At 70.4% G+C, this 111801-nt stretch carries 109 protein-coding genes, 7 tRNA genes and 1 pseudogene (1 of these 117 only partly in view); 67 read left to right on the top strand and 50 right to left on the bottom strand.

The window, feature by feature from the left end; genetic code table 11:
- The 4 genes from ACFOY2_RS48095 to ACFOY2_RS48080 all read left to right on the top strand — a co-directional run.
- Positions 1-282 carry the final stretch of a response regulator transcription factor gene (locus ACFOY2_RS48095; RefSeq protein WP_379534866.1) on the top strand. It extends 381 nt beyond the left edge of the window, so only the last 282 of its 663 coding nucleotides appear in the window; its start codon lies off the left edge, out of view; its stop codon occupies positions 280-282.
- The gene (locus ACFOY2_RS48090; RefSeq protein ID WP_379534865.1) at positions 279-1394 is read left to right on the top strand and encodes a sensor histidine kinase; all 1116 of its coding nucleotides are present in this window, start codon (positions 279-281) and stop codon (positions 1392-1394) included. The genes ACFOY2_RS48095 and ACFOY2_RS48090 overlap by 4 nt, the downstream gene beginning before the upstream one ends.
- Positions 1395-1631: 237 nt before the next feature.
- Positions 1632-2276: a GntR family transcriptional regulator gene (locus tag ACFOY2_RS48085; protein ID WP_379534864.1), complete on the top strand. Its 645-nt coding sequence runs from the start codon at positions 1632-1634 to the stop codon at positions 2274-2276.
- The gene (locus tag ACFOY2_RS48080) at positions 2273-2740 is read left to right on the top strand and encodes an OsmC family protein (protein ID WP_379534863.1); all 468 of its coding nucleotides are present in this window, start codon (positions 2273-2275) and stop codon (positions 2738-2740) included. The genes ACFOY2_RS48085 and ACFOY2_RS48080 overlap by 4 nt, the downstream gene beginning before the upstream one ends.
- A 323-nt stretch (positions 2741-3063) precedes the next feature.
- Here ACFOY2_RS48080 and ACFOY2_RS48075 read toward each other — a convergent pair whose 3' ends face one another.
- A complete protein-coding gene (locus ACFOY2_RS48075) occupies positions 3064-3348 on the bottom strand; it encodes a DUF3040 domain-containing protein (protein ID WP_379534862.1) in 285 nt (94 codons plus the stop codon).
- A gap of 134 nt (positions 3349-3482) precedes the next feature.
- On the opposite strand from ACFOY2_RS48075, the gene ACFOY2_RS48070 reads away from it, so the two are divergent.
- Positions 3483-4511, top strand: coding sequence for an Rv2578c family radical SAM protein (locus ACFOY2_RS48070; protein WP_379534861.1), 1029 nt, complete (start codon positions 3483-3485; stop codon positions 4509-4511).
- Positions 4512-4694: 183 nt separating this feature from the next.
- Here ACFOY2_RS48070 and ACFOY2_RS48065 read toward each other — a convergent pair whose 3' ends face one another.
- A complete protein-coding gene (locus tag ACFOY2_RS48065; RefSeq protein WP_379534860.1) occupies positions 4695-5726 on the bottom strand; it encodes a hypothetical protein in 1032 nt (343 codons plus the stop codon).
- Positions 5727-5941: 215 nt separating this feature from the next.
- On the opposite strand from ACFOY2_RS48065, the gene ACFOY2_RS48060 reads away from it, so the two are divergent.
- Entirely contained in the window at positions 5942-6955 is a 1014-nt protein-coding gene (locus ACFOY2_RS48060; protein WP_379534859.1) for a methyltransferase, read from the top strand.
- A gap of 83 nt (positions 6956-7038) precedes the next feature.
- Here ACFOY2_RS48060 and ACFOY2_RS48055 read toward each other — a convergent pair whose 3' ends face one another.
- From ACFOY2_RS48055 to ACFOY2_RS48040, 4 genes are all read right to left on the bottom strand, one after another.
- Positions 7039-7269, bottom strand: coding sequence for a hypothetical protein (locus ACFOY2_RS48055; RefSeq protein ID WP_379534858.1), 231 nt, complete (start codon positions 7267-7269; stop codon positions 7039-7041).
- A gap of 76 nt (positions 7270-7345) precedes the next feature.
- Positions 7346-8332 (bottom strand): trypsin-like serine peptidase, encoded by a 987-nt coding sequence (locus tag ACFOY2_RS48050; RefSeq protein ID WP_379534857.1) that lies wholly within the window; start codon positions 8330-8332, stop codon positions 7346-7348.
- A 258-nt stretch (positions 8333-8590) separates the two neighbouring features.
- Positions 8591-9187, bottom strand: coding sequence for an NUDIX hydrolase (locus ACFOY2_RS48045; protein WP_379534856.1), 597 nt, complete (start codon positions 9185-9187; stop codon positions 8591-8593).
- A 167-nt stretch (positions 9188-9354) separates the two neighbouring features.
- Positions 9355-11346: a HelD family protein gene (locus ACFOY2_RS48040; RefSeq protein WP_379534855.1), complete on the bottom strand. Its 1992-nt coding sequence runs from the start codon at positions 11344-11346 to the stop codon at positions 9355-9357.
- Between the two features lie 67 nt (positions 11347-11413).
- Between ACFOY2_RS48040 and ACFOY2_RS48035 the strand changes: the two genes are divergently transcribed.
- The gene (locus ACFOY2_RS48035) at positions 11414-12019 is read left to right on the top strand and encodes a TetR family transcriptional regulator (protein WP_379534854.1); all 606 of its coding nucleotides are present in this window, start codon (positions 11414-11416) and stop codon (positions 12017-12019) included.
- Positions 12020-12226: 207 nt separating this feature from the next.
- Positions 12227-13903, top strand: coding sequence for a SulP family inorganic anion transporter (locus ACFOY2_RS48030; protein ID WP_379534873.1), 1677 nt, complete (start codon positions 12227-12229; stop codon positions 13901-13903).
- Here the strand turns inward: ACFOY2_RS48030 and ACFOY2_RS48025 are convergent.
- A complete protein-coding gene (locus ACFOY2_RS48025) occupies positions 13900-14373 on the bottom strand; it encodes an NUDIX domain-containing protein (protein WP_379534853.1) in 474 nt (157 codons plus the stop codon). The genes ACFOY2_RS48030 and ACFOY2_RS48025 overlap by 4 nt on opposite strands.
- Positions 14374-14605: 232 nt before the next feature.
- Here ACFOY2_RS48025 and ACFOY2_RS48020 point away from each other — a divergent pair, with 232 nt between their 5' ends.
- A complete protein-coding gene (locus ACFOY2_RS48020) occupies positions 14606-16087 on the top strand; it encodes a phosphoesterase (RefSeq protein ID WP_379534852.1) in 1482 nt (493 codons plus the stop codon).
- Positions 16088-16210: 123 nt separating this feature from the next.
- Here ACFOY2_RS48020 and ACFOY2_RS48015 read toward each other — a convergent pair whose 3' ends face one another.
- Complete coding sequence (locus tag ACFOY2_RS48015) at positions 16211-16951, bottom strand: SDR family oxidoreductase (protein ID WP_379534851.1); 741 nt, start codon at positions 16949-16951, stop codon at positions 16211-16213.
- Between the two features lie 95 nt (positions 16952-17046).
- On the opposite strand from ACFOY2_RS48015, the gene ACFOY2_RS48010 reads away from it, so the two are divergent.
- On the top strand, positions 17047-17610 hold the full coding sequence (locus tag ACFOY2_RS48010) for a TetR/AcrR family transcriptional regulator (RefSeq protein WP_379534850.1): 564 nt from the start codon (positions 17047-17049) through the stop codon (positions 17608-17610).
- A 90-nt stretch (positions 17611-17700) separates the two neighbouring features.
- Here ACFOY2_RS48010 and ACFOY2_RS48005 read toward each other — a convergent pair whose 3' ends face one another.
- Positions 17701-20193, bottom strand: coding sequence for a caspase family protein (locus tag ACFOY2_RS48005; protein WP_379534849.1), 2493 nt, complete (start codon positions 20191-20193; stop codon positions 17701-17703).
- A 296-nt stretch (positions 20194-20489) separates the two neighbouring features.
- Between ACFOY2_RS48005 and ACFOY2_RS48000 the strand changes: the two genes are divergently transcribed.
- Complete coding sequence (locus ACFOY2_RS48000) at positions 20490-21857, top strand: phospholipid carrier-dependent glycosyltransferase (RefSeq protein WP_379534848.1); 1368 nt, start codon at positions 20490-20492, stop codon at positions 21855-21857.
- Positions 21858-21865: 8 nt separating this feature from the next.
- Here ACFOY2_RS48000 and ACFOY2_RS47995 read toward each other — a convergent pair whose 3' ends face one another.
- On the bottom strand, positions 21866-25078 hold the full coding sequence (locus tag ACFOY2_RS47995) for an AfsR/SARP family transcriptional regulator (protein ID WP_379534847.1): 3213 nt from the start codon (positions 25076-25078) through the stop codon (positions 21866-21868).
- Positions 25079-25203: 125 nt separating this feature from the next.
- On the opposite strand from ACFOY2_RS47995, the gene ACFOY2_RS47990 reads away from it, so the two are divergent.
- The 4 genes from ACFOY2_RS47990 (at position 25204) to ACFOY2_RS47975 (ending at position 31386) form a co-directional block, all read left to right on the top strand.
- Positions 25204-26301, top strand: coding sequence for a HesA/MoeB/ThiF family protein (locus ACFOY2_RS47990; RefSeq protein WP_379534846.1), 1098 nt, complete (start codon positions 25204-25206; stop codon positions 26299-26301).
- Positions 26302-26450: 149 nt separating this feature from the next.
- Positions 26451-27647 (top strand): hypothetical protein, encoded by a 1197-nt coding sequence (locus ACFOY2_RS47985; protein ID WP_379534845.1) that lies wholly within the window; start codon positions 26451-26453, stop codon positions 27645-27647.
- Between the two features lie 93 nt (positions 27648-27740).
- Positions 27741-30860 (top strand): S8 family serine peptidase, encoded by a 3120-nt coding sequence (locus ACFOY2_RS47980; protein WP_379534844.1) that lies wholly within the window; start codon positions 27741-27743, stop codon positions 30858-30860.
- A gap of 88 nt (positions 30861-30948) precedes the next feature.
- Positions 30949-31386 carry a VOC family protein gene (locus tag ACFOY2_RS47975; protein ID WP_379534843.1) on the top strand — a complete coding sequence of 146 codons (438 nt, stop codon included), beginning with the start codon at positions 30949-30951 and terminating at the stop codon, positions 31384-31386.
- A 16-nt stretch (positions 31387-31402) separates the two neighbouring features.
- Here ACFOY2_RS47975 and ACFOY2_RS47970 read toward each other — a convergent pair whose 3' ends face one another.
- From ACFOY2_RS47970 to ACFOY2_RS47955, 4 genes are all read right to left on the bottom strand, one after another.
- Positions 31403-31801 carry a RidA family protein gene (locus ACFOY2_RS47970; RefSeq protein WP_379534842.1) on the bottom strand — a complete coding sequence of 133 codons (399 nt, stop codon included), beginning with the start codon at positions 31799-31801 and terminating at the stop codon, positions 31403-31405.
- Positions 31802-31905: 104 nt separating this feature from the next.
- Positions 31906-32841, bottom strand: coding sequence for a class A beta-lactamase (bla, locus tag ACFOY2_RS47965; RefSeq protein ID WP_379534841.1), 936 nt, complete (start codon positions 32839-32841; stop codon positions 31906-31908).
- 98 nt (positions 32842-32939) lie between these two features.
- Positions 32940-33935 (bottom strand): hypothetical protein, encoded by a 996-nt coding sequence (locus tag ACFOY2_RS47960; RefSeq protein ID WP_379534840.1) that lies wholly within the window; start codon positions 33933-33935, stop codon positions 32940-32942.
- Positions 33935-34288, bottom strand: a complete 354-nt coding sequence (locus ACFOY2_RS47955; RefSeq protein ID WP_379534839.1) for a GntR family transcriptional regulator — start codon at positions 34286-34288, stop codon at positions 33935-33937. Before ACFOY2_RS47955 ends, ACFOY2_RS47960 begins: the two co-directional genes overlap by 1 nt.
- 153 nt (positions 34289-34441) lie before the next feature.
- Here ACFOY2_RS47955 and ACFOY2_RS47950 point away from each other — a divergent pair, with 153 nt between their 5' ends.
- From ACFOY2_RS47950 to ACFOY2_RS47930, 5 genes are all read left to right on the top strand, one after another.
- On the top strand, positions 34442-35341 hold the full coding sequence (locus tag ACFOY2_RS47950) for a CHRD domain-containing protein (RefSeq protein WP_379534838.1): 900 nt from the start codon (positions 34442-34444) through the stop codon (positions 35339-35341).
- A 134-nt stretch (positions 35342-35475) separates the two neighbouring features.
- Entirely contained in the window at positions 35476-36381 is a 906-nt protein-coding gene (locus tag ACFOY2_RS47945) for a hypothetical protein (RefSeq protein ID WP_379534837.1), read from the top strand.
- A gap of 85 nt (positions 36382-36466) precedes the next feature.
- Positions 36467-37306: a class I SAM-dependent methyltransferase gene (locus ACFOY2_RS47940; protein WP_379534836.1), complete on the top strand. Its 840-nt coding sequence runs from the start codon at positions 36467-36469 to the stop codon at positions 37304-37306.
- On the top strand, positions 37299-37892 hold the full coding sequence (locus ACFOY2_RS47935) for a TIGR03086 family metal-binding protein (protein WP_379534835.1): 594 nt from the start codon (positions 37299-37301) through the stop codon (positions 37890-37892). Before ACFOY2_RS47940 ends, ACFOY2_RS47935 begins: the two co-directional genes overlap by 8 nt.
- 198 nt (positions 37893-38090) lie before the next feature.
- Entirely contained in the window at positions 38091-38729 is a 639-nt protein-coding gene (locus ACFOY2_RS47930; protein WP_379534834.1) for a class I SAM-dependent methyltransferase, read from the top strand.
- Here ACFOY2_RS47930 and ACFOY2_RS47925 read toward each other — a convergent pair.
- Positions 38726-39355: an NADPH-dependent F420 reductase gene (locus tag ACFOY2_RS47925; protein ID WP_379534833.1), complete on the bottom strand. Its 630-nt coding sequence runs from the start codon at positions 39353-39355 to the stop codon at positions 38726-38728. The two genes, ACFOY2_RS47930 and ACFOY2_RS47925, sit on opposite strands and share 4 nt — an antisense overlap.
- Before the next feature lie 68 nt (positions 39356-39423).
- Here ACFOY2_RS47925 and ACFOY2_RS47920 point away from each other — a divergent pair, with 68 nt between their 5' ends.
- The gene (locus ACFOY2_RS47920) at positions 39424-39846 is read left to right on the top strand and encodes a winged helix-turn-helix transcriptional regulator (protein WP_379534832.1); all 423 of its coding nucleotides are present in this window, start codon (positions 39424-39426) and stop codon (positions 39844-39846) included.
- On the opposite strand, the gene ACFOY2_RS47915 is transcribed toward ACFOY2_RS47920, so the two are convergent.
- The gene (locus ACFOY2_RS47915) at positions 39832-40422 is read right to left on the bottom strand and encodes a TetR/AcrR family transcriptional regulator (RefSeq protein WP_379534831.1); all 591 of its coding nucleotides are present in this window, start codon (positions 40420-40422) and stop codon (positions 39832-39834) included. The two genes, ACFOY2_RS47920 and ACFOY2_RS47915, sit on opposite strands and share 15 nt — an antisense overlap.
- A gap of 36 nt (positions 40423-40458) precedes the next feature.
- On the opposite strand from ACFOY2_RS47915, the gene ACFOY2_RS47910 reads away from it, so the two are divergent.
- Positions 40459-40914, top strand: coding sequence for a hypothetical protein (locus tag ACFOY2_RS47910; RefSeq protein WP_379534830.1), 456 nt, complete (start codon positions 40459-40461; stop codon positions 40912-40914).
- Positions 40915-41086: 172 nt separating this feature from the next.
- On the opposite strand, the gene ACFOY2_RS47905 is transcribed toward ACFOY2_RS47910, so the two are convergent.
- Both ACFOY2_RS47905 and ACFOY2_RS47900 read right to left on the bottom strand, forming a co-directional pair.
- Positions 41087-41494 carry a hypothetical protein gene (locus ACFOY2_RS47905; RefSeq protein WP_379534829.1) on the bottom strand — a complete coding sequence of 136 codons (408 nt, stop codon included), beginning with the start codon at positions 41492-41494 and terminating at the stop codon, positions 41087-41089.
- A gap of 180 nt (positions 41495-41674) precedes the next feature.
- The gene (locus ACFOY2_RS47900) at positions 41675-43252 is read right to left on the bottom strand and encodes a DHA2 family efflux MFS transporter permease subunit (RefSeq protein ID WP_379534828.1); all 1578 of its coding nucleotides are present in this window, start codon (positions 43250-43252) and stop codon (positions 41675-41677) included.
- A gap of 259 nt (positions 43253-43511) precedes the next feature.
- Here ACFOY2_RS47900 and ACFOY2_RS47895 point away from each other — a divergent pair, with 259 nt between their 5' ends.
- Positions 43512-44711, top strand: a complete 1200-nt coding sequence (locus ACFOY2_RS47895; RefSeq protein WP_379534827.1) for an MFS transporter — start codon at positions 43512-43514, stop codon at positions 44709-44711.
- A 42-nt stretch (positions 44712-44753) separates the two neighbouring features.
- Positions 44754-46841, top strand: a complete 2088-nt coding sequence (locus ACFOY2_RS47890; RefSeq protein ID WP_379534826.1) for a WD40 repeat domain-containing protein — start codon at positions 44754-44756, stop codon at positions 46839-46841.
- Between the two features lie 7 nt (positions 46842-46848).
- Here ACFOY2_RS47890 and ACFOY2_RS47885 read toward each other — a convergent pair whose 3' ends face one another.
- Together ACFOY2_RS47885 and ACFOY2_RS47880 are read right to left on the bottom strand one after the other, a co-directional pair.
- On the bottom strand, positions 46849-48618 hold the full coding sequence (locus tag ACFOY2_RS47885) for a serine/threonine protein kinase (RefSeq protein WP_379534825.1): 1770 nt from the start codon (positions 48616-48618) through the stop codon (positions 46849-46851).
- Positions 48619-48745: 127 nt separating this feature from the next.
- A complete protein-coding gene (locus ACFOY2_RS47880) occupies positions 48746-49606 on the bottom strand; it encodes an alpha/beta fold hydrolase (RefSeq protein WP_379534824.1) in 861 nt (286 codons plus the stop codon).
- A 373-nt stretch (positions 49607-49979) separates the two neighbouring features.
- On the opposite strand from ACFOY2_RS47880, the gene ACFOY2_RS47875 reads away from it, so the two are divergent.
- Positions 49980-50537 (top strand): histidine phosphatase family protein, encoded by a 558-nt coding sequence (locus ACFOY2_RS47875; RefSeq protein ID WP_379534823.1) that lies wholly within the window; start codon positions 49980-49982, stop codon positions 50535-50537.
- Here the strand turns inward: ACFOY2_RS47875 and ACFOY2_RS47870 are convergent.
- Positions 50509-50826, bottom strand: a complete 318-nt coding sequence (locus ACFOY2_RS47870; RefSeq protein ID WP_379534822.1) for an ArsR/SmtB family transcription factor — start codon at positions 50824-50826, stop codon at positions 50509-50511. The genes ACFOY2_RS47875 and ACFOY2_RS47870 overlap by 29 nt on opposite strands.
- Positions 50827-50936: 110 nt before the next feature.
- On the opposite strand from ACFOY2_RS47870, the gene ACFOY2_RS47865 reads away from it, so the two are divergent.
- Complete coding sequence (locus tag ACFOY2_RS47865) at positions 50937-51563, top strand: transcriptional regulator (RefSeq protein WP_379534821.1); 627 nt, start codon at positions 50937-50939, stop codon at positions 51561-51563.
- Here the strand turns inward: ACFOY2_RS47865 and ACFOY2_RS47860 are convergent.
- A complete protein-coding gene (locus tag ACFOY2_RS47860; protein WP_379534820.1) occupies positions 51557-52654 on the bottom strand; it encodes a TetR/AcrR family transcriptional regulator in 1098 nt (365 codons plus the stop codon). The two genes, ACFOY2_RS47865 and ACFOY2_RS47860, sit on opposite strands and share 7 nt — an antisense overlap.
- A gap of 48 nt (positions 52655-52702) precedes the next feature.
- Here ACFOY2_RS47860 and ACFOY2_RS47855 point away from each other — a divergent pair, with 48 nt between their 5' ends.
- The gene (locus tag ACFOY2_RS47855) at positions 52703-53365 is read left to right on the top strand and encodes a class I SAM-dependent methyltransferase (protein WP_379534819.1); all 663 of its coding nucleotides are present in this window, start codon (positions 52703-52705) and stop codon (positions 53363-53365) included.
- 136 nt (positions 53366-53501) lie between these two features.
- Here ACFOY2_RS47855 and ACFOY2_RS47850 read toward each other — a convergent pair whose 3' ends face one another.
- Positions 53502-54410, bottom strand: a complete 909-nt coding sequence (locus ACFOY2_RS47850; RefSeq protein ID WP_379534818.1) for a hypothetical protein — start codon at positions 54408-54410, stop codon at positions 53502-53504.
- Positions 54411-54632: 222 nt separating this feature from the next.
- Here ACFOY2_RS47850 and ACFOY2_RS47845 point away from each other — a divergent pair, with 222 nt between their 5' ends.
- Positions 54633-55985 carry an SUKH-4 family immunity protein gene (locus ACFOY2_RS47845; RefSeq protein ID WP_379534817.1) on the top strand — a complete coding sequence of 451 codons (1353 nt, stop codon included), beginning with the start codon at positions 54633-54635 and terminating at the stop codon, positions 55983-55985.
- A 49-nt stretch (positions 55986-56034) separates the two neighbouring features.
- Here the strand turns inward: ACFOY2_RS47845 and ACFOY2_RS47840 are convergent, their stop codons facing one another.
- From ACFOY2_RS47840 to ACFOY2_RS47810, 7 genes are all read right to left on the bottom strand, one after another.
- Complete coding sequence (locus ACFOY2_RS47840) at positions 56035-56253, bottom strand: hypothetical protein (protein ID WP_379534816.1); 219 nt, start codon at positions 56251-56253, stop codon at positions 56035-56037.
- Positions 56225-56725 (bottom strand): S26 family signal peptidase, encoded by a 501-nt coding sequence (locus tag ACFOY2_RS47835; RefSeq protein WP_379534815.1) that lies wholly within the window; start codon positions 56723-56725, stop codon positions 56225-56227. Before ACFOY2_RS47835 ends, ACFOY2_RS47840 begins: the two co-directional genes overlap by 29 nt.
- The gene (locus tag ACFOY2_RS47830) at positions 56722-58560 is read right to left on the bottom strand and encodes an ABC transporter ATP-binding protein (RefSeq protein WP_379534814.1); all 1839 of its coding nucleotides are present in this window, start codon (positions 58558-58560) and stop codon (positions 56722-56724) included. Before ACFOY2_RS47830 ends, ACFOY2_RS47835 begins: the two co-directional genes overlap by 4 nt.
- Entirely contained in the window at positions 58557-59066 is a 510-nt protein-coding gene (locus ACFOY2_RS47825) for a TlpA family protein disulfide reductase (RefSeq protein WP_379534813.1), read from the bottom strand. The genes ACFOY2_RS47830 and ACFOY2_RS47825 overlap by 4 nt, the downstream gene beginning before the upstream one ends.
- Positions 59067-59099: 33 nt before the next feature.
- Positions 59100-59636 carry a MauE/DoxX family redox-associated membrane protein gene (locus ACFOY2_RS47820; RefSeq protein ID WP_379534812.1) on the bottom strand — a complete coding sequence of 179 codons (537 nt, stop codon included), beginning with the start codon at positions 59634-59636 and terminating at the stop codon, positions 59100-59102.
- Between the two features lie 26 nt (positions 59637-59662).
- On the bottom strand, positions 59663-60586 hold the full coding sequence (locus tag ACFOY2_RS47815; protein ID WP_379534811.1) for an LLM class F420-dependent oxidoreductase: 924 nt from the start codon (positions 60584-60586) through the stop codon (positions 59663-59665).
- A gap of 86 nt (positions 60587-60672) precedes the next feature.
- Positions 60673-63519: an AfsR/SARP family transcriptional regulator gene (locus ACFOY2_RS47810; protein ID WP_379534810.1), complete on the bottom strand. Its 2847-nt coding sequence runs from the start codon at positions 63517-63519 to the stop codon at positions 60673-60675.
- Positions 63520-63682: 163 nt separating this feature from the next.
- On the opposite strand from ACFOY2_RS47810, the gene ACFOY2_RS47805 reads away from it, so the two are divergent.
- Together ACFOY2_RS47805 and ACFOY2_RS47800 are read left to right on the top strand one after the other, a co-directional pair.
- The gene (locus tag ACFOY2_RS47805) at positions 63683-64687 is read left to right on the top strand and encodes a M23 family metallopeptidase (RefSeq protein ID WP_379534809.1); all 1005 of its coding nucleotides are present in this window, start codon (positions 63683-63685) and stop codon (positions 64685-64687) included.
- Between the two features lie 20 nt (positions 64688-64707).
- Positions 64708-66144 (top strand): N-acetylmuramoyl-L-alanine amidase, encoded by a 1437-nt coding sequence (locus tag ACFOY2_RS47800; RefSeq protein ID WP_379534808.1) that lies wholly within the window; start codon positions 64708-64710, stop codon positions 66142-66144.
- Positions 66145-66235: 91 nt separating this feature from the next.
- On the opposite strand, the gene ACFOY2_RS47795 is transcribed toward ACFOY2_RS47800, so the two are convergent.
- Positions 66236-66568 (bottom strand): DUF4267 domain-containing protein, encoded by a 333-nt coding sequence (locus ACFOY2_RS47795; RefSeq protein ID WP_379534807.1) that lies wholly within the window; start codon positions 66566-66568, stop codon positions 66236-66238.
- A gap of 40 nt (positions 66569-66608) precedes the next feature.
- On the opposite strand from ACFOY2_RS47795, the gene ACFOY2_RS47790 reads away from it, so the two are divergent.
- From ACFOY2_RS47790 to ACFOY2_RS47780, 3 genes are all read left to right on the top strand, one after another.
- The gene (locus tag ACFOY2_RS47790; RefSeq protein ID WP_379534806.1) at positions 66609-66746 is read left to right on the top strand and encodes a hypothetical protein; all 138 of its coding nucleotides are present in this window, start codon (positions 66609-66611) and stop codon (positions 66744-66746) included.
- Positions 66747-67043: 297 nt separating this feature from the next.
- Complete coding sequence (locus tag ACFOY2_RS47785; protein ID WP_379534805.1) at positions 67044-67244, top strand: hypothetical protein; 201 nt, start codon at positions 67044-67046, stop codon at positions 67242-67244.
- Between the two features lie 312 nt (positions 67245-67556).
- Positions 67557-67928, top strand: coding sequence for a hypothetical protein (locus ACFOY2_RS47780; RefSeq protein WP_379534804.1), 372 nt, complete (start codon positions 67557-67559; stop codon positions 67926-67928).
- Between the two features lie 69 nt (positions 67929-67997).
- Here ACFOY2_RS47780 and ACFOY2_RS47775 read toward each other — a convergent pair whose 3' ends face one another.
- A complete protein-coding gene (locus tag ACFOY2_RS47775) occupies positions 67998-68645 on the bottom strand; it encodes an FMN-dependent NADH-azoreductase (RefSeq protein ID WP_379534803.1) in 648 nt (215 codons plus the stop codon).
- Positions 68646-68729: 84 nt separating this feature from the next.
- Here ACFOY2_RS47775 and ACFOY2_RS47770 point away from each other — a divergent pair, with 84 nt between their 5' ends.
- The 7 genes from ACFOY2_RS47770 to ACFOY2_RS47740 all read left to right on the top strand — a co-directional run bounded on the left by ACFOY2_RS47770 (position 68730) and on the right by ACFOY2_RS47740 (position 72596).
- Positions 68730-69191 carry a MarR family winged helix-turn-helix transcriptional regulator gene (locus tag ACFOY2_RS47770; protein ID WP_379534802.1) on the top strand — a complete coding sequence of 154 codons (462 nt, stop codon included), beginning with the start codon at positions 68730-68732 and terminating at the stop codon, positions 69189-69191.
- A 35-nt stretch (positions 69192-69226) separates the two neighbouring features.
- Positions 69227-69940: a class I SAM-dependent methyltransferase gene (locus ACFOY2_RS47765; RefSeq protein WP_379534801.1), complete on the top strand. Its 714-nt coding sequence runs from the start codon at positions 69227-69229 to the stop codon at positions 69938-69940.
- Positions 69937-70329, top strand: coding sequence for a GrpB family protein (locus tag ACFOY2_RS47760; RefSeq protein ID WP_379534872.1), 393 nt, complete (start codon positions 69937-69939; stop codon positions 70327-70329). Before ACFOY2_RS47765 ends, ACFOY2_RS47760 begins: the two co-directional genes overlap by 4 nt.
- A gap of 222 nt (positions 70330-70551) precedes the next feature.
- Positions 70552-70926 (top strand): roadblock/LC7 domain-containing protein, encoded by a 375-nt coding sequence (locus ACFOY2_RS47755; protein WP_379534800.1) that lies wholly within the window; start codon positions 70552-70554, stop codon positions 70924-70926.
- Positions 70927-70929: 3 nt separating this feature from the next.
- Positions 70930-71781 carry a hypothetical protein gene (locus ACFOY2_RS47750; protein ID WP_379534799.1) on the top strand — a complete coding sequence of 284 codons (852 nt, stop codon included), beginning with the start codon at positions 70930-70932 and terminating at the stop codon, positions 71779-71781.
- Positions 71778-72185: a roadblock/LC7 domain-containing protein gene (locus tag ACFOY2_RS47745; RefSeq protein WP_379534798.1), complete on the top strand. Its 408-nt coding sequence runs from the start codon at positions 71778-71780 to the stop codon at positions 72183-72185. The genes ACFOY2_RS47750 and ACFOY2_RS47745 overlap by 4 nt, the downstream gene beginning before the upstream one ends.
- A gap of 39 nt (positions 72186-72224) precedes the next feature.
- Positions 72225-72596, top strand: coding sequence for a hypothetical protein (locus tag ACFOY2_RS47740; RefSeq protein ID WP_379534797.1), 372 nt, complete (start codon positions 72225-72227; stop codon positions 72594-72596).
- A gap of 50 nt (positions 72597-72646) precedes the next feature.
- Here ACFOY2_RS47740 and ACFOY2_RS47735 read toward each other — a convergent pair whose 3' ends face one another.
- Entirely contained in the window at positions 72647-74071 is a 1425-nt protein-coding gene (locus ACFOY2_RS47735; RefSeq protein ID WP_379534796.1) for a serine hydrolase domain-containing protein, read from the bottom strand.
- 270 nt (positions 74072-74341) lie between these two features.
- Here ACFOY2_RS47735 and ACFOY2_RS47730 point away from each other — a divergent pair, with 270 nt between their 5' ends.
- Positions 74342-75724 carry an MFS transporter gene (locus ACFOY2_RS47730; protein ID WP_379534795.1) on the top strand — a complete coding sequence of 461 codons (1383 nt, stop codon included), beginning with the start codon at positions 74342-74344 and terminating at the stop codon, positions 75722-75724.
- Here the strand turns inward: ACFOY2_RS47730 and ACFOY2_RS47725 are convergent, their stop codons facing one another.
- The 3 genes from ACFOY2_RS47725 to ACFOY2_RS47715 all read right to left on the bottom strand — a co-directional run bounded on the left by ACFOY2_RS47725 (position 75725) and on the right by ACFOY2_RS47715 (position 78097).
- A complete protein-coding gene (locus ACFOY2_RS47725; RefSeq protein WP_379534794.1) occupies positions 75725-76600 on the bottom strand; it encodes a hypothetical protein in 876 nt (291 codons plus the stop codon).
- On the bottom strand, positions 76597-77109 hold the full coding sequence (locus ACFOY2_RS47720; protein WP_379534793.1) for an RNA polymerase sigma factor: 513 nt from the start codon (positions 77107-77109) through the stop codon (positions 76597-76599). Before ACFOY2_RS47720 ends, ACFOY2_RS47725 begins: the two co-directional genes overlap by 4 nt.
- 106 nt (positions 77110-77215) lie before the next feature.
- Positions 77216-78097, bottom strand: coding sequence for a LysR family transcriptional regulator (locus ACFOY2_RS47715; protein ID WP_379534792.1), 882 nt, complete (start codon positions 78095-78097; stop codon positions 77216-77218).
- A gap of 71 nt (positions 78098-78168) precedes the next feature.
- On the opposite strand from ACFOY2_RS47715, the gene ACFOY2_RS47710 reads away from it, so the two are divergent.
- Positions 78169-78531, top strand: a complete 363-nt coding sequence (locus tag ACFOY2_RS47710) for a YybH family protein (RefSeq protein WP_379534791.1) — start codon at positions 78169-78171, stop codon at positions 78529-78531.
- Between the two features lie 39 nt (positions 78532-78570).
- On the opposite strand, the gene ACFOY2_RS47705 is transcribed toward ACFOY2_RS47710, so the two are convergent.
- On the bottom strand, positions 78571-79335 hold the full coding sequence (locus ACFOY2_RS47705) for a MerR family transcriptional regulator (RefSeq protein ID WP_379534790.1): 765 nt from the start codon (positions 79333-79335) through the stop codon (positions 78571-78573).
- 332 nt (positions 79336-79667) lie between these two features.
- Here ACFOY2_RS47705 and ACFOY2_RS47700 point away from each other — a divergent pair.
- The 9 genes from ACFOY2_RS47700 (at position 79668) to ACFOY2_RS47660 (ending at position 83898) form a co-directional block, all read left to right on the top strand.
- A tRNA-Ala gene (locus tag ACFOY2_RS47700) sits at positions 79668-79738 on the top strand.
- 1 nt (position 79739) lies between these two features.
- A tRNA-Gly gene (locus tag ACFOY2_RS47695) sits at positions 79740-79811 on the top strand.
- Positions 79812-79815: 4 nt separating this feature from the next.
- Positions 79816-79888: transfer RNA gene (locus tag ACFOY2_RS47690), tRNA-Leu, on the top strand.
- Positions 79889-79899: 11 nt separating this feature from the next.
- Positions 79900-79972: transfer RNA gene (locus ACFOY2_RS47685), tRNA-Glu, on the top strand.
- Between the two features lie 2 nt (positions 79973-79974).
- Positions 79975-80049: transfer RNA gene (locus ACFOY2_RS47680), tRNA-Arg, on the top strand.
- Positions 80050-80064: 15 nt separating this feature from the next.
- Positions 80065-80141: transfer RNA gene (locus tag ACFOY2_RS47675), tRNA-Val, on the top strand.
- A gap of 303 nt (positions 80142-80444) precedes the next feature.
- A complete protein-coding gene (locus ACFOY2_RS47670; RefSeq protein WP_379534789.1) occupies positions 80445-81263 on the top strand; it encodes a nitroreductase/quinone reductase family protein in 819 nt (272 codons plus the stop codon).
- A gap of 38 nt (positions 81264-81301) precedes the next feature.
- The gene (gene ligA, locus ACFOY2_RS47665) at positions 81302-83389 is read left to right on the top strand and encodes an NAD-dependent DNA ligase LigA (RefSeq protein ID WP_379534788.1); all 2088 of its coding nucleotides are present in this window, start codon (positions 81302-81304) and stop codon (positions 83387-83389) included.
- A gap of 110 nt (positions 83390-83499) precedes the next feature.
- Positions 83500-83898, top strand: coding sequence for a sensor histidine kinase (locus ACFOY2_RS47660; protein ID WP_379534787.1), 399 nt, complete (start codon positions 83500-83502; stop codon positions 83896-83898).
- A gap of 86 nt (positions 83899-83984) precedes the next feature.
- Here the strand turns inward: ACFOY2_RS47660 and ACFOY2_RS47655 are convergent, their stop codons facing one another.
- On the bottom strand, positions 83985-85145 hold the full coding sequence (locus ACFOY2_RS47655) for an NAD(P)-dependent alcohol dehydrogenase (RefSeq protein ID WP_379534786.1): 1161 nt from the start codon (positions 85143-85145) through the stop codon (positions 83985-83987).
- An 88-nt stretch (positions 85146-85233) separates the two neighbouring features.
- Here ACFOY2_RS47655 and ACFOY2_RS47650 point away from each other — a divergent pair, with 88 nt between their 5' ends.
- Positions 85234-85884 (top strand): TetR/AcrR family transcriptional regulator, encoded by a 651-nt coding sequence (locus tag ACFOY2_RS47650; RefSeq protein ID WP_379534785.1) that lies wholly within the window; start codon positions 85234-85236, stop codon positions 85882-85884.
- Here ACFOY2_RS47650 and ACFOY2_RS47645 read toward each other — a convergent pair.
- The gene (locus ACFOY2_RS47645) at positions 85876-86640 is read right to left on the bottom strand and encodes an alpha/beta fold hydrolase (protein ID WP_379534784.1); all 765 of its coding nucleotides are present in this window, start codon (positions 86638-86640) and stop codon (positions 85876-85878) included. The two genes, ACFOY2_RS47650 and ACFOY2_RS47645, sit on opposite strands and share 9 nt — an antisense overlap.
- 86 nt (positions 86641-86726) lie before the next feature.
- On the opposite strand from ACFOY2_RS47645, the gene ACFOY2_RS47640 reads away from it, so the two are divergent.
- From ACFOY2_RS47640 to ACFOY2_RS47630, 3 genes are all read left to right on the top strand, one after another.
- Positions 86727-87101 (top strand): winged helix-turn-helix transcriptional regulator, encoded by a 375-nt coding sequence (locus tag ACFOY2_RS47640; protein ID WP_379534783.1) that lies wholly within the window; start codon positions 86727-86729, stop codon positions 87099-87101.
- 149 nt (positions 87102-87250) lie between these two features.
- A complete protein-coding gene (locus ACFOY2_RS47635; protein ID WP_379534782.1) occupies positions 87251-88234 on the top strand; it encodes a DUF1838 family protein in 984 nt (327 codons plus the stop codon).
- A gap of 167 nt (positions 88235-88401) precedes the next feature.
- Complete coding sequence (locus ACFOY2_RS47630; protein WP_379534781.1) at positions 88402-89409, top strand: nitrilase-related carbon-nitrogen hydrolase; 1008 nt, start codon at positions 88402-88404, stop codon at positions 89407-89409.
- Here the strand turns inward: ACFOY2_RS47630 and ACFOY2_RS47625 are convergent.
- Positions 89406-90383, bottom strand: a complete 978-nt coding sequence (locus ACFOY2_RS47625) for an ABC transporter substrate-binding protein (RefSeq protein WP_379534780.1) — start codon at positions 90381-90383, stop codon at positions 89406-89408. The two genes, ACFOY2_RS47630 and ACFOY2_RS47625, sit on opposite strands and share 4 nt — an antisense overlap.
- A gap of 387 nt (positions 90384-90770) precedes the next feature.
- On the opposite strand from ACFOY2_RS47625, the gene ACFOY2_RS47620 reads away from it, so the two are divergent.
- From ACFOY2_RS47620 to ACFOY2_RS47610, 3 genes are read left to right on the top strand one after another with little or no spacing between them, the layout of a single operon-like run.
- Positions 90771-93320: a nitrate- and nitrite sensing domain-containing protein gene (locus tag ACFOY2_RS47620; RefSeq protein ID WP_379534779.1), complete on the top strand. Its 2550-nt coding sequence runs from the start codon at positions 90771-90773 to the stop codon at positions 93318-93320.
- Positions 93317-93718, top strand: a complete 402-nt coding sequence (locus ACFOY2_RS47615; protein WP_357813042.1) for a roadblock/LC7 domain-containing protein — start codon at positions 93317-93319, stop codon at positions 93716-93718. Before ACFOY2_RS47620 ends, ACFOY2_RS47615 begins: the two co-directional genes overlap by 4 nt.
- Positions 93715-94098 carry a DUF742 domain-containing protein gene (locus ACFOY2_RS47610; RefSeq protein WP_379534778.1) on the top strand — a complete coding sequence of 128 codons (384 nt, stop codon included), beginning with the start codon at positions 93715-93717 and terminating at the stop codon, positions 94096-94098. Before ACFOY2_RS47615 ends, ACFOY2_RS47610 begins: the two co-directional genes overlap by 4 nt.
- A gap of 31 nt (positions 94099-94129) precedes the next feature.
- Here the strand turns inward: ACFOY2_RS47610 and ACFOY2_RS47605 are convergent, their stop codons facing one another.
- From ACFOY2_RS47605 to ACFOY2_RS47590, 4 genes are all read right to left on the bottom strand, one after another.
- Complete coding sequence (locus tag ACFOY2_RS47605; protein ID WP_379534777.1) at positions 94130-95101, bottom strand: tyrosine-type recombinase/integrase; 972 nt, start codon at positions 95099-95101, stop codon at positions 94130-94132.
- A 10-nt stretch (positions 95102-95111) separates the two neighbouring features.
- Positions 95112-96767, bottom strand: coding sequence for an acetolactate synthase large subunit (locus ACFOY2_RS47600; RefSeq protein WP_379534776.1), 1656 nt, complete (start codon positions 96765-96767; stop codon positions 95112-95114).
- 75 nt (positions 96768-96842) lie between these two features.
- The gene (locus ACFOY2_RS47595; RefSeq protein ID WP_379534775.1) at positions 96843-98024 is read right to left on the bottom strand and encodes a cysteine desulfurase-like protein; all 1182 of its coding nucleotides are present in this window, start codon (positions 98022-98024) and stop codon (positions 96843-96845) included.
- Between the two features lie 791 nt (positions 98025-98815).
- On the bottom strand, positions 98816-99628 hold the full coding sequence (locus ACFOY2_RS47590) for a TetR/AcrR family transcriptional regulator (protein WP_379534774.1): 813 nt from the start codon (positions 99626-99628) through the stop codon (positions 98816-98818).
- A gap of 149 nt (positions 99629-99777) precedes the next feature.
- Between ACFOY2_RS47590 and ACFOY2_RS47585 the strand changes: the two are divergent.
- Both ACFOY2_RS47585 and ACFOY2_RS47580 read left to right on the top strand, forming a co-directional pair.
- Positions 99778-100728: pseudogene (locus ACFOY2_RS47585) on the top strand (RNA polymerase sigma factor); the annotation flags it as partial.
- 168 nt (positions 100729-100896) lie between these two features.
- Entirely contained in the window at positions 100897-101037 is a 141-nt protein-coding gene (locus tag ACFOY2_RS47580; protein WP_379534773.1) for a hypothetical protein, read from the top strand.
- On the opposite strand, the gene ACFOY2_RS47575 is transcribed toward ACFOY2_RS47580, so the two are convergent.
- Positions 101030-101773 carry an alpha/beta fold hydrolase gene (locus tag ACFOY2_RS47575; RefSeq protein ID WP_379534772.1) on the bottom strand — a complete coding sequence of 248 codons (744 nt, stop codon included), beginning with the start codon at positions 101771-101773 and terminating at the stop codon, positions 101030-101032. The genes ACFOY2_RS47580 and ACFOY2_RS47575 overlap by 8 nt on opposite strands.
- A 92-nt stretch (positions 101774-101865) precedes the next feature.
- Between ACFOY2_RS47575 and add the strand changes: the two genes are divergently transcribed.
- A complete protein-coding gene (gene add / locus ACFOY2_RS47570; protein ID WP_379534771.1) occupies positions 101866-102816 on the top strand; it encodes an adenosine deaminase in 951 nt (316 codons plus the stop codon).
- 76 nt (positions 102817-102892) lie between these two features.
- A tRNA-OTHER gene (locus tag ACFOY2_RS47565) sits at positions 102893-102953 on the top strand.
- 216 nt (positions 102954-103169) lie between these two features.
- On the opposite strand, the gene ACFOY2_RS47560 is transcribed toward ACFOY2_RS47565, so the two are convergent.
- From ACFOY2_RS47560 to ACFOY2_RS47550, 3 genes are all read right to left on the bottom strand, one after another.
- Positions 103170-103463 carry a tyrosine-type recombinase/integrase gene (locus tag ACFOY2_RS47560; protein ID WP_379534871.1) on the bottom strand — a complete coding sequence of 98 codons (294 nt, stop codon included), beginning with the start codon at positions 103461-103463 and terminating at the stop codon, positions 103170-103172.
- A complete protein-coding gene (locus ACFOY2_RS47555; RefSeq protein ID WP_379534875.1) occupies positions 103361-103825 on the bottom strand; it encodes a hypothetical protein in 465 nt (154 codons plus the stop codon). The genes ACFOY2_RS47560 and ACFOY2_RS47555 overlap by 103 nt, the downstream gene beginning before the upstream one ends.
- 371 nt (positions 103826-104196) lie before the next feature.
- Complete coding sequence (locus ACFOY2_RS47550) at positions 104197-105642, bottom strand: serine/threonine-protein kinase (RefSeq protein ID WP_379534770.1); 1446 nt, start codon at positions 105640-105642, stop codon at positions 104197-104199.
- 356 nt (positions 105643-105998) lie between these two features.
- Between ACFOY2_RS47550 and ACFOY2_RS47545 the strand changes: the two genes are divergently transcribed.
- The 3 genes from ACFOY2_RS47545 (at position 105999) to ACFOY2_RS47535 (ending at position 107456) form a co-directional block, all read left to right on the top strand.
- Positions 105999-106160, top strand: a complete 162-nt coding sequence (locus ACFOY2_RS47545; RefSeq protein ID WP_379534769.1) for a hypothetical protein — start codon at positions 105999-106001, stop codon at positions 106158-106160.
- A 34-nt stretch (positions 106161-106194) separates the two neighbouring features.
- A complete protein-coding gene (locus tag ACFOY2_RS47540) occupies positions 106195-106467 on the top strand; it encodes a hypothetical protein (RefSeq protein ID WP_379534768.1) in 273 nt (90 codons plus the stop codon).
- Positions 106468-107036: 569 nt separating this feature from the next.
- The gene (locus ACFOY2_RS47535; RefSeq protein WP_379534767.1) at positions 107037-107456 is read left to right on the top strand and encodes an HIT family protein; all 420 of its coding nucleotides are present in this window, start codon (positions 107037-107039) and stop codon (positions 107454-107456) included.
- A gap of 482 nt (positions 107457-107938) precedes the next feature.
- Here ACFOY2_RS47535 and ACFOY2_RS47530 read toward each other — a convergent pair whose 3' ends face one another.
- Positions 107939-108532, bottom strand: a complete 594-nt coding sequence (locus ACFOY2_RS47530) for a TetR/AcrR family transcriptional regulator (RefSeq protein WP_379534766.1) — start codon at positions 108530-108532, stop codon at positions 107939-107941.
- A gap of 12 nt (positions 108533-108544) precedes the next feature.
- Between ACFOY2_RS47530 and ACFOY2_RS47525 the strand changes: the two genes are divergently transcribed.
- Entirely contained in the window at positions 108545-109387 is an 843-nt protein-coding gene (locus tag ACFOY2_RS47525) for an LLM class flavin-dependent oxidoreductase (protein ID WP_379534765.1), read from the top strand.
- A 793-nt stretch (positions 109388-110180) separates the two neighbouring features.
- Positions 110181-110630, top strand: a complete 450-nt coding sequence (locus ACFOY2_RS47520) for a transposase (RefSeq protein ID WP_379534764.1) — start codon at positions 110181-110183, stop codon at positions 110628-110630.
- Here ACFOY2_RS47520 and ACFOY2_RS47515 read toward each other — a convergent pair.
- Positions 110620-111318 (bottom strand): DUF6461 domain-containing protein, encoded by a 699-nt coding sequence (locus ACFOY2_RS47515; RefSeq protein ID WP_379534763.1) that lies wholly within the window; start codon positions 111316-111318, stop codon positions 110620-110622. The two genes, ACFOY2_RS47520 and ACFOY2_RS47515, sit on opposite strands and share 11 nt — an antisense overlap.
- Positions 111319-111801: the final 483 nt, after the last annotated feature.

Raw genomic sequence — 111801 nt, 5'->3', positions numbered from 1 at the left:
GCATACGGGGACATCACCCTCGATCCGGCCCGCCGTGTCGCGTTGCGGGCCGGCCGGCGCCTCGATCTGAGCCCCAGGGAGTTCGCCCTGCTCGAATGCCTGCTCGCCGTACCCGGCCTGGTCATCTCCGCCGAAGAACTGCTCGAGCGCGTCTGGGACGAGGCCGCCGACCCCTTCAGCAGTGCCGTCAAGCACACCGTGCACCGGTTGCGGGCCAAGCTCGGCGACCCGCCCGTGATCGAGACCATCCGCGAAGGCGGCTACCGCATCGGAACGTCATGACCACCGGGCACCTGGCCAGAAGGTCCTTGCAGAAGCGGCTCGCGCTCGCCTACGCGGCGGGCATCTACGCCGCCGGGGTCCTCGTGCTCGTATTGGTCGACGTGCCGCTCGCCGGCGTCCATGCGGCCAAACCCAAAGGCCAACCCTCATCGAGCATGATCACCGAAACCGGGTCGGGGATCAGCCTGCCCCAACTCCTCATGGGATCCGCCGTCGCCCTGGTCATTCTGATTCCCGTCGCCCTGGCTCTGGGCTGGTTCGTCGCCGGCCGGTTCCTGCACCCGCTGCGCGCCATCACGGCCGCCGCCAAAGACATCTCCGCGGGAAACCTCGACCGGCGCCTCGACCTCGGCGAGCCCACGGACGAGCTGACCGAGCTCGGCCACACCCTGGACGACCTGTTCGCCCGCCTTCAAGCCGCCTTCGACGCCCAACGCCACTTCGTCGCCAACGCCTCCCACGAGCTGCGCACCCCGCTCGCCGGCCTGCGCACCCTCCTTGAAGTCGCCCTCGCCGACCCCGATGCCGACACCGACACCCTGCGCTCGGCCTGCCGGGAGGCCCTGGCTCTTGGCGGACACCAGGAGCGGCTGGTCCAAGCACTGCTCGCGCTGGCCACCAGCGAGCGCGGCGTCACCCGCTGGGACACCCTCGACCTCGCCCACGTCGTCGAAGAAACGCTCGCCTCCCGCCGCGACCAAGCCACGGAGAAAGGCATTCACCTCGTCGAACACCTGACGCCCGCCGTGATGGCTGGGGACCGGAGACTGATCGAAAGCCTCGTCGCCAACCTCATCGACAACGCCATCCGCCACAACCACGCAGACGGGCAGGTGGAGGTCACCACTCAGACCTCTGGGACGCAGGTGGCCCTCACGGTCGCCAACACCGGGCCCGTCATCCCCGGCGACCAGATCCAGCGCCTCTTCCAACCCTTCCAGAAACTGGCGCCCGACCGTTACGGCCAGGGGGACGGCTACGGTCTCGGCCTCGCCATCGTCAATGCCGTCATGCAGGCTCACCACGCCACCCTCACCACCGGCGCACACCCCGAAGGCGGCCTTTCCATCACCGTGCGGTTCACGCACGAACCCCCTCCGACCCGCCCCTGACATCAGCAGGACGGCCACGCAACGGCCCGCGACCGAGGCCGCCACCCTGACCGGCATCGCGACCGAGGCCGCCACCCTGACCGGCCATGCGGTCGGGACCGTCGCGGTGCTCGGGCGCTGCCGGCCGCGTGGCTCATCCTGCCCGGCTACCCCACCCTGTCCCCGGCCGACGGGTCCACCGCCCAGCTCCCAGAGGGCGGATTGCATGCAATGCATGCAATCCTCTAGGGTGGACGTATGCAGAGCGACGTGGCATGGCGCCGGTTGCGGGAGCTGATCCTCGACGGCACGTACCCGCCGGGCGCGCGCCTGACCGAGATGGAGGCCGCCGCCGCCCTCGACATGAGCCGCACCCCGGTGCGCGAGGCGCTGCGGGCGCTGACCGCCGACGGCCTCGTCCGCCCGTCCGGGCGCGGCGTGGTCGTCGTGGCCCTGGAGCCCGGGGACCTCGACGAGGCCTATCAGGTGCGTTCCGCGCTGGAGTCGCTCACCGCCGAGCTGGCCGCCACCCGCCAGCGCGAAGGCCGCATCGCCCCCGCCGACCTCGTCACGCTCCGAGACGTCGCCACCGACACCGCGAACGCCACCGCCGACGGGCGCCTGGCCGAGGCCGTCGTGCTCAACCGGCGCTTCCACCGGCTGATCGCCGAGCTGGCCGCCAACACGATGGCCCTGCACGCGCTGGAGCGGATCTGGGACCAGATCCAGGTGTCCACGCTACGGTCACTCGCGCCGCCGTCGCGGCCCGCGCACGTCTCCGGGCAGCACGAGGAGCTTCTCGCCGCGATCGCCGGGGGGCGTGCCGAGGAGGCCGCCAGGATCGCCCGCGCACACGTACTCGACACCCGTGCCATCACCCACAGTGAGGAAGACCGCGCATGAGCCGCCTGCACTCCTATCCGATCGTCGTCACCTGGACCGGCGACAACGGGACCGGGACCAGCGGATACCGCGACTACCGCCGCGACCACGAACTGACCGCCGACGGGCCCGCCGCCATCGCGGGCTCCTCCGACCCCGCCTTCCGCGGCGATCCGTCGCGATGGAACCCCGAACAGTTGCTGGTCGGCTCGCTGTCGCAGTGCCACATGCTGTCGTATCTGCACAAGTGCGCCGTGGCCGGGGTCGTGGTCACCCAGTACGTCGACAACGCCGTCGGGACCATGGCCGAGACCCCCGACGGGGGGCATTTCACCGAGGTGGTGCTGCGTCCCGTGGTCACCGTGGGGTCCCCCGAGATGGCCGAGGCCGCCGCCAAGCTGCACACGGAGGCGCACGCGGCCTGCTTCATCGCCAGCTCGGTCAACTTCCCGGTCCGCCACGAACCGACCATCCAAACCGCCTGACCACACGACGCGCCAGGTCCTACGAAGCCCTGACCGGCCGGATCAAATCCACTTGGATCTGTTCACCGTGCCCGGCACGCTGGATCCATGAACGCGAACGAACTCCTGGGGCACCCGCCCGACGCGCGCCTGCTGACCACACACGGCCACCCCCAACTCCTCAGTACGCCCGCATCCGAGAAGCACTCGCGAAGTGAGGTGGATCAGGGGAGTGCTCGGCATTCGCGTTGCGAAACGGTCCCGGAGTGGAGGGTGGGACCTTGGCATCAGGAAAAGAGAGCAGCCTCCTGGGGAACACCCAGAAGGGCCTTGCCCGGGAGGGCTCAGAAGGCGAGGGCCAGGGCCATGGCGGTTGCGGCCTCGTGCTGGAGCACCATGATCAGCAGCGTGGCGACCAGCGTGGCGATGAGCAGCCAGCTGATCAGGATGATGACCGTGGAGCGGCGTGGACGGCGACGGCCGCCGTCGTTCTGCCCTTTGGGCCTCGCCTCGCTGCGACGGACCCGCTGGTTGAACGACTCGAGCCGTGCGACGAGTCGCGGATCGTCGTCGACGAGGTGCTGCTCAATCTCTGCCAGCATCCGCTCCTCGTCCTGCGACCAGGCCATAGGTGCACCTCCCGAACGCAAGCTCTGTGGCCTCTTTCTGCCCAACCCTGAAGATCATTAGCCCCCGCCTGACCATGTAATTGCAACCTCTTTTCAGTTTGCGATCAAGCTCGAATCTTTGTTCTAATCATGGGATGCGCTGGGACAACCTGCGCCTGGCCGGGCCTGGCCGGGCCGATCCGGCCGTGCCGCTGTTCGCTCGCGGCGCGGTCACCCGTACGTTCGACACGCCCGAGTTCAAAGGGATGACCTTCTACGAGGTCCGCGCCAAATCCATCATCAACCGGGTTCCCGGGGCCAGCCGGGTGCCGTTCGAGTACACGATCAACCCCTACCGGGGCTGCTCGCATGGCTGTATTTACTGTTTTGCCCGAAAGACGCATGAATATCTAGATTTGGATTCCGGGGCGGACTTCGACTCGAAGATCGTCGTCAAGGTCAACGCAGCCGAGCTGGCCCGCAAGGAGCTGGCAGCGCCGCGCTGGGGCGGTCACCACGTGGCCATGGGTACGAACGTCGACCCCTACCAGCGCGCGGAGGGCCGCTACCAGCTCATGCGCGGCATCCTGGCCGCGCTGCGCGACGCCGCCAACCCGTTCTCGATCCTCACCAAGGGCACCCTGATCCTGCGCGACCTCGACCTGCTGACCGAGGCCGCCGACAGCGCCGAGGTGGGCGCCAACGTGTCGGTCGGGTTCGTCGACCCGGAGCTGTGGCGCGCCGTGGAGCCCGGCACGCCCAACCCGCGCAGGCGCCTGGAGACGTGCGCGACCCTCAACGACAACGGCATCGGCTGCGGCGTCCTGATGGCGCCGATCCTGCCCTACCTCACCGACTCCCCGGCCCAGCTCGACCGCACGGTCAAGGAGATCGCCGAGTCCGGCGCCACCCACATCGTCCCCATCGTGCTGCATCTGCGGCCGGGGGCCAGACAGTGGTGGATGGCCTGGCTCGCCCGCGAGCATCCCCGGCTCGTGCCGCGCTACCTGGAGCTGTACGGACGCGGCTCCTACGCGCCCAAGTCCTACCGGCAACGCATCACCGGCCAGGTGCAGGAGCTGGCTCGCGGTCACGGCGTCGGCCGCGCCACCCCAGCCAGAGCCCGCCGCCTCCCGCCCCGCCCGCCCGTCCCGGAAGGCCCGGAACAACTCACCCTCCTGTGAACCACCTGTCGGTGTTCCGATTCCGCGTGATCGGAGACGTCGGCGGTGGCGTGCGGCGCGGGTCGCGTTCGCGGACGTGACCGGTGGCGCACAGGTTCATCGCCGCCCGTGATCAGCCGTGGGTGATCGACGTTCGCGGCGCTGACCCTGTGCGTCCGCCTGGCTTCTATGGGCGCGCTCGTGTCAGCGGAAGTCGGAGACGCGGAACACGGCCATCATGTCCTTGGACCTGGCCCCGGGATAGAAGGACGCCTCGGCGCCGGCCCAGCCGCGGAAGGCGCCCTTGTCGTCGATGATCTGCAGCAGCGGTTTGATGTGTGAGTTGCCCGAGTAGCAGAACTGCTTGCTCTCCATGGCCAGGCAGGTGCACCAGTGCCACATGGTGTCGCGGCGGTCGGTGTTGGAGATCTTGGTGAGGTAGTACTGGATGGAGCTGACGTTCTTGCGGGTGCCGCCGCCGAAGTTGGGGCAGCCGCCGGACTTCTGGCAGGCGCCGGGGGACGACGGCTGCAGGTAGGTCAGGCACCAGGTCGTGGTGGCGCAGTTGCGGAAGGAGGACTGCTTGAAGACCTGGCCGTCCGACTTCACGATGCGGTTGCCCGCCCAGGAGACCAGGTCCTGCTTGAGCGTTCCGGCGAAGGCGCGCACGGAGCTCATCGCGCGGCGAGTGGTGAGCGGGGCGTTGCTTCCGTAACCGTAGCCGTTGGTGGCCAGGGTGCTGCTCGCGAAGTCCAGCCGGGCGAGCTTGCGGTCAGGCGAAAGCTGCACACGCCACTTTTCCGTCCAGGTCTGGGCGATTTTCCACCTGATGCTCACCACGTTGCCGGCCAGGGTGTAGGTGCCGGTGCGGGATTCGTCCGGGGAGCCCTTGAAACCGGCGGCGGTCAGGACGTCGCAGGCGCGTACGCGCGATTTGGAGTTGCCGGCCTTGGTCGAGCAGCTCGAATCGGGGACGACGCCGGTGGCCTGTCTGCCCTCGGGGTTGCGCTGCCACCAGAGGTAGGTGTTCGCGCTGACGGTGCCGTTTGCTTTGAACTGGTACGTACCCAGACGCACCCAGTTCTGAGTGGACCCGGCGCGCAGGAAGCCCTGCGTGATCACGAAGTTGGCCTTTCCGCCGGGCAGGGACGACTGGGACGATGCGGCGCCGGCCGGAGTGGTACCGGTGGCCAACAGGGTGAGCATCGCGAGCACGGCGGTAAGAACGGCGCGCACAGAGAACCTCCTCGATTACGGACTTCGCCGATTCTTGCCCATACGGCCCTTCGATGACGGCCCGTTTGGCACACGTTCACAGTCATCCCAGGTGGCATGGGGTTTTAGCTGTGACCCCAGCTCAAGCCGGGTGACGACGTCCCTGTCGTCGCGCGCCTGGCGCTCATTCGACTCCGGCACTTCGGCGTTTCGGCATCGCCCGTTAGCATGGGGCGATGCCGTCGAACGAGCCCGAGCCATCGGCCTGGCAGCTGCTGGCTCCGATCACGGACCTGGTGACACCGATGGCGGTCCGGGTGGCCGCCACGCTGCGGCTGGCCGACCTGATCGCGGACGGCGCCGGGAACGTCGACGAACTGGCGGAACGGACCGGCACCGACGCCGACGCGCTCGGGCGGCTGCTGCGCCACCTCACCTGCCACGGAGTGTTCGCCGAGGCTTCGCCGGGGCGGTTCACGAACAACGAACTCGCCGACCTGCTGCGATCGGACCATCCATCGGGAATGTGGACGGCGTTCGACCTGGATGGTTTCGGCGGCCGGATGGACCTGGTGTTCACCGAGCTGATGCATACGATCCGCACCGGCCGGCCCGCGTGGGAAGCGGCCTTCGGCGCACCGTTCTGGGACTACCTCGCCGCCAACCCCGCCATGGCCGCCTCGTTCGACGTGACGATGGCCGGATCGTCGCGGACGGCGGCGGCCACCGCCTGCGACTGGTCCGGGGTGCGACACGTCGTCGATGTCGGCGGCGGAGTCGGGGCGCTGCTGGCCGAAGTGCTGCGGGCCAACGCCGGGGTGCGCGCCACGCTGGTCGACCTGCCCGACACCGTGGCTCGGGGCCGCCGGTTCCTGGCCGAGCGCGGGCTGGAGGGGCGGTGCGAGTTCGCCGGGCAGAGCTTCTTCGACCCGTTGCCCGAGGGCGGCGAGGTGTATCTGCTCAGCGCCGTCCTGCACGACTGGGGTGACGAGCCGGCCACCGCGATCCTGCGCCGGTGCGCCGAGGCCGCCGGAGAGACCGGCAGGGTCGTCATCGTCGAGTCGCACGGCACCTCGGGCGACGACCCGGGCATGTTCGCCGAAATGGACCTGCGCATGCTGGTGCTGAGCGGCGGGCGCGAACGCAGCATCGAGGATTACGGAAGGCTTGTCACGGCGGCCGGGCTGGCAGCGGCCGAGGTCCGAACGACCCCGTCCGGGATCGTGATCATCGACTGCCGGGCCGCCTGACCCGACGAGCACGGGCGCCACAGCGCCGAGGCGAGGCCCGGCCACCGGCGACGCGCAGCCCGGAACCATCGGGTGGGGTGGGGTCACTCCGTGTGGACGGGTGCGGGCGCCGGTGACGCCTGCCTCATCCGCTCGTCCGTCCAGTAGTCCTCGCCTGGTGCGGGAGTTTCGGCGCGGTGGGCGGTCGGCGCGGCGGGTGCGCCGGGGGTGGAGCGAGGGCCGTCCGCGGACTGGGACGTCGCCAGGCGTACGGCGATCACGGCGACGGCGATCAGGACCGCGGTCCCCACTGCCGCCAGGACCGTTCTGGACACGATCTGGACCCTCCCTCCGACGGGAGATCGAGGGGGCGTACCGGCCGCGCGGCCGGTACGCCCGCGTCGTTATTCGCTAGGCTAGCGTGTCGGCGTAGTTATAGAGATCCCAGTCGGGATTGTCGAAATACGGACTCCACCACTGGGTGGGGTTGACAATTCTGTTCAGTGTGCTCGATGTGCCGTTGACATATCCGAGCCCCGTGTTGTCGTCATACGACCACAGCCAGGGACCGCCGCTCTGACCGCGCGTGAGCGGGCAGCCGATCGTGATCTGATTCGCCCCGGAAGCGGATGTGGTGGCCTGGCAGAAATACTGCCAATCTCCCGGGTAAGGTGACTCCGACGGGTAGCCGAGCATGGTCATGAATCGCGATTGCGGCTGTCCGGTCTGGAAGCCGTGACCGCCTACGGTGCTGACGAGGACCTGGCCGCTCTCATTGTTCAGCGTCTTGACGAAGCCGACGTCGTAATCGAAGTTGCCGTTGATGATCCAGCCGTTGAAGCTGACCAGCCAATTCGCGGCGAAGGTGCCGTACGGGCGGTTTCCGAAATTGAAGTAAGGGACGAAGACCCAGTTCTGGTGCCAGTTGCCGCCGCTGCCGCCGTGCACGCAGTGACCGGCCGTGCTCACGATGCGCTGGGACGGGCTGTTGACCGCGGCACCCGAGCAGACGTAGTTGAGCCCGTCCACGGCGTTGCGGTAGAAGACCTTGCCGACGGCGGTTGACGCGTTGACCAGCACGTTCTGGCCCGCTGTCCGTCCGGCCTCACGGCGCTTGTCACCCTTGAGCGAGGGCGGCGCCGCGGGCTGGACGCTTCTGGGGGTCGCCGCCTGGACGTCGGGCGGCGAGTCCGACGTCTTGCGGGGGGATGCCGAGACCGGGATCGCCGCGCGCATGCGCTCCTCGGTCCAGTAGGCCAGCACGGCATCCGTCCTGGCCATGCGTGTCGTGCTCATCGCCTTCGCCACGTCGGGGCTGACGGGTGCGGGGACGGAGACGGCTTCGGCCGGGGCTTTCGCACCCGGTACGGCCGCGCCGCTCGCGGGGGCGGCGACCACCAGGGCCCCGCCGAGAGCGACGGCGGCCGCGCCGGCTATTAACGCACGTCTTGCCGACGGGCGTAACCGAAATCCGCGCATGGAGCCTCCAGAAAAGGCATCGAGGGATTCGAGACGTCCCGAAGTTACACAGAAGTGAGGGCGTTGTAAATCAGCAATTCTCGGCCCGGCTATTTCGGTTCGGGCATTTTTCGGCGACCGGTATTTGCCTTTTCCGGCGTGCGTGGTCCTGCGCGGGCCTGCGGTAGCGTGAGCCGGTCAGGTGCGCGTCCAGTGGGGCTGGACGACGTCGAACACCCGCTGCTCCCGCCCCCGCAGCGCCACCTCGGCGAACTGCCACAGGATGGCCCCCGTGGGCGCGTGGATCACGATCGACGGCCCGAGCGGCATCTGCAGCAGCTCGCCCTGCCAGCGCGGCACCCCGGGCGCCAGAAAACGTTCCAACGGCACCGCGTGCACGGAGGCGACCTCGCGCGGGTCGGCCACCGGGATCTGACGTCCGCCGAACGCCACCACCGGCGTGATCACGAACCCGGAGTCGGCGACGAAGTCGTCGAGCAGCCCGGCCACCTCGACCCCGGTGACGCCCGTCTCTTCGGCCAGCTCCCGCAGCGCCGCCTCCACCGGCTGCTCGCCGTCGTCGAGCCGTCCGCCGGGCAGCGCCCACTGGCCGGGGTTTCGGCCGTGGGCGGCGCGCCTGATCACGATCGTGTACGGGACGCGCTCGGCGTCCTCCAGCACGCACACGGTGACGGCGGCCCGGCGCACCCCGCCCGTGGGCGGCACTTCCCTGCGGTTGAAGGCGGTCAGATGGGTGGTGATCTGCTCGCGCAGCTCGTCGATCGGCGACAGCACGTCCCCAGGATCTCACGGCGACGTTCGCGGGAGCCGCGCACGGCGGCCCGGCGCAGTCACGGCGGCACCAGCGGCCCGGCGTCCTCCACCGCGACCACCGCGCCGCCCGGCTCCGGCGGAACCCGGGGCGGCGCTCGCTCGGGGCCAGGCGGGGGCAGGTGCTCCTGTCACCCACTGGCCCCCGCCGGCACCTGACCTTGCGCTGGGAGGGAGAGCTGGGGCGGAAGCGGCTCGGCGTGCACGACGTCGAGCCGGGAGACCGCGCGGGTGAGGACGACGTACAGGCGGTTGAGCCCGCGCCGCTCGGCCGAGGCGATGGCGGCGGGCTCGGCCGCGATCACGTGGTCGAACTCCAGGCCCTTGGCCAGCGAGGCAGGCAGCACACTGAGCCGCCCCCCGACGTCCAGGCCCGCGTCCCACAGCGCGGACGTGATCGCCTCCACGGCCGTGTCGGCCGCGATCACCCCGATGGACCCCTCGAACCTCAGCGCCTCCCGCGCCGCCGCGACCACGCCCTTCTCCAGCGCGTTCACCGGGGTCACCCGCAGCCGTCCGTCCGACCGGTAGGAGCGGGTCGCGGGCACCTCGACCGCCAGCGCGGCCAGCAGCGTGTTGGCCAGTTCGACCACCGCCGACGGGACCCGGAAGCCCGTCGTCAGGGCGATGACCTGGCCGTCCGGCTTGCCGAGCAGACTCATGCGCTCCGGCCAGGACGTGGCCGCCCACGGCGTGGTGCCCTGGGCCAGGTCGCCCAGCACCGTGAGCGAACCGTGCTCGCTGCGCCTGGCCACGGCCCTGCACTCCATCGGCGACAGGTCCTGGGCCTCGTCCACGATGACGTGCCCGTAACCGCGCGGGCGTTCGATCAGGGCGGCGAGCTCGTCCAGGAGCACCAGATCGGCCGGGGTCCACGCGGCGCTCTTGACGCTGCGCGGGACCTTGCCCCAGGTGATCGCCGCCCACTCGGCGGGGGTGAGCGGGGCACCGCCGGAGCCGCTGAGCACCTCGTACAGGACCTCCTCCGGTTTGACGGCGGGCCACAGGACGTCGAGGAACGGGGTGACGCCGCGGCCGATCCCGCGCAGCCAGGCCGCGTTCGCCGTCCGCCCCCGCGCCTCGGCCTGCCGCCGGATCGACTCCACGATCCTGGCGCGCACACGTTCCCTGCCCACCCCGTACGGCAGCGACTCCCGGCGCGTGTCGTCGACGTAGCGGCGCAGCTCGTTCTCGTGCACCCGCCACCGGGAGGAGCCGTCGGGCACCACGACGGGCTCGGCCGGCTTGGTGATGCGCGCGTACAGGGCCGTGCGCAGGACTTGCGCCATGCGGGCGTCGTGCTTGACGGCCGCGGCGGCCTCGGTGTCGGCCGCGGTGACGGGGACGCCGGCCAGCAGGCGTTCGAGGGTGGTCTGCTCGACGTCCACCTCGCCGAGCGCGGGCAGGACGGCCGAGATGTAGCCGAGGAAGGCCCGGTTCGGGCCGAGCACGAGCACGCCGGAGCGTCGCAGCCTCTGGCGGTGGGCGTAGAGCAGGTAGGCGGCCCGGTGCAGGCCCACCGCCGTCTTGCCGGTGCCGGGCGCGCCCTGGACGCAGAGCGAGGCGTCCAGTTCGGCGCGTACGAGGTCGTCCTGCTCCGGCTGGATGGTGGCCACGATGTCGCGCATGGGCCCGACGCGAGGGCGTTCGATCTCGGCCGCCAGGATCTTGCTCTCGGCCTGTTCGCCCTGTTCGAGCCGTTCGTCCTCGAAGCTCGTCAGCGTGCCGTCCGACCAGCCGAAGCGGCGGCGTACCGCCACGCCCTGGGGGTCGCGGGCGCTGGCCCGGTAGAACGCCCGCGAGAGCGGCGCGCGCCAGTCGATCACCACGGGCGGGCCGCCGCCTTCGCCGGTGATGTGCCGCCTGCCGATGTAGTAGGCCCGCCCCGCGTGCTCGGCCGAGCCGGGCCCGAAGTCGAGGCGGCCGAAGAACGGCGGCCCGTCCGGCTCCTCGCTCAGCTCCTTGGCCAGGCTCTTGAGGTGGCGTCCCAGCCGTTCGGCGCTGTAGCGGTCGCCGGCCACGGTCTCCCCGACGATCACGTTGTTCCGCGCGCCTTCGAGCATCCTGCGCAGCCCTGCCTTGCAGCGTTCGACGTACTGCCGCTCGTCGTCGAGCGTTCCCATGACCCCTCCCAAAACCCTTAACTCGGTTAAGAGATTAACCAGGTTAACACTTTGCTAGGGTGTGCTCATGACGGGACTGCGTAAGCTGCAGCGGCAGCGGGTGCACGAGGCCATCTCCACGGCGGCGATCGCGCTCTTCCTGGAACGCGGCTTCGACGAGGTGCCCGTGACGGAGATCGCCGCGGCGGCCGGGGTGTCGAAGCCGACGCTGTTCAAGTACTTCCCGACCAAGGAAGACCTCGTCCTGCACAGGATCGCCGACCATCAGGGCGAGGCGGCCCGCGTGGTGCGGGGGCGGCCCGCCGGGCAGGCCCCGCTGGAGGCGCTGCGCCGCCACTTCCTCGACGGGCTCGCCGGGCGCGACCCCGTCACGGGCCTCAACGACCACCCCAATGTGGTGGCCTTCCACCGCATGGTGTTCACCACGCCGAGCCTGTTCGCGCGAGTGTTCCAGTACATGGCCTCCGACGAGCGGGCGCTGGCCGAGGCGCTCGCCGAGACGATGGACGAACTGACCGCCGCCCTGCTGGCGGCCCAGGTCCTCGTGGCCCAGCGGGTGCTGGCCCGGCGCAACTGGGAGCTCCTGGCCGAGGGCCGGCCGCTGGAAGAGGTCGAACGGGAGGCCGTGCGCGCGGCCGGGCACGCCTTCGATCTCCTGTGTAAATCGGTATGACGATATCGCGCGCGCCTCTGTTTAAGCAGGTCGAAAGGGGTGTACTTGATATGCTGACAACGTATTGACCAATTGCAAATTTATGCAATTTGGGACATCGCGGGATTGGCTTTACACGGAGGAGCGGAAGATGAGTGGATCTTTCACGCCCATGAGCGATTACGCGCGGGGATCGAAAGGCGACAAAGCGTGACGGCCGTGCTGTCCATGGCCTGGGCGCACCTCCGCTCCGTGCTCCCTGAACGCTCAGCGCTGGCCGACATGCGCCGGCGCCCCCGTCAAGACCTGCTCGCCGGCCTCACCGTGGCCATCGTCGCGCTGCCGCTCGCGCTCGGGTTCGGCATCTCCTCGGGCATGGGGGCCGCCTCGGGCCTGGCCACGGCCGTCGTCGCCGGGTCGATGGCCGCGCTGTTCGGCGGGTCGCCCGTGCAGGTCTCCGGCACCAGCGGCGCGATGACGGTCGTGCTCATACCGATCATGAACGCTCACGGCGCCGCCGGCGTGCTGACGGTCGGCGTACTGGCGGGGGTGCTGCTGCTCGCCCTGGCCCTGGCGCGCGCCGGCCGCTACATGGCCCTCATCCCCGCCCCGGTCGTGGCGGGCTTCACCGTCGGCATCGCCTGCGTGATCGGGCTGCAGCAGGTCCCGCACGCGCTCGGCGTCGAGGCCAGGATGAGCGACAACGTCGCCGTCGTGGCCTGGCACGCCATCACGGACTTCCTCGCCCGGCCCCACTGGTGGGCCATGTCCGTCACCCTGGGCGTGGCCGCGGCGCTGCTGGTGGGCGCCAGCCTGCGGCCCAGGCTGCCGTTCTCGCTGCTCGCCGTGGCGGCCACCACGGTCGTCGCCGAGACGGCCGCGCTGCCGCTGGCCAGAATCGGCGACCTGCCCGCCGGGCTGCCCGCGCCCTCACTGGGGTTCTTCAATCTGGCCATGGTGCCGACCCTGTTCGCCCCGGCCATCGCGGTGGCCGCGCTTGCCGCGCTCGAATCGTTGTTGTCGGCCGCCGTCGCCGACGGCATGACCCGCGGACGGCGGCACGACCCCGACCGCGAGCTGTTCGGGCAAGGACTGGCCAACCTCGTCACGCCGCTGTTCGGCGGCATGCCGGGGACCGGGGCCATCGTGCGCACCGCGGTGAACGTGCGCTCCGGCGCCGGGTCGCGGCTGGCGTCGCTGTCGCACGCCGGCATCCTGGCCGCCATCGTGTACGCCGCCGCCGGCCTGGTCTCCAGGATCCCGCTCGCGGCCCTGGCGGGCGTGCTGCTGGCCACCTCCATCCGCATGATCGAAGCCGACGCGGTCCGCGCCATGTTCCGCTCCACCAGGGGCGACGCGCTGGTCCTCGTGCTGACCGCCGTCGCCACGCTGATCCTCGACACGGTGCTGGCCATCATCCTCGGCCTGGTGGTGGCCGGGGCGCTGGCGGTGCGGGTCATGGCGCGCAACGCCCGGCTCGAACCGGAGCCGCTCCGGCACGACCTGCAACCCCACCACACCGAGGACGAGCACGCCCTGCTCGCCGAGCACATCGTCACCTACCGCCTGGCGGGGCCCCTGTTCTTCGCCGCCGCCAACCGCTTCCTGGTGGAGCTGTCGGAGGTGAGCGACGTGTCGGTGGTGGTGCTGCGCATGTCCCGGGTCACCACCATCGACGCCAGCGGGGCGAAGGCCCTGGGCAACGCCATCGAACGCCTGGAAGGGCGGGGCATCATGGTGTACGTCTCCGGCATCCCCGAACGCCACCACCAGCCGCTGGAAGCGCTCGGCGTGCTCGCCCGGCTGGACGAGGCCGGGCAGGTGTTCGCCACGACCACGGAGGCCATCGCGGCGGCCCGCGACCGGCTCCGCGACACGGGCGTCGTGCCCAGGCCGGCGGGCTAGGCCCCAGAATCGATGGGTGACCGTGCGGCGTGCTCGACCCACGCGCGCACGGTCCCGACCGACTCGGGGGTCAGGTCGGTGGCCTCGGCGTCGGCCGGGTCGACCCAGCGGTACGCGGTGTGCTCCGCGGACAGGGTGACGGCCCGGTCGGGCGCCCGGAGGGCGAAGGTGAGCTGGCGCGCGGCTCGGCCGGAGCCCGTGGTGTAGTCGAAAGCGGCCACGAAACCGGGAGCGGTGGCCGGCGGGTGGCGCCAGCCGATCTCTTCCTCCAGTTCGCGGGCGAGCGCCCGCAGCAGGTCCTCGCCGTCCTCGACGCCCCCGGACGGGAGCTCCTCGATGCCGCCCATGAAGTCGTCGGCGGTGCGCCGGAGGATGAGGATCTGGCCGCCGTGGTGGACGACGGCGCCGACCACGAGCTGGTCGATGGCGTCGCGGGTGGCGTCGTCGACCAGTTGCCGAAGGTTGTTCACCGGGCGAGCCTAGCGCCCTGTCCCGTTCGGCGCCGATCACGCCGGCCGCCCGGTCTCCGGCGGACGGGAATCCGCAGGCAGTGGAGTTCCTCGCGCCCATGACCTCCGCGAATTCCCAGGCCGCGGCAACGCATTGTTCGCGACCGCCCCCCTCGTCATTCATGTTGCGTTCAGCGCCCTCTTCGAAGCTTGCCGGTTGGCACCCCAAATATGCAGCACGAAAGGCTTCACTGTGAGGAACAACAACGCCGAAGAGGCCGTATCCCGGCGGCGGCTGGTCAAGTACGCCGGCGTCGGCGCGACGCTGGCGGCGGCAGCCCCGCTCGTGGGCGGCACCCCGGCGCAGGCCGACGACGAGCGCAGCTTCGGCGGCGGCGGCAACAACGGCCGGATGTGGCGTGCGGGCGACCACCACGTGCACTCCGAGTACAGCGGCGAGTTCGACACCAAGACCAACCCGCCGACCTTCCACAAGGGCGCGGACGCGGTGTACCCCATCGTCACCAACGCGATCATGGCGAAGTACTTCGGCCTGACCTGGGCCATGTGCACCGACCACGGCGGCCCGACGCACTCGAAGGTCAACCTTGAGCAGGCCTATCCCGACCTGCTGCGCTCGCGCGTCCTCGTGCCCGAGGTGCTGCAGTTCTGGGGGATGGAGTTCGACGCCCCGGCGCTCGACCACCACACCCTGATGATCCCGCACCACTCCGAGGAGGCGCAGCAGCTCTTCGAGCTGGAGAGCCGCTTCGCCAAGTACGACGCCTTCCCCACCGACCCGGGCCGGGACACAGAAGGCAAGATGGTGGAGTTCCTCAAGGCCGCCCGCGACATGCGGCAGAAGCCGCTGGTGATCGCGCACCACGCCGCGCGGTCGGCCAAGGGCCTGGGCGTGTGGGGCCAGGACACCCCGCGCGAGTTCCGCAACGGCAACAACGTGGCGCCCGACGTCTACGTCGGTTTCGAGGGCGCCCCCGGCCACCAGGCCGGGCCGCTGGTCGGCGGCGCCCGCGGCGGGTACGGCAGCCACCCCACCTACGGCGGCTTCGACCAGATGACCGCCCGGGTCGGCGGCCTCTGGGACTCGCTGCTGGGCGAGGGCCGGCACTGGTGGATCACCGCCACCTCCGACTCGCACGTGCACTGGACCCGCGGCGGCTCGGACTTCTGGCCCGGCGAGTACAGCAAGACGTACGTGATGGCGCGCCAGGACTACGGCGACATCATGGACGCCCTGCGCAACGGCCGGATCTTCGTCACCACCGGCGACCTCGTCACCGCCCTCGACGTCACCGCGAGCACCCAGGGCAGCCGGGCCACCGTGAGCGAGACCCTCGTCGTCAACCGCCGCAACCGCACCGACGTCGAGGTCGAGATCCGCTTCCGGCCGCTGGACGGCAAGAACGCCAACGGCGACCGTCCGGAGGTGCAGCGCGTCGACCTCATCGTCGGCCAGGTCACCGGCGTGAGCTCCAACCTCGACGCCGACACCAACCCCACCACGAAGGTCGTGGCGCGCTTCGGCAAGAACGACTGGCAAAAGCAGGGCCGCGACTACGTCATCAAGCACACCCTGCGCGAGGTGGAGGCCGACAGCTACCTCCGGGTGCGCGGCACCAGCACCGACGAGATGGAGCCGCAGGCCGACGGCAAGGAGAGCCCGTGGGAGGACCTGTGGTTCTACTCCAACCCGGTCTTCGTCCGCGTCCGCTAGTGAAATAGGCGAGGACCTCCGGGCGCGGCCCGGAGGTCCTCTCGGCCGCCGCGCCCAGGTCGCGCACCGGCACCACCATGGCCTCAGTGACGGTTTCGGGGCGGGCAGCGTCGGAACCCGGCATCAGCCCTGGACGGTGGGACGGATGTTGATCTCACCGATCTCGACGTCGCCGGGTTGCTCGATGGCGAAGGCCACCGTACGAGCGACAGCCGCCGGCGGGATGCCCATCGCGTCCATGTTCTTGCGCGTCAGCTCCTGGATGTGCGGATCCGACATGGAGTCGGCGAGATCGGTGCGGACGTATCCCGGCGAGACGGCTGTCGTGCGCACCACTCCGTCGGTGGACTCCTTGCGCAGCCCTTCGTGCACGGTGCGAACCGCGTTCTTGGTCGCGGCGTAGACGGCCATCGAGGGGGAGATGGTCAGGCCGGCCTCGGAAACGATGGTGACCAGGTGGCCTGTCCCTTGCTCGCGGAAGGCGGGCAGCGCGGCGGCGACACCGTTGAGCACCCCGCGGAGGTTGACATCGATCATGGCCGACCAGCCTTCGGTGTCGAGGTCGGCCAGCGGGCTGATCGGCGCGATGCCGGCGTTGTTGACCAGCACGTCGATACGGCCGTACCGGTCGGCGGTGGTGGAGATCAGGCGCCGCAGGTCCTCGGCCTTGGTGACGTCGACGACGCACGTGGCGGCACGGCCCCCCTCCTGCCGGATGTCCCGCGCGATGGCGTCGATGCGCTCGCCGCGGCGCGCCGCGAGAACGACCGCGGCGCCGTGCTGGGCGAGCAGCCGGGCTATGGCTTCCCCGATGCCGCCGCTCGCTCCGGTGATGGCGACGATCTTGCCGTCCAGAGAGGACATGGCTGCCTCCAAGTTAAAGTGGACACGTGTCCGATACCTGGTGCACCTTACCGGACACGTGTCCGCTTGTCAGGTGCAGAGGAGCAGGAGGGCCCATGAGAACACCGGCGCGCCGTTCGGACGCGATGGCGAACCGGACCCGCATCGTCGAGGCCGCCCGCGCGGTCCTCGCGGAGTCCGACCACGTCCACCTCAACGAGATCGCCAAGCGCGCCGGTGTGGGACAGGGAACGCTCTACCGGCACTTTCCCAACCGCGAAGCGCTACTCGCCGAGGTCTACCGGCACGACGTCGAAGAACTCGTGACCGCGGCCTCCGCCCTGCTGGCGGAGCATGAGCCCGTAGAAGCCCTGCGTCGCTGGCTGGACCGGGTGATCTACTACGCCGAGATCAAGCGCGGCGTCCTGGCGGCGCTCGAGCCGGCAGCCTGGCAGGAGCTTGTCGCCCACAGTGAGAACCCCATCGAAGGCGCGCTCGCTCTGCTGCTGGACGCAGGAAAGGCGGCCCATACCATCCGCGCGGATGTGGACGCCCACGGCGTGATCCTGCTCATCGCCTACCTCGGGCGACTCGACCAGAACGAATGGGAGTCGATGGCACGGCCACTGATGAACGTCATCCTCGACGGCCTGCGCCGACCCGATCGGGATCGCCCGTAAGCGGACGGATTCGCAGGCAGCGCGCTCTTGTCGTGGTGCCGCGCGGAGAGCTCTGTTCTTCGATTCCGAGGAGGTCGGCATCATGCTGAGTCATGTGCGGGGCCTGGCGCGGGAGGCGAGCATGAAACCCGCGACCGCGCAGGCCGCCGCGGCGAACATCAGCACCACGAACGCCGTCTGGGGCACCCGCGTCGGGAAACCGTGCAGGAACCCGGCGATGACCGCGAACTGCGCGGCGGCCAGCAGTTCCGGTCGGTCCCGTACGGCCTGGGCGGTCACCAGGAGCAGCACCAGCAGGGCGGGCATGGAGATGGGGATCTCGTCGTAGTCAGACGACCCGGTGGCGTAGAGGCTGCAGACGGCCACGGCGAGGAGGAGCGCGGCCGCCGCGTTCAGCACGATCTTCGCCCGCCCCCGGCCCGCTCTGACCAGCAGGACCGTCCGGGCGATGAGCGCGACGGCCAGGACCACGGCGAGCGAGAAGACCACGATCCAGGGGACGGTCTCGCCGGGGTCCTCGTCGACGTCCGAGGCGTAACGGATGTTGACGAAGATCACCACGAGCGTGAGCGCGCCCGCGCCGGCCCAGACCGCCCGCCACCAACCGTCCTCCGCCAGGGCCAGTTCCACGAGCACGGTCAGCAGGACCAGCGCGCACACCACCGCGCTGACGATCAGCCCGACCCTCTCGCCCATGTGGTCGATGAGGTACACGAACACGCCCAGGTGGAGTACTGCCAGACCGGCTGCCGCGCCGAGCGTCGCCTGGCGGGCGCGGCCGTCCGGCAGCAGGCCGAGCGCCAGCGTCGCCGCGATGAGCGCCCACGGCCAGAGCACGTAGTCGCCTTGGACTGACGAGAACCTGTCGGCGAAGAAGAGGCCCTGCGGGGTGGTGAACGTCAGGACCAGGGCTGAGATGAGGGCCACGGCGCGCATCGTCCGGGCGGTCCAGGCCGACCATGCTCGGATCGCGGGCGGCCCCGCTGCGGGCAGGGGCGCTTCCTCGGAAGGTGTCTGCGCGGAGTCGGAGGTGGGATGAGGGGCGGCGGCTTCCGTGATGGGGGCCGGTGCTGGGGCGGCGGGCTGAGAGACGGCGAGCGGTGACGGGATGGAGGTTTGAGGGGTGGCGAGCGGTGACGGGATGGAGGTTTGAGGGGTGGCGAGCGGGGCGGGCCTGGGCGTGGGGTCGGCGGGTGGTGGCGGGGAGAGGGGGAGGGCGGGGTCAGGGGCGGGGGCGTCGGTGCCGAGCGCGCGGGTGGCCGCGGCCGAGACCATGCGGCTGTCGTCGTCGGCCAACCCCTCCAGGGCGAGCCGGGCCGCAAGGGCGAGGCCGGCGTGCCTGCTGCGCCGCAGCCTGGCCAGCTCGTCCACCGTTCCCGCCCTGATCGTGGCGATGGGGTGGTCGATCGCCTCCTGCAACTCGGGCGGGAGCGGGGCGGGCCGATCGACCGGACGACCGCGCCGCGCGATGACGAGGTCGCCCTGGACGTCGAACGTCCACTTGCCCGGCGTCTGGTTGGGCGTGACGGTCCTGACCCGGTCGAAGACGTAGTCGTACAGCTCGTGGATGCCCACGTAGCCGTCCTGGTCGCGGTCGGCCTCGCCCGTCTCCAGCCCTTCGACCAGCGCGCTGGTGAACACCGACGGCGAGGTGTCGCGGGTGTCGGCGAGGTCGGGCCCGTCGAAGGCGTACTCCAGGGCGTTGGAGGCGGTGATGACGACCCGCCCGCGCCCGCCGAACTGATCCTCGACGTGCAGGTCAGTGCCCGCGCGTGGCATGGCGCCGCGCGCGAACGCGCCCGCGTAGCAGCAGTCGAGCAGCAGCACGATGCGGCGGCACCGGCTGCGGTTCATGCGGCGGTTGACGAACTCGGCGGCGACGGCGGTGGCGCCGAGCCTGTTGAGCTTGGTGCTGGGGGTGGCGAAGTACAGCTCGCCGCTGTCGTCCTTGACGCCGTGGCCGGAGAAGTGCAGCAGGAGCAGGTCGTCGGGGTGCCGGTCGGCGAAGAACTCCTCCACGGCCTCGTTGATCACGGCGGTGGACTCGTTGAGCATCGTACGGACGTCGAACCCGCCGATCCCCTCATCACCCAGCACCCTTGCCAGCGCCTCGGCGTCGAGCGCGGGCGCGCGCAGCCGCCGCAGGCCGGGGTCGCGGTATTCGTCGTTGGCCACGATCAGCGCCATGCGCCTGCCCGCCTGCGGGGACGGCTCACCCTGGCGGCGGCGCAGCCACACCTCGACGAGTTCGCGCTGCTCGTCGGAGCGGATGCCGGTCAGCTCCAGCACGTCGCCCTCGATGTCGAGCTTGACCGACCGGTGCCGGTTGCGGGTCAGCCAGGCGGTGATCGCGTTCACGATCGCGCCGAGTAACTCGGTGCCGGCCAGCGCGACCACCAGGCCGCCCAGCGTGAACGACAACACCGCCCGCGTGCCCTCGGGTGCCTGGCCGGCCTCGGCCGCGCTCACCACCACGTCCAGATCGAGCAGCTCGGCGCGCAGCCGCGCCGTGGCCTCGTCCAGCTCCTGCGGGTCGGCGGCGGCGTCGATCACCCGCACGCGCAACCGGGTCGTCTCACTCACGGTGCCACCCCCGAAACAGAGAGCGTCGAACGCATTTTAGGGCCGAAGCCCACGCGCGTCAGGGGTGTTCGCCCCTACGAAATTCCTGATCTTGGAAGGATGCGCGTTGAACGACCGCTGACACGGCCGGGGCGGCGCACCGCGCGCTGGAGCGCCGCGAGGTCCACGGGAAGATCATCCTCCGGCCGGCATAACGCCCGGATAACCACAATCGGTGACGTCCAGGTTATGGGTGAGCCGCTGAACTGACGCCCCTGCGGCCGGGATCCGCCCGGCTCTTTCCGGGGGAGAAGGCCATGGCGATCACGCTTGCCGAGCCGCGTCTGGAACGCCCCGGCTCATTGGACGGTCACGGGCTGTTCGCATGCGTGCTGGCGCTCGCCGCGGCGCTGCGCGTGCTGGTCATGCTGGGGTACGACACGGCGCGGCTCTACTGGTACGACTCCTTCACCTACCTGGACACGGCCGTGCACATGAAACCGCAGGGCGCCTTCCACCCTGCGGGCTACTCGTGGTTCCTGTGGGCGCTGCGGCCCTTCCACAGCGTGGAAGTGGTCGTGGGAGTCCAGCACGTGATGGGCCTCGGCGTCGGCGTGCTGATCTACCTGCTGCTGCGCCGCCAGTCGCTGCCCGGCTGGGGTGCGGCACTGGCGGCGGCGCCGGTGCTGTTCGACCCCGCGTTCGTCCGGCTGGAACACGCCGTGCTGTCGGACCTGCAGGTCATCTTCCTCATCGTGGCGGCGCTGCTCGTGCTGATGTGGCGGCGCGAGGTGTCGACGCGGGCGGCCGCGGCGGCCGGCCTCATCCTGGCCCTGGCCGGGCTGACCCGCACCGCGACCGTGCCGCTGATCGGGCTGGCCGTCCTGTTCCTGCTGCTGCGGGCATCGTGGCGGCAGGCCGTCGCCCTGACCGTGGCGGGCGCGCTGCCGCTGCTCGCCTACGCCGGCTGGTACGCCCAGCACCACGGCAGGTTCGCGCTGAGCGGCTCCGACGGCGTCGCTCTGTGGGCCAGGACGATGACGTTCGCCGACTGCTCGATCATCAGGCCGCCCGCGCGGCAGGCCGTGCTCTGCCCGAACGGCGCCGTCCTGGACGCCGCCTCCGAGTACGTCTGGGACCCCCGGACCTCACTCAACCGCCTGCCCGGCGACCGATTCGCCCACAACGACCTGGCCAGGTCGTTCGCGCTCAACGCCATCGCCGCCCAGCCCCTCGACTACCTGCGCGAGGTCGCCGCGGACACCGCGCTCGCCTTCACCTGGGAGCCCGTCGCCCACCCGAAGCGGATGAGCCCGTCCACGGCCTTCACGACCGGCCAGTGGCCGCTTCCCACGGGACACGCCCTCATCGACAAGGTACGCAACGAATACGACCCGGACATCCGTGGCATGCGCTCCGTGGAGCCGTTCGCCTCGATCCTGGCCGCCTACCCGTATCCGTGGTTCCTCCACGGCACCCTTTTCGGCGTCCTGCTGCTGGTGGGCGGGGTGGGCGCGGTGTCGCGCCGCCGTCTCGTGCCGCTGCCGTGGTCGTTCGCCGTGTTCCTGCTCATCGGGCCGGTGGCCGCGCTGGACTTCGACCACCGCTACGTGCTGCCCGCCATCCCGCTCGCCTGCGTGGCCGCCGCGCTCACCCTGCATGGGTTCCGTAAGGATGCCGGGTGAGGTGAGGTTCACGAGGACCGGCCCAGCAACGCCGCGGTCCTCGACCGCTCCGGTGCGCCGATGGCCGTGAACAACTCGTGGGCCCGTTCCCAATGGCCCAGGGCCTCCTCGTTCCCTTCCAGGGCATGGCCAAGCGTCACCAGGACGCGTGCGTACTCCAGCCGCTGCCCGGAACGCCGAGCGAGCTCCAGAGCCTGCTCGCACGCCTGGACGCACTGCTTGCCCTCGCCCACCGCCAGGTGGATGTCGGCGAGCAGAGCGTGCAGCCGCGGCAGGTTCAGGGGATTGGACGTGAGCGCCAGTTTCAGCGACCGGTCCGCCTCGTTACGCGCGTCTTTGTACTGACCCTGGCGGAAGTGGAACTCCGCGCGGCCCAGCAGCACCTGATCCAGGTCCGTGCCGGTGTTCTCGGCCAGTTCCAGCGCGGCGTCGAGGCGGGCGAGCGCGGTGTCCGCTCTGCCGAGTTCCAGCTCCGCTCCCGCCATGCCGGCCAGCGAAGCGATCTGGCACCGCCGGTTCTCGACCTCTTCGGCGATGGCCAGGCCCCGGCCGAAGGCGTCGATCGCCTGCTCGTAACGGCCGGCGTCATGATGCGCCCAGCCGAACGTCTCGTAGGTGACAGCTTCGGCGTAGCGCAAACCGGCGGCCTGGGCCGAGGCCAGCGCCTCGTCGAGGGTTTGCACGGCCTCGGGGAGGTGAGCCTGTTTCTGGTGGACGAGGGCGAGATTGACCAGGGCGAGCGTCCGCAGATGCCTGTCGCCGGACTCCCCGGTCAAGGGCAGGCAGGCCCGCAGGCACTCCTCGGCGCGCTTCAGCCGGGCGAGCATGATGTAGGCCGAGGCCAGGTTGTTCAGCCCGCGCGCTTCGCCGCGCCTGGACCCCAGCGTGTGATGGATCTCCACGGCCCGCCGATATCGGGGGATGGCTTTGCCGGGCTCTCCCAGTTGTTTGAGCACCACGCCGCTGCCTTGGAGCGCCATGGCCTCCCCCTGGAGCCATGAGGCCCGGCGGGACAGCAGCAGCGCGCGTTCATAGTGATGCATGGCGTTCTTGAGGTCGGCCATGCGCCATCGGGCCAGCCCGATCGAGTAGCACATCGCGGCCTGCCCCCTGAGGTCCCGTTCGTTCTCGGCGGCGGCAAGCGCGATCTCCGCCAGACGCAGCCAATCCCCACGTGTGCGCCGGTGGTGCAGGACGTCTTTCATGGCCTCCACCAGGAGCCACGCATACGGCCGCGGCCCGTGCGCGGCCGCGTGTGACACGGCGGCCACGAGGTTGTCCCACTCGGTGTCGAGCCAGTCGAGCGCGTCCGCCGCGGCGGCGAAGGCCGTCGGGGTCACCTCCGGCCGAGCCTGATCGCAGGCGAGCTGCGGGGCTTCGAATCCGGCCCGGTCGATCGCGTTGGTGACCGTGCGCAGGTAGTAGTCGAGAAGCCGCCGGACGGCCGCCTGCCGCTCGGTCGCCGAGTCCTCCCCGAGGCTGCGTTGCGCGGCGTACTCCAGCACCAGGTCATGAGCGGTGAAACGGTGCGGGCCGGTCTCCTCGATCAGGTGGATCCGCGCCACGGCACCGAGAAGGTCCTGCGCGTTCTCACGGCTCGTTCCCGCCAGGGCGGCGGCCGCCGCCGAGGAGATGCCGCCGCCCGTCGCCGCGCCGAGCAGGCGGAACATCCGCTGCGCCGCAGGCCGCAGCGCCCTGTGCGACAGGTCGAGGGCCGCCTGCACGGCGATGCTTTCGTGGCCCTCCACGCGTAGGCTCACCAGCCGTCCCCGCTCGGCGAGCTGGCGGACGTAATGGGCGATCATCCGGTGCTCGTGGTCGCCGATCCAGGACGCCGCGATGGCCAGCGCCAGCGGCAGCCGGCCGCAGAGCGCCATGAGCTCCTCCGTGGCGTCGGGCTCCCGGAGCAGGCGGTCCGCGCCGATGCCCTGGGCGAGCAGTTGGTGCGTCTCCTCGCGGTCCGGCACGTCCAGCGTGAGGCGCTCGACTCCGTTCAGGGCCACCAGGCTCCCCAGCCGGTTGCGGCTCGTCACGATGGCCCGGCATCCGGGGTCCCCGGGCAGCAACGCGCGTACCTGCTCCGGCTCGGCGACGTCGTCCAGAACCACCAGCACGCGCCGTCCAGCCAGGAACGAGCGGTAGAGGGCGATCTGGGCGTCCAACTCGACCGGTATGTCCTTCGCCGCCACGCCGAAGCCCTGTAACAGCAGCTGCAGCGCCTCGGACAACGACATCGGCTCCCGCTGGTCGAAACCCCGCATGTCGAGGAACAACTGCCCGTCAGGGAACCGTTCGCTCGCGCGATGCGCCCAATGAACCGCCAGCGCGGTCTTCCCCACGCCGGCGGGGCCGACCACGAGCGTCACCCGGTCGGCGTCCAGACACCGGAGCTCGACCGCGCGACCCACGAAGCGGTCGCTCGAGGGCGGCAGCTGACGTGGAACCGGTGCCGCGGGCGCGGCGGTTTCGGCCGCCGGTCCCTCCTCGAGCATGCGCTGGTGCAGCCGCTGCAGATCGGCGCTCGGCTCCACGCCGAGATCGTGTACGAGCCGGGCACGGAACTCCCGGTACGCCTCCAGGGCGTCGGCGAGCCGGCCGTCGTCGCGGAGCGCTCGCATGAGCAGGGCGTGCGGCCGCTCTCGCAGCGGCTGCTCGGCGAGCAACCGTGTCAGTTCGGGGATGGCCGCCCGCCCGCGCCCCGTCTCCAGCAGCGCCGCCGCACGGCTCTCGGCCGCCTCGCACCTGAGCTCCTCGAGCCGGATTCGCTCGACCTGGGCGGCGGGGCCGTTCAGATCGGCGAAGGGGTCGCCGCGCCACAGCGCGAGGGCCCGGTCGTACAGGTCCAACGCGTCCGGGTGCCGGCCGTCCTCCGTCGCCCGCCGCGCGCTTTCCGTCAAAGAGGCGAACTCCTCGGCGTCGACCTCGGCCGCTCCCGCGCGGACCAGGTAGCCCGGGCTCTGGGTGAGGATGACCTCCCGCCCATGGGGATCGAGCGCCCGCCGCAGCTCCGTGATAAGCGCGCGCAGCCGTGCCGGGGCGGAGGCCGGCAGGTCATCTCCCCAGAGGCGGTCGGCCAGCCGTTCCACGGACACCACGCGACCGGCGTCCAGGAGCAGGGCTTCGAGCAGGGTGCGCTGCCTTCCGGTCAGATGGACGGCCCGGCCGTCGACGACGACCTCCATAGGGCCGAGGAGGAGGAACCGGACAGAAGCGGAAGACATCGATCAGACGGTAGCCCATTCCCCCCTCCCAAAGGATCACTTTCCATGCAAGATCCATGCGGGATCCATGCGCGCGGCTGCCACGGTGTTGCCAAATCCCATCTCAGAGATTGGCTGATGCGCCGATGAGGCCACGACTCAAAGGCATGGCCTGGGAGCGGGTCGGGGATGAGCTGCGGCTGGTTTACGACCCACGCGACCAGTTGATTCTGGCCGACCCCGACGGGACGGTGGAAAAGCTTATCGGCCTTCTCGGTGAAGGCGGCAGGACCGTCGCCGAACTCGCGGAGGAACTGTCGCTGGACGAGGCCGACGTGCGGGGCGCCGTCGCGGCCTTCGACGCCGAGCGGCTGCTGGAGGACGGCGACCGCCTCGACCGGCTGGAGCCCGCCGACACCGAACGGTACTTCAGCAACCTGGCCTTCTTCGAGTCGTTCGCCACCCTCGAGCGCAGCCGCGAGGACCTGCAGCGCCGCCTGCGTGAATCACACGTCCTGGTGCTCGGCACCGGGGGCCTCAACTCCAACACCATCCCGCACCTGGCGGGGCTCGGGGTCGGCGCGATGACGCTGCTCGACCGCGACACGGTGGAGTCGCGCAACTTCGCCCGCCAGTATCTCTACCGCGCGGACGACCTCGGTGAGCGCAAGGTCGAGCGCGCCGCGGCGTGGGTGCGTGCCTTCGACCCGGCCATCCAGGTCGAGTGGGTCGAGGCCGACATCGCAGGACCGGAACAGCTCGTCGAGCTGATCCGCCGGGTCCGGCCCGACGTGGTGGCCTCGGGCATCGACCGGCCCAAGTCGATCGACCTGTGGGTCAACGAGGCGTGCGTACGCCAAGGTGTGCCGTTCGTCCGTGGCGGCATGTCGGTCACCACCGGCACGGTCTGGTCGGTGAACCCGGGCGTCAGCGCGTGCCGCGCCTGCCAACCGGCCGACCCCTCGAACCCGGCCGACTTCCCCGACCCCGACGATCCGGCCATCGCCGACGCCATCGCCGCCACGCGCCTCCTCCTCACCAGGCCGCAGCCCAACCGGGGGATCGGGCCGGTCGCCGGCCTGCTGGGGGCATTCGGCGCCTTCGAGGTGCTGCGCTATCTGACCGGATTCGAGCCACCGGCGTACGCCGGTCGGCCACTCGACATCGACTTCGCGCACGGCTGTGCGACGAGTCAGGCCGAGTGGCCACGCGACCCCAACTGTGCGGTATGTGGAAGGAGGTGATCACTGTGAAGATCGAGATCAAGCGCGTCGAGAACACTCGTCTCACGCAGAACGCCCAGGATTCCTGAGAAACCTGGCCGAGGGCCGCACTCCTGTCTGAACGATCGGGGTGCGGCCTTCCCCGCTTCATGCCGACCCTGGAGAGAACAATGGCCACGTCCCTGGATGAGGAGCTGCGCGAGCGGGCCGCCCGGCTGACGGTCGCCTTCGACGGCGAGGCATGGATTCTCGGCCGCCCCGAACTGGGCATTTTCGTCACGGTGCCGGAGCCGGGGGCGGTCTTCGTCACCGCGCTCCAGGAGACCGGCTCGCTCGACGAGGCCGCCGCGCGCGCCGGCGAGGTCGCGGGAGAGCCGGTGGACGGCGCGGACTTCGTCGACGGGCTCACCGCCGCGGGGCTGCTCGACCCGCCGGCCGAGGCAGGCGAAGAACGCGGGCGGATCAAATGGATCGAAGGGGTCAGTCCTCGAACGGCGGCCCGGCTGTTCGGGCGTGCCGCCTGGTCGTTTTACGCGGCCGCCGCGCTCTTCGCCGTCGCCCTCCTGCTGTTCCAGCCCGAGCTGCGCCCCTCCTGGGAGGACGCCTGGTTCCTGCCCAGCCCCGGCCTGTCCGCGTTGAGCTGGCTGGTGTTCGGCATCGTGTTCGGCGCCCTGCACGAGGTGTGGCACTGGCTCGCGGGGCGGGCGATCGGCGTGCCGGCGATCTTCCGGGTCAGCTATCGGGGCATATACGTCGTCTACGAGACCGATCTCACCCAGATCGTCACGGTGCCGCGCAACCGCCGCCACGGGGTCTACCTGGCCGGAATGGCCATCGACACCGTGGTCCTGGCCACCGCGCTCGGGCTGCGGCTGCTCGAACCGCCCGGCCCTCTCGACGATTTCCTCGCCGCCGTGGTGCTCTCCCAGATCTTCGGCATCATCTGGCAGTGGGCCGCCCTGCCGCTGCGCAGCGACTCCTACGCCCTGCTCGCCAACGCGCTGCGCTGCCACAACCTCTACCGGACGACCTGGCTGACCGCCAAGGCCAAGCTGTTGCGGCTCACCCAGGACGAGGCTGCCGAGCTGTCCGAGATGAGCGCGCGCGATCGCCAGGTCGCCCGGTGGTTCGCGGTGCCGTACGTCGCCGGGATCGCCGTCATGGTCTGGATCTTCTTCACGGGCGTGCTGCCGCTTGCCCTCTCGCTGGGAAGCTGGGGCCTGGCCCAGCTCGGCGGCGGCTCGATCGGCTCGCCGGGCTTCTGGGAGGCGCTCGCCGTGGCCGTGTACATCACCGTGCAGCTCGGCCTGCCGCCGCTGCTCGCCCTCCGCGAGCGCCGCCTGCGCAGGGCCGGCGACCTCCTGTGAGGGGAGCGTCGGCCTGTCGCTTGTAAGGCCGGCCGCCTCTCCGTCCAAGAGTAGGAAGAACGTTGATCCTTCTCTTCGGGTTGAGAGGTAGGCATGACCTTAGGCAGCGCCCTGATGGCCGCGATGCTGGCAGGAACGCTCGGCATCACGGCGGTTCATGAGCCGGAGCACGCCGCGCGGGAAACAGGCAGTGTGACCCTGGTGACCGGCGACCGCGTGATCGTCACGGGCCAGGGTTACCGGGTGGAACCGGGGCAGGGCAGGCAGGTGCGCTTCGCCACGCAACGCCGCGACGGCCATCTCCTCGTCGTCCCCTCCGACGCGTTGCCCCTGGTGGCGCGGGGCGTACTGGACGAGCGGCTGTTCGACGTCACCCAGCTCCTGCAGTGGCGCTACGGCGACGCGGACACGGCGGAGATCCCGGTGATCGCTCAAGGCCCCGCGCCCCGGGCGGCGCGGCAGGACCGCCGGCTTCCCAAGCTGGGCATGACCGCCCTGCGCATCCCCAAAGCCGGCACCGCGCAGACCTGGAAGGAGCTGACCAGCGGATCGCGGAGCGCGAAGACCAAGCTCTGGCTGGACGGCCGCCGCTCCTTCTCCCTCGACCAGAGCGTCAAGCAGATCGGCGCCACCGAGGCGTGGAAGCAGGGCATGACCGGCGAGGGCGTCACGGTGGCCGTCCTCGACTCCGGGTACGACCCCGACCATCCCGACCTCAAGGGCGTGGTACGGCAAGCACGGAACTTCTCCGACGCCCCGGACACCAGCGACAACCTCGGCCACGGCACCCACGTCGCCTCCATCATCGCCGGCGCCGGGCAGAAGTACCGGGGTGTGGCGCCGGACGCCGGGATCGCCGTCGGCAAGGTGGGAGACGACACAGGGATCAGGGACTCGGCCCTGCTGGCAGGCATGGAATGGGCCGCCGCCGAGGTCAAGGCCAAGGTCGTCAACATGAGCATCGGCGGCCCTGACGGTCTGGGGCTCGACCCCCTGGAAGAGGCGGTGAACACGCTGTCGGCGCAGACCGGCGCGCTGTTCGTGATCTCCGCGGGCAACAACGGCGGCGCCGGCACCGTGAGCAGCCCCGGCAGCGCCGACGCGGCTCTGACCGTGGGCGCCGTGGACCGGGAGGACCAGGTCGCGGGGTTCTCCAGCACGGGGCCGCGGGCCGACGACCACGCGATCAAGCCCGACGTCACCGCGCCCGGTGTGGGCATCGTGGCCGCGGCGGCCAAGGGCACGGCCGACGGCCCCTACGTCGCCTACAACGGCACCTCGATGGCCGCCCCGCACGTGGCGGGAGCCGCCGCGATCCTCGCCCAGCGCCACCCCGAGTGGACCGGGCAGCAGCTCAAGGCGGCATTGATCGGCTCGGCCAAGCCCACGGGGGACACCACGCCGTTCGAGCAGGGCGCCGGACGGGTGGATCTGGTCCGCGCGCTGGCCCAGCCCGTCACGGCGCAGCCGGGCAATGTGTGGGCCGACTTCCCCTGGAACGGCTCGGGTGAGCGGGAGACGACCACGTCCATCACCTACACCAACGCCGGCGACGCCCCCGTCACCCTGGACCTCACGGCCGAAGGCGAGACGCTGAAGCTGCCGGTCCGGCGGCTGGAGGTGCCCGCCGGTGGCCAGGCCTCGGTCGCCCTCGTGATCGACGCCAAGGACAGGGGCCCGGGCGACTACCCGGGCACGGTCACCGCCAGATCGGGCGAGACCGTCATCAGGACGCTGGCCGGCGCGTACGTCGAACCGGAGTCCTATGACGTGACCATCACCGCCATCGCCAGGGACGGCCGGCCCTCCGTCGCCTTCGGCGAGATCTACAACCTGGAGACCGGCGCACGCCACGGCCTGTTCTTCAAGGACGGCGAGGTCAGGACCCGGCTGCCCAAGGGCGAGTGGAACGTCTACGCGGACCTGTTCGAGGGGTCAGGGTCCACGACCGCGCATGTTCCGCTGAAGATCGACGGTGACGAGGACCTGGTGCTGGACGCGCGCCTGGGCAAGCAGATCCGCTTCTCCGTGGACGAGCCGACGGCCGTGGCCGACAGCACGCTGGAGCTCAACCTGAGCAACGGCTCGTGGAGCTTCGGATGGCTGGACGTGTCAGCGAGCCCCGACAAGGCCTTCTTCGTGCTTCCCGTACGCCAGCCCGGGCTGCGGTACATGACCAAGACCGTCTGGCACAAGAAGGACGCCGCACCCAGCCCCTACCGTTATGACCTCGTCGACTACCACACGGACGGAATCCCGGACGACCCCGCCTACGACGCGCGAACGAGCGATCTCGTCAAGGTGACCGCGACCAATCGGGGGCCCGGCACGGCCGCCAAGGCCACGGTGCTCCTGGGGACGATCTTCCCCGGGTTCACCTGGCCGTTCCTGACACCGACTCCCGACGTCGACCTGCCCGGCACCCTGACCAGCTACCGGTCCCCGGGATTCACCTGGGACACGGAGTTCAGGACGGGCACCGCCACGCTCGTCGGCAGCGACCGGTATCTCAAAGCGCGATCCCACAACGAGATGTGGAACGCCGCGGTGACCGGCCCGGCGTTCGCCACCTCCGGCGGCAGCCGTACCGGGGACGACCTGACCTTCTCCGCCGCGCGGCTCTTCACCGACGGCGTGGCCGGGCGGACCGGCACCGACGCCTCGGTCACCGGCGCGCTCACCCTGTCCAAGGGGGAGGAGAAGCTCGCCGAGACCGACCTGGCCGGCTGCTCTCTCGACAGTCAGGACACGTGCCTGTTGTCGGCGAGGGTGCCCTCGGACGCCGCCGTCTACACGCTGCGAGCCTCGGCACGCAGGAACGCCACACTGTCCACAGCGGTGGAGTCGCTCTGGACGTTCGAGTCGGCGAACACGTCACAGGAGCAGCCGCTCCCGCTGACGGCGGTGCGTTACGCCCCCGCCGGGCTCGACGCCGCCAACCGCGCCAAGCCGGGAACCACCACCAAGGTGCCCCTCTGGATCGAGCGCAACCCCGGCTCGCGCGCGGCCTCGGTGCGGTCCGTGCGGCTGGAGGCGTCCTTCGACGACGGCGAGACCTGGCGGGCGGTCCCGGTGCATCCCGCGTCCTCGGGGTGGACCGCGCGGATCGCCAACCCGGGTACGCCGGGGTTCGTCTCCCTGCGCGCCACGGTGACCTCCACGGCAGGTGAGCGCACCACGCAGACGATCACGCGCGCCTACGCCGTCGGCTGACGCACTCTCCCGTTCAAAGTGCTCAATTGATGAGCACTTTGAACGGGAGGATGGTTTCAATCACCCGATCAGAAAAGGAGAAGACACCATGCTGCGTGGAGTCTCTACCGTCTGCTTCTACGCCTGCGACCTGGAGGCCGCCAAAGGTTGGTACACCGAGGTGCTGGGCGTCGCGCCGTACTTCGACACGCCGGACTACATGGAGTTCCGCATCGGCGACTACCTGCACGAACTGGGCTTCGTGCACAGCAAGCACGCCGGCGGCGAGCTGGCCAGGACCCCGGCCCCCGACACCGTCGGACCGGCCGGCGCCCTGGTGCTGTGGCAGGTGGACGACGTTCCCTCGGCCCTCGAGCGGCTCATCGCCCTGGGCGCCAAACCGCACGACGAGCCCCGCGACCGCGGCGAGGGCTTCATCACCGCCTCGGTGATCGACCCCTGGGGCAACATCCTGGGCCTGATGTACAACCCGCACTACCTCGACATCCTGGCCACCACAGGCAGGGCGTCCTCGCCGCCGCGCTGAGCGACCGTCACGCGCTTCACCGCATGACGGCGACGGCCTCCACCTCCACCAACTGCTCGTCATACCCGAGCACGGCCACGCCGAGCAGAGTGCTGGGGGCGTCGTGGTCGCCGAAATGGGCCCGCACGACGTCCCAGGCCGCGACCAGGTCCGACTGGTTCGACGAGGCCACGTACACGGTGGTCTTCACGACGTCGGTCAAGGACGCGCCCGCCGCCTCCAGCGCGGTCGCCAGATTGCGCATGACCTGCTCGGCCTGGCCCGCGTAGTCGCCCACGGCGACCGTACGGCCCTCGGCGTCCAGCGGGCACGCCCCGGCGGTGAACACCGCGCGCAGCGGCCCTCGCGCAAGCGCGGCGTAGGCGTAGTCGACCTGGTCGGTGAGCTTGTCGCTTCTGATGAGTTCAATAGTCATAAACCCTCCTTCGTCGGGCCCATGTTTCCTTGCTTACTGATGACCTCGACAAGCTCGGTCACTAGGCGTTCCTAGTGGACGTGGCGGCGGGCGTCCAATGGTTTTCAGAGCTTGCCGAGCCCCCGGGCCAGGACGGTGGCCGTCTTCGCGATGGTCGCGTTGTCGGTGGGCAGACCGGGGGTGCGGTTGGTGTAGACGGCCATGACGATGGGCGCGGCGCCCTTGGCGGGCCAGATGACGGCGATGGCGTTCCCGCCGCCGAAGCCGTCGGAGTTGGTGCCGGTCCTGTCGGCGATCGTCCAGGTCTTGGGCAGGCCGGCGCGGATGCGTTCCGCCCCGGTCGTGTTCGCCAGCAGCCACGCGACGAACTGCTCCCGGTCCTTGGCGTGCAGCGCCGTCCCGGTCGCGAGCACGCGCAGGTCGCGGGCGATGGCCGTGGGTGTGGTGGTGTCGCGCTTGTCCTTGGGGGTCCAGTCGTTGAGCTCCGGGTGCCAGCGGTCCATCCGGGAGACCGGGTCCTTCAGCGTACGGAAGTACGCGGTCAGCCCGGCGGGCCCGCCGATCAGCTTGAGCAGCAGGTTGGACGCGGTGCCGTCGCTCACGGTGATGGCCGCCGAGCACAACTGGGAGACCGTCAGCCCGTCCTTGAGGTGCTTCTCGGTGACCGGCGAGTTCGGCTTCATGTCGGCGGCCGTCCACTTGACGAGCCTGTCCATCAGACCGGGTTCGGAGGTGCGCGCCCTGTTCAGCACGGCCGCGCACAGGGGCGCCTTGAACGTGGACAACATCGGGAAGCGCTCGCCCGCCCGGTACGTCACCGTCTTCCCGGTCGCGGTGTCGATGGCGTACGCGCCGATGCGCCCCTTGAAGGACGCCTCCAGCGCCCGCAACTCCTTCTTGACCTGGGCCTCGGCCGAAACCGCGACCGCGAGCGCGGGGACGGCCGCCGCCGAGGCCGTGCCCGCACCGGACAGGAGGGAGGCCGCCAGGGCGGCCGCGGGCAGCACCGCGGCGAGGCGGCGGGGGCGGAGGTGTCGCATGTCAGGTCCTTGCTCATCGTCTGTCGGAGAGCAGGAGCAAAGCAGATACGATCACGTGCTGTCTAATACCGATATCGGCAATCGAGCGATATCGTTTTCTATATCAGTGCTGGTCCGGCGGCCTGACGATCACGCATGCTGTTGATCAGGCCGGCGGCGGTCGTGACGTCGCGGCAGGAGATCAGGAAGTCCGAGCCGTCGGCCAGGCGCAACGCCAGCGCGGGCCCGGGCAGGAGCACCATGCCCGCCCTGGCGCCGTGCAGAACGCCCTTCAGCAGCCACTCGCTCGCGTCGACGTCGACCGCGTCGGCTCGCCGCACGCTGTCGAGCGCCACCTCCCGGCTGATCGGGCCGATCGTGACCCGCACCGCCCGCTCGTCGATGGTCAGCCGGTACGAACGCATCGGCAGCAACGCGACGGGGACGATCACGCTGACGGCGCCGGCCCATCCCGGCGAGCCCGCGGTCATGACCAGCATGGCAGTCGTGGCGGCCCCGGACAGCGCCAGAGCGGCCACGGCCACGTCGACGACCCGGTGGACGCGACGTTCCTGCCAGGCGACCTTCTCCTGGCCGGCCAGGGGCAGGCGCGTCGCGTCGGGGCCGGGGGCGCCGATCGCGCGGCCGGCGGGGGAGCGGCGGCCGGCCAGGAGAGCCGCGACCAGCACACCGGCCAGGAAGGCCAGCGGGACGAGCCCGATCATGGCCGCCGTCGAGGGCATGCCGGCCTCGGCGGCGGTGCGGGCGTCGAGCGCCGCGTGCAGGATGACCAGCAGCGCGGTGCTCAGCGCAGCGCTGACCGCGGTGACCGCCACCTGGATGGTGGCCCGCAACCAGTGGGCAGGTGCGGCCGGAAGCCGTCCGACCAGTACGAACGCCACCACCCCCGCCACCCAGAGCAGTGCAGGGGCGCTGAGCATCCCGCCGGCCAGCCCTTCGATGGTGATGGTGGAGACAATAGGCCGCCCGTCCACCCCTCCCCGGTTGGGCAGTTCGGTGGGCAGTCTGTCCCGCCAGGCCAGCATCGTCAGCAGGGTCCCGCCCAACACCGCGGGCGGCACGGACATCCCGATCAACCAGCGAATCTTCCGCATCACGCGAACTCCTTGTCCACCAACGTCATGAGCTCGTCGCGGCCCACACCCGCGCGGCGGGCGGTGGCGACGAGCTCTCGAACGGTTTCCACCAGGCGCGCCTGGTCGGCGGGGTTCGCCCCGGTGACCGTCGCGCCCCGCCCCGGCCGCAGCTCGATCAGCCCTTCGTCGCGCAGATCGGCGTACGCGCGCAGCACGGTGTGCATGTTGACGCCCAGTGAGGAGGCCAGCTCCCGCCCCGCGGGCAACCGGTCCCCTCGGCTCAGCAGGCCGTCGGCGATCCCTCGGCGGACGCATCCGGCGATCTGGTCGCTGAGCGGTGTGCTGCTGCTGGGGTCCACTCGGAAGAGCATGTTCTAATCATGATAGAACAATGCAAGTTTTGCAAGATCCTTGTTTTCGCCGTCGGCCAGATGGTCGCGGCAAGACTGATCAATCCCGGTTGAACCCGGCTCATGACGCGGCCCGTACCTCCGATGAGCAACCGAAAGCTGAAAGGGCCGACCATGAACAAGCGCACCCTCGCTCTTCCCGGCCTGGCCGTCGCCACGGCTGTGATCGCCACCTCTGTGACCCCCGCCGCCGCTCAGTCGAGCACACCCGTATACCTGGCCGCCTCTCTCAAGGGCGCGAACGAAGTCGCCGCCCCCGGCATGAAGGTCGGTGACAAGGACGGGAACGCGCTCGCCGTGTTCCGCATCCACGGGGAACGGGTCGACTACGCCGTCCGATGGCAGAACGTGAACGCCCCGAGCGGGTTCCACATCCACCGGGGCGCGGCCGGCGAGAACGGCGAGGTCAAGATCCCGTTCATCACCACGGCGCTGCCCGCCCAACTCCACGCCGTCAAGGGCACGGTCATCGTCAAGGACCGCGACCTGCTCGGCCGCATTCTCAACAACCCCCAGAACTGGTACGCCAACCTGCACAACACCGAGTTCGGCGGCGGCGCCGTACGGGCCCAACTGCAGCGCGTCCGGCCGGTGTCCATGGAGACGGTGCTGGCGCACGGGTTCGGCCGCACGCTGACCGCGCGCGCAGACGGGCGGCAGGAGATCCCGGCGCCCGGCACGAAGGTCGGCGACGACAACGGCCGCGCCGCGTGGCTGGTGCAGCCGGAGGGCGAACGCGTGTGGTTCGCCGCCGCGTGGAAGAAGATCAACGCGCCGACCGCCGCGCACATCCACCGGGCGCCGAAGGGCAAGAACGGGCCCGTCGTCGTGCCCTTCTTCGAGGCCAAGGGCGGTCTGCCGCCCAGCGTCACCGGCCTGGCGGGCAGCGCCAAGACCTCCGCCGCCGTGGCGGGCCGCATCTGGAAGAACCCCAAGAACTGGTACGCGAACCTGCACAACGCCAAGTTCCCCGGCGGTGCGGTACGCGGTCAGCTCTACCGGGGCGATTGGTAGAAGTTCCGCCGAACTCCTGGACGTCTTCCGCCGGTCAGGAACCAGCGCAGGGTGCGGGCACTCCCCCTGACGGGGGAGACGCCTGCCCCTCGCGGGGGTGGCCGGGCACGGACGCGGTCGCGAGGCTCGTGACCATGAACATGCACCGGCTCGTCCTGCTGCGCCGCGCCGCCGGATTCACGGCGGCGGGGGCGATGTCCCTCTATCTGCTGGTCAAGCTCGTCTGGATCGCCCTCGAACTGTTTCACGGCACCTCCGACTGGGTGCTGCTGAACGCGGTCACGGTGGTGATGGCCCTGGTCGGCGGCGCGTTGGGGCTGGCGCTGGCCCAGTCATGGGGGACGCGGTCGCCGACCTGGCTGGTGCTGCCGGCCTGCTGGATCGCCGGCGGTTTCCTGGTGTCGATGCTGCCGTTCATGGTCGCCAGCGGCGTTCTGGCGCCCAGCGCGCCCGAGCCCGCGGACGATGCCTCCATGCCGGCGTGGGAGACGGTGTTGATCGGGGTGGGATTCGCCGCGATGGCGGTGGCGCTGGTCGTGGGCTTGCCGCTCTTCCTGCGGGAACGGTGGCCGCACGCCTTCACGGGGCGGGTGGGCCGGGACAGAGCGGACGCCCGTACCGCCTGGATCCTGCTGCCGCTGACGGCACTCGGCGCGCTGTGGGTTTACTGGGCCGCGGGCGGGACCGCCGGGCTGGACCCGGCGGCCGAGGCCCTGTGGGACGTGAACGCCCGGCTCCTCGTGGCCAACAGCGCGCTGTGGGCGGTGGCCGGCGCCTGGAGCATGTGGACGCTCGGCCGGTGGGGGAGCGGACGGGGACGGGTGTGGCTGCCCATGGCCCTGGGGTTCGTCGCGTCCGGGTCGCTGTTCTCCTGGGGAGGATGGAAGCTGCTCTGGCTGCTCCTGCCGGGGATGTACCAGCCGGTCGAGCACCGCTGGGTGGCCGTGACCGAGCACGGCGTCGCCATCGTCACGGGGGCCGCCGTCCTGCTGGTCCTGACGCGGGTGTACCGGCGTCGCGCCTGCGATCCGATATACTGATCTTGCATCCCATGCTCATCCTGGCCGGTCAGGCCGTCGGCTTTATTCGATTGTCGGCGGCGCCGGCCGTTCGGCATGATCAAGTATGGCGCTGACACGGGAACTGCTCGCCTACTACGAGCAGGACAGGGAGCACGATCGGCTGCGCGAGGGACGCGGGCGGCTGGAGTTCTGGCGCACGCAGGACGTCCTGCGCCGAACGCTGCCGCCGGCGCCGACCCGGCTGCTGGACGTGGGCGGCGGCACGGGCGTGCACGCCGAATGGCTGGTCGCCGACGGCTACGACGTCGAACTGCTGGACCCGATCTCCCTCCACGTCGACCGCGCCTCCCGCCTGCCCGGGGTGAGCGCGCGGCTGGGCGACGCGCGGCGACTGCCGGTGGCGGACGCGAGCGTGGACGCGGTGCTGCTGCTCGGCCCGCTCTACCATCTGGCCGATCGGGCCGACCGGGTGCTGGCCCTGACGGAGGCACGCCGCGTCGTACGGCCCGGCGGCCCGGTGGCCGCCGCGACCATCAGCCGGTACGCGGGCGTCCACGAGGCGATCTACCTCGGTTCGTACGTGGATGAGCGGGAGAGGCAGACCGCGCACACGTCCATGACGGACGGGACCATGCTGTCTCTCGGACGAGGATTCACCGCCTACCTGCACGACCCGGACGAGGTTCCGCGCGAATTCGCCGACGCCGGTTTCCCCGACGTCGAACGGTACGGGCTGGAGGGCGCGTTCGCCCTGTACGGCGACGTCAACGACTGGCTGGACGACCCGGAACGCCGGGCCCATCTGCTCGCCGCCCAGCGTTCGATGGAATCGGTGCCGTCGCTCCTCGGAATCAGCGGCCACATGCTCAACGTCGCCCGGCGAGGCCATAATCTCGACGTACTGCTGGACGAGCTCAACGGAGAGGACACCGGCCATGAGTGAGACAGCCGACCGTTACCGGCGCAGGGCCGACGCGTTCGAGCGCACGGTCGTGGGCGTGCGCCCGGACCAGTGGGCGAACCCGTCCCCGTGCGAGAAATGGACCGCCAGGGACGTGGTGCGGCACATCGTCGAGATGCACGCGGCGATGTTGCACCCCCTCGGCCGCTCCCTCGGCCCGGCGCCGTCCATGGATGAGGACCCGGTGGCCGCCTTCCGCGCCGCCCGCGCCGATGTGGAGGCCATCCTGGACGACCCCGCGCTCGCGAACCGGACAAGCGACACCCCCACCGGCCCGGTGACCGCGGAGCAGCACATCGACCAGGTCCTCAGCGAAGACCTCCCACTCCACGGCTGGGACCTCGCCCGCGCCACCGGCCAGGACGACACGATCGACCCCGAAGACGTCGAACGGGCCTGGGCGGGCATGCGGGCGCTCCCCGCCGAACTGATGGAGAAGTTCCGCACGCCGGGTGCGTTCGGACCGGACGTCGAGGTGTTCGGCTCCGAGGTGAAGGTCGCGCAGGACGCCTCCTCTCAGGACAAGCTGCTCGCCTTCATCGGCCGGGATCCGCACTGGCGCCCATGACACTCCCTGTGTCAACCGCGGACCGCGTCGTCGTCGTGCCCTCCCGGCCGTCCCGCACCGAGTCCTTCGACGACCACTGGTCAGCCACGATCCCATCGAGCAGCACGGGGGATGACATGTGCTCGCCTCCCCATGGGATGCGAAGGTTGGACAGGCGGGTGGCCGGATTTTGTCGGTGCCGGGTGGCACGATTCGCCTATGCCGCCAACTGACGCCTCGATCGTGTCCTACTGGGATGCCGCCGCCGCCTCCTTCGACGAGGAGGCCGACCACGGTCTTCGCGATCCCCAGGTCAGGAGCGCGTGGGCGGAGCGCCTGCGCTCCTGGCTACCCGCCGCGCCCGCCGACGTTCTGGACCTCGGCTGTGGTACCGGCTCGTTGTCCCTGCTGCTGGCCGAGCAGGGGCACCGGCCGGTCGGGGTTGACCTGTCACCGCTGATGGTCGAGCGGGCGCGGCAGAAGCTCGTCGCGGCCGGTTTCGATGCCGTGATGGCGGTGGGTGACGCGAGCGACCCCTCGCCGCAGGCGGGAACGTCCTTCGACGTGGTTCTCTCCCGGCACCTGTTGTGGACCCTGCCCGACCCGGAGGCGGCATTACGGCGATGGATCGGCCTGCTGCGCCCCGGCGGGCGTCTGGTGCTCGTCGAGGGACGCTGGGCGACCCCCGACGAACCTTACGCCGCGGGCCTGCCCTGGATGGGCGGGGTCGGGGCCGAGCACCTGGAACGGGTGGTGCGGCCGTTGACGAGGAGCGTGCGCGTCGAGCCGCTCCCCGACCCGGTTCTGTGGGGCAAGCCCGTCCACGACGAGAGGTACGTCGTCGTCGCCCTCGCCTAGCGGCGGCCACGCGGGACGGCGGAGCTGGGGTCGGCGCCGGAGAAGGTCAGGCCGATGACGAAGCCCGCGACCTCCTCAAGCTGACGGACACGATCCAGCGACCCCAGCACGGCCGGCACCCCGCCCACGTCGCGTACGAGGTCGCCGACCACGCGCAGCGCGTCCTGGTCGTCGCCGCACATCGCCACCGTCGGCACGGGGCCGGCGTGGGCCCACTGGTCGGCGGGAAAGAGGTGAAAGGCCTTGACGACGTGCGCGCCGGGAGACAGCCGGGCGATCCGGTGCGCCATCGCCTCGCCTGGGCCGGTGAGCAGCGCGCCCACGCCGTGCTCTACGGCGTTCGTGGGGTCGATCAACGGCGTTCCCGCCAGCGTCCCTTCGGGTGCTCCCGCGGCGGCCAGCATGTCCTCCGCCCCGTGCCATGACACCGCGAGCAGCACCGCGTCGCGGTCCGCGACCGCCTGGCGTGGTGTGACGGCGCGGGTCCCCCGTCCCAGCCGGTCGGCGAGGTCCCGCGCCCTGGCCGGGGCCCGTCCGGCGACGACCAGGTCGTGTCCCGCACGTGCCCAGCGCTCGCCGAGCGCCGCCGCCAGCATTCCCGTTCCCAGAATTCCGATTCGCGTCATGTGGCTACCGTAGGGAGGGCGTCACGCACCGATCGGTACGTGACGGGCAGGCGATGATGGCGGGCGAGATGAGCGGTCGGAATGAGTTGGTGGCCGATTGCCGGCTGCGTGCGGCCGCCGATCTGTTCGCCCACACGTGGGACACCGTGATCCTGGCGGCCCTCGCGCCGGGGGCGTCGCGGCGGCGCGAGTTGCGTGCTGACATCGGCGGCATCAGCGACAAGGTGCTGACCGAGGCGTTGCGGCGGCTGCTCGCGAACGGGCTGATCGAGCGCCGGGCGCATGCCGAGGCGCCGCCGAGGGTCGAGTACGCGCTGACCGGCCTGGGGCGGAGCCTGGTCGACGGGCCGATGGCGGCGCTCGGACGCTGGGTGGTCGAACACGGCGACGAACTCGCCGACGCCCAGGAGCGAGCCGACGCCGATGCCCGGCATTGGGCTGATGTCCAGGAACGGGACCTACGCCCGGAAGCGGGCCTACGTCCTCAGTGAATCCAGGTGGGACGACAGCACCCGGGTGGCCCAGTCGGTGTCGGATGAGGGTGGCGCGTAGAGCAGGTGGAGGGCCAGCCCGTCGATGACGGCGTGCAGCCTGCGGGCCTCCAGTTCGAGGTCGCGCCCGGGCGACAGGTCCACGCCGTTGTCGAGCTGGGCGATCATCCAGCGGCAGGTGTCGCGCAGGGCTTCGAGCGCCTCCTCTCGCGGACCCTTGAGGGACTCCTCGGTGTTGGCCGCGCCGAACAGCGCCAGCCAGACCTCCATTTCCGCGCGCCGCCCCTCGTCCAGGGGCAGCAGTTCGCAGGCCAGGGCCTCGACGGTCTCCCGGATGGTCGGACGCGGTGACAGCGCGGCCGCCCGGTCGCGTACCCGGGCGAGCACCAGGTGCGCGGCGAACACCAGCAGTTCGCTCTGGGTGGGGAAGACGTGGCGCAACGATCCGGCGGACAGTCCGGCCTCGGCCGCGACCACACGGACGGAGACGTGCCCGATGCCGTCACGCATGATCACCCGCCAGGCCGCCTCTGCGAGCTCCTGACGTCGTTGTTCATGGTCGATGAGTTTCGGCACCGGCTTATGTTAACTCACCCGTGCTAGCATAGAGCTGTGGAAGTACAGTCGTACCAGCAACGGGCCGTCCCCGTTCCCCTCCGCCTGCTCGTCCCCGGACTGGTCGTCCTGCTGGCGCTCTACGCCGTCCTGCCCGTCATGATGACCGTCGACCGTGCCGCCACCGGCGCGTCCATCATGCGGAACACCCCCGCGCTCAGCCCCGCCGACCTGGATGTGGCGGTCGCCGCCGCCCTCGCCTACACGATCGTGCTGCACGTGGTCAGCGCCGTCCTCGCGCTCTGGTTCACCCTCAAGACGGTCAGAGGCCGCCGCTGGGCCCGTATCGCCCTGACCGCCTTTCTGGTTCTCCTCACCCTGGGCAGCCTCAACTCCGTGACGGCCGGTGCCGAGTACCTGTGGGCGGTCATCTCCACCGACGCCGTCCAGCTCGCCATGATCGCCCTGCTCTGGCTTCCCGCGTCGGCACGCCGTTTTTTCGCCGCCGGCTGAGAACGGCCCGAGGTGCCGCAGGTCGTTTTCCCGGACAATGACAGAGCTATCGTAGATCGTGGATCTACGATAGCTCGATCTCGCACTTGGGTGCGTGCCTGCGCCTCACCGCAAGATTCGCAGGAAAGGCGCGGGCAATTGTCACCGGGTGCCTGGGCACCTCAGCTTCTATTTACTGGCCGTTCTCGGACCACTGCTGCTCTTCCCAGGGCTCCTTCTTGTGCTCTTCGTGCCTGTGCTCCATCCGCGGGAGTTCCTCGCGGCGGTCGAAGCGGTGCCTGCGGTGGCCATGGTTGAAGTTGTCGTTGTCGTTTTCCAGGATCACCCTGATGTTCTGGTGCTCCCAGTTGCGGTGGTGCCGACGAAGGATCGGCTTCTCCCTGATGATCCGCGGTGCGGCCTGCACCCTCACGCGTGGCGCCGCACGATGCCGGGGCGCCGGAGGGCCGCCGGCCTCGACGGTGGGGAGGCCCGCGCTCGCGGTGGCGACCCCCTGGCCGAGTGGGAAGAAAAGGCTGCCGGCGAAGGCGCCGGCTAGAGCTAGTGCCGCGAACCGTGTCCGCCGAGTGTCAGTATTCACGTGCTCTCGTTTCCGTTCATGGATAGATCGGCTCGAACTCTGGAACCCGCTGTAATTGCGGGGCTCAGACGGAAGCAGACATACCCATACAGATAGTCTCAGTTACCTCCTTAATCCCAAACAGCCCGTCAAAACCCAAGCGTGCAATGCAACCACGATTTTGACGTTTAAGAACATCCGTCACCGAGGATCGGGCTCCTCCGAGCGGTTTGGCGTGAAGAGGAAGCAGCAGACGGCGGCAATGGCGAGGACCACCGCGCAGGCCGGCAGCGCGGTCCGCATGGCGTCGGAGAAAGCGGCGGCGAAAGCCTCGTGGGCGAGTCGTTCGAAGAGAGCGGCGTTCGCGGGCGTCAGGCCGTCCGGCGGTGCGGGCGGGCTGAACTGCCGGGCGCCTGCGACCGCGCTCTCGACGAACTGGGAGCGCAGATTCGCGGGCAGGCGGGTCGCCTGTTCGACCGCTTCGGCGTGGAGAGCCGAGCCGAGCGCGGCGGACAGGACGGCGCCGAGAACGGCCGTGCCGAGGACTCCGCCGATCTGACGGGTGGTGCTGGAGACCCCGGACGCGGCGCCGGCGAGCCGAGGATCGACGCCGTCCATGGTCGCCTGCTGCAACGGTGCGAAGGTCGCACCCCCGGCGATACCGATGATGATCAGTCCGGGCATCAGCTGCCAGGCGCTGTCGTGCGGTCCCGCCATCGGCACCAGGAGCAGGAGGCCGACGGCGAGCAGGGCCATGCCGGTCATGAGGACGTACCTGCCGCCGACCCTGTCGGACAGCCGTCCGGCGTAGGCCGAACCGATCGCGGTGAGGACGGCGTTGGGCAGCAGGACCAGCCCGGTCTGCAAGGGCGAGTACCCGCGTGCCGTCTGCAGATACAGGACGAGCACGAAGGCGATGCCGATCATGCCGAGCTGGAAGACGAACCCGATCCAGTTGCCGACCGCGAAATTGCGTCCGGCGAACAGGCTCAGCGGCACCAGCGGCTCGCCGCGCTGGAAGCGCTGCCAGACGACGAACAACCCCAGCAGTACGACCCCGGCGACGATGACCGGCCCGATGATCGTCCCCCAGTCGTAGCGTTCTCCTTCGATCAGGCCGAAGACGATGCCGCTCAGCCCCGCGGTGGCCAGCGCCACGCCGACCAGATCGAGCCGGTGGCCGCGGCCGGAGCGCATGACGGGGACGAAGAGCAGCGCCAGGGCGGCGGTGACCACGCCGATGGGGACGTTGATGAAGAAGATCCAGCGCCAGTTGAGGTGGGTGAGGATGAAACCGCCGATGAGCGGGCCCACGATCGGGGCGGACCCCACGATCGCCCCGAACACGCCGAACGCCCGGCCCCGCATCCGCGGCGGGAAGATCGTCACGATCGACGAGATCACCTGGGGGAACAGCAGCGCGCCGCCCACTCCTTGGAGCACCCGCGCGGCCAGCAGCTCTACAGGGGAGCCGGCCAGGCCGCACAGGGCCGAGGCGAGGGTGAAGACGCAAACGCCGATCAGGAACAGGCGCCGGTACCCGAAGACGTCCCCGAGCCGTCCCGTGCTGATCAGCAGCACCGAGAAGACGAGCAGGTACGCGTCGATGATCCACAACACCTGGTCATAGGAGGCGCCGATGTTGTCGATCAGTGTCGGGACGGCGATGTTGACGATGGATCCGTCCAGCAACGCCATGAAGAAGCCGATGCAGAGGATCGCGAGCACCAGCCACGGCCGGTGGGTGAGTGATGGTTCGGCGGACTTGGTTTCCGGCACGCCGGTGACCTCTCCGGTGGCACGACAGCGGGCGCACCAGCTCCCAGAACTCGCCGCACTGTCACCACCATGAACAACACCCTCGGCACAAGGGTGTGGTGTGTGACCTCCACCTTCCCCGGATCATGGGACCCGTAGAAGCTGGTTGGCGAGGCAAGAGCCCGACGGTGAGAGATCCTCCCGGACGATACACCACTCTTGCGCGAGATCAGCGCCACCCCGATGATCCCTAGGTGATCAATCGAACATCCACACCACGATGAGCCAGGCCGAGGAACGAGACTTCCGCCGCCTGTGGGCGGGCACGACCGTGAGTCAGCTCGGTTCTGCCGTGAGCACGGTCGCCATCCCCGTCGTCGCCGTCACGGTGTTGCACGCCTCGGCGTTCCAGACTGCCCTGCTGACGGCCATCCCGTCCATCACGATCCTGCTGTTCGCCTTCCCGATGGGACGGCACGTCGAGTTCCACGCCAAACGGCCCGTCATGATCGGGGCCGACCTGCTGCGATGCGTCGTGACGTTGAGCGTTCCCGTCGCGGCGTTCCTGGACCTGCTGACCTTCGCCCACCTGTGCGTCGCCGCGGTGGGCAACGCGGCGGGCCAGATCGCCTCGGCGGGGGCGGCGCAGGCCCATCTCAAAGCCCTCGTGCCCGCCGACGACCTCATACGCGCCAACAGCCGGCTGGAGTCGACCCGCTGGCTCAGCGTGCTGGTCGGCCCGTCCCTGGCGGGCCCGCTCATCGGAGTCCTGTCAGCGGTCGGGGCGCTCGTCGTGGACGCGGTGTCGTTCGTCGTCAGCGCCCTGTTCGTACGCTTCCTGCGTACCCCGGAACCGCCGCCGCCCGCCCGCGAACCCGGTCCCTCCCGGCGGGAGGAGCTGTTCGCCGGATGGCGTTTCGTGCGCGAGCATCCGACGCTCAGGCGGATGTTCATGAGCTGGCTGCTGTTCGCGGGGGCGAGCGCGATGGCGACGCCGTTGAGCTATCTATTCTACCTGCGCGACCTCGCCTTCACGCCCTGGGAGTACGGCCTGCTCATGGGCCTGCCCTCGCTGGGCGGCTTCCTCGGCGCGCGGCTCGCCCCCGGGCTCGGCCGCAGGTTCGGGATGGTGCCGGGACTGTGGTGGGCGAGCGTGCTGCGCGGCCCCTGGTACGCGCTCGTCCCGCTGGCGGTCCCCGGCACGGCCGGCCTGCTCATGTGCGGGGCGGGCTTCGCCGGTGTGCTGCTCTTCTCCGGCCTGGCGAACTCCACCATGACGACCTACCGGCAGCTCCACACCCCCGATCACCTGGTGGCCAGGGTGTCCACCCTGTGGGTGTTCGCCACGAATGCCACCCAGCCGGTGTTCATCGCGTTCGGCGGCCTGGTCGCGGGCGCGTTCGGGACGCGTGCGGGATTGTTCCTGGTCGCGGCGTTCATGCTGGGTTCTGCGCTGTTCCTGCCCCGGCGTGAGAACTGAATCCGGTTGCCGCCCCCGTGGGGAGGTTGGTATCCCTGCTGAATGCACGATCTTGAACGCGAGCCCTTCGAGGATCACGCGGACCGCGTCACGGCGGTGGCGCTCTCCCCGGACGGCGCCTTCGGCGTCACGGCCACGTGCACCGGCGAGGTCAGGCTGTGGCGGCTGCCCGGCGGCCGTCGCCGGCGCGGGCAGCTGCTGGCCGCCGTGTCGGGGCCGCATCGGGGCCCCGTACGGGGCGCGCTCTTCCTCCCCGGCGCCGATCCCGTGCGGCTGGTGACCGTCGGCGCGGGGGCGCTGCGGTGGACGATCGAGAAGGAAGCCGTCGAATGGCGACGTCTCGTCCAGGAGAGGGGCATGCGGTCCCCGGTGCTCGCCGCGGACGGTCAGTCGATCTTCACCGCGATCGGAGAGGACGTCCGCTGGTGGAGCCAGAACGACCAGCGGGGCGGCAGGGTCCCGGGACACCGCGGGCTCGTCGCGATCGCCCTCGCCAGGGGCGGGCTGATCATCTGCGGGAACGCGGAAGGCGGGGTCCGCTGCCTGCCCGCGCAGGACCCGGGCAGGGCCTCCGATGTGCGCACGCTGTGGTCGTACACCGACGACGAACCGGCGCCGCAGCGGCTCCTGCGCGTGTGCGACCGAGGACGCCTGGTGGTCTCGCCCCGCCGTGACCGGGTGGTCGTCCTGGACGCCGGGAGCGGCGACGTGGTCACCGCGTTCGAGCCGCCCGCGCGGCCGACCGCCATCGCCGCGCACGCGGAGGCACCCCTGGTGGCCATCGGCTGCCGGGACGGGTCGCTGACGTGGTGGGACGCGCGCAGCGGGCGGTCGCTCGGGCACGTTCCCGCGCACGAGGGACGGATCGGCGCCCTGGCCATGGGCGGCAACGACCTGGTGTTGTCGGCGTCCCAGGACGGGAGCGCTGCCCTGTGGCGCCTGCACGGACACGCGCCGCTCGGCCGCTTCGAGCCCGCGCCGCCGTCCAGGCCCACAGTGGGGTACGGGCGGGAGGACGTGTGGGAGCTGGGCGTGGCGGCCGGGAGCCCGGACGGAAGGCAGTGGCTGATCGGTGGCCACGGCGGGCAGGTGCACGTGCTCGAATGGCGGGGCGACGGGCGGCTCGTGCCCGTCCGCGCCGGGTGGCCCGGCCGGATGGCGGGGGAGACCGACGTCGAAGGGCTGCTCGACGACCTGCGCGATCACCGCACCGACCCGGACGCCGGACTGGCGGCGGGCCGAGCGTTCGTCGAACTGGGGTATCCGGAGGAGGACCACGACGAGGTGGTGGCCGCGTTACGCGCCCTGACGGTCGACAGCGCCGAGGCGGACGTACGGGAGCAGGCCATGATCGTGTTGGCCGAGGCGGATGAGGCGGAGGCGACCACGGCGGCCTACACACTGTTCGACAGCTACCGCGGCGTCACGCACGGCCTGGCCGGACGACTACTGACGCACTTCACCAGCCCGCCGCCGACGGTCGGGCACCTGAATCCCGCCGAGGGGAGGGCACCGGCGGGTTGCTTCGGGGGAGTGCCGTTGGAGGGTTCGTCCGGTTCGGCGGCTGGGCGACTGCCTGGGGATGGCGCGCCCACGGTCGCGTCGTTGGTCGCCGTGTTGCCCGAGGCCGGGAGCCTGCTCGGCGTCGTCATCTCCGAGGCGCTGGCCGAGCGCGGCGCCGCCGCCTTCCCCGCCGTGCACGAGGCCCTGCGGTCGGTGACAGGCCCATCCCGGGTGAGCTCAGGCGATTGGTCGAGTGCCGACACGACCGTGTACCGGCTGGTCCGCGTCCTGATCGGGATGGGCAGGGACGCGGCGGCGGCCACCCCCACGCTCATGGCGTTGGTGGAAGATGACGAGGTTTCCCAGCACACGCGATATCAGGCGAGGCTGGCGCTCACATTCATCGGACTCCCCGAGACCGTGGACGCGCTCGCCGCCGAGATCCTGCGGCGCGATCGGGAAGAGGGCTGTCACGAACTGCTGCGCGTCCTCAGCCGCATGTCCGGCGCGGCGCTGGCGGAGGCGCGGTTGCTTCCCGACGCCCTGGCCGCGGTGGAACGGCTCGGCGACGGGCACGAGCTCCATCTGGCGGACCTCATCAGGGCCGAACTGGACAAGAACCCCTGACGTGCCGTCAGCACATCTTCCACGAGGCCGACTTGCTCTTGCTCACGGGCGAGGTGAGCTGGAAGACGACCGTGTGCGAGGACCCGAACTCCGGGTTGACCTCCTTCTTGGACCCGAAGTAGTCGCCCCGGCTGTAGGACGGCAACCGCCGCGAGCCGCTCTCGATCACCTGGCCGTCCACGAGCCACTGGTAGGAGAACGAGGCTCCCATCTCGGACCCCTCCAGGGCGACGCCGAAGGCCTGCGGGCCGTAGTGGCAGGTGCCCGTGTCGCTCATCCGCGCCTTGCCGGTGACCCGAACGTAGTCGACGGTGAACGAGGCGGCCTTCGCCTTGGTCTTGGTGGGCGACGGGCGCGCGGTGGTGGGCTTCTTCGTCGGCGTCCGCGTGACCTTGGGAGTAGGAGTGGGGGTGCGTGTGGGACGGGGCGTCGTACGTCCCAGCTCTTTCGACGGCGAGGAGGTGGGACGCGGGCGCGTGGTCTTCGGGGTCGCCCGGGGCTTCTTGGGCGTGGGGGACGTCGTCTTTTTGGGCTTGGACGGGGTGGGGGATGGCTCGCCGGAGCTGGCGGTCAGCGCCGACGCGGCGGGAGCTGTGTCCCTGGACAGGTTCCAGACGATGACGCCGGCCGCCAGGGACACGGCTAACGCTCCGGAGACGCCCGCCACCACCGGCAACGGCAGCCCGCGCCGCCCCCCGGCCGCAGGAACGGGCGGCGGCCCAGGCCGCTGACCACCACCGGAAGCGGGCCAAGGCCCACCGGCGGCGGGCCAGGGCGCGGCCGGCTGACCACCCGGCGCCATGGGCGAGGGCCCGGCTTGGGGACTGCCTGCGGTGGAAGGCCAAGGACCAGACTGAGGGCTGCCTGCGGTGGAGGGCCAAGGTCCGGATTGGGGGCTGTCTGCGGTGGAAGGCCAAGGACCAGACTCGGGACTGCCCGCGGTGGAGGGCCAGGATCCAGGCTGAGCGCCGCCGTATGGCGGGTGCGTCGGCTCTCGGGAGCCGCCGATGAGGCCCAGCAGAACGTCCTGCATGTGCGGCCGGGCGGCCGGGTCCTTGGCCAGGCAGGCGTACACCACCGAGCGCAACGGTTCCGGCAGGTCGCCCAGGAACGGCTCCTGGCTCAGGATGCGGTTGATCACGGCGGGCAGTGTGTCGTTGCCGAACGGCGGCGTGCCCGTTCCCGCGAACACGATGACGCAGGCCCACGCGAAGACGTCGGCCGCCGCGCCGACCTGCGCGCCCGCGAGCTGCTCGGGCGCCATGTACGCGGGCGTCCCGACGATGCTGCTGGTCACCGTGACCGCGGAGTCGGCGGCGCGGGCGATGCCGAAGTCGATGACGCGCGGCCCGTCGGGTCCGAGGAGCACGTTGGCGGGCTTGAAGTCGCGGTGCACGACGCCCGCCCGGTGGATGGCGGCCAGCGCCGTGGCCGTGCCGACGGCCAGGCGTTGCAGGTCCGTGCCGTAGTGGCGGCCCGTCTGCTGAAGGGAGGGGCCTTCGACGTACTCGCTGACGATGTACGGGTGCGCGCCCAGCGACGCATCGAGCACCTGGGCGATGCAGAACGGCTCCACGCGCCGGGCCGCCGCGATCTCCTTGGCGAAACGGTCGTCGCCGGCGGACGGCTGCCGCAGCACCTTGACCGCGACGTACCGGCCGTCCGGGCCCTGGCCGAGGTAGACGATGCCCTGGCCGCCCTCCCCGAGTCGCCCGACGATCCGGTAGGCCGCGATCGCCTCGGGGTCGCCCTGGCGCGGCGGTTCGACATTCGGCATGAGCGGACGGCTCCTGGGACGGCTGGTACGGACTCATGTACCCTAGCGATCTTTCGTCACCGCGTTCGGATGGTTCGGGCGATTTCCTCCCAGGGAGGCAGCTCCGGCCGGAGTTGCCTCCCGCGCCCTACGAGGCCAGAACCTGGCGGAGGGTGACCGCGAACGCGTCTGGGTCGCCCTTCATCCCGAACTCGCCCCCGAGGAACCCCCCATGGTCGCTGGGAAAGGTCACGGGCTCGACGCCGAGCCGCTCGGCGACCGCCTGGCCGCCGCGATGGGCCATCTCCCCTGCGGACTCGGCCCCGACGCCCACGACGACCCGGGTCGAGGCCGCGCGCAGCGCCGCGAAGTCGTGCTCGTAGTGCGTGCAGCTGATGAGGTTCTGCGCGAACAGCGAGTCGTCGCGGGAACCGTCGTCCTCCGTCGGCATCCCGAAGTCGGCGGGGTTCGGCATGGGCATGTCGGCGAAGTCGGCGGGGATCTCGCCGCGCAGGCTGGTGATCGCGATGAACTTGGCCATCGCGGGGCCGAAACCGTCGCGCTCGTACGTGCCGCGGATGTCGGCCACGGCGGCCAGCGCCCGCTCCCGGTCGGGCAGGGCCTGGGCGGCCGGGGGCTCGTGCGCGACGAGCGTACGCACCTGCTCCGGATGCCTGGCCACCAGCGCCAGCCCGTTCACGGCGCCCCCGCTGCTGGCGAAGATGTCGACGGGCCCGCCGCCGAGTGCGGTGATCAGCCGGTGGAGGTCGTCGGCGTGCAGGTCGGGCGTCGACTCGGCGGCACCGTCGGTGCGCTCGCTGCGGCCGATCCCGCGCGGGTCGTAGGTCACCACCGTACGGTCCGCGAAGTGGCCGGCCAGGGTGGTGAACCCGGTGGCGTCCATCGGCGATCCGATCAGCAACAGGATCGGGCTCGCCTCGCCCTCGCGTACGTCGTAGTGGAGGGTGGCGCCGGGCACCTGGAGGGTGTGGGTCTTGGGCTCGGTCATCGGGGTTGCTCCTTTTTCGCGATTGTGAGGTAGACCAGCGGGAACGGCAAAACTCATCGCATCGGCGGCGCTCGTCGGAAACGGGTGGGGAAGAGCGCGGCGCCGATCGCCTCCAGGGGGGTGCGCCTCGCTATGATCCAGCTTTCAGACGATCTTGAGACGGGCCATCGTGGAACGTGGGCATATTAGGTAAGTCGGTACGGTATCTGCCTGAACCGACAGTTTTGGCATGGGTCCGCCGTGTTTGGAGCGGACCGCCGCTTTCTGTGGCTGCTCGGCGAGATCCACAAGCCCCCTTACGAGCCCGGCTTCCTGGTCGTCGGGTCGGGTTCACGGTGACGTGCGGGTACGACGAACGCGAGGAGAAAGCGGTATGCGCTGGTTGGATGTACGTCGGCACAGTCTGACCAAGAAGGGGGAGACGCGGGGCCGGGGTTCGCATCTGTCGGCGGAGGGCGTCGCGCTGGCCCGCCTCATCGGTTCCGGCTGCGGCCCCTACGGGCGCGTCGTCACCAGCACGTCGCCGAGAGCTGTCGAGACCGCCATCGCCATGGGGTTCGCGGTGGACGACGTCGTGGAGATGCCCTCCGGTTACGTGGACGGGGAGATCGCCAAGCATGCCCAATGGGGGTGGACCGAGCCGTACGGGCGGCTGGCGGAGATCGTCAGGCAGGGTCGCGCCGCGGCGGGCGTCGCCGGGAGCCACCGCGCGATCTGGGCGGGCACGCTCGGCGAGGTCGCCGAGGGCGGCGCGGCGCTGCTGGTCGGGCATGGGGGCGCGATCGAGCTGGCCTTGGTGGCCTGCCTTCCCGATGAGGCCCACGCCTTGTGGGGAGCGCCGTTCGCGCACGGCGACGGGGTGCGCCTCGGCTTCGCCGACGGCCGGTTCGTGAGCGTGGAGTTCAGGAGGGCGCCGAAACTGCCCGGGTGAGGACGTCGAGCAGGCCGGGGAACGCCTCGTCCATCTCGGTGCGGCGCAGTGAGTTCATCCGCGAGGTGCCGACGTAGTACTGCCGGATCAGGCCCGCCTCGCGCAGCACCTTGAAGTGGTGGGTGGCGGTGGACTTGCTGACCGGCATGTCGAACGCGCCGCACTTGAGGTCTTCGCCGGAGGTGACGAGCCGCGTGACGATGCTCCGGCGTACCGGATCGACGAGGGCCTCCAGCACCTGCTGGAGGTCGAACTGCGACACCTGCGGGTGCGGCGGCGTGCGTCCCATGGGCGCAATGGTACGGCACCCATCAAAGTTCCACGGGCGGCGACCGCCGGCCCATCACGACGGATCCGCCGCGACCGGACGCACCCAGATCATCGGTGTAGCCTGTCGCCGTGCCGAAGTCCCCCTATCCCACCAGCACCGACCTGCTGCTGCTCCACACCCTGCGGTTCGTCGGGTTCGCCGAGCTCGCCCGCGTGGCCGAGGCGACGGGCCTGCCCGAGGGCGACGTCGAGTCCGAGCTGATCGATCTCGCGGTGGCGGGGCTCGTCACGCGGATCCCCGGCGACTTCGGCGGCTGGGGCCTCACCGACGACGGCCGCGCCGCCGACGCCGAGCGGATCTCCGCCGAGCTCGACGCGGCCGGTGCCCGGCCCGCGGTGGCCAGGGCGTTCGACGACTTCCTCGACCTCAACCCGGAGCTGCTCGACCTCTGTACGGCCTGGCAGATGCGCTCGGTCGACGGGGTCACGGCCTTGAACGACCACGGCGACCCCGCCTACGACGCCCGGATCATCGACTGGCTCGGCGACTTCCACCAGCGGGCCGACGCCGTGTGCGCGGCCCTGTCGGCCGTGTTGAGCAGATACGCGCGCTTTCAGGCCCGGCTCGGCGGCGCGCTCGCGCGTGCCAGGGCGGGCAGCGTGGAGTACGTGACGGACAGCTTCGCGTCCTATCACACGGTGTGGTTCCAGCTTCACGAGGACCTGCTCGTCACCTTGGGCGATCCGCCTCACTGAGCTTCAAGGGCGGCCGAGGTCACCGCGTGGGCGGCGCCCCGGCCGCGGGCCATGGCGACGACCGCGCCGCCCCTGATTCGCGCCGCGACCTCGGTGGCGTCGTCAGGATCCGGGATCGCGAGGGCGGAGGCGACGGCCGCGCCCTCGTCGAGGACGAGACGCAGGGGCGGCCAGTCGTCCGGCGCGAACACCCGTCGCAGGCATTCGACGAGGTCGCCGACCCTGAGCCGGACCAGGCGCCCGATCTCGGCGGGATCGCCGCTCACCACGGCCACGGTGATCTGGTCGCCCGGCCGGGCGGCGCGGACGGCCTCTTCTGCCGCCTCCAGCCGTCCCGCGCCCAGCAGCACGATCACGCCGTCGGCGGCCAGGCCGGCCGGGCGGCCGGTGATCTGGTCGGTCAGGTCCGCGGGCGGATCCCAGGCGTCGTGGACGCGCCGCGCGGGGGAGACGAAAGGCAGGTGCGGCGCGTCCCAGACGTCGGCGAGGTCGAGCCCGGCCAGGTGCCCGCAGGCACGCGCCACGTCGAACGGGTCGCCGAACCCGGGCGCAGCGTCGGCCAGATGGCCGACCCCGTTCAGCAGCGTGAGCGCCAGCTCGGCCAGCCGCACCCGCCGCCCCCTGGCCGGTGCGCGTGACTCCAGCGCGAGCGCCAGCAGCAGCGCCTCCAGCCGGGTGACCTGCGCCAGCGCGCTACGACCCGGTTCGTCGTCGAACACCCCGGCGAGTGAGCGCAACTGCAGTTTCCCGCCGGCGGGCGTGTCGCCGGTCAGCGGCAGCCGTTCGAGCCAGACGCGCGCGAACGCCCCCATCGCCTCGGCCGGGCCCGGCGAGGAGGAGGCAGGGGCCGTGCCGGCGTGCTCGACCGCGTCGACCAGGACCGCCAGGTAGAGCGCGCGCTTGCTCGGGAAGTTCGAGTACACCGCGCCGCGGGTCAGCTCGGCGCGCTCGGCGATCCTGTCGACCTTGGCGTCGGCGTATCCGCTGTCGGCGAACTCCTGCCGCGCGGCGGCCAGCACGGCCGCGCGGGTGCGTTCCTGCTGCTGTGCCCTGGTCAGCCGGGCCATCCCCGCCACCTCCGATACCGTCAACACTCAGATGCCATTACCATCTGATAATAGCCGGTGTAAGAATGAGACATGATCGCCCGCTACGACGGCCAGGCCGAGTGGTACGACGACTACATCGGGTCCGGCTCGGCCGCCAACTTCGCCGACATCGCCGCCCTCCTCGGCCCCGGCGAGGGGCTCTGCCTCGACGTCGGCTGCGGCACGGGCCAGTACCTCGACGTCATCAGGTCCACCGGCCGCACCGTCGTCGGCCTCGACCGCTCTGCCGACCAGTTACGCCTGGCCCGAGGCAGGGACCACGCGCCGCTGCTCCAGGGCGACGCGACGACGCTCCCGTTCGCGGACGGCGTCTTCGGCACGGTCACCGCGCTGTGGGTCTCCACCGACATCGCCGACTTCGCCGGGCTGCTGAAGGAGGCCGCCAGGGTGCTGCGTCCCGGCGGGCTGCTGCTGTTCTACGGCGTCCACCCCTGCTTCAACGGCCCGCACATCGAGCCCCGCCAGGACGGAGCCCTGATCATCCATCCCACCTACCGGACGACCGGGTGGCACAAGCGCTCGCCGTGGTGGCGCGAGGGCGGGGTCCGCGACCGGGTCGGGATGAGCCACGTGCCGCTGCCCGACCTGATCAACGCGTTCGTCGACGCGGGCCTGAGCCTCGACCGGGTCTCCGAGCCGCGCGAGCACCCCATCCCCGTCGTCCTGGCGGTCAAGGCGTTCCGCCGCCCCTGAACTGCGACTGGGTGTCAGTTGATTCTTCCAGCGGATGGACGGCTGCGCATCAGACCGGCAACCTGCGCCCGGCGGAAAGTACCGCAGGATCGTCCCGCTGACCGTCGAGCCCGCGACGTGAGTGGTCGTCGCGGGCTCACGGGGCGGAGTGCACCAGTTCGGACACCGTGGGCGCGCGCATCATGTGCGGGTGCAGCACCTTGGCCCGTTGCTCCGGGATGCCGGCGACCAGCGCGGCCTCGACCAGCGCGCCGGTGACCCACTCCAGGTCGAGCGCCTGACCGTCGCCGCGTCGCAGCAGCGGCTCGCCGGCCGACCTGCTGCGGCACATCGCGCGCAGGAACGGGCGGGCCAGCGGCGGCACGGGGAAGGCGACGACGTCGCCCCGGCTGTCGCGCAGGGTGACGATGCCGCCGCCGGCCACGGCGTGCACGTCTTCGGCGGTCATGCCGGCCAGCGCGCTCACCGAGGCGCCGCAGGAGACCAGCAGCGCGACGGCCACGGCCTCCGTCGAGCGGCCGTCGGCGGCCAGGTGGGCCACGCCCTGGCGCAGCAGCCGGCGTTCCTGCCGGGTGAGCGGCCGCATGCCGTCGCCCGCGCGCCGGGGCCGCAGCGCGCCGCAGCGCCAGACGAAGGCGTAGAACGAGGCCAGCGCCGTACGCCTCCTGCCCACCGTCGCCTTCGCCAGTGGCCGCCCCGGCCTGCGCACGCCGACGGTCAGGCCGCCGGTGAGCGCGGCCTGGCAGTAGGCGTCGACGTGCGTGCCGGTGGCCGCGAGCGGTGCGACGTCGGGCTCTGCGACGGACAGCCAGCGCAGGAACGAGGCCATGGCCTGCAGACCGAGCTGCCGCGCGGCCGTGGAGGGCCGCTCGCGCAACCAGGCGTCCACCGCCCGCCTGGCCTGCGGGTCGAGGCCGTCGATCAGGTCCACGTCGGCACCGGGGACCTCGCCGCCGTCACCCGGGTTGCGGCGTGGCCGCAGGCCGGGGATCTGCCCGGCGCCGACCGGCACGTCCGTTAAGGCGTCGGCGCGGGCCGGGCTCACCACGGGACCGGTCCGACGAGTCGGGTCGGATCGCTGGCGAAGGCGTGGCGACGGCGGCGGCCGGTGCCTGGCAGACCACTCATTGGTAGATCATCTCACGTCAGCGGTGGTCGAGGAGGCGTCGGACGACTCGGCGGACGTCTTTCGCGAACCCGGCAACCGCCCACAAGCCACCCACTACTCTTGTCGGAACTTTGATCAACGACGACAAGGTGCCGCCACGTGGTTACGCATGAACAACTGGTCGAGGCGTTCGGCGAGGAAGCCGTGCTGCTGATGGACGTCGAGCCGCTGCGTGAGCTGGGGCTCTCGGAGGCGGACCTCAGGATCCTGACCGAGGTCGGGCTGCCGGTCCGCGCGGACCAGGCGTTCAACGCCTCCGTTCGGCAGGAGCCGCAGGCGGGCTCCGTCGTGGTGTTCCAGACGGGGGACGGGGACGTCGACGTCCTCATCCTCGGCGGCACCTACGGCGAGGGGAGCATGCGTTATTTCCTCGACGTCGGCGACGGTGTGGTCGGCCTGCTCTCGCTCGACGACCCGCCACAGGCCGAGGTGGTCAACGGCTCCCTGGAGACCTTCGTGGAGTTCCTGCTCAAGCTCAGGCTGCGGCAGCAGTCGCTGAGCGGCGCGAGCGCGGAGACGGGACGCGACCACACCGAGGAGTTGTGGCGGTCGTTGCGGGAGCTGGACCCGGCCGCCTTCCGCAACGCCGAGGCCTGGTGGGCGATGGTCATGGACACGTTGATGGACCGCGACGTCATCGCCGAGACGCGGGCGTTCCTCCAGCAGCGTAAGGCCGAGACCTTCCACACCCCGCCGCCGGATGAGCCCGCGGAGGAGCCCGCGCATTCGCATCGGGAGAGCTTCGAGCGGGTCTTCGACCGGCTGCGGGCGGAGGGCTGGAAGATCGTCGACAGCGAGCGCTTCGCCGCCGACACCGCCTCCGGCGGCCTGCTCAGCCCGCCCGACGACCTCGCCGACCACTTCGACCGGGACGGCAGGCTCACCAAGGACGTCAGCCTCGCCTGGCGCGGCGGGCTGCCGTCGAGGGTCCAGTCGGTGTTCGCGCGGGAGAGCCTCGTGGTTTCGGTGCCCGAGCAGGCGGAAGAGGACGACGACTCGCTCATGGACATGGACGCCGAAGAGCTGGCCAAGGCGTCAGAGGCGGCGATGGAGGCGCTGTTCGCCGCGGTCCACGGGCTCAACGAGCCCTCGACGGGGGTCGTGACCTGCCTGGCCGCCGAGCGTTCCTCCGACCTGTGCCGGATCGTCGCGGCCTTCGACCGGCTCGCCGAGCAGGGTTACGTGGCCGAGCCCGACCTGTGGCCGACCAGTTCGGGCGGCTGGGAGCACGTCTACGACATGACCAAGGACGGGGAGCCGGCCAAGGCCGTCTTCTGGACCACCCAGGACCACACGTCGTCCTTCGACGCCCGCGGCGACCTGGTCGAGGACCTGTGGCTGCAGTGGTCCGGCGACCGTGAAGTGATCGCGGACGCCCTGGCGGGCACGGGGCTGGAGATGAAGGCGCCCGCGAACGACGGGACCGCGTTCCTGCTTCGTCCGCGCCCGTGAGCCCGGTGTCCCTCGCCGGTCTGCCGTACCGGCGAGGGACACCGGCGCGCTACCGCACGCGGCAGGTGTTGCCCTGGATCACGCACGGGCCGAAGTACTCGTGGCAGTTCGAGTAGATCTGGTACCACTGGAACTTGTAGAACGAGCCGTCGAAACCGCAGTGCCGGCACTGCGAGAACGGCGGGCAGTACGGGCCCGCCTCGGCCGTCACCCTGGGCACCAGCCGCGTCAGGAGGCGGTCACCCAGCGATTCCATCAACTTGACCATGTATGGTCTCCTCTCTTTCTGTGTCCCGGGCCTGTCGCCGGGAGTTCGGTGGGTTCTCGGGACCACGACGTCCCTGGCGCAGCCGCGCGACCACGACGGCGATCACGCGTTCGGCGGGGAAGAAGCCGATCTGCCGGGAGTCGAAGCTGGCGGCGGCGTTGTCGCCGAGCAGCTCAACCTGGCCGGCGGGCACCCGTCCGGTGTCGCCCGCCGTCGCCGCCACGCGTTTGATCAGCAGCGTCGGCGGGCGCGCGGGCCAGGTGAGCGTGTCCCGGTCGGGGCTCTCGGCCACCACCACGCGGCCCGCCCGCAGCCCGAGGGCCGGGCGGCGGACGGCGAGCAGCGTGTCGCCGTCCCGGTAGGCGGGGCGCATGCTGTCGCCGCTGACGGTGACGACCAGGAGAAGGCGCCGGGCCAGCCAGGCGGCGGTCACGGCCGTTCCCGCGAGCACGCCGAGCGCAAGCCATCTCACGCCGGCGCCTCCGCGGTGCGGTAGCCACCCGCCTGGATCCGGAAGAGGCGGGCATAGTGCCCGTCGGCGGCCATCAGCTCGTCGTGGGAGCCCCGCTCCACGATGCGCCCCTCCGACAGCACGACGATCACATCGGCCTCGCGTACGGCCGACAACCGGTGGGAGATGAGCACCGAGGTACGCCCCGCGCGCAGCTCCCGCAGCCGCTGATGGATCTCGTGCTCGGCCTCGGCGTCCAGTCCGGAGCTGGGCTCGTCGAGGATCATGAGGTCGCGTTCGTGCCGCAGCAGCGCCCTGGCCAGGGCGATCCGCTGCCATTGCCCGCCGGAGAGCAGGACCCCGGTCTCCGGGTTCTCGCCGTCGCGCTGGTCGAGGAACGTCCTGGTCAGCAGCGTGTCGTAGCCCTTGGGCAGGCAGGCGAGCGTGTCGTGCAGCCGCACGGCCCGCGCCGCCGCCGTCAGCCGGGCCGGGTCGTCGAGGGCGGTCAGGTCGCCGAGGCCGATGTTCTCCCGCGCGGTCAGCTCGTAGTGCATGAAGTCCTGGAACACCGTGGCCAGGCGGCCTCGCAGCTCCTCGATCCGCAGGTCGCGGTAGTCGGCGCCGTCCCACGTCAGCGACCCCGAGCCGGGGTCGTAGAAGCGGCACAGCAGCTTGACCAGGGTGCTCTTGCCGGCGCCGTTGAGGCCGACGAGCGCCACGGTACGCCCGGCGGGGATGGTGAGATCGACGCCGCGCAGCACCCACGGTTTGTCCGGCCCGTACCTGAACCAGACGTCCCGCAGCTCGATGCCGGTCCGCAGCGCCGGCACGGCCTCGGCGCGCTCGGGCACGACGAGGTCGGGCGGGCTGGTGACGACCGCGCGGTAGTGGTCGTAGAGGAGCAGCCCCTGGTGGGCCAGCGCCATCGTGCGCACCAGCTCCGACAGCGCCGACTGGCAGCCGCCGACGGCCGCGACGAACACCGCGATGTCCCCGACGCCCAGCCGCCCCTGCCCGGCGGCGTGAATGGCCCAGACCAGCCCGGCCGCCACCACGACCGCGCCGAGCAGGGCGGGGACGCCCTGGACGCGCAGCTCCCGCAGGTCCAGCCGCCGGGTCGCGTCGTGCACCGAGGTCAGCTCGCCGAGCATCCGCCCGCGCAGGAACCGGCCGAGCCCGAACAGCCGCACCTCCTGCGCCGCGCGCAGGCCGCTGAGGAGCTCGGCGTAGAACGATTCGCGGCGGATCGACTGGATCGTGTTGCGGGCCAGCCTGGCCCGGGTCCTGCTGATCGTCAGCTCCGCCCACACCGCCGGCACGGCGGCCAGGGCCAGGACCGCGGCCATCCACGGTGCGATGGCGATCAGCGAGCCCGCGAACCCGACCATGGTGAACAGCGCCCGCGCGCACCCGAGCCCCGAGATGACCATCTGCGCCGGGGCCTGCCGCCCTGACTGCTCGGCGAGCTGCAGCCGGTCGCGGAATCCCGGGTCCTCGAACCTGGCCAGCCCCGGGAGGCGGTGCAGCGCGTCGTACAGGGCGGCCTGGGAGCGGAGGGTGACCGCGCGCAGCAGCTCGTTCTGGGCGTACTGCGCGATCTGCGGGAGCACGGCGATCACGAGGGTGGTCGCGGCGAGCCCGAGCGCGATGACGAGCAGCCCGCCATCGGCGGGCGTCCCGGTGAGCCGGTCGAAGGCGAGCTTGGTGAGCCAGGCGGTGGCCACCGGCGCGATGCCCGCCACCACCGCCCCGACGGCCTGGACGGCGACCATGCCCGGCGCCGCCCGCCAGGCCAGCACGGCGGCGCGACCCGCGTGGGCCACCAGGACACGCGCGGGCAGCTCCGCTGCGCTCACCCGATCTCCACGTCGTGGGCCAGCACCGTGCCGGCGTCGTCGATCCTGCAGGTGGCCGGATAACCCCGGACGTCGAAGGCCGTCGTCAGGCTCCCGCCGTGGCGCTCGGTGAACACCCTGGCCACGCGCCGCAGCGTCGTGATCATCTCCGCGGTCTCGCCCGGCTCTCCGACCACGACGGCGACCACGTTGTCGTGCCGTTCGGCCAGGCCGGTGAAGAACGGCAGCCGCTGCGCGCACGCCGGGCACGTCGTGGAGAAGAACCCGACCAGGCCCGCGCCGAGATCGGAGCGGGACAACTTCTCGCCGTCCACGTCCGTGGCCGTGAACTCGGCCGGGGCCTGGCCCACGGCCAGCAGGACCGGTTCGAGGGCCGGACGGCCGTTCCCCGCGCCCGCGATGAGCTCCTCGTGCGAGCGGAGCCGGCGGATCACCGCGAGGGTGAGCGCCAGGTTGAGCAGCGACACGCACCCGACCAGGATCAGGGCCGCCACGACGAACTGCATGGATCTCCTAATTGAGGGTGGAGGCCGGACAGGTCAGGGGGCCCGCCGGGCTCCGGGCGGGCGGCCGAACAGGGCCACGATGTCCTCGAAGCGCAACACGAGCGCCGCGCACACCAGGGCCGCCACACCCGCGACCCCGGCCCCGGCCCAGTCGTCCGTGGCGGGGCGGCCGAACAGCCCGGCGATCGCCACGCCCGCCAGCAGCGCGTTGCGCACGGCGTGCGGCGTCCCCAGCGGCGGGCCGCCTGCCGTACCCGGGCCGAAACAGGTGCACGGGACCGCGAGCCCGCGCCGCCGCGTCACCATCGCGACCACGGCGAACACCGCGAGCACCCCCGCCGCGAGCGCGAGCCCGCCGGTGTACCACGGGGTGACCAGCAGCCCCGCGACGACGATCTCCACGCCGATGACGCCCGCGGCCACGGCCCGCGCCCAGCGCGCGGGGACGAGCCGCAACGCGCGGACCGACCCTTCGAAGCCCGGGAACGCGCCGGCCACCTTGGCGAGCGAGGAGGCCGCGAAGACGACCACGAGCAGCACGGGCGGGAACACCCGCAAGAAGTCACCCATGGTCATCCCCCGATCGCCGACCGACGTCAACCCACCCTGCCCCCGCCCGTTGGCGTCCCCTTGGTCTTTTGGTGGCCCCCCTGGCCCCGGCGGCCGGCGGGGGCGACGGAGGAGATCCGGTCGGCCAGTTCGGCCAGGTGCGCCAGCGACGACGGCGCCGCGGCGTCCGGCATCGCGACGATGACGTGGTCGATGCCCTGGGCGGCCAGCTCGCCGCAGATCCTGGCGCTCTCCTCGACGCTCTGCCCGTCGGGGACGCGCAGGTGGAGGGTCTTCTCGATCTCCTCGTAGGGCCGCCCCAGCCGCTCGCAGTGGGCGCGCAGCACGCCGAGCTTGCGGGGGACGTCGGCGCCGTGCAGCAGGTTGCAGGCGTCGGCGTACTCGGCGACGAGCCGCAGGGTCCGCCGCTCGCCGCTGCCGCCGATGAGGACCCGAGGGCGGGCCTGCGGCGCGTTGAGCGTACGCGCCAGCCGGTAGTGGCGGCCTTCGTAGGGTTGGTCGGTGTCGCTCCACATCTGCCGGGCGATCCGCAGCGTCTCCTCCAGTCGCTCGAACCGCTCGCCCAGGGGCGGGAAGGGCAGGCCGAGTCCCCGGGCCTCGTCCTCGTACCAGCCGGCGCCGATGCCGAGCACGGCCCGGCCGCCGGAGAGCGCGTCCAGGGTGCTGACCTGCTTGATCAGCAGGCCGGGCGCGCGATAGGGGACGCCGGTGACCAGGGCGCCCAGCGTGAGGCGGCTGGTCAGGGCGGCGGCGTAGGACAGCGCCCCGTACGCCTCCAGCATCGGATCCTCGACGGAGCCGAAGTTCGGGATCTGGAAGAAGTGGTCCATCACCCAGAGGCTGTGCAGGCCGGCCTCGTCGGCGCCCCTGGCGACGGCGGCGAACCGCTCGGCGATGGCGGCGTCGCCACCGGGCCAGGTGAAGCGAGGGCAGGTGAGACCGAGTTTCATGGGGCTCCTTGGCTGATTTCGGGCATGAAAAAACCCTCTCGGCCGCTTGGGCGCCGAGAGGGCTCTGAATTCCGGGAAAAATTATCTCATGTCACGCGCAGCTCCCTGCGCAGCTCGTGGGCCCGGTTGAAGTAGTGCGAGGCCAGCGCGGTCCGCCCCGAGGAGCGGTAGAGCTCTCCGAGCGTCTGGAACGTGCCCGCCTCCCCGCTCCTGTCGCCGAGCTGCTGGAAGATCGCCAGCGACCGCTGGAGCTGGTCGGAGCCATGAGACCGGTCACCTCTGGCCGCTTGGAGGCCGCCCAGGTTCTGCAACGCGTACGCCCCGCAGTGCCGGTCGCCGAGCGTCTCGAAGATGTCCAGCGCCCGCCCCTGGCAGCGCATCGCCTCGTCGGACTCGGCCATCACCTCGTGCATGCGGCCGAGCTGCATGGACACGCAGCCCTCCCGGTGCGCGTCGCCCTGCTCCTTGGCCAGGCGCAGCGCCTCGCCGAGCCAGTGGGAGGCCTGGTTCACGTTCCGCAGCGACAGGTAGACGCGGCCGATGGCCTGCCGCGCGTACGCCTCGCCGCCGTGGTCGTCGACGGCCAGGAACATGGCCAGCGCGTGGCGGAAGTACCCCAGCGCCCGCAGATGCCGTCCGGAGAACTGCTCGACCGCGCCGAGCCCGCAGATCGAGACCGCCTCGCCCCGCGTGTCGCCCAGCTCGCGGAAGATCGCCCGCGAGCGCCGCAGCATGTCGTCGGCCTCGGTGTAGCGGTCCTGGTAGAGGCAGACCTGGCCGAGGCCGCGCAGCATGGCGGCCTCGCCGCGCCGGTCGCCGGCCGCGCGGGCGCCCTCCAGCGCGAGGCTGTGGGTGAGCTGCCACTCCTCGAAGCGGCAGTGCAGGTCGAAGTAGGGGACCAGGGCCGCGGCCAGACCCCACGCCGATGAGGCCAGCCCGGAGCCGGCGGCCAGGCGGACGGCCTCCACCAGGGTCTCCCGCTCGGCCTCGAACCACGACACCGGGTCGGCGCTGACCCGCCCGAGCGTCTCGCGGGGCGGGCTCCAGCGGGCGGTCTCCTCGGAGGCCAGACTGAAGACCGTCGTCGGCAGGCGCGAGCGCGCGTGCTCCGCGGCGGCCGTCCAGCCGCCGAGCACCCGGGCCAGCGCCAGGCGCTCGTCCGCGCCGCCCGCCTTCTCCTTGGCGTCGCAGCGCAGCAGGTCGGGCAGCCGGTAGCGGGGCTGACCGAGGGGGTCGGTGCCGACCAGGCGCAGGAGGTTCGCATCGACGAGGGTGTCGACGACAGACTCGCCGCAGTCGCGGTCGAGCACGGCTCCGGCCACCCAGGCGGGCAGGGACGCCGGGCCGAGCAGGCCAAGGGCGCGGAAGGTGGTGGCGGCGTCGCCGGGAAGCTGGCGGTAGCTGCGTTCGAACGAGCCGCGTACCTCCAGGTCGCCCGCGCGCAGCTCGTCGAGCCGGGTGGACTCGTCGGCCAGGCGCTGCTGGAGCACGCTCAGTGCCCAGCCGGGGCGTGCGACCAGCCGGGCGCCGGCCACCCTGATGGCCAGCGGCAGGTGGCCGCAGGCCTCCAGGATCGCCAGCGCGGCCTCGGGCTCGCCCGCCAGGCGCTCCGCGCCCACGATCCGGCCCAGGAGCTGCTCGGACTCGGCAGGGGGCAGAGTGTCGACTTCGAGCAGCAGCGCCCCGGGGATGCCCGTGATGCGGCGCCTGCTCGTCACGAGGACCGCGCAGCCGTTGCCGGGGAGCAGGGCCCGCACCTGTGCGGCGTCGGCCGCGTCGTCGAGGAAGACGAGCATGGGACGCTCGGCGAGCAGCGAGCGGTAGAGCGTGGCCCGCTCGTGCGCGGTCGGCGGCAGCGCCGCCTCGCCGACGCCCAGCGCGCGCAGCGCCTCCGCCAGCAGCTCGGAGGGGTCGGCCGGCTTGGCGTCGGTGCCGCCCAGGCACAGGTGGAGCTGTCCCGCGGGGTAGCCGGCCCGAACGGCGTGCGCGCAGTGGACGGCCAGGGCGGACTTGCCGACGCCCGGCGGCCCGACCACGACGGCGATCGACGGCGGCCCGTCAGGCTCCTGGGCCGACAGCGCGCGGGTGAGCGCGGCGACGGCCTCGGCCCTGCCGGTGAAGTCGGGCACGTCGGCGGGCAGTTGCTGCGGGGCGGGCAGGCTCAGGGCCGTCGCGGGGTCGTCCTGAGGGTGCGGCGGCGGGGGATCGCCCGCCAGCACGGAGGCGTGCGCGTCGCGGAGATCCTGGCCCGGTTCGATGCCGAGGTCGTCGATCAGTTGTTTCCTGATCGTGGTGTAGGCGTGCAGGGCCTCGGCCCGCCTGCCGCCGTGGTGCAGGGCGAGGATGAGCTGCTGCCACAGGTCCTCGCGGTAGGGGTGTTCGCCGATCAGTTCGCGCAGGTCGTCGATGGCCGACGCGTACTCGCCGCCGGCGAGCTTCATCGCGACCACCTCCTCGGCCGCGCCGAACCTGGCCTGGGTGATCGCGCGCAGCCGTCCGTCCCATAACGGGCTGGCCGGCAGGTCGTTCAGGGGGTTGCCGCGCCACAGCGCGAGTGCTCTGGGTAACAGGCCGGACGCGTCCTCGGCACCGCCGCGGGCCCTGGCCACCAGGTCCTCGAACAGCAGTACGTCGAGCTGTTCTTTTTCGACCTCGATGGCGTACCCCGAGGGGTGGGCCACGATACCGGCGCCTGCCGTGCCGAGGACGCCGCGTAACGAGCTGACGTAGGTGCGCAGGTTGGCCAGGGCCGACGACGGCGGGTTCCTGGGCCACAACACCTCGACGAGCGCGTCCGAGCCGACCATCTGGTTGGCCTCGAGCAACAGCGAGGCCAGTAACAGCCGCGGCTTGTTGCCCGCGATGCGCAGGATCCGGTCCGACGACCGGACCTGTAAGGGCCCTAGAACACCAAAGTTGGGCTGATCAACCACTATGACCGCACCTACTCCTTAATGGGAGGCATTGCAACCATTTGTCGGGTTGTCTGTACGAGCTGGCTGAGCCTTTATACCGATTTTGGATGTTCTTTGTACGCCGTACCCGCAATCTTGAGCCCCAGCGATTGATCCACTAGTCAGTCCTGAAGGGACCCATATGAGACCCAGCAGCATCCTCACGGTGGGGTTCGTCCTGCTCTGTGGCCTCGCGACGAGCCAGGCGGCCATCGCCGCCCCGAGCCCGACGCCGACCGCGAGCGCCCCCGTCACGCCGACGCCGACCCCGACGGGCACGCAGGACAACAACGACCCGCCGGACGAGGTCAAGGCTCCGCCGGTCTCGACCCTGGCCGCCCCGAGCCTCCAGATGCCCTTCCCGTGCAACCAGAGCTGGACGGGCAACTCCAGCAACAGCAGCGCGCACCGGTCCTACGAGCTCGACTGGAACCGGGGCAACACCGCCGACGCCGACCGCGGTGACACCGTCGTCGCCGCCGCGGCGGGGACCGTGGTCATCTCCTCCCACCAGGGTTCCGTGAACGGCTTCGGCAACCTGGTCAAGATCGACCACGGTGGCGGCTGGACGACGTTCTACGCGCACCTGACCGTGCGTTCCGTGGCCGTCGGCGCCAAGGTCACCCAGGGCCAGAAGATCGGCACGGTCGGCAACACCAGCAAGCCGGGCAACAACATCAGCCCCCACCTGCACTTCGAACTGCGCCAGGGCAGCAGCTACCCGAGCAACCTGCGCAAGGCCGCCTTCAACGGCAAGACGTTCGGCTACCCGAACCAGACGCTGACCTCCAAGAACAAGTGCGGCGGCGGCGGAACCCCGACCAACCCGCACACGGCCCAGTCGGTCTGCGGCAGCGGGTTCAAGGTGATCAACTCGGCCGCGCTCGGCACGGCCGGCAACGTCTATCTGCTCTACAACTCCGCCAACGGCAACAACTGCGTGGCGACGATCAAGAAGACGAACCTGGGCAAGGCCACCGCGACCAGCGCCTATCTGGAGGTCAAGGGCAAGCCCCGGACGACCGACAGCGGCAGTTTCACCTACTACGCGGGTCCGGTCAAGGCCGCCGCGGCCGACAAGTGCGTCAAGTGGGGCGGCAAGATCGGGTCGTCCGCCCACGACAGCGCGTTCGAGCACTGCAGCTGAAACGTCCTGAGGAGAAATCTGTGCAAGCCCGAATCCGCCGCGGCTCGGTCGCGCTGCTGATCCCCCTCGCCTTGCTGGCGGGACAGCAGCCGGCCGGGGCGGCGACCGCCGACGACCCGATGACGGGCGCCTTCGCCCGTGCGGCGGCCACCTACGAGGTGCCGCGTGACCTGCTGGTGTCGCTCGCCTACGCCGAGACGCACCTGGACGGGCACGACGGCGAGCCCAGCGCGAGCGGCGGCTACGGAGTGATGCATCTGGTCGCCTCCCGCACGCTCGACCGCGCGGCCACCATCACCAAGCAGCCGGCCTCGACGCTGAAGTCGGACGACGCGGCCAACATCACCGGCGGCGCCGCCGTGCTGCGCGCCTACGCCGACGAACTCGGGCTGGACGCCACCGCCCGCAAGGACGCGGCCCAGTGGTACGAGGCGATCGCCAAGTACGGCAACGCCTCCTCCGCGGACGTGGCCAGGCTCTACGCCGACACGGTCTATGACCTGATGGCCAAGGGCATCAAGGCCACCACGCCCGCCGGCGAGACGGTCACGGTCCCGGCCCGCGCGGTCGAGCCGGACCGCGGCCCGTACGCCAAGGCGAAGGACCTGGACAACCCGAACACCTTCGCCGCGAACACCGACTACCCGACGGCCGCGTGGGTGCCCGCCCACAGCAGCAACTACGCCGTCTCCAACCGCCCGACCGGCGACAAGATCGACCGCATCGTGATCCACGTCGCCCAGGGCTCCTACGCCGGGACGATCTCCTGGTTCCAGAACGGGCCGCGTGCGAACCCGACCTCGGCCCACTACGTCGTGCGCTCCTCCGACGGCGCCGTCACCCAGACGGTCAGGGAGAAGAACAGGGCCTTCCACGCCGGTAACTACAACCGGCGCTCGGTCGGGATCGAGCACGAGGGCTACGTCGACAACGCCACGTGGTTCACCGACACGATGTACCGCTCCTCGGCCGCGCTGACCCGCAACATCGCCGACCGGTACGGCATCCCCAAGGACCGCACCCACATCGTCGGCCACAGCCAGGTCCCCGGCGCCACCCACACGGACCCGGGCAGCAACTGGAACTGGACCAAGTACATGCAGTACGTCACCGGTGGCGGCGGAACCCCGACCAACCCGCACACGGCCCAGTCGGTCTGCGGCAGCGGGTTCAAGGTGATCAACTCGGCCGCGCTCGGTACGGCCGGCAACGTCTATCTGCTCTACAACTCCGCCAACGGTAACAACTGCGTGGCGACGATCAAGAAGACGAACCTGGGCAAGGCCACCGCGACCAGCGCCTATCTGGAGGTCAAGGGCAAGCCCCGGGCGACCGACAGTGGGAATTTCACGTACTACGCGGGTCCGGTGAAGGCGGCCGCGGCCGACAAGTGCGTCAAGTGGGGCGGCAAGATCGGGTCGTCCGCCCACGACAGCGAGTTCGAGCACTGTAGCTGACCCTCTTTAGAAACGGCCCGCCGGTCCTTCCCGGCGGGCCTCCTCGTGTGTCACGTGGCGCGCAAGCTCCAGGACGGGGCATGCGGAGCCGTCAGACGGCGAAGAGCAGGGCGGCGCTGATCAGCAGGGCCACGGCGGTCGCGAAGTGTATGCCGAACGCGACCGCCTTCGTGCCACCGTTGCGCAGCACGATCAGGGTGTCGCCGAGCGGTATCAGAGCGGCGATCAGCATGAACCAGGCTTCGGCCGCGGGCCCGGCGAAGGCCAGCAGGGCCAGGCCGAGCAGGCCGTAGGTGCCGTCGCGCAGCCCCTTGATCGTCAGGTAGGCACCATCGCCGTTCTCCTTGGCGGGGACGCCGTAACCGGCCGCGGCGGCGCGCGGCAGAGAACGCGAGCGTGCCGAGCGGGAGAAACTGATCGTCACCGCGGCCCGGGAACTGGCCGAGGCCGAGGGCTGGGAGGCCGTGACGACGCGGCGGCTGGCGGAGGCGGTCGAGTACAGCCAGCCGGTGCTCTACCGAAATGTGGGCCAGTGCTCCCGCCTTCAGGCGGATGGTGTAGGCCCGCGCCCGAGTCCTCTCAAGGGTGCGAGCGTGCAGTGACCGGAACTGTTTGCGACGTCTCAACCACGTACGGTAAGGTTTCCGTGATCGAAGTGGCAAGCGACAACCAAGCTGGCCGTGAGATCACTTCCTGGATTCATCGGTACGACGAGGCCGCCGGACGGGCGGTGACAGGACGTGGAGACTTGCCGGTGGGCGGGTCAGTGAAGCGTCAAGCATCCTGTTCCACAGCTCGTGCTGCTTCGCGGCATGAGCTGCTGCGTAAGCAGCACGGGAATCCTTGCCTCTTCAGGGCAAGGAGCACGTCAAAGCCATTTCAAGGGCAAAGACGCGATCATGAGGGTCGTGGCCATCGAGGGCTTCGACGAACTGGCCGAGGCCGTCCGCCCGCACGCGCGCGGCGACGACCTCGGCCTGCTGACGGAGACGTACTGGGCGGCCCTGCACGGCCTGGTGACCCTGACGCGCGGCGGCAGGCTCCCGCGCGAGCAGCACGACCGCAGGCTCGCGCTGCTGCTGGCGCGCTTCACGGGGTAGCGGCCGGGTGCCGGGACGACGGATTCCGTGTTCTCTCCGGCACGCCACGTAGCAGTTTCACACTGAAAGGCCGAAGCGTCAGACGTTCATCGAAATATCGGGATTGTCGCGCATTTATGCCCTTAGTTCGAGAAATAAGGCTTTGCTCCTGGCTGGGAGAACATCCGGGGGGCCACCGCTAGCGTGGAGAACGTCCACAGCGCCCTCACGGTCCGATTCCGAGAGCGCTGAATCCCGGGAACGCCGTGCACGGCGCTACGGCCAGTCCCAGGCCGCGAGCCTGGGACTTCTCCTTCCACTCAGGAGCGATCCATGCTGAAACGACTTCTCGTCGCCGGCGCCATGGCCGCATCCACGCTCGTCATCAGCAGTCCGATCACCTCACAGCCCGCCAACGCCACCACCGACTCCCCGTGCACGGCCATCGCGCAGACCGCCGTGACGACCAGCGGCGCCGCGGCGAAGTGCCGCTGGCAGCAGCGCAAGGGCAAGTACTGCAAGTACTGCTACAGGCAGGGGCAGTGGCGGCAGGAGTCCTGCAAGAACATGAAGACGAAGCCCGAGCACATGAAGAGCGAGTACAAGAAGCGCGAGCACATGAAGAGCGAGTACAAAAAGCCCGAGCACATGAAGAGCGAGTACAAGGAGAAGACCGAGCACAAGAAGCCGCAGAGCCACATGTAACCGATGCGGCAGCACGCAAGGCGCCCCGCGAGGATCCCTCCCGCGGGGCGCCTCCGCGCGTCGGCCGGGTCAGGCGGGGATGGGCACCGGGGACCAGAGGCCGTCGATCTCGCGCCGCGCCGCAGCCAAGCTCTCGGTGGCCAGCGGGATCAGCTCCGCCATCTGGGGCGTCACCTTGGCCAGCGTCAGTTCGGCCGTGATGAACCGCGGCTCCAGCCCCGTCATGGCCAGCCCGTGCGGCAGCCACGGGGCGGCGTGGTCCCACCCCTCGCGGGGCGTGCCCTCGCCGTACCCGCCGCCCCGGCTGGCCAGCACGATGAACTCGCGGTCGGTCAGGAGCCCCGCGCCGGTCCCGGGGTCGTACGACAGCCCGGGGGCGATGAGGTGGTCCACCCAGGACTTGACGCTGCTGGGCGCGCCGAAGTTGTACAGCGGCAGCCCCAGCAGGATCGTGTCGGCCCGCTTGACCTCGTCGACCACCTGCTCGGCCAGCGCCCACGTCTCGGCCTGGGCGGAGGTGCGCTGCTCGGGCGGCAGCTTGCGCGCCAGCCAGCTCTCGTGGTCCAGGTGCGGCAGGGGAGAGGCGCCCAGGTCGCGGTAGGTGACCGTGCCGCCGGGGTGCGCGGCCTGCCAGGCGGCGGCCGCCTGGGAGCTGAGGATGCGGCTGGTGGAGTGGTCGCCCTGGATGCTCGAGTCGATGTGCAAGAGATGCGGCATATCGTTCTCCGTAGACAAATCGTTTGTGTTGCATCAATGATTAATGCTCGACCGATGATCCTGTCAAGCCGGTAGACTCCTGGCATGAGCGTCACCGACCGGACGGTCCACCGCTGCGGCCCGCTGCTCGACCATCTCGGCCGCCTGACGCGTCTGCGTGGCGAGTCCGTGCTGGCGCCACTCGGCCTGCGTCCGCGCCATCTCGTCGCGTTGACCGTGCTGCGCGACACCGGCTGCTCCACCCAGCAGGCGCTGGCCGCCAGCCTGGCCATGGACGGCACGAACGTCGTCGGGCTGCTCAACGACCTCGAAGGCGACAACCTGATCGAGCGGCGGCGCTCGCCGGAAGACCGCCGCCGTCACGTCGTGGAGCTCACGGAGGCCGGCCTCGAACGCCTGGCCAAGGCCGAGCTCGCCCTGGCGGCCGTGGAGGACGAAGTGCTCGCCAAGCTCGACCCGGAGCAGCGCAAGACGCTCTACGAACTGCTCCACCTGGCGGCCAGCAACCACACGGTCGACTGCACGACCGCCGCCGCCGACTGCTGACGGCTCCGCCCCCGATCATGGCAAGATGGCGGCCCATGACCGAGCCCGACTACCTCACCACGACCCGCGCCGACTACGACGGCGGAGCTGCCCGCACCGAGCCCGACCACCTCACTACAACCCGCGCCGACTACGACGGCGGAGCTGCCCTCTACACCGAGTTCATCGGCGAAGCCTTCCTCGCCAGCCCGCTCCACATCGCGATGTTCCCCGTCTTCGCCGAACTGGTACGGGCGAGCGGCGGCGGACTCGTGGCCGACGTCGGGTGCGGCCCCGGCCACGTCACCGCCCACCTGCACGGCCTGGGCGTGACGGCCTTCGGCATGGACCTGTCGCCGGAGATGATCAAGATCGCCCGTGCCGCCCACCCCGAGCTCCGCTTCGAGGTGGGGCTGATGAGCGCTATGGAGGTCGAGGACGGCTCCCTGGCCGGGGTCCTGTCCAACTACTCGATCATCCACACCCCGCCGGAACGGCTCCCCGAGACGTTCGCCGAGTTCCGCCGCGTGCTCGCGCCCGGCGGTCACGCGCTGGTCGCCTTCCAGGCCCACGACCATCCGAGCGAGGTGGCCGAGGCGTTCGACCACAAGATGTCGCCCGCCTACCGCTACTCACCCGACCGCGTGGCCGGCATGCTGCTCGACGCCGGGCTCGTCGAGGTGGCCCGGCTGGTCGTGGCCCCTGGCGAGGACCCGAACCGCGGGTTCCCGCAGGCGCACCTGCTCACCCGCCGCGTCACGACCACCTGACCGGTCGCGGAAGCACGGCTGGGCGCGGGCGCGCCCAGCCGCAGTTCGAGCACAATGGGGCCCATGAACGACTGGTTCACTGGGCGGACAATGCCGAGCTGACCAAGCGTTATTTCCGGGAGGTGCCCGGCGCCCGCAGAACCCATGTCCACGTGCGCGAACACGGCAGCTTCTCGCAGCAGGTGCCGTTGCTGACGCGTGACTACCTGCGGGCCCATCCCGATGTGGCGGCGGAGTTCGCGGAGGTGAAGCGGCGGTGCGCGCGGGAGTTCCGCGACGAGCGGCAGAAGTACGTCGCGGCCAAGGAGCCGTACGTGTGGGACATCCTGCGACGCGCCGACGCGTGGGCCCAGCGGGTCGGGTGGAGGCCGGGCCCGAGCGACGCGTGACAGGCGATGAACGTTCTGTCGTCCTCCTTCAGGCGCTCGACCGCCTCGGTTCGGGCGCGCGCCGTCGCATTGTTGCCACGAAACATTTTCATAAATGCCATAAATATCCGCATTGGTGGTGTCTTTCTACGCCCTAGCCGTACAAAAACGTAACGGCAGTAACTTCGGCGCGCTTCATTCCCCCTACGCTGTCCCCGTTCCACTGACGGCGAGGGAGGTCACGTGCTCGGACTCGACACCTGCGTGGCGGAGGTCATGTCCATCCCGGGGGCGCTGGACGCCATGCTGGTCGACCACACCAGCGGCATGGCGGTGGCCGTCAGCGGCGCCTCCGGGGCGGACGCCGCCCGGTCGGCCGCCGCCCTGACGGAGACGCTGCGCGCCACGACCGACGGTCTCGCCCGCGCCTGCCCCGGCGAGGTCGTGCGCATCGACGACATGCTCGTCACCACGGACAAGGGCCACCATCTGCTCAGGCCGTTGGAGACGGTCTTCGACGGGCCGCTGGTCATCTATCTCCGCCTTGACCTGGAACGATCCAACCTGGCCCTGGCCCGCCACCGCCTGCGCTCGATCTCCAGCCAGTTGACGACGTGAACCATGGCCACGCTCGACGCACTCCTGGCCGGGCTCGCGCGCGAGCGCTCCACGGGCGCGCTCCGGCTCGGCAGGAACGGCACGATCTTCCTGTCCGACGGGCGCGTGACGTACATGGAGTGCGCCCAGACGCCGAATGTCGAGCGGATGCTCACCGCCAGGGGCCGGATGACGGAGGCGGCGCTGCGCGGGCTCCAGGCCGACGGCGGCTGCGAGCGGCTCCTCGCCGAGGGGGCCGTCACGCGCGGCGAACTGCAGTACGCGGTGCTGGGCGTGGTCCTGGACGCGGCCTTCTTCCTGCTGCCGACCGGCGGAACACGGCCCAAGTTCCGCCCGGGGGAGCGGCACTGGCTGGGCGGGCAGTGGTTCTTCGACGTGGCGGGGCTGGTACGCGAGTGCGCGCGGCGGCGGGCGTGCCTCGCCGAGACCTGGCCGTCCGCGGACGTGGACATGCTGCCGGTGCGGCCCATGCCGTGGCTGCCAGGACACGCGGTGACGCTGACCCGGGTCCAGTGGGAAGTGGTCGTCGGGGCCGACCACAAGGCCACACCGCTGGAGCTGGCCAAGCAGATCGGCCGGTCGGGCTACTCGGTCCTGCTGGCGGTCCGGCAACTGGCGGCCGCGGGCCTGCTCGCCGCGCCCGACCCGGGTCGTGCCACGTCAGCGGAGAAGGGCCCGGCGCCCTCCACGGAGCCCGAAGCCGGGCGGCTGCCGAAGCGCGCCCGGCACCCCTACGCGCGGCCGCCCCACGACCCCGGGGCGGCGGCCCAGCCGCTCGGTCCGCCCGTCACGGGAGATCCGACCGATCTGGCGCTGCTGATGCGGCTGAAGAAGGCGCTTGAGGAGTTGTCGTGAGGTTCCGGGTGCGCAGGAGGAGGCCACCGGTGGAGTTGCGGGAACAGGTTCTGGAGGAAATGGCGCTCCTGCGCGAGCGCACGCCGGACGTGAACGGCAGCGTCGCCTGCACCGTGGACGGCCTGCAGATCGCCTGCGACCTCGAGGGAGACCGAGGCGAGCAGGCCGCGGCGCTGTCGGCGGCGCTGCTCGCGATGAGCAGGCGGATGCTGACCATGACCGGCAGGGGAGCGCTGGAAGAGACGCTCATCTCGGGCACCGCCGGTTTCGTGGCCTTCTACGCCGCCGGCCCCACCATCGTCCTCACAGTCCTGGCAGGTCCCGGCGCGAACGTCGGGCTGCTGCGGCTGGAGGGCAGGAAGACGGCTGCCGGAGTGGCCGCCGTCGCAGCGCGCAAGCACTGAACCATCCCCTGGCAGAAAAGGGCAGAAAGGGAGAAAGCAATGGCCAGCATGGACGTCTCTCTCAAGGAGATGATGACGATCGACGGCTCGATCGGAGCGGCGATCGTCGACCACGGCAGCGGCATGGCGCTGGGCGTACTCGGCGGTTCCAAGGAGATGGATCTGCAGATCGCCGCCGCGGGCAACACCGAGGTGGTCAAGGCCAAGCTCCGCACGATGGACTCGCTCGGCATCAAGGACAGCATCGAGGACATCCTCATCACGCTGGGCGGCCAATACCACATCATCCGGCCGATCACCGGGCGCGGGGGCAAGGGGCTCTTCCTCTACCTGGCGCTCGACCGGGGGCGCGCCAACCTGGCCCTGGCCCGCCACCAGCTTCGGGCCATCGAGGAGAAGCTCGAGGTCTGATCCGGAGCCGTGCGTGGCCCGTGCGGGCGCGGCCACGGGTCACGCACGCATCACACGAGGGGGGTGGCGCGCATGCCGACGTACACGCACTTCGTGCCGGTCGACAGCGTGGAGAAGACGACGGGCATGTAGTCCTCGCTGAAGGACGGCCCCGCTCCGGCGGCGGCGAACACGCCCGGCGACACCGGCGTCAGCTCCATGTCCAGGGGCGGCGACAGGTCCTTCATGCCGTCCACGAACTCGTAGCGCATCCGCCCGTCGCCGGTGACGGTGATCACGACACCTTCGCGCTTGTACACGCCCGCGTACGGCGTGAGGTCGACGGTGATCGGCTGGGCCGGCGGGCCGAACGGGGCGGGCATCGTCACCCCGGCGAGCTCGCCGAGCAGCTCGCGGAACAGGTCGGCGTACAGCAGGCGGGCGCTGCCGCCGTTGGTGAGCAGGACGAGGGCGAGGTTCGCCTGGGGGACGACCCGCAGGTAGGCGTACTGGCCGATGGAGGCGCCGTCGTGGCCGTAGCCGGCGACGCCGTCCCAGTCGTACAGGGTCCAGCCCAGGCCCCAGCCGTCGGCGGAGACGGTCCACTTGTCGGGGACGTCGACCTCCCTGTGCTGCATGGCGGCGACCGCGGCGGCGGACAGGACGCGGGTGCCGTCGGGGGCGGTGCCGCCGTCCAGGTGCATGCGGGCCAAGCGGGCCACGTCCCCGGCGGAGATGAGGACCCGGCCGTACGGTCCGGCCGAGCGCGGCATCAGGTCCCAGGCCGGGGCCGGATCGGGGTCGGCGCCGCCCTCGCCCAGGTGGCTCATGGCGACACGGAAGCGCAGCGCCTCCTCCGGCAGCGTCATCGAGTGTTCCAGGCCGAGCGGGGTGAAGAGCAGGTCTTTGAGCGCCTGGTCCCAGGTGGTGCCGGTCAGGACCTCGACGAGGCGGCCCAGGACGACGTAGCCGAGGCTGCCGTACGAGACCGCGGTGCCCGGCGGACAGTCCAGGGCGACGTTTCTGGCGGCTTCGACGTATTTGGCCAGGCAGTCGTCGCCTCGGCCCGAGTCGTGGGTGAAGTCGTTGGTGACGCCGCCGGTGTGGGACAACAACTGGCGGGGGGTGATCGTCCTGGTCGCCTCGGGGTCCGGCGTGGCGAACTCGGGCAGCACGTCCACCACCGGCGCGTCCAGGTCCAGCCGGCCCTCGTCGGCCAGGCGCATGATGAGCGTGGCGGTGTAGACCTTGGCGATCGAGCCCGACTGGAAGATCGAGTCCGTGGTCACCTCGACTCCGGTGCCGCGGTGCAGCACGCCGCCGGCCAGCTCGTGCAGGTGGCCGTCGGCCAGCACCGCCAGCGACGCGCCGGGCACGTGGTGGGCGGCGCGCAGCTCGTCCAGGCGGGCCTGCCAGCGGTCGCGGTCGAAGCTCCGGCCGGCCGAGTCCAGGGCTCCCCAGTTGCCGTCGGTGTCCCACGTGAAGGTGCCGGACATGATCGTTCTCCTTAGAGGCAAGGTTCCTGCGTGTACGGTGTTCCTTTGCTGCGAACACTGTGCGCATCAGCGTACATGATTTGCCGCCTTGTGTGTGCCCCGGAGGGCGGTGGCACGCTCAAGCATCCGAGCCGGCCGGAAACGGACCCGATCCGCGCGCCCTGGGCGTCCCCGCGAACCCCTCCACCGGCGGTTGAGACTTGCCCAGCGCCGTTGCCCGGTGAAGGCCGCAAAAGTCTCCGGGAACGGTTCAACGACAGGGTTGACGGCATGACCACTGAAGACCTCGCCCCACCCGCCTGGCGGGAACTGCTCGGCCGCGAGCACGCCGGCGCCGCGACCGTGCTGGCCGGCGGCGTGCTCGCCGGCGCGATCAACATCTACCTGGCGGCCAGCCTGCTGCCGACCGCCGTGGCCGACCTCGGCGGCGCCGGTTTCTACGCGTGGAACATGACGATCTACCTGGTCGCCATGGTGATCGCGACGATGCTCACCGGCCGGTTCCTGTCCCGATGGGGCAACGTCGGCGCCTACCTCATCGGCTTCGCCACGTTCTCGGCCGGCTCGCTGGCCTGCGCCCTCAGCCCGGCGATGGCGATGCTGCTGGCCTCCAGGGGCGTGCAGGGGCTCGGCGCCGGGCTGCTGTCCGGCCTGGGGTACGCCGTCATCCGATCGGCGCTGCCGCCCAGGCTCTGGACCCGCGGCACCGCGCTGATCTCGGCGATGTACGGCGTCGGCAACTTCGCCCGTCCGGCGCTGGGCGGGCTGTTCGCCCAGTTCGGGTCGTGGCGGCCGGCGTTCGCGGTGATGGCGGTGATCGGGGCCGGGTGCGGCGCGATCGTGCCCCGAGTCCTGCCGCGCGGCGAACGCGGCGGCGCCCGCGTGCCGGTCCCGGCCGTGTCGCTGCTGCTCGTCACGGCCGCCGCCGGGGCCGTGAGCGTGGCGGGGGTCGTGTCCGGCACGACAGCCAAGGCCGCGGGCATCGGCGTGGCGCTGCTGCTGATGGCCGGGTTCGTTTTCCACGAGCGGCGCAGCGACCTGCGGGTCTTCCCGCGCACGACGTACCTGCCCGGTTCGTCGTTGAAGTGGGTCTACCTGACGCTGGGACTGCTGGCCTTCGGCGTCGCGGTCGAGTCGTTCCTGCCGCTGTTCGGCCAGCGGCTGGCCGGGCTGCCCCCGCTCGTGGCCGGGTTCTTCGCCGCGGCCATCTCGCTCGGCTGGTCGCTGGCCCAGATCGGCAGCTCGTCGGTGACCGGGCAGCGCGCGGTGGGCCGGTTGCGCGTGCTCGGCCCGCTGCTGCTCGCCCTCGGCCTGCTCGTCCAGGGGCTGCTGCAGCGGGCCGACACGCCGATCTGGCTGGTGGCGGTCTGGGTGCCGGTGCTGTTCGTCGCCGGCGCGGGCGTCGGCCTGGCCTATCCGCACCTGGCCGTGGCCGCCATGGCCAGCACCGAGGACCCGGAGGAGGGCCGCAGGGCCGCGGCGGCGCTGGCCACGGTGACGAGCCTGTCGATCGCGTTCGGGACGGCGGTCGCGGGGGTCCTGGTCAACCTGGGTGGCGGCTCGATGCTCGACGCGGCACGGTACGTGCTGTTCGGCTTCGCGGCCGTCTGCGCCGTCGGCGCGTTGACGGCGAACGCCGCGGGCCGCCGCTGATCAGTCGATGAGGTCGTCGTACCACTGGGGGGTGCGAACCCTGAGCGGGCTGGCGCCGGGGCCGGGAGTGACGTAGAGGTCGACGGTGTCGGAGCTGCGGAAGCGGGTGCCGTCCACGATCCAGTCGTCCTTGATCCGATCGGCGGAGACGATCTGGTCGAAGAAGCCGGCCCCGTCGGAGTCTTTCTCCTGGATCCACAGCAGGCGATAGGCGGTTTTGAGGCCCCGCCGCCGCAGCTCGGCCCGCACGTCGACGACGGTCTTGCCGCGGCTGGTGTAGCCCTTTATGGCTTCTTCTCCGGACATGACGTCGTAGGCGCGGTCGTCCGCGTAGGGCTCCCCGGGCTTGGCGGCGCGGCCGACGCCGAACACGACGAGCTGCTTCAGGCCCGCGGGCAGCCAGACCTTGCCGCAGAACGCCGACTGGCACGGCGTCACGGTGACCCCCACGCTTCCCGGTCCCTTGAACCCCTCAGGAACGATCGGTCCGATCAGTTGACCCACCTCTTCGGGCGCCACCGGGATGACCTTCACCCGGACGTTCAGCCCGACCGCGCGGAACGCCTCCTCGAACTGGCGATAATCGGCCGTGGGGTCGGTGATGGTGACGTTGACGTAGTCATCGGCCCTGGCGAGGGAGACGGCCGCGTTGGCGTACTCCGTGGCCGGGCCGTGGGCGGGCAGCCCGACACCGATGGCGATGGCCGCGGCCACGGCCGTCACCGCCGAAAGGAGCACGGGCAGACGACGCGGAACCGTCCACCGCCGCTGCGGGGTCTCCATGATCGCGGCACGCAGTTCGCGGGCCGCCGGCCCCTGTGCCGGCGGCTGCGGTGCGCGGTCGATGGCCTTCACCAGCCTGTCGATGTCGTTCATGCTTCCCCCATCGCGATCGTCGACGACGGCTCACGCACCAGCAGTGCCGCCAGTCTCTTGCGGGCACGGTGCAGGCGGGTTCTGGCGGCGATCGCCGTGCAGCCCACCACTTCGGCGATCTCCTCGCCGGTCAGCTCCTCCCAGCAGGCCAGCGCGAGCACCTCGCGATCCCGCTCGGGTAACGCCTCGAAGGCGGCCCGTACGTGATCGAGGTCGACCGGCGTCACCGGCCGTTCCGCGGCGAGCTCGTCGCGGAGCCGGTCGGCGAGCTCCGAGCGGCGCGTCGCCCCGCGCCGCTGGTTGGCCAGCACGCGGCGGGCCACGCCGTACAACCACAGCAGCGCCCGCTCGCCCTCGGGCACGTCGCGGATGCGCCGCCAGGCGGTCAGGAACGTCTCCGAGATGATGTCGGCCGTGTCGTCGGGCGATCCGGTACGCCGGGCGGCGTACTGGTGGATCGCCGGATAGTAGGCGTCATAGATCGCCTCGAAGCGATCTTGTCGGGTCACAGAGTCTCCTAGCGAAAGGTGCCGGACACCCGGGTAAGTGTCCGGCGCCTTCCCGCGTGTTGCAGGACGCCCGGCGAATCGGCGCCTTCTCGCGGAACGACCCCGTTCAGACAGGTGTGAACGCCCGGCGGGCGTGGCCGAGCAGCGCGCGTACCGCGGGGCCGTGCGTCGCCCGCCATGCCAGCGCGAGCAGGGCGGGCTCCGTGGCGTCGTCGATGAGCAGGGCGGTCAGCCGGTCGCGGTAGCGGGCCGCCATCGACTCGCTGAGCACGCCCACGGCGATCCCGCGCCCGGCCAGGTCGGCGATGGCGTCGGCGGCGCTGGCCTGCAGCGCGATCGCCGGACTCACGTCCAGGGCGGCGCAGGCCCGGTCGAACACCGTCCGCAGGCCCGTGCCCAGAGGCATGCACACGATCGGGTACGCGGCCAGGTCGCGCAGCCGCACCCGTGACCGTCCCGCCAGCGGGTGCCCCGGCGGGACGGTCACGACGAGGCGTTCGCTGACGATCGTGAACGTCTCCAGCCCCTCGGGGACGGCCCCAGCCGTGCCCACGAGGGCCAGGTCGACGGCGCCCCCGCGCACCCCGTCGATGAGCCGGTCGGAGTTGTCCTCCAGCAGCGTGAGTTCCACCCCCGGATGCGCGCCGTGGAAGGCGGCGAGCGCGTCGAACAGCGGGGTGACGGTGCAGCCGACGACCATCCCGACCGTCAGCCGCCCTTTGATCACGTCGGCCACCTCGCCCACGGCCTGGCCGACCGCGCCGGCCGCCGCCAGCGCGGCGCGGGCGTGCTCCAGCGCGACCCGTCCGGCGACGGTGAGCGTGGCGCCGCGCCCCGAGCGGTCGAACAGCTCCGCGCCGAGCTCGCGTTCGAGCTGGCGGATCTGGGCGCTGACGCCGGACTGGCTGATGCGCACCCGTTCGGCGGCCCGCGTGAAGTTCTGCTCCTCGGCGACGGCGACGAAGTACTCGAGCTGCCTCAGTTCCATGACTGGAAATTCTAGCTTCTATCAGAACCATCTGTTGGACTTCTGGCCAGGCGGGCGGCAGGCTTGACCGCATGAATCCCACCTATGACAAGGCCATGCGGCCCGAAGACCTCACCCGCCTGTTCGTCGAGCGCTCCAACGCCGGGGACGCGGCCGGCGTCGCCGAGCTCTACGAGCCGGACGCGGTGCTGGCCTACCCGCCGGGCAGTCAGACCGCAGGCCGGGAGGCGATCCGCGAGCTGTGGGAGAAGGTGCTGGCAGGGCGGCCGCGCTTCGAACCGGAGGAGCCGCTGCCGACGCTGATCCTCGGCGACATCGCGCTCACCTCGACCCCGCCGAAGGACGGCGCGGGCGCCCGCGCGCAGGTCGTACGCCGCCAGCCCGACGGGAGCTGGCTGCGGATCATCGACCAGCCCGAGTTCGTCACCAGGTGACGGTGGCACAGCGGCCCGCAACGGGCGAGGGCGTCGTCGTCATCGGGGCCTTCTTCCCGCGGACATGTGCCGCATCCCCTGGCGGATGACCTCGGCCTGAGCCGGCGCCAGTCCTTCGAGGAACGGCGCGAGCATCTCCGGGTGCCAGTCGGGCGGCGGAGGGTCGGCGAGCAGGTACGTCAGGGTGTATTCGGCGAGCATCTCGGCCAGCGGCGCGATCCGGGGGTCGTCGGGCGCGGCCTCGGCCAGCTCGTCGAGCCTGCGGTAGAACTCCTGGCCGCGGGCCCTCGTCTCGGGATCGGCGGCGACCTGGTCGAGCACCGTGAACGCGCGTTCCCTGGCCGGCGGGGCGGCCATGCTGTCCATCAGCACCAGCAGGTCGCGGTCCCAGGCGGAGGCCCTGGACGCGGGCAGCTCCACCTGGCGCAGGAACTCCACCAGGTCGGGCGAGGCGGTGTCGTAGGGGCGCAGCGTCCCGTCCTCCGCCCGCTGGAGCACCTCGGCCAGCCGGGCGCGCCTGATCTGGATCTCGCGCTCCTGCCTGGCCAGGTCGGCGTCGATCTCGGCGAGGATCTCGGGCAGTTCCCTGGACTCGTCGTCGGCGATCACGTCACGCGCCTCGTCCAGGCTGAGCCCGAGTTCGACGAGGCGGCGGACGCGGGCCAGGGCGACGGCGTCACGCATGCCGTACTCCCGGTAGCCGTTGGCCAGGCGGGGCGGCTCGGGCAGGATGCCCTGATGGTGGTAGTACCGCACGGTCCGGGTGGACACCCCGAGCAGCGCGGCGAGTTCTCCTATCCGCATGTTCCCAGTTAAGACCCTGACGTCACGTCAACGTCAACGGGGTGGACCGCGATCACCCGGACCAGACCAGAACGTCGGCGGACTGGTCGCCCCGATAAACAAGTGGCATTCCCGCAATGCCTCCGGTTATCGTTGAACCACAACACGGAAAACGTACGAGAAAGGCCATCCCATGCTGATCGCAGCCCTCGCACTCGGGCCGGAACGGCGCCTCCGCCGCCGTTCCCTGGTGCTCGGCCGCGCCGGCATCGGACGGCCTCCGGGATAATCCTTTCAAGGATCGTCTCGAGGCCGCCGGGTGTCCCGCCCGGCGGCCTTTCTCTTTCCTTCCCGGGCTGATGGTGAAAAGGCATCACACCTGCCTTGCAAGCAGGAGTTCAGGTTTCGAGATCCTGTCGGTCCACGCCGCAGAGGCCGAAGTGGAAAGGCGGCTGGCTTCCACCCAGCAGGACGGGGTTCGAGTCCCCGCTGCGGCTTCACGCGTCCGTAGCCCAATGGCAGAGGCACCGGTCTTAGGAACCGGACGGTGCGGGTTCGAATCCCGCCGGACGTACGAAATGAAAGGCCCCGTTGGTCCAGCGGTCAGGACGCCCGGCTTTCAACCGGGAAATCGCCGGTTCGAGTCCGGTACGGGGTATCGGCCCTATAGCTCAATGGACAGAGCGCCGGCCTACGAAGCCGGGTCCGTTGCAGGTTCGAATCCTGCTGGGGCCACTGAATGAATGACCACGGCCTGTAGCTCAGGTGGTCAGAGCGCCGGTTTCACACACCGGATGTCGCAGGTTCGAGTCCTGCCGGGCCGACCACTTCTGTTTGCGCGCCCGCCCCCGTCCGGAGGCGTCGATATACCGGTTGACAGATCTTGCGCCGGGCGCGTGTAATGGCGGTCGCGTCGCGTGACGCCGGCCCGGAGGACGGCGGCGGCATGGAGGCGCCGAATCAAGGGGGATGACGCCGTGGACACTCACACCATCGGTCGTGCCTGAGCACACCGCCCCCGCGCGTCGTCCCATGCCCTCGGCGGTGTAGTCGCACCCGCTCGCTCCGGCATGCCGTGCGGGGTTCCCATGCCCTGTGCGACATTCATCCCGCCTGGAGCGAACACCCGCATGCCCATTGACTTCAACCAGCAGATCATCGAGGAATTCCGCGCCAACAAGGGCCAGGTCGGCGGCCCGTTCGAAGGAGCCAGGCTGCTCCTGCTGACGACCGTCGGCGCCAAGACGGGCGCCCGCCACACCACACCGCTCGGCTACCTGCCCGACGGCGACCGCATCCTGGTCATCGCCTCGGCCGGGGGCGCGCCGAGGCACCCGGCCTGGTACCACAATCTGCGCGCCAACCCGCAGGTCACCGTGGAGGACGGCGCCTTCACCTACCAGGCCAAGGCGGTCGTGCTGGAAGGCGACGAGCGCGATCGCATGTTCGCCCGCGCCGTGGAGCTCGACCCCGGCTGGGGCCGGTACGAGAGCACGGCGAAGCGGGTGCTGCCCGTGGTCGCGCTCGTCCCGACCGACTATGGGCCGCCCTCCGGCTCGATGGGCGAGGCGCTGAAGACCATTCACGACGCCTTCCGCAAGGAGCTGGCCCTGATCCGCGCGGAGGTCGCCGCGTCCGGCCCGCGCCTGGCCGCGCAGTTGCGCGTCAACTGCCTGACCGCCTGCCAGAACCTGCACGGGCACCACAGCAAAGAGGACGGGTACATGTTCCCGGCGCTCGAGGACCGCTATCCGGAGTTCGCCCCGGTGGTGGAACGGCTGCGCGCCGAGCACGCCGTCGTCCAGGGGCTGCTCGAACGCCTCCAAGCTCTCCTGGCCGCCGACGACCCCGACCCGAAGGCGCTTCTGGGCGAGGTGGACCGGCTCATCGGCGAGCTCGAAGCCCATCTCGACTACGAGGAGGAACACCTCGTGCCGCTCCTCGACTGATCCCGGGAATTGTCGGTGGCACCCGCCATGATGTGGGCATGACCGACGAGCCCCCTCTGTCTCGACTGGCCGACGCGACGGCCTACGCCAAGGCCGTCCAGTTGGCCGTTGACTCCGCCGCGGCCTACTACGCCGACGCCACCTCCACGCTCGACGACGACGCCTACGACCAGCTGGTCCGCGGCATCGCCGCCTACGAGGCCGAGCATCCCGACCAGGTTTTGCCGACATCTCCGACAGGCAAGGTGGCCGGTGGGGCCGTGGTGGGCGACGTGCCGCACACGGTGCCCATGCTGAGCCTTGACAACGTGTTCGGCGCAGAAGGGCTCGCCGACTGGGCGGCCTCGCTGGAACGCAGGCTGGGCCGCCCGGTCACCGTGTGGAGCGTGGAGCCCAAGCTCGACGGCCTGGCGATCTCGGCCCGCTACCGGCACGGCAGGCTGGCCCAGCTCGTCACGCGCGGCGACGGCGCGGCCGGCGAGGACGTCTCCCACGCCATCGGCACCATCGTGGGCCTGCCCGCCAGGTTGGCCGAGCCGGTCACCGTCGAGCTGCGCGGCGAGGTCATGATGACCGCCTCGCAGTTCGAGGAGGCGTGCGCCAAGCGGCAGGCCCACGACGGCACCACGTTCGCCAACCCGCGCAGCGCCGCCGCGGGCACCCTGCGGGCGCAGGACCGGCCGTACGTGTGCGAGCTGACGTTCTTCGGCTACGGCGCGCTGGCGCAGCCCGACGACGTCTCCGAGCCGGCCGTGCGCCTGCGCGGGCTGCCGCACAGCCAGATCATGGAGTGGGTGGCCGCGCAGGGTGTGCAGACCACGGCCGTCACCCCTGTCGCGGGTATCGTCGCCGACAGCCTTGAGCGCGTGCAGGAACGGGTCGGGGAGATCGGCGCGGCCAGGGCCGAGCTGCCGTTCGGCATCGACGGCATTGTGATCAAGTGTGACCTGGCCGCCGACCAGGCCCAGGCCGGGTTCAGCTCGCGCGCCCCGCGCTGGGCCATCGCCTACAAACTGCCCGCCATCGAAAAGATCACCAAGCTGATCGGCGTGGAGTGGAACACCGGCCGCACCGGCATCATCGCGCCGCGCGCGGTGCTGGAGCCGGTCTACCTCGACGGATCGAAAGTCACCTACGCCACCCTGCACAACGTCGCCGACATCACCCGTCGCGGCCTGATGCTCGGCGACAGCGTGACCGTCTACAAGGCGGGCGACGTCATCCCCCGGGTCGAGGCGCCGGTCGTGCACCTGCGCACCGGTGCGGAGGAGCCGATCGAGATCCCGCAGGCCTGCCCGTCCTGCGGCGACGCCATCGACAAGTCGCAGGAGCGCTGGCGGTGCGTACGCGGCCGCGCCTGCCGGGCGATCGCCTCCATCGTGTACGCGGCCGGCCGCGACCAGCTCGACATCGAGGGCCTGGCGGAAAGCCGCATCAAGCAGATGCTCGACGCCGGCCTCATCACCGACTTCGCCGACCTGTTCTTCCTGACCCGCGAGCAACTGCTCGGCCTGGAGCGCATGGGCGAGACCAGTACCGACAACCTCCTGGCCGCCTTCGAGCGGGCCAAGGGCCAGCCGCTCAGCAGGGTGTTCTGCGCGCTGGGCGTCCGCGGCACCGGCCGCTCCATGAGCCGCCGCATCGCCCGCCACTTCGCCACCATGGACGCCATCCGCTCGGCCGGCGCCGAGGAGATCGAGCAGGTCGAGGGCATGGGGCCGGAGAAGGCGCCGGTCGTGGTGGCCGAGCTGATCGAGGTCGCCCCGCTCATCGACAAGCTGATCAAGGCCGGGGTCACCATGACCGAGCCGGGCGCCGTCCCGCCCAGCGCCGCCGCCGCTGCCGCTGCCGAGGAGGCCGCCACCACAGATGTCGACCTGCCGCTGGCCGCGATGTCCGTCGTGGTGACCGGCGCGATGACCGGGCCGCTGGCGGCGCTGTCGCGCAACGAGATGAACGAGCTGATCGAGCGCGCGGGCGGCCGGGCCTCCTCCAGCGTTTCCGCCAAGACCTCGATGCTGGTGGCGGGGGAGAAGGCGGGCTCCAAACGTGCCAAGGCCGAGTCGCTCGGGGTCAGGATCGTCAGCCCGGAGGAGTTCGCCGACCAGATCAGCGCCTTCCTGTGACAGGTGCTCCGCCGCTTCTCAACGCGGGCTCAACGATTCCTCAACAGAGCCGGCCGCATGCTGTCCTCACCCCCGCCGCCCGGGCGGGGGAGGGGTGTGGAAGGACCGAGATGTCATCCATGATCGCGACCGCCGGGGCACTGGCCGGCGAGCTGGAGAGCTGCCTGGCGCGCTGGTCCGAACGTACGGGGATCACCGTCGAGACCTGGGCGCTGCCCGCCGCCGGGGTGCCCTCGCGCGTCTCGTCCGGCGTGCTGGCCGTGCTCGGCGAGGCACTGTCCAACGTCGAGCGTCACAGCGGCGCCCGATCGGTGTCGGTCGCGGTCACCGTCGGGGGCCGCGGCCTGCGGATCACGGTCAGCGACAACGGCTCGGGCTTCGCCGGCGGGCGGGAGGGGCGCGGGATCGCCGGGATGCGGGCGGCCCTCGCCGCGCTCGGGGGCCATCTGTCGGTCAACGGGGTGCCCGGTGAGGGGACGACGGTGAGCGGGTGGTGCCCTCTCCGCTGACGGGGAGCTTGACCGGGTGCGGGAGCTCGGCCTGCGGGGCGACTTCACCGTGATCAGGGGCAGGAGACGATTTCGGCATCGGCCGGCTAGACGATCTGGATGACGTGCTTGCCCCTGACGCCGCCCGCCTCCAGCGCTCGGTGGGCCTCGGCGATGTCGGCCAGGGGGAAGACCGTGTCCACGACCGGGCGGATCGCGCCGCTTTCCACGTAACGGGTAAGGTCGGCGATCAGCCGGTGGGTGGGGTTGCCGCTGAAGAGGCGGACCCGTCGCGAGCCGAAGACGGCCGAGGCGGCGACGTACGACAGGGACGCGACGACGCGGTCGAGATCGAAGGCGATCGTGACCATCCGGCCGCCCGGTCGCAGGAGCCGGCGGTAGGCGGAGAGCCCGGTGCCGACCGTGTCGAGGACCACGTCGAATCGGCCGAGATCCGCTGGGCCGGTGGTCCTGTAGTCGAAGGCCTCGTCGGCGCCCAGGTCGCGAACGAAGTCCAGGCTCCGGGCCCCGGCCAGCGCGGTGACGTGGGCGCCGAACGCTCGGCCGAGCTGAACCGCTACGCTGCCCGCCCCGCCGGCGGCCCCGCGGACGAGCAGCCGCTCACCCTCCTGGAGCCGGGCCTTGTCGCGCAGCGCGGTGATCGCCGTCGTGCCCACGACGGGCAGGGCCGCGGCCTGGACCAGGTCCAAACCGGCGGGCGCGAGGGCGATCTGCCGGGGGCGGACGACCACGTACTCGGCGGCGCTGCCGAACACGCGCGGCAACAACCCCCACACCCGATCACCCACCACCGGCCCCCGCACCCCGGAGCCGCCCACCGGTCCGCTCGGCCCGACTCCGTCCGTCGATCCCCGCGATCCCGGGTCTACGGCTCGTGGCCCGGCTTCGTCCGTCGATCCCCGCGATCCCGGGTCTGCGGTCTGTGGCCCGGGTCTGGCCGTCGATCCCCGCGACCCCGGTCCGGCCGTTGATTCGTGTGCGTCTGAACCGGACGCCGGTCTTGGCACGTTCGGGCCCACCGCGACCACCTCGCCGGCGAAGTCGACGCCCATGCGTTTGGGGAAGCCCCGCTCGGCCATGTCCGTCACGAAGCGCACCCTGCCGGCCCGGCCGTGGAGTTCGCCCCCGTTCACGCTGGTGGCGTGGACGCGCACCAGCACCTCGCCGGGCCCCATGACGGGCATGGGCACCGTGCCCTCGTAGAGAACCTCGGGCGGGCCATAACGGTCGTACAACGCCGCGCGCATCCGCGTCTCCCGTTCGTTCGGAGTCGTTCGGCAGTGACACTAACGGGGTAACCGGAGAGGGCCGTCCAGTTACGCTAATGTGAGAATCATGCCTGCTCATCCCTCTCAGATAGCGCCCCTGCGTGCCGACGCGCTGCACAACCGGGAGCGCATCCTGCGGGCCGCGCGGGAGGCGTTCGCGACGCGGGGGCTCGAAGTGCCGATGGCGGCCATCGCGCGCAGGGCCGGGGTCGGCGTGGCCACGCTCTATCGGCGTTTCCCGTCGCGGGAGTCGCTGATCACGGAGGTGTTCGCCGATCAGCTCGCGGTGTGCGCCGCGGTCGTGGACGAAGCACTGGCGGATCCGGATCCGTGGCGGGCCTTCCGCACGGTGGTGGAGAAGGTGTGCTCGATGCAGGTCGCCGATCGGGGGTTCACGGCCGCGTTCCTGACGGAGTTCTCGGGATCGGTCGACTTCGAGCAGGCCCGTACGTGCGCCGAGCAGGGGCTCGCCGAGATCGTACGGCGGGCCAAGGCCGAGGGGACGCTGCGTGCCGACTTCGACCCGGCCGATCTGATCCTGCTGCTCAAGGCCAACCAAGGCGTCAGCACCGACACCGGCGACGCGGCGGCGGCCGCCTCCCGCCGGCTCGTGGCCTACCTATTGCAGTCGTTCCGCGCCGAGAGCGCCGGGCCGCTGCCGTCGCCGCCCCCGTTCGGGCTGGAACACGTCTACGACCTCCCACCGGCTTCACCGTAAAGGCTTCTTTCCCAGGAACGGCAGGACGTGCCGGAGAACGTCGGCGGAGGCGTCCCAGCCGCCCTTGTGGTCGGCCCCCGGCAGGGAGAAGAAGCCGGCCCCGGTGCGTTCGGCGAATGTGCGCATCGGGTCGTGCCAGGGGTCGGCGGTGCCCGCGTACAGCAGGAGCGGCACGCCGGAGGCGGCGAGTTCGGTGTGCAGGCCGGGCTCGCGCGAGAAGGCGTCGTAGTTCGCGCGGAAGGCGCCCGTGTCGCCGTCGTCGATGAGGGCGGCCTGGTAGGGGTCGGTACGGGCGCCCTGCTTCATGACCTCGTACGCGTCGACGTCGGCGGGCAGGCCGAACCGCTCGATGGCGTGGACAACGGCGGACCGGAAGCCGTCGAAGGGATCGTAGGCGCCCGCGACCAGGCGGGTGAGGCGTTCCGGCGCGTACCCGGCCATGGCGTAGCCGGTCATGGCCCCCAGTGAGTACCCCCAGAAGGCGGCCCGGTCGGCGCCGACGTCGTCGAGTACGGCGATGACATAGTCGACCCGCCGCCGCAGCGCGTAGGCGGCGATCTCACGCGGCGCGTCGCTGTCTCCCAGCCCCAGGGGATCGATGGCGATCACGGTGTGGCCGTCGGTCAGGGCCGGGGTGTAGCCGCTGTGGGCCCAGTGGGCGCCGTCCTGGAACATGCCGGGGTGCAGGACGAGCGGCGGGCCGTCGCCGGACACCTCATAGGAGATCTTGTGGCCGTGACTGCGGGTGATGGGCACGTTTAGCCTCTCTGTCCAGGAACGTTATGACTTGTAACGGCGCTCATCCTGCAACATGATCGAACGGCCGGGAAGGAGGCACTTTCTTGTCGCAACGGAACACCGCGGTAACGGACCAGTTCACGGACGACTGCCCGCTGAGGGAGGTCCTGGCCCTGATCGGGGACAAGTGGAGCGCCCAGGTGCTCGTGGAGCTGGGCGAGGGGCCGCGCAGGTTCACGCAACTGGAACGGGCGATCGAGGGCATCAGCCGCCGGATGCTGACCGTGAGCCTGCGCAACCTGGAACGCAACGGGCTCGTCACCCGCACCGTGTACCCCGACTCCCCGCCCAGCGTCGAGTACGCGACCACGGCCCTGGTCGAGGAGATCCGCGAGCCCTTGGAGGCGCTGTCGGCGTGGGCCCGCCACGCCGGCCCGGCGATCCTGGAGGCTCGCCGGGCCTACGACGATCGCTGCTGAGCCGATGGCCGCATGGAAGGCCGCGCATTCGGCCGGACGCGCGCAGCTTGCGCAACGGCCGCGCGCCCCCCAGGACGCGGTCGCTGGACAGCCGTGTTCGCGACATGATCACATTGGGCTTCCTGTCCATTCCCATGCGGAGCGCATCCATGTTCAAAGGCCGTCTGATCAGGTCTTTCGCCCTCGCCACCCTGCTCATGAGCATCGCCGCCCCCGGAGCCGCGGCGGACGACAAAGGACAAGACCCGACGCATCCGGGACCGGTGTACAGAACGGTCACCGACAAAAGCGGCAAGCTTTCGCTGCAGACGTTCGGCCGCCCCGACGGAAAGGACATGGTCTTCCGGATTTCCGGCAGCGTGTACGCCAACGTCGAGGGCAACAGCCTGGACCCGGCTTTACGGCATGGCCAGAAACTGTTCAACATCGAGGGATACAACATCAGGCGCCTCTACCGGGTGCCGGACACGACGCTGCTCTACCAGCTCTCCCGCGAGATCGTCTTCTATACTGACCCGGCCGACCCGACTCGTGTCCTGCGGGAATGGAAGAATCCGATCGACCAGAGAACGTACCCGGTCATCCCCATCAACAATGACACGGTGAATTTCGGCCCGTTCAACGTCACCGCCTCCTACGTGGGCCCGCCGCTGAGCCAGCTCCATGACGAGACCGTGTGGACGAGCGACATCGGCGTGCGGACCGACTTCGGCGGCTCGCTGGGCGAGCGGTTCGGGCTGGTGGGCGGCGTGTACGCGGCGCAGGAGATGTTCGACTTCTCGGTGGACGAACGCGAGGTGGCCGCCCGTACCGGCACCGGGAACGTGCCGGGAGGGGCGATGCGGACGAAGATCAGCTGGGCGCGGACGAGCCCGTGGGCGCCGTTCATGTGCCTGCCCGAGAGCGACGTGCGCGGCCAGCTCACCTACCACGCCCGCAGTTGGTCGCTGGACTCCTACGCCGACGTCGAGCCGTGGCTGCGCGCCGAGGTCGAGGCGAACCACCCGCTGTACACCTCCGCCCCCAGCGCCACCGGCCCCAGCGAGAACTCCTGGAGCTCCTTCTACAACAAGCAACTCGGCAAGGGCGCCACGACCTGGGCCGACTGGTGCACCGCGAACGGGCGCCCATGACCGAGCTTGTCGAGGTCATCAGTGAGCAGGGAAACACGGGCCCGACGCAGGAGGGTTCGTGACCGAGCTTGTCGAGGTCATCAATAAGCAGGGAAACATGGGCCCGACGAAGGAGGGTTCGTGACCGAGCTTGCCGAGGTCATCATGAGGCCGACGAAGGAAAGCTCATGACCGCCTTCACGGCCCTGGCGCTCCAGGTCGAGACCAGGGCCGTCAACGCCGCCGCCGATCCTCGGGCCGAGATGCGGGCCGCCATCGCGCGGATCGGGGCGCAGGTCGGCGGCAGCAAGGCGTGGCTGGGGCGCGATCTGCGCCTGGTGGTGCTGCCCGAGTACGCGCTGACCGGGTTCCCGATGCGCGAGAACTTCGCCGAGTGGCGCGAGAAGGCCGCGCTGGACATGGACGGGCCCGAATACCGCGCGCTGGCGGAGATCGCGGCGGCGCAGGAGGTGTTCCTGTGCGTCAACGCCTACGAACGCGACGAACACTTCCCCGAGCTGTACTTCCAGGCATCGGTGATCTTCTCGCCGGGTGGGGAGGCGGTGCTGCGGTATCGGCGGCTGCATTCGATGTTCACGCCGTCGCCGTACGACGTGTGGGAGCGCTACCTGGAGATCTACGGCATCGACGGCGTGCTGCCGGTGGCGCGTACCGAGATCGGCAACCTGGCGGTGCTGGCCTCGGAGGAGATCCTCATGCCGGAACTGGCCCGCGCGCTGGCCCTGCGCGGCGCGGAGATCCTGTGCCATCCGACCTCGGAGGCATCCTCTCCGATGCTCACCCCCAAGGCGATCGCCCGCCGGGCGCGGGCGGTGGAGAACCTGGCGTACGTGGTCTCGGCCAACACCGGCGGCCTGACCGGCATCGCGATCCCCGGTGACTCGACCAACGGCGGCTCTGAGCTGATCGACTTCCAGGGCCGGGTGCTCGCGCAGGCGGGCGCGGGGGAGTCGCTGGTGGCCGGGGCGGAGCTGGACGTGGCGGCGCTGCGGCGCCGGCGGTCCCGGCCCGGCATGGCGAACCTGCTGAGCCGGGTCAAGACCAGGTTGTGGGCCGAGGAGTACGGACGCCACGACGGGGAACGCCCGGACGGGCTGTCCGGCGGGGCACGGGATCGGGCGTGGTTCGCGGCCCGCCAGATGGAGGCGATCGAACGCCTGCACGGCCGCGACTAGGACTGGCGTGGTTCGGGGACGACCATCGACGCCACGTCCACCTTGGCCTTCAGGTATCCGAACTCGAACATCAGGTCCGCCACCCGCTGGATCCGCTTGGCGTTCAGCGACGTCGGGAACGTCCCCATCGCCATCGTCATCACCGCCTGCTTGGGCGTCTGCGTGTACAGCGGCACGACCTCGGCCAGTTCGGCCCGGCTGGTCGCGGCCAGTCGCTGCGCCTTGGACACCGCGCGCTGGAAGGCCGCGGCGGTGTTCGGGTGCCTGCTGACCCATTCCTGGGTGCCGGCCCAGCCGTCGATCGGCAGCGCGTCGGTCGGGCCGGTGTTGGTGTCGAGCAGCAGCCGGGCCCCGGCCTGCTGGGCGGCCGACAGGAACGGTTCGACCATCCAGGCGGCGTCCACCTGTTCGTTGGTGAGCGCGGCGAGCTGGGCCTGGAAATCGATGGCCACGAATTTGACCTGTTTCGGCGTTACTTCATACGCCTTCAAATGGGCGCTCATGGACATGGTGCCGAGGTTGTTGAGCGAGTTGACGGCGATGGTCTTGTCCTTGAGGTCCTCGGGTGTCTGCAGGGGCGAGTCCTTGCGTACGACGACTCCCGCGATGCCGGGCGCGCCCTGCAGACTGTCTGAAAGAATCTTCAATTTGGCGGCCCCGCTGTCCTGGATGTTGATCAGGGAGACGTAACTGCCCTTGAAGACGTCGATGGCGCCGTTGAGGATCTTCGGCATGATGGTCTGCGGCGCCTGGATGATCTCGGTCTTGATGGTCAGCCCTTCGGCCTTGAAGAAGCCCTTGCGCTCGGCGATGAACACCGGCGCCGACGACGGCGTGGGGCTGACGCCGATGGTGAGCGTGGTCTTCTCCAGGCTTCCCGAAGGGGTGGCGGCCTGGCCGCCACCGCCACATGCGGCCAGTACGAGCGCGGCCGCCAGGGCCGTGAACGCGCGAATAGCAGAACCGGATTCCATTCAGTTTCCCCTCGGCCAGTCAAGCGTCGAAGATCGCGCGGACAGCCGGTGATCATACAGCGGAACCCGGGTTATTGCCATGAAATGTCGGGATTCATCCTCGAAGTGAATCGTCACTAATTGTCCAAAACTGTCCGACTTTTGGGCAAACGTGGTTGACGCGGAGGGAATCGACGTCAATCAGCCATTCCGAAGGGAGTCAGGTCGTTTGTAAGGTTGGCCTACCTGGCCGGTATGTGCTCAAATTGCTCTCCAACCCAGGGTGTTGCGATACGCAACTCACATGCCGGTGTGCACCAAAGGAGGCGGGGATTCCCTCGTCTCCCGCCGAGAGGAGGACGGGTTGAGGTTCGCGGTGCTCCGTTCTCCCGCCCCGGCAGGTGCCCGGTGACGCAGCAGCAGACCGCGGACGTCCACGGCCCCCGATTGGCGCATCACCACAGGAAGCGGCGCAGGTTCCTGCTGAGGGACTGGCGGGTGCGCACCCGCCTGGTCGCGCTGATCCTCATCCCCACCGTGGTGGGCGTCCTGGTCGGCGCGCAGCAGGTCATCACCTCCTGGACGGCGGCGAGCCGCTACCAGCTCGTCATGGACAAGGCCGAACTCAGCGACGCCGTCATCGAGTTCACCCACCAGCTCGCCCGGGAGCGGGACCTGTCGGTCTCCTACGTGGCCTCCTCGCGCGCGCCCGCGCGTGAAGAGCCGATGCGCGCGCAGTTCGCGCCCGTGGACGCTGCGGCCGCCGCCGTACGCGTGCGGGCCGCGATGATCACCACCGCCCACGGCGAGAGCGCCTGGACCCTCACCCAGCAGCTGCTCAGCCGCCTGCCCGAGATCGCCGCCACCCGGGACACAGTGCTGACCTCGCAACTGCTCGCGCTGCCCGCGCTGACGAAGTACTCCCAGATCATCAACGCCTTCCAGCAGTTCCACGACCAGGTCGGCCAGGGCGGCGGCGACCACGAGGCGCTGGCGGGCGACGTGCGCGCGCTGTCCGCGCTGGCCAAGGCGCACGACGCCGCCTCCCAGCAGCGCGCCCTGCTCGCCGCGGCGGCCACGACGGGCCGCTTCCAGAGCGGCGAGTTCGAGCGGTTCATGGCCGCCCGCGCCCAGCAGGAGAGCGAGGTCGCCGTGTTCAGGTCGGCGGCCACGCTGGATGAGGTGCAGACGTACGACGACACCGTCTCCGGCACGCTCGTGGACCGCGCCGAGGCGTTCAGGCTGCGCACGATGGCCCAGGTCACCGGCGGCCGTGGCATCGACCTCGACCCGGAGCGCGACGACGACGCCGACCGCTGGTTCGAGGCGATCAGCGGCACCGTCGACGGCATCTGGACGGTCCAGCGACGGCTCGGCGAGTCGATCAACATCCAGAGCCGGGCATTGGAGGACGCCGCCCGCCGCGACGCGCTCCTGGCCGCCACCAACAGCCTGCTGCTGCTCCTGGCCGTCCTGATCGTCACCGCCATCATGGCGCAGTCGCTGGTCAGGCCGCTGCGCAGGCTACGTACCGAGGCGCTGCGCATCGCCGAGGTGCGCCTGCCGGAGACCGTGCGCGCGCTGCGTGACAGCGGCGACGACCCCGCCCTGGCCATCGCCCCCATTGGGGTGGACTCCAGGGACGAGGTCGGCGAGGTCGCCCGCGCCTTCGACGAGGTCCACCGCGAGGCCGTCCGGCTGGCGGGCGAGGAGGCGCGGCTGCGGGCCAACGTCAACGCCATGTTCGTCGGCCTGTCCCGCCGCAGCCAGACGCTGGTGCAGCGGCAGATCAAGCTCATCGACGGGCTGGAACGGGGCGAGCAGGACGAGCGGCGCCTGGGCAGCCTTTTCACCCTCGACCACCTGGCCACGCGCATGCGGCGCAACAACGAGAACCTGCTGGTCCTGGCCGGTCAGGAGCCCCCAAGGCGCTGGAACAAGCCGGTCAGCCTGGCCGACGTCGTACGCGCGGGACTGTCGGAGGTGGAGAACTACCAGCGGGTCACGGTCCAGATCACCGACCGCAGCGCGATCTCCGGGCAGGCGGTCAACGACATCATCCACCTGCTGGCCGAACTGGTGGAGAACGCGCTGTCGTTCTCGCCCCACACCACGCCCGTCCTCGTCTCCGCCGGTGTGGTCGAGGGCGGCGGGATCCTGCTGGCGATCAACGACACCGGCATCGGCATGGTGCCCGACGAACTGGCCGAGGCCAACCAGCGGCTGGCGCGGGCGCCCGTGGTGGACGTGTCGGTCTCGCGCCGCATGGGGCTGTTCGTGGTCGCCCGGCTGGCTCACCGGCACGGCATCCGGGTGCAGCTGCGCGAGAACAGCTCCAAAGGGCTGACCGCGACGGTGTTCCTGCCCGCGGCGCTGCTGCACCTGGCCCCGTACCCGACCCCGGCCGCCTCTGTGCCGGTACGGCCCGCGGCCATGGCCCACTGGCCGTCCTTCGCCACCGATCCGTCCTACCCCGGAGGGGTGCCGTACCTGAGCGACTCGTCGTTCATCACCGACCCGCCGCCGCTCGACCTCCCGCGCGGCGCGGCACCGGCCGTCAACGGGCACGCCGTCGCCGCCGCCGCCGACGACTACCTGCCGATCTTCGCCGCCGTGGAGTCGGCCTGGTTCAGCCGCAACCGGACCGAAGCCGACTGGGGCTCGCCGCAGACCGACGCGGGCTGGAGCGCGGCCGAGGCCGCCGCCAAGCCGGCCAACGACGGCTCCACCCCATCCGGCCTGCCCAAACGCGTGCCGAAGGCCAACCTGATCCCCGGCGCCGCCGCCACCGAGTCGGTGCCCAAGGGCGTCGCGCCCATCCCGCGCATCTCACCCGAACAGGTACGTGACCGCCTGGCCGGCTACCAGCAGGGCTTCCGTACCGCCCGCGACAACATCAGCACGCGCAGCATCCCGCCCTTCGCCCCCGGGATCCCGAACATCGAGGAAGACCGATGACCCACAGCAACACCAATCTCGACTGGCTGATCACCGACTTCGTCCAGTCGGTGCCCGGTGTCGCGCACGCCGCGCTCGTCTCGGCCGACGGGCTGCCGCTGGCGATCTCGGCGGGGTTCCCGCCGGCCAGGGCCGACCAGCTCGCCGCGATCGCCTCAGGGCTGGCCAGCCTGACGCAGGGCGCGGCCACGCTGTTCTCGGGCGGCAAGCTCATCCAGACCGTCATCGAGATGCAACGAGGGCTGATGCTCAACATGGCGATCAGCGACGGCTCCTGCCTGGCCGTGCTGGTGGCCCCCGACTGCGACATGGGGCTGGTGGCGTACCAGATGACGCTGCTGGCCGACCGGGCCGGGCAGGTGCTCACCCCGGCGCTGCGCGCGCGGCAGACAAGGTGAGCGCGCATCCGCCCTGGCAGCCCCCGCCCGACTTCGGTGAGGAGCAGGACTCGCCCGTGCGGCCCTACGCCGTCACCGGCGGACGGACCGCGCCGCGCTTCAAGCTGGCGTTGGAGGCGCTGGTCTGCTCCAGCGCCGCCCCGCCGCACTCCTTCGAGCTGATCACCCCGGAGTACGCGGCCATCAGCGAGCTGTGCCGCCAGGCCCGCTCGGTGGCCGAGGTGGCGGCCATGCTGGAGATCCCGCTGGGCGTCGCCCGCGTGCTCATCGCCGACATGGCGGCCGAGGGGTTCGTCCGGCTGGAACATCCGCGTCTGCGGGCCGGACGGCCCGATCCCGACCTGCTGGAACGGGTGCTCAGCGGCCTGCAGCGGCTGTGACCCCCTGCGGACGGGGGCTCAGGCTCCAGGCTCAGGCGAGCGGGCGGGACGCGGGGAGCCGCAGGCGGTCGACGGCCTCGCGGCGAGTCCGCTCGGGGCGGCGGTCGTAGCGGGCCGTGGTGGCCGGGGACGAGTGGCCGACCAGGGCCTGGGCCGTCGCCAGGTCCACCCCCGCGTCCAGCAGTTCGCCGATGAACGTCCGCCGGAAGTCGTGGGCCGTGCGCGGCGCGGCCCCCGCCTCCCCGAACCTGCGGGCCAGGATGTCGGCGATGCCCTGCCCGGTCAGCCCCACAGGCCGCCCGTCGCGCTCCCGCAGCCGCCCGGCCCGGCTGATCGGGCAGAACAGCGCGCCAGGCCCGGTCCGGCGAACCGCCAGCCACCGCTCGACCAGGCCGATCGCGTCCGTCGTCAGGTAGACCAGCCGCTCTTTGTCGCGTTTGCCGCGCACCCGCAACGACCGCGCCCCCGGGTCGTAGTCGGCCAGCCTCAGCCCGCCCAGCTCGGCTCGGCGGCAGCCGGTCGAGTACAGCACCGCGATGAGCGCCGCGTCCCGCACCCCGGCGGGCGAGTCGTCGCACGCCGACAGGGCCGCCCCCACGACCTCGGGCGGCACGTGCTGCCCGGTCGGCAGGCGGCCCGCGCGCACCGGGGCCAGGTCGGAGGCGCGGGCGAAGTCCTCCGCGCTCGTCTGGCCGAGCCGCCAGGCCTCCTTCAGCACCCGCCGCAGCGCCACCAGGTGCTTGTTCACATAAGCCGCCGACCAGCCCTGGTCGGTGAGCATCGTGCGAATCCTGACCGTGTGCTCGTACCGCAGCAGATGCCACGGCTGGCCCGCGCCGGTGGCGCTCTCCTCACCGGTGAGCAGCCGGGCCAGCCGGTCGAGGCAGCCGCGCATGGTGCGGCGCGACTCGGGGCTGGTGAGGGAGTCGAGATAGACGTGGTAGGGGTCGCGCGCCGGCTCGATCGGCAGCGCCCTCGGCTCGGACAGGGCAGGCAGGCTCACCCGGACGATCTTAGAAGGGTCCGGTGAGTTCGCCCAGCTTGTCGGTGAGTTCAAGGTTGGCCGAGTAGTCGACAGGGACCGCGATCACCGACACCACGTCGTCGGCCAGCGCCTTGCGCAGCGTCGGCAGCAGCTCGCCCGCGCCGGTGATCCGGTAGCCGCGGGCCCCGAAGCTCTCGGCGTACTTGACGAAGTCGGGGTTGCCGAAGGCGACGTTGGAGTTGCGCCCCAGCTCCAGATCCATCTTCCACTCGATCAGCCCGTAGGCGTCATCCACCCACACCAGCACCACGAACGGGACCCTCTCCCGCACGGCGGTCTCGAGCTCCTGCGAGTTCATCAGGAACGCACCGTCGCCGGTCGCCGCCAGCACCCGCCGTCGCGGGAAGGCCAGCTTGGCGGCCAGCGCGCCCGGCACCGAGAACCCCATCGACGACAGCCCGTTGGAGACCAGCATCGTGTTCGGCTCATAGGTCGGATACATGCGGGCCATCCACATCTTCACCGCCCCGGTGTCGGCCAGCACGATGTCCTCGCGGCCCATGGCCTCGCGGATGTCGGCCACCACCCGGCGCGGCGACATCGGGAACCCGTTCTCAGAACGCCCCTGCTCCAGCTCCTCCCGGACCATGCGCCGGATCCGCTCGCCGGTGCCGTTGATCTCGAAGCGCCGGTGCACGGCGTCGCCGAGCGCGTGCAGCGACCGCGAGATGTCCCCCTGGACGCCGACCTCGACCGGATAGTGGTCGTCCACCTCGGCGGCGAACCGGTGGATGTGGATGATCTTCTTGTCGCGCGCTGGGTTGATCTTGACGGGGTCGAACTCCTGCAGCTCGTACCCGACGCTTATCAGCACGTCGGCCTCGTCGAAGCCGAAGTTCACGTAGTCGTGCCGCATGAAACCCACCGCGCCCAGCGCGTGCCGGTGGTCGTCGGGGAAGACGCCCTTGCCGTTGAACGTGGTGGCCACCGGCAGGCCGAGCCGCTCGGAGAAGCGCACCAGCGCCTGGGAGGCCCTGTCGCGAGTCGCGCCGTGCCCGGCCAGCACGATCGGCCGGCGCGCCGTGGCCAGCACGTCGGCCGCGCGGGCGATCTGGGACGGCGAGGGGTCCTGGGGGCGTACGACGTTGACCGGCAGCGGACGCAGGCCGGCCGGGACCGGCGCGGACTCGACGTCCTCGGGAATGGCGAGGTAGACCGCGCCGGGACGCTCGGTCTGGGCGGTCTTGAACGCCTTGCGGATCAGCTCGGGCAGCGCCTGAGGCGAGGGCGCCAGCTCGGCCCACTTGGTGATCGGCCGGAACAACGACACCAGGTCCACCACCTGGTGCGACTCCTTGTAGATGCGGTCGAGCCCGACCTGGGCGGTGATCGCCACCACCGGGGTGCTGTTGGTGGTGGCGTCCGCCACGCCGAGCTGCAGATTGATCGCCCCGGGGCCGAGCGTGGCCGAAGCCACGCCCGCCTTGCCGGTCAGCCTGCCGTAGATCTCCGCCATGAACGCCGCGGCCTGCTCGTGCCGGACGAGGACGTAGCGGATGGGGGAGTGGTTGAGCGCGTCGACGAAGTGGATGTTCTCCTCACCGGGGATGCCGAAGACGTACTCGACGCCCTCCGCCTCCAATGCCTGCACGATGAGCCGGGCCGCGTTGGCCTGCGGGGTCATGCGAAACGCCTTCTTTCATGAACGACTGCGTCCCTGACAGCACCGGCGGGCCGGTTTTCATTCCATTCCCGCTGCTCACCAGCTCAGGCGCGCCACGCCCTCCAGCAGCCGGTCCACGTCGGAGGCGTCGTTGTAGTGGACCAGCCCCGCGCGCACCGCGCCGCCCGAGTCGCGGATGCCGAGCGCGCCGGTCAGCTCCCAGGCGTAGTTGTGACCGTTCCAGACGTTCACGCCGAGCCCGGCCAGGTGCCCGGCGGCCTGGCGCGGCGTGTGCCCCGCCACGTTGAAGTAGGCCGTGGCGGTGCGCCTGGCCGGCTTGCCGTACACCGTGACGTGCGGCATGGTCTCCAATCCCGCGATCAGCCCCGCGAACAGCTCCCGCTCGTGCTCCTCCGCGGCGGCCATCGAGGTCAGCAGGCGTTCTCGGCGGGTGCCCGTGCCCGGGACCATGGCCGCCAGATGGTCCACGGCCGCGGTCACGCCCTCCAGGTCGGCGAAGGCGGCCGTGCCCGTCTCGAACCGGTGCGGCACCGTGTCCGGCGAGGAGGCCAGCTTGTCCGGGCTGATCGTCTCCAGCAGCGCCGGGTCGGCGACCACGGCGCCGATGTGCGGGCCCGCCCACTTGTAGGCGCTGGTGGCGTAGAAGTCCGCGCCCAGCGCGCGCATGTCCACCGGGCCGTGCGCGGTGGCGTGCACGCCGTCCACGTACGTCAGCGCGCCCGCCCGGTGCGCCAGTTCGGCGATCGCCGCCACGTCGGGCCGGGTGCCGAGGATGTTGCTGGCCGCCGTCACCGCGACCACCCTGGTGCGCTCGCCGATCAGCTCGGCGTACTGGTCGACGGGCAGCTCGCCGGTGACCGGGTCGACCTCGGCCCAGCGGACGGTGGCGCCGGTCTGCGTCCAGGGGCGGACGTTGGCGTCATGGTCGAGCCTGGACAGCACCACCTCGTCGCCGGGGCCCGCGATGGCCCTGGCCAGGCGGTAGGTGAGCGTGGTCATGTTCGGGCCGAGGATCACGCCGTCCGGATGGCCGCCGACGAGGTCAGCCACGGCGGCGCGGCAGCCTGTCACGATCGCGCCCGAGCGGTGGCTGGCGGGGAAGGCGCCGCCGACGTTGCCGATCCCGGTCCTGTAGGCGGAGGAGATGGCGTCGATCACCATTTGCGGGGTTTGGGTGCCCGCCGCGCCGTCGAGGTAGGCGAAGCCATCAGTGAGGGCGGGATAGGCGGAACGTACCGCTTTAATCGGGAAAGGCATGATATGTAGATGCTCACCCTCAGCGACCTCAACCGGACGACTTCCGCCCGATCCTCGCAATCGTCCGGCCGCGCTGACCGCACGCTCTCGACGACCTTCTGCGCTGGGGCCGTCGTCTGCGGAACTGTCGGTGGCATGTGGGAGCTTGTGAACGGCGCGCTGCCGGCCGAGGGGCGCGCCTGATGGCCTTCGCGGATGTCGAGAAAGGGATTGTGTCGTGGCTGCCGCCAAGGAGCTCTACGACGACCTGGTCATGGAGCAGCTTTGCCGGCCTGAGGTGAGCATGGGCGGATGTTCCACACTCAGGGCTCACGGTCAAAGGGAAGGTGTACGCGTTTTTCTCCAAAGACCGGTTGATTCTCAAGCTTCCGGCGGCGCGAGTTGGGGAACTTGTGAAGGAGGGGACGGCTGAGGTGATGGTGATGGCGGCGCGCAGGATGCGGGAGTGGGCGGCGGTGCGAGATCCGGACGAAGACCTTTGGCGGGAGCTGATAGCTGAGGCGGCCGCGTACGTGAAGGGACTGCCCCGCTGACCCGCCCACCCACCGGGACCCAACCCGCCCACCTTCCGGGGACCCCGCCCCGCCCCACCGCCGGGGTCTCCGGCCGGCCTTCCGCCGGGGTCCCTGACCGGCGCATTGCAGTGGTGCCGCCGTCGTCGGCATCGCCCAGGTGCCGTCGTGCGCCTGGGCATTGGGGCATTTGGGCGGGAGATGCGCCTCCGGGGGCGGACGTGATGAGGCCGGGGGAGGGGGCGTATTCGGGCGGTGGTGTGTCGCACTGTAGGTGAGTTAGCGGATCGCGTAGGTGCCGACGGCCAGTTCGAGGAGGTCGAAGACGTGGTGTGCGGTTTCTGTGAGGGCGGTGGCGATCTCGTCGGCGCTCTGACCGGCCAGGACGCGGGACTGGAGCTCCCGGAACAGCAGCCGGTCCGCCGCCGCGAGCTGCGCGGCCACGGCCCGAGCGATCAGTTCCTCGCCCACCACCCCGCCCCGACCGGGGCCGTCGATCGCACCCCGATTCCCAACCCCAGCCCCGGCTCCAGCTCCGGCCCCAGCCCGCTTGGCGCTCTCGACCAGCTTCCTGTCCCCGATCCCTTTGATGCCTCCAGCGTGTTCAGCAGCCCCAACGTGCTCAAAGGCCCCGGCGCGCTTCGCGTTCGCGGCGTGTTCGGTGGTGAGGTGGGTGGCGAGGGCGTGTTCGCGTTGGTCGTGGAGGTCGCGCAGGCGGGCGACGAGCGTCGGGCTGTCGGCGATCATGCGGGCGAAGTCGCGATCAGTGAAGCCGATCATCGGGTCCCGCCGTTCGAGCGCCTCGATGTACGCCCGCCGCACCGCCCCCAGCGCCGACTCACCGGCCGGGCGTCCGGCGACCGCGTCCGCCAGGCCGGACACGAAGGCCTCGAGGTGGCCGAGGGCCAGGTCTTCCTTGCGGGGAAAGTAGTTGGTGACGGTCATTTTGGCGACGCGTGCGGTGGTGGCGATGTCGGCGATCGTCGTTCCGTCGAAGCCATGCACCAGGAACAGTTGGGTAGCGTGGTGGGAGATGGCCTGCCTGGTCTCTCGCTTCTTCTGTTCCCGCAACCCCAGGGTGTCGATGCTCATAGCCGAAGTCTCCTGCGAATTTTTAGGTCCGACCTGATTTTAGGTTGAGCCTCAAAAGGCGGCCCACCTAAAATTAGGCGCGACCTAAGATTATGTCGTGCGTCCACTCCAAAGCGAGCGAGGAGAGTGCTTTGTCCCAAGCAGCAGAGGTTCTCGAACTGGACGACAACATCGCCGACGGTGGTGCGGCCGTTGGTGCCGATTCGGTCAAGACGTACCTGAAGGCGATCGGTCGTGTGCCCCTGCTCACCGCCGAGCAGGAGATCGAGCTGGCCAAGCGCATCGAGGCGGGCCTGTTCGCGCAGGAGCGGCTCGACACCGAGCCCGGGTTGTCCGACGACCTCATAGCCGACCTCCAGTGGATCGCCGAGGACGGCATGCGGGCCAAGCGGCGCATGCTGGAGGCCAACCTGCGCCTGGTCGTCTCCATCGCCAAGCGCTACACCGGCCGCGGCATGCTCTTCCTCGACCTCATCCAGGAGGGCAACCTGGGCCTGATCCGGACGATCGAGAAGTTCGACTACCGGCTCGGCTACAAGTTCTCCACCTACGCCACCTGGTGGATCAAGCAGGCCATCACCCGGGCCATGGCCGACCAGGCCAGGACGATCCGCATCCCCGTCCACATGGTGGAGCTGATCAACAAGGTGGCCCGCGTGCAGCGCCGCCTGCAGAGCGATCTCGGCCGCGAGCCCACGCCCGAGGAGATCGCCAAGGAGTGCGAGCTCGACGTCGACCGCGTCGTCGAGGTCCAGGGCTACGGGCGCGAGCCGATCTCCCTGCACACGCCGCTGGGCGAGGAGGGCGACAGCGAGTTCGGCGACCTCATCGAGGACACCGAGGCCATCTCCCCGGCCGACGCGGTCTCGTTCACGCTGCTCCAGCAGCAGTTGCACGCCCTGCTCGACCAGCTCTCCGAGCGCGAGGCGGGCGTGATCAGCATGCGGTACGGCCTGACCGACGGCAAGCCGATGACGCTCGACGAGATCGGCCGCGTCTACGGCGTCACCCGTGAGCGGATCAGGCAGATCGAGGCCAAGACGATGTCGAAACTGCGCCACCCGTCCCGCGCCCTGGCACTGCGCGACTACCTGAGCTGACAGCCCCCGGCGCAAGGACCCACGCGCACAAACGCCCATGCAGAAAGCCCGCACAGAAAGGCTGATCACGTCTCCCACCACCGCGCCGTCACGAGGCCCGACACCGCGCGCGATCCCGAGGGCGCGGTCGGCTCGCACAACCGACGGCGGTGGCTGACGATGGGCCGCATGCAGATCGACTACCTGGTCGCCGAGACGCTCGCGGTGCCGGCCCGCAGGCATGGCCTGATGGCAACATTCATGGACGACCGGGAGCGGATGCCGCCCAAGCAGTCGAAGATCCGCATCACCAGACAGTCCTTCATTTAGCGGCTTTTTGCCAGAACTCCTCAAGCTTGGCCGCGCCCGCCGCCGGATCCTGCACCATCCACCAGTGGCCAAGCCCCGGAAGCTCGGCCACCGCCGCACCGGCCCTGGCAGCCGTCGCCGGAACCAGGCGAGGCAGCAGGAACGTGTCCTGCGACGGCAGCAGCACCAGCCCCGGCTTGGGGATGTCGGCGAACGCGGGCGACCACTCCGCCGCCACGTCCACGGCCGACCGGTACAGGGCCAGGATGCTCTCCGCCATCACCGCGTCCATGCTCGCCACCATCGCCGCCGCCTGCTCATACGGGACGCCGGCCGCCGTCAGCCCCTCGGCCTGCCGCTCGATCGGCGTGGTGTGCCGCCGCTCGAAGAACTCCTCGCCCGCCCCCGGCGTCTGCCACAACCTGGCCAAATCGTGCCAGACGAAGTCGGGATGGGCGATGGCGGCGGCGTCGGTCGCCCACGTGCGCACGAGGTCGGGACGGGTGCTGACCAGGCGCACCACGAAGCCGCCGCCCCAGTCGTGGCCCACCAGGTCGACCTCCCCGGGGATCGACTCCAGCTCGCCGGCCAGCCAGCGCACGTACTCCTCTTTCGTGGAGGTGAAACCGGACGGCCGGGGGCCGCCGAAGCCGGGCAGCCGCAGGGCGCGCACGTCCGGACGGCCCAGGGCCGCGCGGAGCGGATCCCAGATCGCCGGGGTCTCGGGGACGCCGTGAAGCAGGACGACAGTGCTCATGGACGCGCTCTTTCCGCCGGGTCTGCCTCGACACTACGCCGCGGGCGGGTTATCGAACTGCGCATCGCCGGGCCGGTCGCTATGTTTAGGACGTGAGAGATGTTCGCGCACTTCCCAAGGCCCACCTGCACGTTCACCTGGAAAGCACCGTACGGCCGCAGACCGTGCGAGAGCTGGGCGGGACGCCCGAGCCGGGCAAGGCGTTCAACAACTTCAGGGAGTTCGGCGACGAACGGGCCAAAGTGCGCGACCTGCTGCGCACCCCCGAGCACTTCCGCAGGATCGCGGTCGAGTTCTGCGAGGACGAGGCCGCCCAGGGCACCCGTTACGTCGAGGTCACGTTCACGGCGGCCTCCCACGGCGAGCGGGTCGGAGAGCCGGAAATGCCGCTGGAGGCGGTGCTCGACGGGCTGGCCGAGGGCGGGGGCAGGTATGGGATCGAGTGGCGGGTGCTGCTCGACCACTCCAGGCGGCGGCCGCTGGAGCGGTTCTGGCGCACGTTCAAGCTGGCCTCCCGCTACGACCGGGTGGTCGGCATCGGGCTGGCCGGCGACGAGAGCCACCCGCTGGCGCCGTTCGCCGAGGTGATCGAGGCGGCCAGGGACGCGGGCCTGCACCTGGTGCACCACGCGGGGGAGGCGGCCGGCGCGGCCAGCATCCGCGAAGCGCTCGACGTCGGACACGCCGAGCGGCTCGGGCACGGCATCCGGGTGATCGACGACCCCGGCGTGGTCGCGGAGGTACGCGAGCGCCGGATCCCGCTGGAGGTCTGCCCCACCTCCAATGTTCTGCTGGGATTCGTCCCCTCGCTGGCCGCCCACCCGCTGCCCCGGCTGGTCGAGGCGGGGCTCCTGGTGACCGTCAACACGGACGGCGAGACGGAGCTGGCGGCGGAGTACGCACGGCTGGGCGAGGTCTTCGGGTACGGCGACGCCGAACTGGCCGAGCTGGCACGGACCTCGATCGACGCCTCGTTCGCCCCCGAGGAGGTCAAAACGCGCCTACGGGCCGAGGTGGACGCCTGGCTGAGCTCGCCGTCATAACCGAGGGCGGCGAGCTGGTTGGTCGCGGCGACGCGCATGTCGACCAGGTCGGTGCGGGTGCGCACGACGGTCCGCAGCGCCTTGGTGTCGTCGGACTTCTAATCCGACGGTCGCAGGTTCGAATCCTGCAGGGCGCGCTTTGATCATGCTCTGACCTGCGGTAATGCGGGATCGGATGCGTTCTAGAATTTTCGTCTAGCGTTTGCGTGCTCCGTACGTGCTCGCGCGCCACCAACCCCGCACACGCCATGATCGTCCGTGCCTCCTGAGACTGCGCAAGAGTAGCGGGCCCCCCGGCCCCGCAGCCGCCGCGAGCAGGCGGCGAGTGCGGGGCCGGATGCTTAATCCGACTGTCAGCTTCTCAGCGAGATGAGTTTCCCGGGGTCGGCCTGGTCTTCGTCGCCGAAGAGCAGGGCGGCGGTCTTCTCAGCCGCGGCTGTGGCCACCTGTGGGTAGACGGAGGTGTAGGTGTCGGCGGTGAAGGCGCTGGAGGTGTGTCCCAGGGTCTCCTGTACCACTTTCATTTCCACCCCGGCCGCCAGCATCAGCGAGGCCGCGCCATGGCGGAGGTCATGCAGTCGGACGGGCGGTAGTCCGGCCAGGTAGGCGAGCCAGAGGAATTGGTCGGAGACGTGCTGGGGATGCAGGCGGCTGCCGTCGGGTTGGGTGAAGACGAACCGGTGTCGTTCCACGCTTCGCCCATGGCCGGCCGTTCCTGGAGTTGCTGCTGCCGATGGGCACGTAGGACTTGGGCGGTGTCGGTGTCCAGGGCGATGGTGCGGACTGAGGCGTCGGTTTTCGGGGTGCCTTCGTGGACCTGCCAGGCCAGCTGTACGAGTTGCCAGTTCACGGTCAGGGTGCGATCGTTGAGGTCGACCTCTTTCCAGCGCAGTCCGCATGCCTCGCCCCGGCGTAGTCCGCGCAGCGCGATCAACTGATGCAGGGCGAAGAGGCGATGCCGCCGAGCTTCTTCGAGGAACAGGCGGGTCTGGGCGGGCGTCCACACCATGACCGGGGAGGGGCGTGACACGCTGGTGTAGGCGTCGATCGGATCGACCCGTCTACCGGCGCGACGCTGCTTTCCGCCTGGCGGTATCGGCGGTAGTCGGTCTGCCAGGCACGGACCCGGTCCTCAGTCCACACCAGCGCTCTGGGCCGTGACTTGGCCGGCATCTCCAGCACGGCGGCGGGGTGAGGTGCCCAACAGATTCCGGACAGTCGGCTACATAAGCTGACAGAAGTCTGGAAGAGGTAGGTACGTGACGAGGCGTCGCAGGCAGTTCTCGCCGGAGTTCAAGGAAGAAGCCATCCGCATGGTGCCGGAGGGCGTGCGGCCGGCCCTACATCGTCCACGCGTCTGGTTCCGCCACTGCAAGAGCATCAAGCAGAATCCAGCTTTCCGAGTGAAGGCCGCTGCGCGTCAGAGCCGGTCGCGCCGTTCAGCTGCTCCAAGAGGGCGGCTGGATCGCGCACGAGAAGCGGATTTCGCTTCATGGAAACCAGCTCCTCAGGCGTCAGATCCCTGACGATGAGCACACCGTCGACCTTAAGGATCAAGATGGAACTAATCATGATGGCAGCCGTAGGCTGCGATTCGAGCGCCGTAATCAACGATGCAACGGCTGCGCTCTTTTTCTCGTCGATGCCCGCGACAGGCTCATACAAGATCTTGACCCTCGCTGCGTACTCCAGTTCATGGAGGAGCTGCTTGGCCACAGGCGATCCGGCAAGGGCCCGTACCCGCAGTCGGAGGCGGCGAAGCCAGGACGCACGAATGATCGGAAGCCGTTCCTCGACCCCGATACCGAACGCCTCCAACACCGCAACGACCGCAGCCTCAACCTCACTCGCGCCGTCGTCTGTAGGCAAGAAGATCAGCGCGCCAGCGCCATCACGTGCCTCAGCAATCCACTCGGCTAGCGCTGTTGCAGCGGGATTCGCATCAGCGTGGGTTGGATGGCGGGCAGCCGAAGGAGGATCAACCCGTGAACCAGGCGCTGGCGAGGTTGGGGAACCATCGCTGCTGCCGCCCAGCGCGATCATTTCGCGGCTGTACGTTCCGGCATCGGATAGGAGGACAGCAACCTCCTCTGCCCGCATGCGGTCACGAGGATCCTTGCGGAGCAGCCCTTCGATCACCGGCTGGAGCACACCGGCTCGGTGAGGCGGAGAGTAGCTCCCCCTCGCGAGAGAAGCAAGCACCGAGGGCAGGCCCGGGGGGCCATAGGGTGATTCCCCTTCGACGGCGGCGTAGATCGTCGCCCCGAAGGCCCACATGTCCGCTTCCCGACTGGCACCCTCTCCGTAAATCCTCTCGGGAGCCATGAAGTCGGGAGAGGCAGGTAGCCCGCCGGCTTGGACCACCCAGAAATCTTTGAGCACTACGCGGTCGTTGGTGAGCATGACGTTGGCAGGCTTGACGTCGCCATGCAGGACGCCGGATCGGTGCGCGTCCTGGAGCGCAGCCAGCAGGTCCCGACCAATGGCCGCAACTGACTGGGGCGGCAGCGTGCCGACCTGCGATAGCACGTCGTGGAGGGAGATCCCGTTGAGGTACTCCATCACGATCCAGAGCTGTTCGCTGTCGTCGACGATGTCGTAAATGGTGACGATGTTCGGGTGCGAAAGCCGGGCGAGCAGACGGGCCTCGCGCAATATCCTGTTGCGCAAAACAGCGCGCACATTAGCATCACCCTCGCCGGTTAGCGTTAGTTGCTTGAGCGCTACCTCGCGTCCGAACACCGGGTCAAAGGCGCGCCAGACAACACCCGCGCCGCTACTGCCGAGCCGGACGTCCAACCGGTACCGCCCGCCGACCTGTTGCATTCCGCCTCCAGATCCGACCACGGGTCCCAGCCCAGCGGTTGCGCGGCTGCAGTCATGTGATCGCTTTGGTTATAGATTCTGGCGGTCGGCCTTGAACGATGGGGGACTTTGCCGTGATTCCACCCCTCGAACCACGCATCGACGCCCGCGCCCTCACAGAGCCATCCACCGCGACAAGCCCCACCACGCTAGAAGGCCGCTGAGAAGCTTTCTCACTCCAGGCCAGGAGGTCGCCGAGTACCGCGCCGAACAGGGAGAGCGGCTGGATGAGATGCTGCGCCACACGTACGAGGTGCTTGGGCGGAAGCACATCACCGTCTCGAACTGCAAGGTCATCCACCACGACGGGGCGCCGCTTGAGGACGACGGCCCCGACGCTGCTGGCCATCAAGACCGTGCTCGCGATCGAAGAGCGCGCGCGCCTGTTCGGCCTGGACACGCCGGTCAAGCAGATCGTGGGCGGCGAGATACAGGTGACGTACAGCTTCGAGGGCGTGAACTTGGACGACCTGACCTGATTCGCCCACGTGCAATGATCGCGAAACGATCGGCATGAGGATCTCCCGCGGCAGTGCCGTCTCCCTCTCGGCCACCGGCACCCCCGTCGAGGCGTACATCGTCTTCAGCAACGGTTCGGAAGAGGCAGCCCCCGTCGTCGCGTGGGTCACCGTCGTCAGCGCCCACGATGACGAAGAGGGCGAGGCGGACATCGATATCAGCCCAGTCGTAATTTACGACGGGCGCGCGTGGGCCGTGCCCGACCTCAGAGACGAGTATGGTGCCCGGCTGGTTCTTCGCCCCGTGGACCCTTCGCCGGGCGACTGATCGCGTTTCCGTGCGCTGCCGTCGGCTCCAGTAGGTCAAGCGGGCATCGTGCAGCGCCGAACAGCTCCAGGCAGGCAGGGATGATCCTCTCTGAGATGCCCGACGCGCGGTGCGGAGTCACGCAGGGTGGCTCCGGAGGTGGGTGTGCCGAGCAGGGCGCGTAGGCTGCGCTCGCCTTGGCCGTTGACTCTCTTCCATCAAATCAGGACGACGCCGACCAGATGGGAAGAAGTAGTAGGCGCCATGTTGTGTGCGCAGGTCGCCGATCGACCCCGGCTGGGCGAAAGGCTCACGCGGGCTGGCCCGCATGACCAAGAAAGACCTCGGCGCCTTCTACGACGAGTACATCGCCCTGTTCCTGCGCTACAGCTGTAAGGCCGAAGAGGCCAGCCCCGACGCCCGCCTCATCTACGCCTGTTTCTTCACCCTGCCCGTGGATGAGGACTGGGGCCGGCTTCGACCACCGCTCGACGGCACGGGTCTCACTGAGGCTCTGGACGCGCCCCGCTCTCCCAATCCTGATCCGGTGTCGCTACGCTCTGGGTCGATCATGTGGAGGAAAGGCGGCCATGACCGGGACCTGTACATTTTGCGGCATCGTTGCTGGAGAGATCCCCGCGGAGATCGTCTACTCCGACGAGCACGTGGTCGCCTTCCTTGACATCTCGCAGGCGACTCGCGGTCACACCCTGGTCGTCCCCCGCGAGCACTGTCGCGACCTGACCGACATCGGCCCGGACCGCGCGGGTCTGCTGATGCGGGGTGCTGTGCACACCGCCGCCCTGCTGCGGCGCGCGCTGGAACCGGGCGGGATGAACATCTGGCACGCCACCGGCCCTACGGCCTGGCAGACCGTGTTCCATTTCCACCTTCACCTGCTTCCCCGCTACACCCCGGAGGATCTCAGACAGGCATGGACGCATCGGGAACTGCCGCTGTCGTCGCTGTCGCCACTCGCCGATCACATCAGGACCGCCGCGGCGTCCTGAGAGCGGCGTCACTCCGGCGCCGTCCGCATGGTTTACCCCACGTGGACGGCGCGGGGAGTGACAGTTGGAACCAGCGACGACTTCGATCGGAGCGGGTAGCTTGCGCTGCGGAGATCACCGAATTGCGTACGGGTTAGAGCACGTGCCGAGCACTGCGACCGTCATCTATAGATGGTGCCGGCGTGGCTGGAGCGCGGGATCCATTCCGGGGAGCCGTGATGTAATGATCGAGTAGGGCGGCGGCCGTGCTCGGTGCGTGCTCGTACGCCCCGGCACGTGTCGTCAGGGCGGCACCTACTCCAGTTCGGCGCACTCTTACGTCTGGCAGGAAGCCCGCAAGCTCGTCTGAGGTGCCCAGCAGATTAGCGCGGCGAACCCCTCTCTGTCAGACCCTTAGACCTGACAGGGGCGCCGGTGCCTCCGATGGCGACGTTGCGCGGCGCATGAGCGGGCCGCGGTGAGCGCCGTCCGCACCGCCGAACCTAGGGGTGCGGCAGGCGCAGTCCTGCGATGAGGAGTTCGACCAGCCGGCGGGCGTCGTAGCGGGGATCGTTGTCCGCGCCGATGCAGAGGTTTCCGACGCCGCGCATGAGCTCGTAGGCATCCACGTCGGAGCGGATCTCACCGGCGGCGGCTGCGGCTTCGAGCAACTTGGCGCACGCGGGTACGAGCCGGTCGAGGAAGTACGCGTGCAGCGTGTCGAAGCCGGCGTCGTCGGACCGCAGCACGGCGGCCAGCCCATGCTTGGTGACCAGGAAGTCGACGAACAGATTGATCCATCGCCCCAGTGCGGCATGCGGGGTGACGCCGCTCGCCAACAGGGTAGGAGCGGCCTCGGCGCAGGCCTCGACCTGGTGCCGGTAGACGGCGATGATGAGCTCCGCCCGCGTCGGGAAGTGGCGGTAGATCGTGGCCACCCCGACTCCCGCCCTGGCCGCGATGTCGCGCACCGGCGCTTCGACGCCCGAGGTCACGAAGACCGCCGCGGCGGCGTCGAGCAGCGTCCTCTCGTTGCGCCGGGCGTCGGCCCGCTTGCGCGGGACTGCACGCCCTGCGCCCTCGCCGCTGTCGTCCACCTCTTCGGGATCATGACCGCCCCGTCGCAGGTCGACTATCAGGACATCCTGCGGGTCTGGCGCGAGGCGGACACGATCCCGGAGATCGAGCACGCGTGGCTGTTCGACCACCTCCTGCCCATCTTCGGCGACCCGAACGGAACGACCCACGAAGGCTGGACACTCCTCTCGGCCCTCGCCGCCCAGACTCGGCGACTGCGGCTCGGCGTGATGGTGACCAGCAACCGCATCCGGCCGCCCGCGATGCTGGCCAAGATCGCCGCGACCGTCGACATCGTCTCCGGCGGACGGCTCGACTTCGGCATCGGCGCCGGCTCGCGGCCGAGCTGGCCGGGGGCCCGGCGCGAGTACGAGGCGCACGGCCTGCCCTTCCACGCCGCCGCCCACGCCGTGGAGAGCCTCGCCGAAGCGTGCACGGTGATCCGGCGGCTGTGGACCGAGCCCGAACCGTTCGACTTCCACGGCGCCCACGTCCGGCTCACCGGCGCGTTCTGCAACCCCAAACCCGTCCAGCGCCCCCACCCGCCCATCCTCATCGGCGGGCGCTCGGGCCCGACGCTGCGCGTTGCCGCCGAGCACGCCGACCTGTGGAACATCCCCGGCGGCGACATCGACGATGTCGTCCGCCGCAGCGAACTGCTGGACCGCTACTGCGCCGAACTCGGTCGCGACCCTGCCTCGATCACCCGCTCGATCCATCTGCCGGTCTCGTACGACCAGCCCGGCATCACCCGGGATTCGATCGGCGAGGCGCTCGACGCCGGCTTCCGGCACATCGTCCTCGGGCTGGGGGCGCCCTACCCGGCGAACGTCGTACGGTGGGTCGCCGACGAGCTCATCAAGCCGTCGGCCTAAAAGTGGGTTGGTGGTCACGTCGCCTCTTCTCGTATCCCTTTGACCTGCACAAACGCGCTGTAAGCGTTTTGAGGCGCTCGAGCGCCGACCTTGCCCCACTATGCGGCCTCGCGAATTTTGCCCCCAAGAGGTCGGCCGCTCCGTCGGCCGACCCAGTGATGACTCCAACTTGGTCGGTCGTAGCAGGTTCCGGGCTTGCTGGGTGGTCCATGCGCCTGTTGGGTTGGAGGTGACGCCCAGCAGGTGGACGCGGCGTGTCTCGATCTCCATGACGAACAGGACGTACAGGCGTTGAGGAAAACGGTGTCGACGTGCGGGAAGTCGCAGGCCAGGATGCCGGAGGCTTGGGAGGTGAGGAACTGTCGCCAGGTCGGTGATTTCTGGCGTGGCGCTGGGCCGAGACCGGCCGCGGTGAGGATGCGGCGGATGGTGCCCTCCCCGATCTGATGGCCGAGGCCGAGCAGTTCACCCTGGATCCGCCGGTGCCCCCATCGTGGGTTCTGTCTGGCCATTCGGATCACCAGGTTACGCAGCTCATCCGGGATCGGTGGACGTCCGGCCGCGTTTGGGTAGGTCCAGCGTTGGCTGACCAGGCGACGGTGCCAGGTCGGCAGCGCCCGGTCGGCCCGGTCTGGTCGTGGCGGGGCGACCTGACGACGCAGGAGGGCGACCTCATGACGCAGCACCAGGGTCTCCATGTCCTTGGAGGTGTCGCCCCGCGCGAGTAGGGTCAACCAGCCGAGCAACCGGACCATGAGCAGATACAGCAGAGGCGGCGGAGCGGCTATGGATCGTGGAGGGCGCTCTTGTTCCGGTTCGGGATCGCACGGTCGGTGCTTCCAGCAAGAACTACCGCTTCTCCGCCAAGGTGCAGGTCGTTATCGATGCTGACACCAGGCTGGTGGTGGCCATGGGGCCGCCGGAACCGGGCAACAAGGCCGACGCTCATGCCTGGCGGGACTCCGGCCTGGCGGCCCACTGCGCGGTTGCCACGGTCCTGGCCGATGGCGCTCATGTCAATACCGGTCTGGTCGCCCCGCACCGAAGACGGGTGGGATGGCCTCTGCTGCGGGCCTTGGAGGAAGACAACACTGAACACCGGCGCGTCCGCGCCCGCGTCGAGCACACCTTCGCCCGGATGAAGAACTACAAGATCCTGCGCGACTGCCGACAGAAAGGAACCGGCCTCCATCACGCTGTCCCGGCCGTCGCGCACATGCACAACCTGGCCCTCACGGCATGAGTACGATCGCCGCAGAACCGACCTGACCTGCCCACTCGCGGATTTCTGCAACACCCTTTAGGCGATGTTCGGCATGGTGAGCTCGCTCCTCCTCGTCCGGCACGATCGAATAGAGGAGGTGCTCGGCATCGAGCCAGTTCGCGTCGATCTCCTGACCGGTTACCCGGCCAATCGCGACCAGCCCGGAGGTGAAGATTTCGTTCGGCTCAGCCCCGCCGCTGATTTCAATGCCGATACGGAGCCCCGTTAGGTGATGGTCCAGAGCAGTGGGATCGGCTCCTGAGCGGTCATCTGGATCAATGAGATTCAGGCAAGTGACGAGTTCCCCCTCGATCGCGTACCTGAGCTTGGGGTCGTCGTCCAGTGGAACCCAGTCGAGGCTCAGAGCGCGCCCGCCATCGCGTGACAGGGCGGCCAGAGCGTCGGCCCCGGTGGCGTCTTGGTCGCCGACGGCCAGCGTCCAGTCGCCGGCCTGGCCGATGAGCACGGTCCTGACCCCGTCTTCGTACGGACCTGTCTCCAGATCGCTGAACTGCCCGGGCTCCCCAGCTTCAGGGTCGAACCCGAGGATCCGGGCGACCTCCTTCACCGCGCGCCCTTCGCTCCAGACCGCGAAGAACCGGCTTAGCGGCTCATCAACTTCCTCGTAAGAGGCGAGCAGGTCGAAGAGTCTGTCTGGTGACTGCACAGTAGATTCACTCCATTCAAGGTGAATGCCGCCCGGCAGTGCTGCCGGGCGGCTATGTCGCTATCTTGCCGATGATCTCGTTGTTGTGCTGGGCATACTAGGAGTCCGGCGTTCCGACGACGCGGACCCAGAATCTGACCAGTGGGCGGGGACATCGCAACCCCGAAGCGCACGCCTTGTGGCAGAAGGCATTCGAGGGCGACCTTCCGCCCTCCACCGCACTTGAGGTCCCGGGGACGCCGCTGTACGGGTCGCTCGTGGACCTTGAGGCATGGGCCGTCGCTCCTCGTGACAGAAGCCTGGAGCCGCTGACGAGAGTCCCGGGACCGCAGGGCACCTGTGACGCCGTGATCGTCCGAGGCGATCAGCGTCTCGCGGTCGCAACCCCCTCTCTGTCAGACTCTCGTGAGACCTGGGGACGAAGTAGTCTTCTGTGACTCAATCAGGGCGAGAACAGGATCTTTCAGACAGTGACCTTGACCG

This window comes from Nonomuraea purpurea (assembly GCF_042650645.1).
Lineage (GTDB): Bacteria > Actinomycetota > Actinomycetes > Streptosporangiales > Streptosporangiaceae > Nonomuraea > Nonomuraea purpurea.
This window is presented reverse-complemented; position numbering and strand designations above follow the sequence as displayed.

Excerpts from the sequence above, each read along its gene's own strand:
- ACFOY2_RS48090 (WP_379534865.1), top strand. The coding sequence starts at position 279 with ATGACCACCGGGCACCTGGCCAGAAGGTCCTTGCAGAAGCGGCTCGCG.
- ACFOY2_RS48085 (WP_379534864.1), top strand. The coding sequence starts at position 1,632 with ATGCAGAGCGACGTGGCATGGCGCCGGTTGCGGGAGCTGATCCTCGAC.
- ACFOY2_RS48080 (WP_379534863.1), top strand. The coding sequence starts at position 2,273 with ATGAGCCGCCTGCACTCCTATCCGATCGTCGTCACCTGGACCGGCGAC.
- ACFOY2_RS48075 (WP_379534862.1), bottom strand. The coding sequence starts at position 3,348 with ATGGCCTGGTCGCAGGACGAGGAGCGGATGCTGGCAGAGATTGAGCAG.
- ACFOY2_RS48070 (WP_379534861.1), top strand. The coding sequence starts at position 3,483 with ATGCGCTGGGACAACCTGCGCCTGGCCGGGCCTGGCCGGGCCGATCCG.
- ACFOY2_RS48060 (WP_379534859.1), top strand. The coding sequence starts at position 5,942 with ATGCCGTCGAACGAGCCCGAGCCATCGGCCTGGCAGCTGCTGGCTCCG.
- ACFOY2_RS48040 (WP_379534855.1), bottom strand. The coding sequence starts at position 11,346 with ATGGGAACGCTCGACGACGAGCGGCAGTACGTCGAACGCTGCAAGGCA.
- ACFOY2_RS48035 (WP_379534854.1), top strand. The coding sequence starts at position 11,414 with ATGACGGGACTGCGTAAGCTGCAGCGGCAGCGGGTGCACGAGGCCATC.
- ACFOY2_RS48030 (WP_379534873.1), top strand. The coding sequence starts at position 12,227 with ATGGCCTGGGCGCACCTCCGCTCCGTGCTCCCTGAACGCTCAGCGCTG.
- ACFOY2_RS48015 (WP_379534851.1), bottom strand. The coding sequence starts at position 16,951 with ATGTCCTCTCTGGACGGCAAGATCGTCGCCATCACCGGAGCGAGCGGC.
- ACFOY2_RS48010 (WP_379534850.1), top strand. The coding sequence starts at position 17,047 with ATGAGAACACCGGCGCGCCGTTCGGACGCGATGGCGAACCGGACCCGC.
- ACFOY2_RS48000 (WP_379534848.1), top strand. The coding sequence starts at position 20,490 with ATGGCGATCACGCTTGCCGAGCCGCGTCTGGAACGCCCCGGCTCATTG.
- ACFOY2_RS47995 (WP_379534847.1), bottom strand. The coding sequence starts at position 25,078 with ATGTCTTCCGCTTCTGTCCGGTTCCTCCTCCTCGGCCCTATGGAGGTC.
- ACFOY2_RS47990 (WP_379534846.1), top strand. The coding sequence starts at position 25,204 with ATGAGGCCACGACTCAAAGGCATGGCCTGGGAGCGGGTCGGGGATGAG.
- ACFOY2_RS47985 (WP_379534845.1), top strand. The coding sequence starts at position 26,451 with ATGGCCACGTCCCTGGATGAGGAGCTGCGCGAGCGGGCCGCCCGGCTG.
- ACFOY2_RS47980 (WP_379534844.1), top strand. The coding sequence starts at position 27,741 with ATGACCTTAGGCAGCGCCCTGATGGCCGCGATGCTGGCAGGAACGCTC.
- ACFOY2_RS47975 (WP_379534843.1), top strand. The coding sequence starts at position 30,949 with ATGCTGCGTGGAGTCTCTACCGTCTGCTTCTACGCCTGCGACCTGGAG.
- ACFOY2_RS47970 (WP_379534842.1), bottom strand. The coding sequence starts at position 31,801 with ATGACTATTGAACTCATCAGAAGCGACAAGCTCACCGACCAGGTCGAC.
- bla (WP_379534841.1), bottom strand. The coding sequence starts at position 32,841 with ATGCGACACCTCCGCCCCCGCCGCCTCGCCGCGGTGCTGCCCGCGGCC.
- ACFOY2_RS47960 (WP_379534840.1), bottom strand. The coding sequence starts at position 33,935 with ATGCGGAAGATTCGCTGGTTGATCGGGATGTCCGTGCCGCCCGCGGTG.
- ACFOY2_RS47955 (WP_379534839.1), bottom strand. The coding sequence starts at position 34,288 with ATGCTCTTCCGAGTGGACCCCAGCAGCAGCACACCGCTCAGCGACCAG.
- ACFOY2_RS47950 (WP_379534838.1), top strand. The coding sequence starts at position 34,442 with ATGAACAAGCGCACCCTCGCTCTTCCCGGCCTGGCCGTCGCCACGGCT.
- ACFOY2_RS47945 (WP_379534837.1), top strand. The coding sequence starts at position 35,476 with ATGAACATGCACCGGCTCGTCCTGCTGCGCCGCGCCGCCGGATTCACG.
- ACFOY2_RS47940 (WP_379534836.1), top strand. The coding sequence starts at position 36,467 with ATGGCGCTGACACGGGAACTGCTCGCCTACTACGAGCAGGACAGGGAG.
- ACFOY2_RS47935 (WP_379534835.1), top strand. The coding sequence starts at position 37,299 with ATGAGTGAGACAGCCGACCGTTACCGGCGCAGGGCCGACGCGTTCGAG.
- ACFOY2_RS47930 (WP_379534834.1), top strand. The coding sequence starts at position 38,091 with ATGCCGCCAACTGACGCCTCGATCGTGTCCTACTGGGATGCCGCCGCC.
- ACFOY2_RS47925 (WP_379534833.1), bottom strand. The coding sequence starts at position 39,355 with ATGACGCGAATCGGAATTCTGGGAACGGGAATGCTGGCGGCGGCGCTC.
- ACFOY2_RS47920 (WP_379534832.1), top strand. The coding sequence starts at position 39,424 with ATGAGCGGTCGGAATGAGTTGGTGGCCGATTGCCGGCTGCGTGCGGCC.
- ACFOY2_RS47895 (WP_379534827.1), top strand. The coding sequence starts at position 43,512 with ATGAGCCAGGCCGAGGAACGAGACTTCCGCCGCCTGTGGGCGGGCACG.
- ACFOY2_RS47890 (WP_379534826.1), top strand. The coding sequence starts at position 44,754 with ATGCACGATCTTGAACGCGAGCCCTTCGAGGATCACGCGGACCGCGTC.
- ACFOY2_RS47885 (WP_379534825.1), bottom strand. The coding sequence starts at position 48,618 with ATGCCGAATGTCGAACCGCCGCGCCAGGGCGACCCCGAGGCGATCGCG.
- ACFOY2_RS47880 (WP_379534824.1), bottom strand. The coding sequence starts at position 49,606 with ATGACCGAGCCCAAGACCCACACCCTCCAGGTGCCCGGCGCCACCCTC.
- ACFOY2_RS47875 (WP_379534823.1), top strand. The coding sequence starts at position 49,980 with ATGCGCTGGTTGGATGTACGTCGGCACAGTCTGACCAAGAAGGGGGAG.
- ACFOY2_RS47870 (WP_379534822.1), bottom strand. The coding sequence starts at position 50,826 with ATGGGACGCACGCCGCCGCACCCGCAGGTGTCGCAGTTCGACCTCCAG.
- ACFOY2_RS47855 (WP_379534819.1), top strand. The coding sequence starts at position 52,703 with ATGATCGCCCGCTACGACGGCCAGGCCGAGTGGTACGACGACTACATC.
- ACFOY2_RS47840 (WP_379534816.1), bottom strand. The coding sequence starts at position 56,253 with ATGGTCAAGTTGATGGAATCGCTGGGTGACCGCCTCCTGACGCGGCTG.
- ACFOY2_RS47825 (WP_379534813.1), bottom strand. The coding sequence starts at position 59,066 with ATGCAGTTCGTCGTGGCGGCCCTGATCCTGGTCGGGTGCGTGTCGCTG.
- ACFOY2_RS47820 (WP_379534812.1), bottom strand. The coding sequence starts at position 59,636 with ATGGGTGACTTCTTGCGGGTGTTCCCGCCCGTGCTGCTCGTGGTCGTC.
- ACFOY2_RS47815 (WP_379534811.1), bottom strand. The coding sequence starts at position 60,586 with ATGAAACTCGGTCTCACCTGCCCTCGCTTCACCTGGCCCGGTGGCGAC.
- ACFOY2_RS47805 (WP_379534809.1), top strand. The coding sequence starts at position 63,683 with ATGAGACCCAGCAGCATCCTCACGGTGGGGTTCGTCCTGCTCTGTGGC.
- ACFOY2_RS47785 (WP_379534805.1), top strand. The coding sequence starts at position 67,044 with ATGAGGGTCGTGGCCATCGAGGGCTTCGACGAACTGGCCGAGGCCGTC.
- ACFOY2_RS47780 (WP_379534804.1), top strand. The coding sequence starts at position 67,557 with ATGCTGAAACGACTTCTCGTCGCCGGCGCCATGGCCGCATCCACGCTC.
- ACFOY2_RS47775 (WP_379534803.1), bottom strand. The coding sequence starts at position 68,645 with ATGCCGCATCTCTTGCACATCGACTCGAGCATCCAGGGCGACCACTCC.
- ACFOY2_RS47770 (WP_379534802.1), top strand. The coding sequence starts at position 68,730 with ATGAGCGTCACCGACCGGACGGTCCACCGCTGCGGCCCGCTGCTCGAC.
- ACFOY2_RS47765 (WP_379534801.1), top strand. The coding sequence starts at position 69,227 with ATGACCGAGCCCGACTACCTCACCACGACCCGCGCCGACTACGACGGC.
- ACFOY2_RS47750 (WP_379534799.1), top strand. The coding sequence starts at position 70,930 with ATGGCCACGCTCGACGCACTCCTGGCCGGGCTCGCGCGCGAGCGCTCC.
- ACFOY2_RS47740 (WP_379534797.1), top strand. The coding sequence starts at position 72,225 with ATGGCCAGCATGGACGTCTCTCTCAAGGAGATGATGACGATCGACGGC.
- ACFOY2_RS47735 (WP_379534796.1), bottom strand. The coding sequence starts at position 74,071 with ATGTCCGGCACCTTCACGTGGGACACCGACGGCAACTGGGGAGCCCTG.
- ACFOY2_RS47730 (WP_379534795.1), top strand. The coding sequence starts at position 74,342 with ATGACCACTGAAGACCTCGCCCCACCCGCCTGGCGGGAACTGCTCGGC.
- ACFOY2_RS47725 (WP_379534794.1), bottom strand. The coding sequence starts at position 76,600 with ATGAACGACATCGACAGGCTGGTGAAGGCCATCGACCGCGCACCGCAG.
- ACFOY2_RS47715 (WP_379534792.1), bottom strand. The coding sequence starts at position 78,097 with ATGGAACTGAGGCAGCTCGAGTACTTCGTCGCCGTCGCCGAGGAGCAG.
- ACFOY2_RS47710 (WP_379534791.1), top strand. The coding sequence starts at position 78,169 with ATGAATCCCACCTATGACAAGGCCATGCGGCCCGAAGACCTCACCCGC.
- ACFOY2_RS47705 (WP_379534790.1), bottom strand. The coding sequence starts at position 79,335 with ATGCGGATAGGAGAACTCGCCGCGCTGCTCGGGGTGTCCACCCGGACC.
- ACFOY2_RS47670 (WP_379534789.1), top strand. The coding sequence starts at position 80,445 with ATGCCCATTGACTTCAACCAGCAGATCATCGAGGAATTCCGCGCCAAC.
- ligA (WP_379534788.1), top strand. The coding sequence starts at position 81,302 with ATGACCGACGAGCCCCCTCTGTCTCGACTGGCCGACGCGACGGCCTAC.
- ACFOY2_RS47660 (WP_379534787.1), top strand. The coding sequence starts at position 83,500 with ATGTCATCCATGATCGCGACCGCCGGGGCACTGGCCGGCGAGCTGGAG.
- ACFOY2_RS47655 (WP_379534786.1), bottom strand. The coding sequence starts at position 85,145 with ATGCGCGCGGCGTTGTACGACCGTTATGGCCCGCCCGAGGTTCTCTAC.
- ACFOY2_RS47650 (WP_379534785.1), top strand. The coding sequence starts at position 85,234 with ATGCCTGCTCATCCCTCTCAGATAGCGCCCCTGCGTGCCGACGCGCTG.
- ACFOY2_RS47635 (WP_379534782.1), top strand. The coding sequence starts at position 87,251 with ATGTTCAAAGGCCGTCTGATCAGGTCTTTCGCCCTCGCCACCCTGCTC.
- ACFOY2_RS47630 (WP_379534781.1), top strand. The coding sequence starts at position 88,402 with ATGACCGCCTTCACGGCCCTGGCGCTCCAGGTCGAGACCAGGGCCGTC.
- ACFOY2_RS47625 (WP_379534780.1), bottom strand. The coding sequence starts at position 90,383 with ATGGAATCCGGTTCTGCTATTCGCGCGTTCACGGCCCTGGCGGCCGCG.
- ACFOY2_RS47615 (WP_357813042.1), top strand. The coding sequence starts at position 93,317 with ATGACCCACAGCAACACCAATCTCGACTGGCTGATCACCGACTTCGTC.
- ACFOY2_RS47600 (WP_379534776.1), bottom strand. The coding sequence starts at position 96,767 with ATGACCCCGCAGGCCAACGCGGCCCGGCTCATCGTGCAGGCATTGGAG.
- ACFOY2_RS47595 (WP_379534775.1), bottom strand. The coding sequence starts at position 98,024 with ATGCCTTTCCCGATTAAAGCGGTACGTTCCGCCTATCCCGCCCTCACT.
- ACFOY2_RS47590 (WP_379534774.1), bottom strand. The coding sequence starts at position 99,628 with ATGAGCATCGACACCCTGGGGTTGCGGGAACAGAAGAAGCGAGAGACC.
- ACFOY2_RS47580 (WP_379534773.1), top strand. The coding sequence starts at position 100,897 with ATGCAGATCGACTACCTGGTCGCCGAGACGCTCGCGGTGCCGGCCCGC.
- ACFOY2_RS47575 (WP_379534772.1), bottom strand. The coding sequence starts at position 101,773 with ATGAGCACTGTCGTCCTGCTTCACGGCGTCCCCGAGACCCCGGCGATC.
- ACFOY2_RS47555 (WP_379534875.1), bottom strand. The coding sequence starts at position 103,825 with ATGGTGTGGACGCCCGCCCAGACCCGCCTGTTCCTCGAAGAAGCTCGG.
- ACFOY2_RS47550 (WP_379534770.1), bottom strand. The coding sequence starts at position 105,642 with ATGCAACAGGTCGGCGGGCGGTACCGGTTGGACGTCCGGCTCGGCAGT.
- ACFOY2_RS47540 (WP_379534768.1), top strand. The coding sequence starts at position 106,195 with ATGAGGATCTCCCGCGGCAGTGCCGTCTCCCTCTCGGCCACCGGCACC.
- ACFOY2_RS47535 (WP_379534767.1), top strand. The coding sequence starts at position 107,037 with ATGACCGGGACCTGTACATTTTGCGGCATCGTTGCTGGAGAGATCCCC.
- ACFOY2_RS47525 (WP_379534765.1), top strand. The coding sequence starts at position 108,545 with ATGACCGCCCCGTCGCAGGTCGACTATCAGGACATCCTGCGGGTCTGG.